The organism is Leifsonia sp. Y878 (assembly GCF_057669685.1).
The window spans coordinates 571,597-686,939 of sequence record NZ_JBYHFS010000002.1 but is presented as its reverse complement, the minus strand read 5'-3'; the positions used below and the strand labels follow the sequence as shown (position 1 = coordinate 686,939).

Here is a 115,343-nt window from a genome sequence, read left to right as displayed (position 1 = left end):
TTGCACTCCTGATCATCGGAGCGGGCATCACCGGTACAACCGAGCTTGGAGGGGCCGCACTTCGCGCGCTGCTCTGGCTGCCCGTCGCCACGGCGGCCGGCGGCGTCGTCTACGCGGGACTCACCGTCGTCGCCGTCAGGGTGCTCAGCATCGGCCTGGTGCCCGGCACATACCCGGTGCGCAGTCGCATCGGCTTCCAGGTGTGGGCAACGGAGCGCCTGCTGGATTCCGCCCGCACCATCTTGTTCCCCTTATACGCGAGCCTGTTCACCCCTGTATGGCTGCGGATGCTCGGTGCCAGCGTCGGTAAGGACGTCGAAGCCTCAACCGTGTTGCTGATTCCCTCGCTCACCACCATCGGCGACCTGGCGTTCCTCGCCGACGACACCATGGTGGCCTCCTACGAACTCGGGCACGGCTGGATGCGCATCGACAGGGCAAAGGTCGGCCGACGCGCCTTCCTCGGCAATTCGGGGATGACCGGCCCAGGACGCACTGTGCCGAAGAACGGACTCGTCGCCGTGCTCTCTGCAACCCCACGGAAAGCGAAATCAGGGTCGTCGTGGCTCGGGAATCCGCCGGTGCGTCTCCGGCGCGCGGTGGCCGAGTTCGATGAGACCCGCACCTTCCAGCCGTCGACCGCGCTGCGCATCGCACGGCTGCTCTGGGAGTGCTGCCGGTTCGTGCCCGTCGTGGTCTCTGCCGCCATCGCGCTCGGCATCATCGTTGGACTCGAATGGATGATCGCGGCCTGGGGCACACCCGTGACGATCCTGTTGTCCGGCGTGGCGATGCTGGTTGCCGGAGCTGTGGCGGCGGGCGTCACGACAGTGATGAAGTGGATTCTGGTGGGGCGAATCAGGGTGGAGGCGCATCCGCTGTGGTCGTCGTTCGTCTGGCGCAACGAAGTGTCTGACTGCTTTGTGGAACTGGTGGCCGCCCCGTGGTTCGCTGTCGCGGCGACGGGAACACCCGCACTGGCCTGGTGGCTGCGCTCCCTCGGCGCGCGGCTCGGCCGGGGCACCTGGTGCGAGTCGTACTGGTTGCCTGAGGCCGACCTGGTGAGCCTCGGCGACGGTGCGACGGTCAACAGGGGCTGCGTCGTGCAAACCCACCTCTTCCACGACCGGGTGATGTCGCTCGACACCGTCGTGCTCGCCGACGGTGCAACGCTTGGCCCGCACAGCGTGATCCTGCCCGCGGCCGCCATCGGTTCCCACGCAACTGTCGGCCCTGCCTCCCTCGTCATGCGCGGCGAATTCGTGCCTGACTCAAGTCGCTGGGCTGGTAATCCGATTGCGCCCTGGAACGCGGGGCGATCCTCATGACCTGCAGCAGAGCCGGACGATGGGTCGCCCTGCGTGATGGGACACCTGACGGGTCGCATGATGGGTCGCCTGGGTCACCTCGGATGATCGATTACGCCGCATGATCAATTACTCTGGCGAGGTGACAGCTGCCGACGAGGAAAAGACCCATGGCGCGGCAAGCTTCGGCGACCCGTACCTGCCGGGCAGCGGCAATGGCGGCTATCTCGTCACGCACTATGCCGTGGAGCTCGACTATCGCGTCGCCGGCAATCGGCTGGCAGGAACGGCGATCATCACGGCGGTGGCCACGCATCCGCTGGGCAGGTTCAGCCTTGATTTCTCCGGGCTCTCTGCCCAGAAGGTGCGCGTCAATGGCGTGCGAGCGCCTCGCTTCACGCAAAGCGCCCACAAGCTCACCATCACTCCCGCACGCCCACTCGAAGTCGGCGAGCGCTTCACCATCACCGTGCGTTACGGCGGTTCACCGGCACCACGGCGCAGCCTCTGGGGTGATGTCGGCTGGGAGGAACTCACCGACGGCGTGCTGGTTGCCGGCGAACCGTGCGGCGCGCCCACCTGGTTTCCGTGCAACGACCACCCGAGCAACAAGGCGACGGTCACCCTCACCATCACCACGGACTCGCCGTACCGCGTCGTGGCGTGCGGAACACTGGTCTCCCGCACGATCAAGGCGAGCAAGACCGTGTGGGTTTTCGACACCGCCGAACCGGTGGCCACGTACCTGGCCACCGTGCAGATCGGGCACTACGCCCTGCATCCCATTGCCGCAGCAGACATCCCGCAGCGGGCATATATCCCGGTCGACCTCGCTGCAGACGTTGCAACCGACTTCGCACGACAGCCCGCCATGATCGAATCCTTTGAGCGGATGTTCGGACCATATCCATTCCCGGAATACACCGTTGTCGTGACGGATGACGAGCTGGAGATTCCGCTTGAGGCCCACGGCCTGTCGGTCTTCGGCCGCAACCATGTCGACGGTGCGCACGGCTCCAGCCGACTCATCGCGCACGAACTCGCCCACTCGTGGTTCGGCAACAGCCTCACCGTGTCATCGTGGCAGCACATCTGGCTGCACGAGGGCTTCGCCTGCTACGCGGAGTGGCTGTGGTCTGAGGAGTCGGGCGGGCCAACCGCCCAACGCCTCGCCGAGTCGTACTGGGCAAAGCTCAGCGCGCTGCCGCAGGACATCCTGATCGGCGACCCCGGCCCCGACCTGATGTTCGACGACCGGGTGTACAAGCGCGGTGCGCTTGCCCTGCACGCTCTACGGCTCACGATCGGCAGTGAGCTGTTCTTCACGATGCTGCGCGAGTGGACAGCGCTCAAGCGGTTCGGTTCAGTGACGACGGCGGAGTTCGTGACACATGCCAGCGGATACACGGATCGCTCCGTCAGCGCGCTGCTCGGCCTCTGGTTGTTCGACACTGCACTGCCGAAGCTTCCGCGGGGGTATCGCGACTGATCCCGGCTTCCCGGCTTCCCGGCTTCCCGGCGGTCGACGAACCCGTTCACGGCCGACCACTCGAGACCTGCTCGCGATGATTTCGAGACGCGGCCTCGTTCCTCGGGCGCTCCTCAATCAGCGGATAGCTCCAAGCACGGCGACAGCGCCGAGTAGGCGACTGTCGGCATCCGTTGCGGGCAGGTCGACAACCACGATGGTGGGTGCATCGTCGAGACCGAGCTCTGCCGGCCAGGCGTCGAGAATCAGCTCGTCGTCAGCGAGAACGGTGAGCGACAGGGTGGCCAGTTCGATCGCCAGTCCCCATCCGGTGGCCTTCAGCACGGCTTCCTTTGCGGTCCAGAGCAGCGTGCGACGGTGAGCGCGCAGGGACTCCGGCAGCGTCGCGAGCGCGCGCCGCTCGTCGGGATGCAGCAGCACCTCATCGACGGGAGCTGCAGCAATCGCTGCCGCGAGCGCCATGGGGTCCTCGAGGTCGAAGCCGATCGGACTCCCCGCCGTCACAGCGACGACCACCTGTCCCCCAGCTCGGCTGAGGCTCACCTGGATCTCTGACCCATCAATGAACACCGGAGCAAGGATACGTGGCTTGCCATGATCGTCGGCACCGCAGCGGCGGCAGTGCCTGGCAATCACCACGTCGATGGCCGAGGTGCCGGAGAACGCCGCGACGGCATCCGCTATCGCCGCGTTGCCAGCGCTGCCCCCGCTCGCAACGGGGTCGGCGGGGTCTGCAGGGTCGGCGGCCTGGCGGTAGATCGCGACGGATACCCCCGCGACTGCTCCAACCGATGCCCCTACTCGTGGCGACTGCATATGCTTATCCTGCTCCTTCGCTTTCCTGCGCGTCCATTCTCTGACACGCATATAAGCCGGGGTAGTGTCGTTCTGTGACAAATGAGAGCGAAGACGCCCCCAAACCCCTCAAGGCCAAGCGACCGGGTTTCGTGTACTTCCTCGGCTACGGCATCATGGCACCCGTTGCCAGGCTCGTCTTCCGACCTCGTATCACGGGCAGGGAGAACATCCCGAAGACCGGCCGCGTCATCCTCGCGAGCAATCACCTGTCGTTCGTCGACAGCCTGGTCATTCCGCTGACCGCGCCGCGCCGGGTGCAGTTCCTGGCGAAAAACACCTACTTCACCGGCACCGGCTTCAAGGGCTGGGTGTCACGCACCTTCTTCACCTCCATCGGAGCCGTCGGCGTCGAACGCGGAGCCGGACAGGCCGCACAGGATGCACTCGACGCCGGTCGACACATTCTCGAATCGGACAGTGCCTTCGCGATCTACCCAGAGGGCACCCGATCCCTCGACGGTCGTCTGTACAAGGGGCGGACCGGTGTCGCCTGGCTCGCCCTGACCACCGGCGCTGTCGTCGTTCCGGTCGGCTTGATCGGCACCCAGGAGATCCAGCCGGTCGGGGCCAAGTTCCCACGCATCCGTCGGATCTCGGTCAAGTTCGGTGAGCCCATCGATGTCAGCGTTCATGGGTCTGCGGAGTCTGGCAAGGCCAGGCGCCTCGCGACCGACCAGATCATGGCCGGTATCCACGAGCTGTCAGAGCAGGAACTCGCCGGCGTCTACAACGAGTCGCCGCCGTCTGGCACGCTGCACCGCATCGCCGACAAGGTCTTCCCGCGCGAGCGCATCTAGTTCTGATCGCTGGGCAGGCGATCGTCCAGGCACCTACAGCTCAGCTCAGCTCAGCTCAAGGATGGCTCGCTGGGTTTCGAGACGAATGCTCCTCCGTCGCGTTCTCCTCAACCAACGGCGGGTCGCTGTGCACACGCCGCACACACCTGACTGTCATGTTCAGGAAACGTGGGCGACGTACTCTTGATGTTATGACTCGCACGTTCTCAGTACCCCAGCAGCGCAAACTCGTCACCGAACTCCCCGGCCCGAAGTCGGTCGAACTCCAGAAGCGCCGGGTGAAGTCCGTCTCCAAGGGCGCAGGCACCCTGGCCAACATCTACATGGACCACGGCGCGGGAGCAGTACTCGTCGACGTCGACGGCAACCAGCTCATCGACCTCGGCTGCGGCATCGGCGTGACCACGATCGGGCACGCTCACCCCGACGTCGCGGCAGCCGCTGCTGTCCAGGCCGGCAAGCTCACGCACACCCTGTTCACGGTCACGCCGTACGAGAACTACGTGCGCGTCGCAGAGAAGCTCGCCGAGATCACCCCAGGTGACTTCGAGAAGCACTCCATCCTCGTCAACTCCGGCGCAGAGGCCGTTGAGAACGCGGTCAAGATCGCGCGCAAGTACACGGGTCGCCGCGCCATCGTGAGCCTCGACCACGCATTCCACGGCCGCACCAACCTGACCATGGGCATGACGTACCGCCCCTGGCCAGAGCGCGCAGGTATGGGTCCAGTACCCGCAGAGCTCTACAGCGTTCCGATCAGCTACCCATACCGCGACGGCCTGTCCGGCGAAGAGGCAGCCGAGAAGACCATCGACTACATCAACACCCACATCGGTGCCTCTGAGATCGCGGCGTTCTTCGTCGAGCCGATCCAGGGCGACGGTGGCGTCATCATTCCTGCACCCGGGTACTTCAAGCGCCTCTCCGAGTTCTGCACCGAGAACGGCATCGTCTTCGTTGCCGATGAGATCCAGGCCGGCATTGCGCGCACCGGCGCGTGGTACTCGATCGAGCACCACGGTGTTGTGCCAGACCTCATCACGACGGCCAAGGGCATCGCAGGCGGCTTCCCGCTCGCTGCTGTCACCGGTCGCGCCGAGATCATGGATGCCGTCCAGCCCGGTGGCATCGGCGGCACCTTCGGTGGCAACCCGGTTTCGACCGCTGCCGCACTCGAGGTCTTCGACATCATTGAGCGTGAAGGACTGATTGCCGAGGCGCAGCGCGTCGAGAAGGCACTCTGGGCTCGTATCGGCGACTGGGCAGAGCGCTTCCCGATCGTCGGCGAGGTCCGCGGCAAGGGCGCCATGTTCGGCGTCGAGCTCGTGCACCCCGGCACGAAGAAGCAGAATCCTGAGGCGCTCACCGCAATCCTCAAGCACGCGACAACCAACGGTGTCATCGTGCTCGACGCCGGCAGCTGGGACTCCGTGCTGCGCATCATGCCGTCAGTCGTGATCTCTGACGAGCTCATCGACGACGCTGCGACTGTCATCGAGGAAGCACTCACCGCCTTGTCGGCTGCCGCCGTCTAGGTCGACTTGCTCTCTCGTTCGGCTACGCTGTGGTCGAACAAAACCGTGAGGCGCCACATCTGAATGTGGCGCCTCACGGTGCTTTAACGCGACAGCGCGACAGCCCTGGAGTACCGCAGCACGTCAGCACGTCAGCCCGTCAGCACCTCAGCACCTCAGCACCTCAGCGCCTCAGCACCTCAGCGCCTCAGCACCTCAGCGCCTCAGCGCACGCGCGAATCGCGCCTCAGGACTCCACGTCAGGGTGCGCCTTGCTCCGATAGCTCCGCGCCTTCTGCCGGTTGCCGCAGATTTCCATGCTGCACCACGCCCGTGATCCGTTTCGGGAGCGATCGAAATACGCCTCCTGGCAGGTATCGGCCTGGCACAGCTTCACGCGCGGCATCGTGCCCAGGATGCTGAGCCTCACGGCAGCGGAAAGCGCCGCCTCGGCAACGGTGGCCGACGTCAATGACAGGCCGCCTCCATCGCACGAGGGCTCAAGGGACACCTTCGGCAGGATCGGCTTCTCCCCGGCGACCAACTGGCGCAGCGCGTCACGCACGGCAACGGTCTCCGCGAAGTCGCCCGGTTCGAGCTCCCGCGCCCCTGCCCACTCGGCGAGCGCAGCCTCGCTGGACAGCGCATCCGTACTCGACTCCACGTCGACGGTGTTGAGAAAGTCCACGAGCAGGTCTTCCGGCGACTGCTGAGCGCCGACTTTCGTTGAAATGCTGCCATCCATCACATAACCAGTGTACGCACTTTACGGGTTACGGTAGCGTGGCGTTTAGTAACCGGTAAAACCGTCATGGAGGTTATGTTATGCGCATGGCGGCGCCGAAGACGATGGAGGAATCATGAATCCGCTCGCTTGGTTCACACTGTCTCTCGTCGAGAGCAGGGAACGAGAACTGGAACGCGCCATCGAGCAACACAGGCAGCGCACGGCAGGTGACGACGCGGCGCCGCTGTCGCGCGACGACAAGTGGACAGCCGCGATTCGACGCTGGGCAACAAGGGGATGGAGCGATGCCCCAGAGGTCAGGCCTGAGGGGGTTGACGCTCGTAGACGAATTCGAGCCCATCTTCTTCATCCATCTGCTCACCGGTGAGAACGAAATCCCAGTTTGCGATGACGGCCAGCGATGCAACATTCTCAGGGCTGATGCTGGCCCGCACGACCAGTACATCGTTGCGGTCGGCTGCGAATTTCAGCAACTCTCCGACAACGGCCGTTGCAATGCCCCTCCCACGGTGTTCAGGAAGCACGGTGTAGCCGATCTCCACCATGCCGGTCTCGTCCGGATGAAAGTGGAAGCCGGCGTGTCCGACGACTTCGCCCGTCGACTGCAGGACAACGGCGCGGGCAAGCCAGCCGACGGATGCCGGGTGTTGCAGCATCCGCTCAGCGTGCAATCGCCATAGCCAGGCCTCGCCGATGAAGTACGAGGGAAAGGTCAATCCGGTGAGCGCACCAGCGCCCTCAAGATCACCGTCAGCCAGCGCACGGAGCGCAGTGCCGTCAAGAACGACGAGCTTCACCAGGGCGGGCATCACGCGCTGCCCGCCGGAGCCTGGCCCGCTGGAGCCTGGCCCGCTGGAACCGCGGCAATCTCCCCGTCCGCTGCGTCGGCTGCCACGGTCAGCGGCTCGTGGCCAACCGGAAAGTTCACCGACGAGGCGATAAAGCATTGCGCGGCGGCCTGCGCGTGCAGCGATTGGGCCAGGTCGATCTGGCCGGCATCCGTGATGGTCACCCGCGGCTTGAGCACGGCGGCCGTGAAGTGGCCGCCACCATCTCTCGTTTGCTCCATCGACCCTGTGGCGGCGTCGGTGTATGACAGCACCGTCACGCCATGTTGCGCCGCCGCGTGCAGGTACGACAGCATGTGGCACTGGCTGAGCGCCGCCAGCAGGAGTTCTTCTGGGTTCCAGCGCTCAGGGTTACCCCTGAATGCCGGATCGGCAGAGCCTTCGATGTCGTGCTTGCCGATCGCGCTGACCAGATGTTCGCGGCCGTATGCCCGATAAGTGCTGGTTCCGGTGCCCCGATTGCCCGTCCATTCGACCTGAACGGTGTAGTCGTGAACGATGTCCATCTGGGCTCCTTCTGTTGAACCGGTGCCAATCGCAGTTCTCCCCAAGAATATCCGTCTGAACCCGCCCCTCTGGTCGGTAAACTTGCAGCATCATGACTGAAACTCTCGCAACCACCGCTGCCCAGGCATCCGCTGCCACGACCGTCACGCAGGAACGCCGTATCGTGACCGCCATTCCTGGGCCGCGCTCTGTCGAATTGCAGGAGCGACGACTGGCAACGGTGTCAGACGGCGTGAGCTCCATGCTGCCCGTCTACATCGAGCAGGCGCACGGCGCGATCCTCCGCGACGTCGACGGCAACCAGTTCATCGACCTGGGAGCCGGCATCGGCGTGACCACGATCGGTCACACAGAGTCAAGTGTTGTGGATGCCGCGGTCAACCAGGTCGGCCAGTTCATCCACACGCTGTTCACCATCACGCCTTACGAAGAGTACGTGCGCGTCGCAGAGCTGCTCGCCGAGCACACCCCCGGTGACTTCAAGAAGAAGTCCGTCCTCATCAACTCCGGCGCAGAGGCCGTGGAGAACGGCGTGAAGATCGCCCGCAAGTACACCGGCCGCCGCGCCGTCGCGGTGCTCGACCACGCGTACCACGGCCGCACCAACCTCACCATGGCCATGAACTACAAGGCCGCCCCATACGCAACCGGCTACGGCCCGCTCGCCGGCGATGTTTACCACGCACCGAGCTCCTACCCGTATCACGACGGTTTGAGTGGAGCGGATGCCGCAGCTCGCACCATCGCCTACCTCGAGAAGGCTGTCGGGGCGAGCGACCTCGCCTGCCTCGTTGTCGAGCCCATCCAGGGTGAGGGCGGATTCATGGTTCCGGCCGACGGCTACCTCCCCGCACTGCAGGAATGGTGCACGGCAAACGGCGTCGTCATGATCGCAGACGAGATACAGAGCGGCATGGCCCGCACCGGTGCGTACTACGCCAGCGAGCACTTCGGCTGGGTGCCAGACCTCGTCCTCACCGCAAAGGGCATTGCCGGCGGCCTTCCGCTGGCAGCCGTCACCGGTCGTGCGGAGATCATGGACTCCTCGCAGCCCGGTGGCCTTGGCGGCACCTTCGGCGGAAACCCGGTGGCCTGCGCCGCCGCGATCGCCGTCTTCGAAGCCATTGAGCAGAACAACCTGCTCGCAGAGGGCAAGCGCATCGAGAAGAGCCTCAAGGCGGGTCTCGAAGAGCTGAAGAACAGCACAGACATCATCGGCGAGATCCGTGGCTACGGCGCAATGGTCGCCATCGAGCTGGTCCAGCCTGGCACGGGCGACACGACGAAGGAACCCAACGCCGCTGCCGTCACCGCGATCTCGGCGTATGCCGCGCAGCACGGCGTGCTGGTTCTCACCGCTGGCACCTACGGAAACGTGCTGCGCTTCCTGCCGAGCCTCGCTCTGACCGATGACCTCATCGCTGACGCCCTGTCCGTCATCGGTGATGCCATCCGGGCCCTCTAGAGCGTGGCGGCCACATTCAGCGTCGCCGACTCCGTCGAGTTGGCCGTCGTCGAACGCAACGGATTTGTTGAGTCCCGGCATGCCGGTTCTGCCGTCGTCATGACCGGTGAAGGCGACGTGCTGCGCACGCTCGGCGACGTCACCAGCCCGATCTTCCCGCGCTCAGCGCTGAAGCCGTTCCAGGCGATCGCCGTCATGTCGAGCGGCGTGACGCTGCGCGGCGAGGACGCGGCCATTGCCACGGCCAGCCACACCGGCACGTTCAAGCACGCCGAACTGGCCAACGGGCTCCTCACCCGCGCCGGCCTCTCGTCCGCAGCGCTCGAGTGCCCCTCTTCCTGGCCGGATGACCGGGCGACCAGGGACGTCCTCGTTCGCCAGGGCCTCGGTCCAGACCCGCTCTACATGAACTGTTCCGGGAAGCACGCTGCGATGCTTGTGGCGTGCGTGCAGAACAACTGGTCGATCGACGGGTATCTGCACCCTGAGCATCCGTTGCAGAAGCGGATTCTCGACGTCATCGAGCGCTTCACGGGCGAACGCCCCGCGGCGTCCGGCATCGACGGCTGCGGCGCGCCCGTGCACGCGATCTCGCTCACTGCGCTGGCACGCGGCATCGCTCGCATCGCCACGAGCCGCTCGAACTCGCCATTCGCCATCTACCGCGAGGCCGGCTTCCTCGCTGAAGCCGTGCGCGACAACGGCTGGATCATCGCCGGCCCCGGCCAACCCGACACCGTGGTCATCGACCGCCTCGGCATCTTCATTAAGTACGGCGCTGAGGGCATCACCGTCGCGACGGCACCGGACGGCACGACGGTTGCACTGAAGGTGCTCGACGGCAACCTGAGGGCAGCGACGATCGTGGCGCTCAGCCTGTTGGCGGATGCCGACGCGCTTGCCCGCGAGGACGTCGATGCGCTGGTGCCAGACCTGCACCTCGCCGTCCAGGGTGGCGGCCGCCCCGTCGGTCAGATCAAGCCGAGCTACGTGTAGCTGAGGCAGGGTTGGGTGCCGCGAGCGGCGCCCAACCCCGCTGGCCCGTTCCTCGCGGTTGCTCTCGCCGTTGGCTACTACTCCTGGCTGTTCCTGGCCGTTCCCGGCCTGCCCCTGGCCTGCTCCTGGCTGCTCCCGGCTGTTCCTGGCTGCTCCCGGCTGCTCCCGGCCTGCCCTCGATTGCATAACTCCTGCAGAATCCTCTCGGCCGGTTAGCCAGCCCCGGAAACACGGGGGCGGAAGCCCACACGCCGGGCAACTTGCAGGAGTTATGCACACAGAACCCGCGCGACGACAAACATGCCGGGCCGACCTGGGTCCGCGCCCGGGTAAGCCCGAACCCCGGGTAAGCCCGAACCCCGAGCATGACTGAGCCATGTGCATGACTAACCTGAGGTCCGGCGGCACACAACAGCTGACACTGAGACGGCGTCGACTGGACGTCTGCTGCATAACTCCTGCAGAACACTCCGCGGCTGCTGCGACTGCCGCGAAAACACGGCCTCGCAGATCACCCGCCCGGCAAATGGCAGGAGTTATGCACGCGGCACCGGCGCGACGGCACATCTGCCGGGCCAATCTTCGCCCGCGCGCGAATAAGCCCGAACCCGAAACCCGGAACCCATCGTGTCGACTGGACTTCTCTTCTATAACTCCTGCAGAACACTCTGCGTCCGGTTCAACCACCTCTGAAACACTGGGCGGGAGCTGGCACGCCCGACAGATTGCAGGAGTTATGCGCCAGCAGCCAACCGGTAATCCGCCAGCGAGGCCGGCCGGTCGGCAGCTGGTCGGTCGGCAGCTGGTCGGTCGGCAGCCGACCAGCCGAACTAGCTGAGCCTCGCCAGCCGCTTGGCGCGCGCCGCCGAGGAGACCTGCGTGGTCACCACGATCACCAGCGCGAAGATGAACACCGCTGAGGCGATCACGTTCGCTTCCGCCGGTATGCCACGCGCCGCCGAGATGTAGATGTACTTCGGGAACGTCGTCACCGAACCGGAGTTGAAGTTCGTGATGATGAAGTCATCAAAGCTCAGCGCGAATGACAGCAAGGCCGCCGCCAGGATGCCAGGCAACAACAGCGGGAACGTCACGCGCATGAAGACCTGCGACGGCGACCCGTACAGGTCACGGCCGGCCTCTTCGAGTGCAGGATCAAGCCCGGCCACCCGCGCCTTGACGGTCACAACGACGAAGCTGATGCAGAACATCGTGTGCGCCAGGATGATCGTGACCATGTCCTTCGGGATACCCACCGACAAGAACTGCGCGGCAAGACCCGCCCCAAGAACCACCTCTGGAGTGGCCATCGGCAGGAACAGCAGCAGGCTGATGCCGGAGCGGAACTTGAACCGGTAGCGCACAATCGCGATCGCGATCATGGTTCCGAGTGTGGTGGCGATGAGGGTGGCGACGGCGCCGATCAGCAGGCTGTTGCCGAACGCCTGGCAGACGGCCCCGTTCTGCACGGCGCAGACGTTCAACCATTTGTCGAGCGTGAACCCTCGCCAGGAGATGTTCGATTTGATGGAGTCATTGAACGAGAAGATGAATGTGTAGACGATCGGGATCATCAGGAAGATGAGCGCGAGGGTCGCATAGAGCGGCAACAGCCATTTGCCGAAGGAGATTTTCACAGCAGGTCCTCCGTTCCTGAACGCTTCACGTAGACACCAACGATGACGAGGATCACCGACATCAGAATGATGGAGAGCGCTGCCGCAGCCGGATAGTTCAACAGCACCAGGAAGTTCGCTTCGATCACGTTTCCGATCATCTGGGTGTCAGGTCCACCGAGGAAGTCCCTGCTGGCATTGATGTAGTCGCCGGCCGCCGGGATGAACGTGAGCAGCGTCCCCGCAACGATGCCGGGCATCGAGAGCGGAATCGTCACCTTCCGGAACACCTGGAACGGGCTGGCGTAGAGGTCACTGCCAGCCTCGAGGTAACGCAGGTCGAGCCGCTCAAGCGTCGTGTACAGCGGCAGCGTCATGAACGGGATGAAGTTGTAGGTGAGGCCGAAGATAACGGCAGCCGGAGTACCCGTGAAATGGGCATCCGGTGCCATCAGCGAGAGCGCCTTCAACGACGTGATCACGAACGACTCGTCAGACAGCAGCTGCTTCCAGGCCAAGGTGCGCAGCAGGAAGCTGATGAAGAACGGTGCGATCACCATCACCAGCATCAGGCTCTGCAACAGCGGCCACCGCCGGGCTTTCACGCCGATGAAATAGGCAAGCGGATAGCTGAACAGCAGCGCGAGCACCGTCGCGACGAGGGCGTAGCCGAACGAGCGCACGATGTGCGGCCAATAGTCGGAGATGACCGTGACGTAGTTCTCCCACTTGAATGCGTAGGCGAACTGCCCGACGTCGCCGAACTCTGCCGGTTGCTGCAGCGAGGTGAGCAGCAGCGACACAAGGGGGGCCAGGAAGAACAGCACCAGGTACAGGATGCCGGGCAGGAGCAGCAGGAAAGCCACCCTGCTGGTTCGGCGCGGCGCCGGTTCGGCCGCGGTTGTCTGAGGGGCAAATGCCGCGAAGGCCATCCCTACGCTCCCTCAAGCTCCGTGATGAGGTCGTCACGCTTCTGCGCGGCGATGCTCTTCGTATCGGTGTCTGCCGCGAACCGGGGGGTTTCATCCGGGTCATCGTCGAGGCCGAAGCCGTGCTCGATCGCCCACGACATCCACACCTGGTCACCCTCATGGGCGACGGGGCCGAACGCCATGTTCTGGGCGAAGACCACAACGCTGCCGATTCCAGGCACGTTGACGATGTACTGGGTGCTCACACCGGAGAACGACACGTCGGTGACGTATCCGGGGCCGAGGACGTTGCGCTTCACATCGTCAAGCGGAACCTCGCGGTGCAGCGTCAACTTCTCTGGCCGCACGCCAACGGTGATACTTCCGGCATGCCTGTGCGCCCGCGCCGTCGGGACGACGACCTTCGAGCCCACGATGTCGACGGAGATTGCCTCGCTGGTTTGACCAACGACAGGACCGACGAAGAGGTTGGACTGACCGAGGAAGTTGGCGACGAAGGCGGTCCTGGGCAGTTCGTAGAGCTGCTCGGGCGCACCCATCTGCTCGATCCGACCCTTGTTCATGACAGCGACGGTGTCGGCCATGGTCATGGCCTCTTCCTGGTCGTGGGTCACGTGGAGGAACGTCAGGCCGACCTCTTCCTGGATGGTCTTGAGCTCCAGCTGCATCTGGCGGCGGAGCTTCAGGTCGAGCGCGCCGAGGGGTTCGTCGAGGAGCAACAGGGCAGGGCGGTTGACGATGGCCCTGGCCAGCGCAACTCGCTGCTGCTGGCCGCCGGAGAGCTGGATAGGCTTCCGGGCACCGAGATGGTCGAGCTCTACCAGGCGCAGTGCCTCGTGTGCTTTCTGCACGGCGTCGCTGATCTTGCGTCGCCGCAGCCCGAAGGCCACGTTCTCCAGCACCGTCATGTGCGGGAACAGCGCGTAACTCTGGAACACGGTGTTGACCGGACGACGATACGGCTTCTGCTCCGTGACATCCGTTCCACCGATCAGGATGCGACCCTCGGTGGGATCTTCCAGCCCCGCCACGAGTCGAAGCGTCGTCGTCTTGCCACAGCCGGATGGTCCGAGCAGCGCGAAGAAGGACCCTGCCGGAATCTTGAGGTCGAGGTTCTCGATGGCCGTGAAGCCAGGGAACCTCTTCTGGATGCCGATCAGCTCGAGGTCTGCTCCCCGGTCGGCGAATGCTCCTCCGGCCATCGCTACGCCCCCAACAGGATGCTCTGGAATGCTGCGTCGTATTTCTGCTCCTCAGCGCCGGTGAGCGAACGGAACACGTGGGCGTTGGCGAGGGTTGCCTCGTCGGGGAAGATGAGCTGGTTGTTCGCCAGCTCAGGATCGATGGCCATTGCGGCCTCCTTCGCCCCGACGACCGGAGTGATGTAGTTCACGTAGGCAGCCACCTCAGCCGCCACCTCTGGCTCGTAGTAGTAGTTGATGAGCGTTTCAACGTTGGTCTTCCGCCCCGAGCCGATCGGTACGACGAAGTTGTCGTTCCAAATCGTGCCGCCCTTCTCCGGAACGATGAACTCCCAGCGATCACCGTTCTCGGCGTTCAACTGGGTGATGTCACCCGACCAGACGATCGCAGCCAGGGTGTCCTCGTTGACGAGGTCTTCCTTGTACGAGTTGCCCTTGATATTGCGGATCTGCCCATCAGAGACCTGCTTCTGCAGCACGTCGATCGCAGTGTTGTAGTCGTCTTCCGTCCAGTCGCCCGAGATGTCGACGCCGGCGTCGAGCATCAGCAGGCCCATGGTGTCGCGCATCTCAGAGAGCACGCCAACCCGGCCTTTCAGGGAGGGGTCCCACAGATCTTCAACGGATGCCAGGCCGCCGGGCAGCTTCTCCTTGTTCCAGCAGATACCCGCGAAGCCGCCCTGCCACGGAACCGACATCGAGCGCCCTGGGTCGAAGTCGACATCCTTCAACGACGGCGTGAGGTTGGCTAGGTTGGGGATGTTGGCGTGGTTGAGTTCCTGCACGAAACCAAAGCGGATCAATCGGCCGACCATCCAGTCGGTGAGACACACGGCGTCTGCGCCGATGTCCTTGCCGAGCGCAAGCTGGTCTTTGACCTTGCCGTAGTAAGTGTTGTTGTCGTCGACGGCCTCGGTGTAGTTGACCTTGATACCTGTCTCTGCCGTGAATGCGTCCAGGGTTGGGTAGTTGCCATCGTCGTCGATGTCGATGTACAGCGCCCAGTTGTCCCAGTTCAGCGTCTTGTCGGTTGCCGAGTTGTCGGGTGCGGCCGTCGGTTTGGCCGACGCGCCGGTGGAGCATGCGGCGAGCGCGAGAGCGGCAGCACCGGCTCCTGCTCCGGCCAACAGCGTCCTTCGCCCCATTTGCGCCCGTTGAGCCTGGCGGATGAGCTGCTGAATCATCGGGTCTGCGGGCATCGGCCGGTGAGTCATCTATGGATCTCCTTGCGTGAACGAGACGAGACCGGACCAAAGCGCCCGGCGGCATTTCTGGGCAGTGCGAGTGGATAGATACTGGCACAGTCGAGACACCGCCGACAGCATTAGTGCCCAAATCGATATTCGAGAACCCAACTTGTAACGAAATCAGTACATAGACGCAACATTCACCCTCGAAAACAGCCGTTCTAGGGCAGTAGGCTGACAGCACAGGCGACGATGTCTGGCTACGACGTGAGGATCCACATGAAGGTCGCAATTCCCACCGAGGTCAAAAACAACGAGTTTCGCGTTGCGATAACACCGGCGGGAGTGCACGAACTCGTGTCATATGGTCACGAGGTCTTCATCCAGTCAGGGGCCGGCGCAGGGTCGTCGATCTCCGACGCCAGCTATGCCGCCGCCGGCGCTCAGCTCCTCCCAGATGCCGCTGATATCTGGGCGATCGCCGATCTCCTGCTCAAGGTCAAGGAGCCGATCGAGAGCGAGTACGCCTACTTCAGGCAAGATCTTTTGCTGTTCACCTACCTGCACCTCGCGGCAGAGCCCGAGCTCACCCGCGCCCTGCTGGCCGGCGGAGTGACAGCCATCGCCTATGAGACGGTGCAACTGCCATCCCGCGCCCTGCCGTTGCTCGCCCCCATGAGCGAAGTTGCAGGGCGACTGGCCCCAATCGTCGGCGCCAACGCCATGCTGAAGCCGAACGGTGGCCCAGGCCTTCTGGTGCCCGGCGTTCCCGGAACCCACCCCGCGCAGATCACCGTGCTCGGCGGCGGTGTCGCAGGCACGGCTGCCATGCAGGTCGCCCTCGGTCTGGGCGCCGAGGTGACCGTGCTCGACACCAACCTCTTCCGACTCAGGGAACTGGACACGATGAACTTCGGGCGTGTGAAAACCATCGCCTCGAACAGCTTCGAGATCGACAGGGCCGTGGTCAATGCCGACATGGTGATCGGTTCGGTTCTCATTCCGGGCGCCAAGGCACCGAAACTCGTCAGCAATGAACTGGTCTCCCGGATGCGACCGGGCAGCGTGCTCGTAGACATCGCTGTCGACCAGGGTGGCTGCTTTGCCGACACGCATGCAACAACGCACGCTGACCCGACCTTCACCGTGCACAACTCGCTGTTCTACTGCGTGGCGAACATGCCGGGTGCTGTTCCCAACACGTCGACCTACGCGCTCACCAATGCCACGCTTCCCTATGTGCGTGCCGTGGCGAACTCTGGTTGGAAGAGTGCGCTCAGCACCGATCCGGCGTTGGCTCTCGGCCTCAACACCAGTGGGGGCGCGGTCACCAACCAGGCCGTCGCTGCGGCGCACGGACTCGAGTACCGCGAGCTGGCGGATGCGCTCGCTGAGTAAGAAGCGGATGCGTCGGCCAGAGTTAACAGCGGATGCTGGCCGGAGTCGGCGGGAGCCGGCACGGCTGCCTTACACCTACGCAAATACTCCGCGACTGATCAGCCCGTCTGGCTGAAGTATCCAGACGTGGCGTCGGCCCGGCGCGATGTGGGGTGGCAGACTGCGTCCCCGCGTGATGAGGCGGATGTCGGCCAGGGTGCAGTGATCGAGTATGACGATCGTGTTGCGTCGCAGCGCGGTAAACAACGCCCACTGCGATTGCCAGGCATCGACGTCTCCCACCAGAATCTCTCCCGCAGCACCCGTGCCGGTGACGCGGAGCATCCGCTCATCTGATTCGGCGCGATTGCTTCGGCTCACGTCGAAGACAGAGGTACTCGCGGGGACTCGTGACCGAAGGTACGCGCAGGTGGCAGCCGGCCGGCCGGACACCACGACCAGGTTGGACTCGTCAGCGAGCCGAATCGGCCAGGCGGTGTGCGGTTGCTCCGGTTCGTGGGTGTCATAAGTGGCATGGGTGGGCTGAGTGGGGTGAGTGGCTTTGGCCAGAAGCTGAACATGACGCCCGCGCCAGAGTGCTGCGCCTGGCGGCTGTTCGGACTCTCCCCATCCGGCGTGCAGAGTGATGTCCGCGCCTGCCGCAACGAGGTCGGCGGGGCTCGTTCCGCCCAGCACGAGTGTGCTCGGGCACAGCGCTCCGATGCGTTGCAGGGCGGGGGTGAGCTGGCCGAGGGTGAGCACGACATGCAGTCCGCTGGCGGGTCCCGTCCGCAGGAGATCTCCCCAGAGTGTTCGGGCAGCATCCTGATGGTCACTCCCCCACGTGGCGTAAATCGCGTCGATGTCGTCGAACAGCAACAGGGTCCGTGGTGAGGGACCCACAGCGTCAGCATCAACCCGATGCCCTGCCCGCCCGTGCTCCAACCGCCCAGCGGCATCGACCAGGGCATCCCACATCGCCTCGCTGTCGGCAGGGACGATGGTGCAGCGGAGAGCAGCAGAGCGCTGGCCAGCCAATGAGGCGATAAGCGTCGATCGGCCGGAGCCGGGCCCGCCGACAACGAGAAGCCCACCATCGGCCACCGGGTCGTATCGCGCGATGCTGTAGCGCTGATGCTCCGGCTCGTCCGCGAGTCCGAGCACGAGGGAGGTCTGACTCGACGAACGCATGGCGTTCGCAGGTGGTGTTCTGCCACCTGCACGACCCGACCCACCAGCACCGCCGGCTTCACGTGCCGCGTCTAATCCGGCCCCGCCGAAGAGCCTGGCCAGATCGCCGCGTTCCACCCTAGTCGGGAGCGGGTCCAGCCACGGGCGTCTGGGTGCGCGGGGTTCCCCTGCCGACTCGCGTGCGGAATCGGCCCAGCGGGCGACGATGCTGTCGACGTGAGTGCTGCTGGTCGTGGCGACCTGGCACAGGACGAGGTTGTCGCCCGTTCGGATGAGGCATCGACCTGGGTCGCCCTGGGCAAGACCGACCGCATCGTCGACACCGAGAATGGCGACACTGTCTGCCGCATTGTTCACCCGCAGCGACAATCGCAGGCTGCAGTTGGCCAGGAGTGCATCCCGCACCACGCCGGTGGGTCGCTGGGTGCAGAGAATGAGATGGATTCCGAGGGACCGGCCACGGGCGGCCAGATCGACGAAGAGCGCATGGAGCGGTGGAAAGGCTTCGAGCATCGCCTGGAACTCATCAACCACGATGACGAGTCGCGACAGCCGGCCGCTCCGGTCCTCCGCGATGTCCCTGGCTCCGCTGTCTCGCAGTGATTCCTCGCGATAGCGAATCTCGGCACGCAGACTCTCCAGCGCCCGCTTAGCCTCAGCAGCGTTGAGGTCGGTGATGATTCCGACGCAGTGCGGCAGTCGCACGAGGTCGTCGAATGCAGCTCCACCCTTGAAATCCACAAGGAGGAATGTGACGGCATCCGGTGGATACGCCGCAGCGAGCGCGGCCACCCAGGTGACGAGCAGTTCGCTCTTCCCGCTTCCTGTCGTTCCGGCGACGATAGCGTGCGGGCCTGACTCAACGAGGTCGACAACGTGGACACCGTTGCCGCCCATGGCAATGGGGCATCGCAGGGAACGGCGGTCGATGGCATCCGCTGATTCACCGTGGATCGACTGACGAAGCGCGCGCGAGCCGGGCAGGGTGTGCGGGTCAGGCAGGCCAAGCGGTTCAGCCAGGCCACGCGGTCCAGGCTGATCAGGCAGAGAGCCCGGCCCCGCAAGTTCGTGCAGCTCAATCCGACGGGGCAACGCCCTCGCCATGGCCCCGAATCCGAGATCTCCTGCCACCTCTGCCAGGTGCACTGACAGCTGATGGGCCTGGCTGGCCGCGACGAGTTCGGGCTGGAGGGACAGGCCAGTCGGATGATAGTTCGAACGCACGATACGTGCGTCGTTCGGCACGTCGATTCGGACAATGGTCGAGCATCCTGGCGGAAGCGCCTCACTCGACGGCGCCATCGCAATGAGAATCTCGCCTTGGGCCGGGCCAGGGGTTGAGCCATAGGCCGAGCCAGGGCGCAGCATTCGCGCGTCCTCGCTGACGACCAGGCTGATGGCATCGCCGGGCGACGTCTGGCCGAGTTCCGGCCCCAGGTGTGGCAAGGCCTGTGTCCACGTCCATCCGTCGTTTGGCGGAGCGTGAACCGTCAGTCGACCGGGGTGCAGGCGGTGCGCGAGTTGCAGCACGAGGCCCCTCGCGAACGAGCGGGTCAGGACCAGTGGGCCGACCAGGCCGATGCCGGCTCCGGCGTCAACCTCGACGGGGGCGTCGGGGCAGCTCCGTGCCTCGGCCTCTATGGCCATGCTCTCCATGCCGCTGCCGTCCGCGGCTCCACTGTCCGATGCCCTCACCGGCTTCTCCACGGCGAAAGCGCTGGGCACGGTCCCCCGCCCCAAGGCAATCAACGGATGGGCATCTGGTTCCCAACGGGACAGCGCGGCGCTGGCATCCGCGACGTGCGGCGCGGTGTCGGCACCAGCCTCGCTCGTCTCAACCCGGCCGCCAGCCTCGCTCGTCTCGCCCCGGTCGCCAGCCCTAGCGATCCCCGCGAACTCCACGACACCGCTGCCACTCTCGATCATGGCAACGGACGGAGTCCTCGCCCATGCGTCGTGGCGCTGCTGCCGGTGCAGGGTCACGATCCGCGCCCTGACGTCGGCGCAGTCCGCTCCGAAGCGCCTGCGTGCCGCAGCCCTGGCCTTGCGCAGCCCGCGCCGGTTGTCCACCATGCTCGCCAGCGCAATCACAGGGCCGAGCACGGCGAACAACAGCATGTACAGGGAACCGGTGACCATCCACATGACTCCGGACAGCACAACAGGGGCAGCTGTCGCGACCACCGGGAATCCCGCGCGAGCAGGCGTGGCCGACAGTTCGGGGATGCGCACGGCAGTCGGTGGTTCGATCACTCCCCCACAACAGCAGGTCACCGCGTCGTGATCCGCAATTCAACAGCACCGGTGGTGTATCCGTGATCGCTCGACGTGGGGAGGAGCATCCGTCACGTACGGAATGCTCGTCTCGCGTCTGTGAGTTGCCCGTTTTTGCTAGTGCCGATGCCTGCCCTACCAGCAAAAATGGGCGGCTTTTGGTGGGTGCGTGTGCTGCGAAGGGTGAGTGGGTCAGATGACCATGAAGAACTGGTCGGCCAGCTCGACACGTGAACCGCGAGGGACGAGATAGCGCCTGCCGGCCTCGCAGCGGAGCGCAGCTTCATCCGGACGACGGATGGCTGTCCCGTTTCCGGAGAAACGGTCACTGATCCAGAATTCGCCGTCATGCTGCCCGAACTCGAGGTGGGTCTTCGAGACTGACATCCCGACATCCGCAATCTGGATCAAGTGGTCGTAATACTCAGAGGGCTGCGGCAGCGGACGGCGTCCGATCAAGCCTGAGCCATGCACGACGACGGTCTCCCCCGTGCTGAATTGCAGCACGAAACGCACCGTGGGCCGTGTGAACCGGGGCTCTGCCCCACGCTCATTCGACACCGGTCCCGACGGTGACTCGGTCGTCTGCGCAGTCGCCACTGGTCCTGACGCTGAGCCTGACGCTGAGCGTGACGCTGACGCTGACGCTGAGCCTGGCTCAAGCCCCACTGTCGATGCTCTGGTCGACTCCGAATCAGAACCAGCTCCTACCTGCACGCCGGGGTTCACACGATCTGCCCCGCCAGGACCGCCACCATCGTGCCCAGCGACCGGAACGGAGATCACCGTCGGTGTACGGGGCAGCGGCTGGATGATCGTGGTGTCGGCGGGACGCGGATCCTGTCGTTTCCTGGTCGCTACGGTCGCTGTTGTCGAGCTTCCGCACTCGCCGCAGAACATCGCTCCCTCTGGGAGTTCCGCTCCGCAAATCTGACAGTTCACGATCGTTGCCTTCCTGTGCCCGCGTGTCCAGCGTATCGGCCAAATGAGCGCAGGGAGACGAGCGCGCGGATGCGCTGCCGGCGGCTGAGGCGCGCGGTCAGCGCGTTACCGAGTTCGTCGACGCTGGTCCACACGTGGTCGGCATCGGCCACGGTGGGTTCGTCTGGGGCAAAGACAGCACGGTCGACGAACGAGGCCAGCCCCAGCGGACGCATTCCACCGACCCGCTCCGCGAACTCGATCCGTGTGGCAGACGCTGGAACGTCGACACCGGAATCGACAGCCTGGTCGGCGAATTCACGCCAGCCGCCGGCGATGCGCTCCTCGGGTGACCCGGTGCGTTGACGCAGTTTCCGCCGCCGGGTCTTCCCGACGACGATGGCGACGAAGGGTGAAAGCAGCAGTGCAATTCCGAGCACGACCCAGCCCAGGATCCGAAGCACGGTGAACAAGACCGCGAGGAATTGATCGGTGGCTGGAGCCGGGTCCTGTTCGCTGCTCTCCGGTTGAGTGGCGTTGTTCTGCTGGTTCGGCTCCTCAACGGGCGGCGGAACCACCGATTGCGGCCGGGAGACTTCGGTCGGCAGGTCAGGCTGCTTGTCCGGGATGTCGCGTACGACCGGATTCGGGTCGATGCTGACCCAGCTCCCGTCAGAACTCTGCACCTCGATCCAGGCCGAGATGTCTGATCCGGTCACGGTCGTGGTTCCAACGGCATCCGTGCTGCTCGCTTGCGGAACGAACCCCATGACAACCCTCGCCGGGAATCCGATGGTCCGCGCCATCAGCGCAGCGGTCACCGCATACTGCTCGGCATCCCCCACCATGGGGCGATCGGTCAACAGTTGGGTGATCCGGTCCGCACCATGGCCCGATCGGCTGAACGGCTCTTCGGGGTCGATTCCGTGGCTGACGTACCCCTCCGTTCGCAGCGCGTCCACCATGTCCGCCAGCTGTTCGCCTGGGGAACGGTTCTCCTGCACCCACCGCGCCAGCGTCTGGGTGACCTGGTCGGGAACGACACCGATCGGCGGCAGCACCGCTGTGCCTGGCGAGAGCGTCTCGAGGGTGTCCGGGGCGGCCGGCACCACAGACGTTGCGCGGTACTCATCCCCCTCGTGCAACCCGCCGAGCACCGCCCCTGTCCTGCTGTTGTCGTTGTAAAAGAACGCGTCAGCCAGAGCGGATGCCGTGCTCCCCGAAAAGTTGATGCGTTCCAGTGCCCCTGCGCCCGGCACCCACACACCGGAGTAGCCGTCAACGTGCACCGTGAGCGTGGCCTGCTCGCCGGCCACGCCGCTCTGGTCGAGCCGGAACGGCAGCCGAGTGAATGAGCCCGAAGCACTGTCCGTATCGCTGTCACCCACCGAGTAGACGATGCCGTCGTAGGTGTCGAGCGCAGCAAGCCTGATCCACGCCGACTCAGGGAGTCCGGTTACCCGCAGCATGTCAGTGTCGGCCAGGTCTGGCTGCAGGTAGTTGCGGAACTCGGTCAGCGGACTGGTGTAGTCACGGGGATCGAACGGTTGCTGTACCCGCGCCCTGACCACGTCCCGGGGAACTGACGCCGGGGCCGCGATCGCAGCAGCGGTGCCGACGGCGATGGCCACGGCAACGATGATCGCGGCGCTGGCCAACCCACGCGCAGCATTCAGCCGGCGATCGAGCGCCGACTCAGAGGTGCGGGACGCAGGCGGCGAGACCGAGGGTGCGCTCTTGCGCCTGCGGTGCCAACGCAACCACAGCAGCCACGACAGCACGCTGACGAAAACGGCAACGCCGATTTCGATGGGAGCGTCAGGGACTGTCGGTCCAAGCGCGATGCCGCCGACGAATAGTGCGAGCGGCGCCAGCACGGCGAAATCCGGATGCCGTGCCCTGAGCGCCGTGGTGAGGCCAACCACGCTTGTCAGCAGCACCATGATGAACGCGGGCACCAACAACGCCTGATAGTCGCCAACGGGCAGGACGATGGTGACGAGTTGCTTCCACCCGAGCGCGGTGGCAACGAGCAGCTCCCGCACCCCGTCTGCCGTCGGCAGGATCCCGCCGATGCTCTGTCCTGGAACGGCCAGCGGCACTCCAGCCAGCAGGAAAACGACAAGGGTGGCCAGCGCAACAGCCCACGATGGCCAACGGAACACAGCGCCGAGAACGGCGACGGATGCCCCGAGCACGATGGTCACTCCCACCATCACCACAAATGCGCTGCTGTGGTAAATGGGCCACAGCGTGGTGGACGCCACAGCACTCGTCACCGCCAGCGCTATGACGTTGCCAAGGATGAATCCCCAGTTCCGGGTTGCGGCTGGGGCAGCACGCCTGCCCGCAGATCGGCCGCTCATTCGGCTGCCGCCCTGGCCAGGATCTTCTGGAGGTCTTCGAGGTAGCCGATCGTGATGACGGTGAGATCACCCATCTTGCGAACCGTCGGCACGACATCCGGGTCACACACGACGGCGACGACCGCGACGCCGGCAGGATATCGGGTCGCAGCTCTCCGCAATTGGGCCGGCGTGCACGACGAACCGCAGATCAGGAAGGCGACCGAGATGCCGGCGACGTTGTCGGCAGCGACCCTGGCCAGCTCGGTCAGGGGAAGCGCGGATGGAGCCAACTCAATGGTGCTGAGGTCGTCGAGCAGCCGCACCCGCGAGATCGTGCTGAGCGAGCGCATCGAGTACACCGTGCGCTTGGCGAATTCGGGGGTGAGCTCACTGACGACAACCGACACGTTGCGGGCGTCCCGCACGGCACGCACGCCCAGGGAGCCCGCGACGCTGACGGCCATCTCGAACTCGTCGTCTGTCGCAAAATCAGGTTCGGCCAGGCTGAGCACCACCATGAGGTGGCTCCGCCTGGTCTCTTCGAACTGCCGCACCATGAAGGTGCCTGTCTTGGCAGAGCTCTTCCAGTGGATGTTGCGTCGATCGTCACCGGGCACGTACTCGCGCAACGCGTGGAATGACACGTCGCTGTTGGTCATATCCCTCGTCGGGATGCCTTCGAGGTCGCGGACGAATCCGGTGCTCATGCTCGGAATCGAGATCGTACGGGGATGCACGTAGAGGTCGATCTCTTCTGCCCAGGCCCGTTCTGCCCTGAACAGTCCGATGGGGTCTCCGCGTACCGTGTGGACGGGCCCGATGGGGATGACTCCCCTTCGCTTGGTCGGTACCACGAAGACGTCGTCGAATTGGGCGCCATGGCGCAGGGCAGGCATCTGGAACACGGCCATGTCCGCGCCAATCTGCACCTCGACGTCGACGCCGGGGAGGCGTCGTTTGGTGGGATTGCGCACCAGAACCTGACCGGGTACCCGTTCGCCGACGACGACCTTCGTCGTCGGCAGCTCAAGGCGAATCTCGTACGCATTCCGGCCGATCAGGTACAGCAGTGTGGCGCAGATGAGCACCAGGCCTGCCCACCCGATAGTGATGAGCTCGCTCCACCCCAGCTGGTAGCCGAGGATGAAACTCGCCGCGACGGCGCACATGACGCCCCATCCGAGTGCGGTCACGACAGCGGCGACTGCCGCGGCGGCCGCCCTGGCAGCCGCCACGACGGCGCGCCAACTGCGCACGCACCAGACGATGGCGTCTGCGAGTGCCCCTTCGGTGCGCGAAGCTGTGGTCACACTCACACGGGCTGCCTATCGCTGGGCGGCGGCGTCTCGATAAGGATCTGGGCGATCACACTCGGCGCCGTGACGCCGTCGAACTCTGCTTCGGGGTCGAGCAACAGCCGGTGCGCGAGCACCGGAAGTGCGAGCGCCTTCACGTCATCGGGAATCACGTAGTGCCTGCCGTTGGCGGCTGCGAGTGTCTTGGCCGCCCTGATCAGCGCGAGCGCACCACGAACGCTGGCCCCCAGCCGCACCTCTGTGGCTGAGCGTGTTGCATCGACCAACCGGGCAACGTAGTCGTTGATGCTGGGATCCACGAAGACACTCCTGGCCAGCGCGGCCATCTCGACGACCGAATCTGCGGTGACAACGGGCTGGACGAGTTGCTCGTGGGCGCGGTTGCCAGCCCCTTCCAGAATGCGAATCGTTGACGCGTGGTCTGGATAGCCGATCGATGCCTTCATGATGAAGCGGTCGAGTTGCGCTTCGGGCAGCCGGTAGGTTCCCGCCTGTTCGATGGGGTTCTGCGTTGCGATCACCATGAATGGCAACGTGACCTGGTGGGTCACCCCGTCGGCGGTCACCTGGCCTTCCTCCATCACTTCGAGCAGGGCAGCCTGGGTCTTCGGGCTTGCCCGGTTGATCTCGTCGGCCAGCACGATGTTCGCGAACACCGGCCCACGGTGATACTCGAACGCACCGCTCCGCTGGTCGTAGATGCTGACGCCCGTGATGTCTCCCGGCAACAGGTCTGGTGTGAACTGGATGCGACTGTTGCTGCAATGCACACTCTGGGCCATCGCCCTGGCCAGCGACGTCTTGCCGGTGCCAGGGACGTCTTCGAGGAGCAGGTGTCCCTCGCTGAGCAGCGCGGTGAAAGCGAGGCGGATGACGTGTTCCTTGCCAAGTAGGACCTGTTCGACACCGCGCACCATCCGTTCGAAAACGTCAGCGAAGTGAGTGGCCTGCTGCGGGGTCATCGTCATCGGTTGGTCTCTCTCGATTCTTTCATTGCCAGTTTCGGCACTGGCCCATATCGGCGCGTTGGTCGTCATTGTGAATCAGCTACAGGTCGTAAGGGTATGCGACGTTGTTCACCGTGACGATGAGCCGCACCGTCCCTGCCGGCGCAGGGGCCGGCAGCACACAGGTGGTTGCGAGGGGGTCGGCCGTCACCGTCACAGTCGAGTCGCGCACCACACAGGTGATTGTCGCGGTCAGCGCACCGTTCACCGGCACCGACGCCCAGGAGAAGACACCGGAGAGCTCGTCGTACGTAAGCCCGCTCATCGCGAATGTGATCGAGGGCTCTGGCGCCGTGATCGTCGCAGACCATCCGCCGCACTCGCCCCACACGCTGCATCCGCGCACCTCGAACTGCACCGGCGCTCCGAAGGGCTGCGAGAGAATCTCCCGCGGCCAGCCCGTCCCGGAGAACGGCAGGGCGTCGCCAGACCCCGGTGAGCGAATCTCGTAGCGCACCAGTGCCGCAGCACTGGAGGGGGTGAGGCCCGTCACATGGTAATCGCGCCCGTCGCCACGCGTGTCCATCGTGCCCGTCGCCGTGACAGTACCGACAGCAGGTCGGATCGTCACGGCACCAGAGCCCGCAGCCACACAGCCGGCCTTGTTGTAGCCCCACACCACGAAGTGGTATTCAGCACCGGATGCCGTCAATCCACTGAACGTGGCCGACGTCGCTCCTGGCCCGACAACGATCTGCTCAAGCACGGCGCCGCCCACGGTAGGAAGGGAGGCGCTTCCTGGTGCTGGGCTCGAGACGGTACAGGCCTGCGCTCCTGTGGGGATGCCGCCGCCGTTGACCCGCTGCACGACGTAGCCGCCCACGGCGTTGCCGTTGCCGTCGAACGGGCCCCACGCGACCGTCACCGTGGCATCCGTCGCAGAGCCACTCGCCGAGACGGTCCCGGCTACCGGTGCACCATACGGTGTGCCGCTGCCGCTTGAGCTGGTCCAGGCAGTCAACGCCGGGTATGCGCCGTTCCTGGCGCTGACAGAGTAGGTGGCTACCGCCCCGTTGGTCAGTGGACCGACGGTCGTCGAGCACCGACCGGCCACACACGCGGGGCCTCCAGCGCTGACCTCACTCTGTTGCACGCCGTTGACGGTGATCACGTAGCTGCTGACAGCGGTTGCTCCTGAGGGAACGCCGACGGCTGCCCAGCTGAGAGTCAGCGCCGAGTCGAGCGGGGCTGACGAGAGCCTCGTCGGCGCCGCAGGGACGACGTCGGACCACACGGCACCGCTGGTCGCTGTGGGCGTGGAGAGCCCAATAGTGTTCCGAGCGGCGACCGAGATTCGTACACCGTTCGCTTGTCCGTTGCCGGCGGTCTGCAGGGTGCAGGTTGTCGCCACGCACGACGTCGTGCTGAGCACCCCACCCGATCCGGCATCAAGCTGGGAGATCTCGTACGCCGAGATGGGTGAGTTGTTGAACCCGCCTGGGTTGAACGACACCGTCAGCGAGCGATCGCCGTATCCCGTCACAGCGAGACTCGTGACGGGGTCTGGTTTGTCCTGCACTGAAATACGCACCGTGCCCCAGGCAAATCGAGCCGGGTCGTTGGTGGCATCAGCCACCTGGTATTGCAGGGTCGCGTCCGCCGCGACCGCCGTCGACGACACGCGAACCGTCAACGTCGCTTTGTCTGCACTCGGGGTGACAGAGATACCCTCCGGCAACGACGAGCTGTCGCTCCCCCGCACTGCCACGACCCGAAGCGGCACCCCAGGGAACGGGTTGGTCGCGCTGTCGTTGCCCAGTACATCGATCGTGGTCGTCTGGCCGCGCTGCACGATCGCCGAGTCAGCCGCTGGCACGGCGACAGGCCGAGTGGATGCGACGACCCGCATCTCGATTCGGCCGGTGCTCCCGTCGTTGACGGTATCCGTGACGCCGATCAGCAGCGTTCCGGTCGCGCCCTTCTGGGTGTCCGCATTGGCCCGCACCGTGAGCTTCTGGCCATCGAGTGACCAGGTGAATCCGCTGGGCTGAGGGTCGAGGACCGTGTATGCGAGCTTTCCCAATTCGTCTGGATAGCGGTAGGTGGTGAGCTTCACGAGATCGATGACCTTGGACTGGTCAGGCTCGAAGTCGATGACGGCGCCGCTGAACGCTGGGGGCTGGTTCTTGCGCGGCGTGACCGTGATGGGCAACACGATCGTCGCGGTGCGTGGGCCGCCGATGGCGGACGTGTCGCCATCCGTCACCTCGAACGCGATCGACGCCGGTCCGAAGAACCTGTCTTCGCTGGTGAACGTGAGGGTCGTGGAGTTTGCGACGAGATCCGCACCGTTTGAGTGAGTCGCGCTCACCGTGCTGGTGTCGGCCAGCGTGACGTTCTTGCCTCCCGCCGCGACGACGTAATCATTGATATCAATCGTGAGCGCCGATTCGCTCTGCACGGTGAGCTTCGGTGCACCGCGACGCAGCTGAGGCAGTGCGTCGTTGAACCCAGGCACCCAGATGAACGCGTTGGCAACGACCGCTGGATCCTCTGGATGGGCGACGGCGAACGGAATGATCTGCGCCTCATCCGTAATCGTCACCTCGACCTTCTTTCCGGCCGTCACCCGAGCGTTGTCGGCGAATCCCGGCAGGAGGGTGAGTGAGAGGTCGCGCTCTGAGCCATCGGCGAAGAACACATTCCGCAGCACGTCGACCGTGATCGTGGTGCGGTCGAGGATGTCGGAGAGCACCAGGACCGTATCCCTGGCATCTGGCCGAGACAAAGGAGCATCAGCCGTGACGACAGCCGTGACGAAGTTGGAACTGGTTCCGCCACGCTCATTCTGGATCTCGTAGATGAAGCCGATCCTGCCCTCCTGCGGAGGAGCGGTCACGACGACATAGTCGTCCTGCACCGTTGCGGTACCGAGGCTGCCGGTCGGGATCACGCTGGTGATCGACAGTGCTTCGCCGTCTGGATCTGAATCGTTGTCGAGTACCCGAACCAGGATCGTGCTTCCCGGTCGCACGAAGACTTCGTCTTCAACGGCGATCGGGTTGCGGGCGCCGTCAAGCCGTTGGCCGATACCGACCCTGATCGTGCCGGTTGCCCGAGCACCCAGCGCGTCGATCACCGTGTACGTGAAGGTATCTGTGCCTGCGGAGTAGTCACCGGAGAGGTACTCGATGGACGCCGTTCCCACAGCCGTCACCGCGCCCTTTTGCGGGCTCGTCTCCTGGCCGAGCAGTTGAACGGAGTCACCGTCCGGATCGATGCCGCTCAACGGGATCGGGATGGTGACGCTTTCACCGGCCAGCACCCTGGCGGTGATCGTTTTGGGGACAGGAGGATGGTTGGATGCCGGATCCGCCTCCCGCACGGAGATGGTCACTTCAGCGGTGGCGAACTGTCCGTCTGGTGCATCGACCTGGTAGACGGCGGTGAAGTTTCCCGGCGTGTTCGGGGCGAGGTAGCGAAGCACGCTGCCAGAGGTGAACAGCAGCCCGGAATCTGCGGGCAGCGGTGTCGGGAGCGTGCTGTGCAGGGTGAGGGTGTCACCGTCTGGGTGCTCGTCGTTGGCCAGTACCGGAATGTCGATGGCCTGGCCAACGCGCACCGCGATCGTGTCAGGCATGGCAACGGGTGGCTGGGCACGCACCGGCTCTGGTATCTCGAGCACGGTCACGGTTCCGGTCGCTTCGCTCAATCCGTTGCTGACGGTGTAATTGAACGACACGGCGCCCTCAAGCGGCCGGGTCAGCGTGACCCGCAGGGTGCGCTGCTCCAGGATCTCCACACGGATGCCGCTTTCCACCGGAACATTGCTCGTGCCGGTGACGAGCAGCACGCCGCCTGCGGGATCGAAGTCGCCGTCGAGCACGGAGACAAGCGCTGAGCGCTGCGAACGCACGAACGCCGTGTGCGGCACCGTCACCGGTTTCACATTCTCGTCATCCGGCGTCGTCACGTCGATGCGCACCTGCCCGTTGGCCGTTGACGTGCCATCGGTCACCGCGTAGTCGATGTACTGGGTGCCGGCTCGTGAACTGGAGAACCTGAACGTGCCACCGTCGAAGTCTGCGGTGATCGTGGCGTCGGGTTTCGACGGAACGCTGCTGAGACGGAGGGCGCCTGACCCGCCCTTGACGTGCTCGAGGGGGGCAACTGAGACTTCGGTGTCCACAGTGGTGGCGACCACGAACGTCTCGGCGATGATGGGCACAGTTCCCAGGCGTTTGACCGTGACAGCGAGGTTTCCGGTTCCATTCAGACGGCCGTCAGACACCGTCAAGCCGACCAGGGCGAGGTCGCCGCCCGAACCGGCATCCGTGTAGACCACGTTTCCCTGCGGGGTGAAGCTGGCCTGATTGGGGCTGACCACGTTCACGCCGGCGAGGTAGAACGAATCGCCGTCTGGGTCGACCCAATCGGTGAGGACTCTGGTCAACACCCGCCCACCAGCCTCGACCGTTGCCGTTGTGGTGCGCGCTTGCATGGGCGGCGAGTTCTCGTCCTCGCCCCGCACGGTCAGCGTGATGCTGGCGCTTGCCGAACCGCCCCGACCATCGTTGATGGTGTAGCCGAACTGCAGCTGTCCGGTTGCCCCCGCCGCCAGCGTCACCTGCACTTGTTGCCCATTGGACACAAGCTCAACCCTGCCGGCCTCACTCGGGAAACCGGTGACCTCTGTGATCACCAAGGCGTCGCCGTTGGGGTCATAATCGTTCAGCAGCACGGGCAGCATGCTCGCCCTGCCCGGCCTGGCACCAAATTCGTCGTCAACGGCGACAGGAGGCACCTGCAGCTTCTCCACCTCTGGCGGTGTGTCCTCGCTGTTGGTCTCGACCTCGTCCTGGTCCGTCAGCGTCTCGATCAACTCGTCCCAGTTGTCGATGAGCTGGTTGTCGGCCTGCACAGCCCAGGCCGCACCATTGCGAGCGTCGTTCAGCAGTACCCCTGTGCCGTTCTGCTGGAACTCCAACCTGGCGTCACCGGCCAGCGAAGCGAGAGTGGACAGTGTGCCCTCGCTGGGAGCGGATGCCGGGTCGTCCTGCACCCCGCCAGACGCCGTGTCACCTGCGCACGAACGCCACGCAGCGCCGTCATTCCAGGCGCCGAATGCGCACGCGTCGGTCACAATGGGTGCAGCGGGCACTCCGCTGCGGCCGGAGACGAGCACCTCTGGCTCTCCGCCATCAATCGGCACGGCGAGCATGCCGCCACTGTGGGCGACCAGCACCCGGTCCCCAGCCAGACTGGGTGCCTGCAGCAGCACAACGGAGCTGTCCAGCGTGCTGCCATCGGCCAGGGTGCCTGACAGGTCGATGCTCGCGTCACTGACCAGGAGCTGCAGTGTCGATTCATTCAACAACGCCCAGCGGCCGCCGACGCTTGTCAGCTGGTAGGTGTCGGTTACCGCACCGGCGTCGAGGATCTCCGTTTCGGTGACGGCCTCGCCCGCCGACGTGTCCACTCGCGAGAGGTTGCCCGTTGACGGCGTGAATGAGAACAACACTCCTGCGCCATCGACGCTGGTGATGGCGCCTGTGCCGAGGGACAACGTTGGTTGGGCCGCGCTGTCAAAAGTGTCGAGGCTGGCAATGGGCATACTCCACACATCGCCGTCAGAGGTGATGACTGCGTTGTTCGGCGTGAGGTGCACCGCTGGGGAGACGGGCGGGAGCGGCACTGACTTCGAGACCGTCGCCGTCGCAGCATCAACGATGTCAAGTGAACTGCTGGTGCGGTCGATGACCAGCACATTCGATCCGCTTTGGACCAGATCGAGGCTCGTGCTATCGGCTGGCACCACGGTGTTCAACTGGCGAACCGCGGTGTTGGCCCTCCCGACCGTCTGCCGGGACTCGTTGCTCACCCAGACGGCCGCGTCACCGAGATCCATCCGTTGGGCGGTGTACCCACCAGACACGACAGCCATGGTCACGACCATGGCTACGACGAGCAATCCGCTTGCCCACGTGATTGACTGGGCGCGATTGGCCCGAATCCACCGGAAAATCACGGAGTGCTCTCGGCGGAGACGTCGACGCACTTCTGCCCGCTGGCCTGCCCCGTCTTTCCCTCGCGATTGACCGCGACGCTGAGGCACACGCGATCGCTGTCTCGTGGGTCAACGCTGAACTCCGTTCCGCGCTGGATGCTGCTTTCGCCGCTGCCCAGGGTCACCACGTAGGCGTCGCCGGCACGGAGCCCGGGGTCTGACCAGCTGAAGACCACCACACCTGACTCTGCAGATCCACCGATCGAGGTGACGGTCGGGATGTCCTCAGCGGCCGAGCGTGTCAGCATGGTCACGCCAACGCCGGCCAACGACACGATGACGGCCGCGAGTGCGACCATTCCCCACACCAGTCCTGCTTTGGATGCGCGGGTCGTGATTCGGGTCGCCGATCCGCTGGTTTCCGCCTGGCCCTGCGACGGACGCGTGCCTGAGCTCGATCGCGCGGATGCTCCCACCGCCTTTCGACGACGCCGTGAGCCCTGCGGGTCAAGGGCGCGCACGCCGCTGATCCGGGTTTTGTCTTCTGGGTCGGCGAGCGAGGCCTCTGCCCAGTCATCCATCGACACTTCAAGGGGTGTCTGCACCAGCCCGAGTTCGGCCTCGACCCCCTGCAGCTCGCGAATCAGTTCGAGTGCGCTGTGCTGGCGCTGCTCCGGCCGGCGAGACATCGCCTTCCTGAGCGCCAGTTCCAGACGCGGAGGAACGTCGGCACGACCGAGTGGTGGCAGCTTCGCCTTTGCGATGCGTGCCATCAGGTCGGCTGACGAGTTGTCGCCACCGATCTGTTCAAAGGGCGAGCGGCCGGCGAGCAGAGAATAGAGTGTCGCCCCCAGCGACCACACCTCAGCAGCAATCGACCCAGAGACCTCGTCGAACAGCACTTCGGGGGCCGACCACGGAATCGACAGGCCGAGAGCATCTGTCTTTTCAGCGTCACCGACGGTGGCGGCGATGCCGAAGTCGGAGAGCACCGGATGCCCGTACGCCGTGATCAGGATGTTGGATGGCTTGATGTCGCGGTGCAGGACACCGGAGCGGTGCGCTGTTTCCACAGCACTTGCAACCTTGATTCCGACGCGCAGCACCTCTGGCACCGGCAGCGGTTCACTGCGGTAGCGCTGGCTGAGCGTCGACGAGCAGTACTCCATCACAAGGTATGGACGCCCGTCGGTGGACACACCGGCCTGGTACACGGTGAGGATCGCCGGGTGCGAGCTCAATTGGGCCATGAGGTTCGCCTCGGCCTGGAACAGCTGGCGCACTTGGTCATTGACGACCTCGGCCAGCAGCACCTTCACGGCGACCTGCCGCCGCGGCATGCTCTGTTCGAACAGGAAGACGTCGGCGAATCCGCCAGAACCCAGCGCCCGCACGTAGGAGAAGCCAGCCAAGTTGGGCGGCGAAGACGGCAACCGTCGTGTCATCATCGCCTCCCGCTTTCTACTGATACGTGTTGGGTCGAACATTCAGCACGCGCCGTAACGGGTGCACCAGCGAGCGTTCTCCAATTCTAGGCAGGGAATCACTCGCAGACAGCCAAGGACACCGATGTCTGAAATGGCTATCAGTTGTCGCGTTCGAGACCGGGCAACTCAGCCGTATCCTCCGAGGTCTGCGAGTGCACCGTCTCCACGTTCGGTACGGCAGCTGACACGACGTCGAGCACGATGACCGTGACGTTGTCCCTGCCGCCGTTCTCCAGGGCCGCGGTGACGAGTGCGTCCGCCGCGTCGGCGGGCTGCGGGTTCGACAGCAGGAAATGACGGATGCCGTACGGCGTCAATTCCTTCGTCAGCCCATCCGAGCAGACGAGGATCCTCATGCCGGGAATGACGGGAAGTATGCGGAAGTCCGGTACCGGCGGCTCGTGGAAGCCCACCGCCCTGGTGATGACGTTGCCGTGCGGGTGCACGTCGGCTTCCTCACGCGTGATGCGACCGGCATCGACGAGTTCCTGCACGACGGAGTGATCGACGGTGACTTGTTCGAGCACGCCTGACACCAATTGATAGACGCGCGAATCACCGATGTTGAAGACGATCCACTGCGGGGTGCCGGATTCAATGACCAGCGAGACACCGGTCACCGTGGTTCCTGTGCCGAGGTCGGTGACGCCTTCTCCCCGCGCCATGTCGTCAACGGCGAGCGACAGTGCGCGGCTGATGGCCCCGGCGTCGGCCTCTGATCGCTCTGCGAACTCCGCAAGCCTGCCGACGACAGCGGCGCTGGCAACATCGCCGGCAGAGTGCCCGCCCATGCCATCCGCGACGGCGAATATTGGTGGGATGCTCACCACGCTGTCTTCATTGACCTCGCGCCGGTGACCGGTGTCTGTCAGTGCAGCCCACGCGAGCGTGAGAGTGTCCTTCGACGGCAATGCAACCGTGAAGCTGGTCGAGCCTTGACCGATCTGGGTCACAGGTGACGCCTTTCCGAATGCGGATGTGCCGGCGGGCGTGATGACGCAGCGTCAACCGGGAGGATCTGGACGATATTACCGTCACCGATGTCCACTCGCATGCCGGGCAGCACAGTGAGCGAGCCGCGAGGCTGCAATCGCTGGGCCGTACCGGTCAATGAGATGACACGTGTGCCGTTGGTCGAACCCAGGTCGGTGACGACGACGGAGTCGCCGACCTGACGAATTTCTATGTGTGTCCGCGAGACGGCGGCGGTTGGAGAATCAACGGTGACCAGCTGCGGATGCGGACCGCTCGACAGGCGCGGCGCGCTCGGTCGGCGTCCGATGAGGCACGGTGCCGTCAGCTCGAAGGGCGCGCCAGCGGTCCGACCATGCCGCTCCACAGCGACGCGGAACGTCATCGGCACGATCTCAGGAATCGACGCTGTCTCCGGCGGCCGGATGAGGACCGGCCGACTGAGCACCGTGTCCGCGTCGCGAACCGGCCGGCTGAGCACGGTGTCAGCGTCGCCCGACTGCGTTGGGGCTGGTGCGCGCAGCACGGTGTCGGACACGGTGCCGATCGACTCCGCAGCGGGTGTGGATTCCGGTGCCAGGGTCAGCGCCGGCGTCGCGGCTGCCACTCCCTGAGCGGATGCTGCCGCTGTCGACCGTCGAGGCCCATCCGCTCGTTCCGCTGCAACGCCCAAAGACCCGAGCGGTTCGGGGGTGATGAGGTCTGCAGTACCGATCTCATTCGACCAGTACAGGGCCTGGCCTGGCATGACGCCCGAGTCAACGTGCACGCCGCCTCGCAAGCTGGTCGCAGGGAGCACCGGGGCCGCCGGGTCGCTGATGGCGACGCCGGTCACCGACTGGAAATCTGCCAACAACCACGGTCGGATGTCACTGTCTGAGAACCGGCGCGACCCGCCAACCGAGTAGACGTCGGCAACGATTGCGCCGCGAATGACCGCGGACACCAACACGCCGTCTGCCCCGTCGTCTGATGAGCTGCCGGTCGCGCGACCACTGCCAACCGCTCGTTGGCCCTGCGCCACAATGACGATGAAGCTCTGCACCGCATCAACGCCGGAGAGCGGGATAAGCGCGACGACGGTTTCTATCTCAATGGCGTCTCGCGCGACGACCGCGGTCAGCCGATCCACTACGTCCTGGGACGTTGTGGCAGGAATGGCGACCAGGAATGTCCGGCCAACGACGAAGACCCACTGGGGTGCGTGACCAGTCGCCAGGGAACAGCCCACACGACCCGTGATCATGCGCCCACCGTTCCCCTCGACATCGACTCCCTCTATTCTCCGATATATGACATCACATGCTTGACACGGGTGTAGTCCTCGAACCCGTACATGGACAAATCTTTGCCGTAGCCGGAGTGCTTGAACCCGCCGTGGGGCATTTCGGCCACGATCGGGATGTGCGTGTTGATCCAGACACATCCGAAATCGAGGCGCTTCGCCATGCGCATGGCACGACCGTGGTTGCTGGTCCAGACCGAGGATGCCAGTCCGTACCGGGAATCGTTGGCGAACCGCAGCGCCTCTGCTTCGTCCGTGAACCGCTGCACGGTGATGACGGGTCCGAAGATCTCCTCCCGCACGGCCTCATCGGCCTGTCCAAGCCCGCTGACTATGGTTGCCTCGTGGAAGTAGCCGGTGTCGCCCTGGCGGTGTCCACCGAGCTCGATCACGGCGTGGTCTGGCAGCCGGTCGATGAATCCGCTCACCTGGGCGAGCTGGTTCACATTGTTGAGTGGCCCGAACAGGATTCCCGATTCGGCCGGCGCACCGGTCTTCGCGTTGTCACGGGCGTATGCGGCGAGGGCGGCGACGAACTCGTCGTGGATACCGTCCTGCACGAGCACTCGGGTGGCTGCGGTGCAGTCCTGGCCGGCATTGAAGTATCCGGCTGCCGCGATGCCGGCCACTGTCGACTCAATGTCGGCATCGTCGAACACGATGACGGGAGCCTTGCCGCCAAGTTCAAGGTGTACTCGCTTGAGATCAGCGGATGCGGCCTTGGCCACTTCCATCCCGGCTCGCACTGAGCCGGTGATCGAGACGAGCTGCGGGATCCGGTGATCGATCATGGCTGCACCTGTGCTGCGGTCACCCATGACCACGTTGAGTACACCGGCTGGGAGGAACTCAGCCGCCACCTCTGCCAGCAGCAGCGTGGCGCTCGGGGTGGTGTCCGATGGCTTCAGAACGGTGGTGTTTCCGGCGGCGAGCGCGGGCGCGAACTTCCAGACGGCCATGTTCAATGGATAGTTCCAGGGGGTGACCTGGCCAACGACGCCGATCGGTTCACGGCGGATGAACGACGTGTGGTTCGTCAGGTACTCGCCGGCCGACTTGCCTTCGAGGTTCCGGGCGGCTCCGGCGAAGAAGCGGATCTGGTCAACAGAAAGCAGGATCTCGTCTTCGACGAGTGAGGCACGCGGCTTCCCGGTATCGCGAGATTCGGCATCGGCGAACTCCTCTGCACGCGCCTCGACGGCATCCGCGATGCGGAAGAGGGCAAGCTGGCGCTCGGCGGGTGTCGATTCTCCCCAGGTCTCAAACGCGGTGGACGCAGCCTGGTACGCGGCGTCGATATCGGCCGCGGAGGAGACCGGGCTGGTGCCGTAGCCGGCTTCCGTCGCCGGATCTATCAGGTCCAGACGCGCATCGGAGGTTGATTCAACGAAGTCTCCGTTGACGAAATTTCGCAGTTGCAGCTCGCTCATGAAGGCGATTCTAACGCCTGAGAGCAGGCTTCTCTGAGGTGAAATCAATAGGAATCCGTAGTTTTCGATGGCTTTTGCCACGGAATCGCTTGTTTAGGCCTGTCTTCAATGACACAATCGATCCATGAATGCCCCCGGACGCAGCACGGCCAAGCCACTGCAGCTCGACGCTGTCTCCAAGAAAATCATCGAGCAGCTGCAGGTCGACGGCCGCCGCTCATACGCAGAGATCGGCAAAGCTGTCGGTCTCAGCGAGGCCGCTGTGCGGCAACGTGTTCAGAAGCTGACGGATGCCGGCGTCATGCAGGTCGTCGCCGTCACCGATCCGATGCAGCTCGGCTTCACCCGCCAGGCCATGATCGGAATCCGTGCCTCTGGTGACACCCGCGTGCTGGCCGAGCAATTGTCGGCCATCCCCGCCATCGACTATGTCGTGCTCACCGCGGGCAGCTTCGACATTTTGGCCGAAGTCGTCTGTGAAGACGATGAGGAGCTGATCGCGCTCCTCAACTCTCGTATCCGCAATCTCGATGGAGTCCTCTCCACCGAGACGTTTGTCTATCTCAAGCTGCACAAGCAGTTCTATAACTGGGGAACACGATAAAGATGTCAATTCTGGAATCAGCACCCACCGTATACAGCGATGCCGAGAACGCTGCGATGCAGCAGAAGGCCAAGGATCACCTGTGGATGCATTTTGCGCGCCAGTCCGTCATGGAGTCAGGCCAGGGCGTGCCGATCATCACCAAGGGCAGCGGTCACCATATCTGGGACTCGAAGGGCAAGAAGTACATTGACGGCCTGAGCGGACTGTTCGTCGTCAATGCCGGCCACGGTCGCAAGCGGCTGGCAGAGGTCGCCGCGAAGCAGGCAGAAGAACTCGCGTTCTTCCCCATCTGGTCGTACGCACACCCCAACGCCATCGAGCTTGCCGACCGTCTCGCCTCGTATGCCCCCGGCGACCTCAACCGCGTGTTCTTCTCCACCGGTGGCGGAGAAGCCGTCGAAACGGCCTTCAAGCTCGCGAAGTATTTCTGGAAGCTGCAGGGCCGCCCGACCAAGCACAAGGTCATCTCACGGGCGGTGGCCTATCACGGCACCCCACAGGGCGCACTGGCGATCACCGGCATCCCCGCCATGAAGGAGATGTTCGAGCCGGTGACGCCCGGCGGCTTCCGGGTTCCGAACACGAACTTCTACCGTGCAGACGAGATGAGCCCCGGCCTCGGATCCGACCTCGGCGCATTCGGCCTGTGGGCCGCGAACCGCATCGAGGAGATGATCCAGTTCGAGGGCCCTGAGACCGTCGCTGCCGTGTTCCTGGAGCCCGTGCAGAACTCCGGCGGCTGCTTCCCGCCCCCTCCCGGCTACTTCCAGCGTGTGCGCGAGATCTGCGACAAGTACGACGTGCTGCTCGTGGCCGATGAGGTCATCACCGGCTTCGGCCGCATCGGCGAGATGTTCGCCTCGACCGCGTATGGCTTCCAGCCCGACATGATCACGTGCGCAAAGGGCATGACGAGCGGCTACTCGCCGATCGGCGCCACCATCGTCAGTGAGCGCATCTACGAACCGTTCAAACACGGCGATACCGCGTTCTATCACGGTTACACGTTCGCGGGGCATCCGGTGTCGTCTGCAGTGGCATTGGCCAACCTCGACATCTTCGAGGAGGAAAAACTCCTGGAGAACGTGCGCGAGAACTCACCGGTGTTCCGTGCAGAGCTCGAGACGCTTCTCGACCTGCCGATCGTCGGCGATGTGCGCGGTGACGGGTACTTCTTCGGCATCGAACTGGTCAAGGACAAGAAGTCCAAGGAAACGTTCAACGACGATGAGTCTGAGCGACTGCTGCGCGGCTTCCTGTCCGGCGCCCTGTTCGACGCGGGGTTGTACTGCAGAGCGGATGACCGTGGCGACCCCGTCGTGCAGCTCGCTCCCCCGCTGACCATCGGTCCCTCAGAGATCCGAGAGATCGGAAGCATCCTGCGCGGCGTGCTGTCGGAGGCAGTGAACCACCTGTAGCCCACACGCCCAGGACACGTGACGCTCTGGCAAAGCCAGGTCAGGGAGTGGTGCATCCGACACCATTCCCTGACCTTTTCTGTCGCGGCCCCTGTGGCACCCGTCATTCCGGTTCGACGAACAGCCAGTCCGGCACGTGCCCGGACGAGAAGAGCTTGTTGAGCACTCCTGCCATGCCATAGTCGGCGTCAATGGTGAGTGCCTTGTCAACGAAGAGTCCTCCGACGGTGCTCTGGCCCAACGCCCATGACAACCACGCCAGCATGCACAGCGGAGCTGGCCTGGCGGTTCGTGGTGCCAACGCCACTACCCGCTTCAGCAGGATGATCCCGCGTTCGATGCGGTCGTCGTCCGGGCGAACCTGCGACCTGCCCAGCAGCATCTCCGACCCGAAGTCGTTCAGTATTCCGGCCGCGCCTTCGTCCGCAGCCGAATGCGCCGCGGCATCTGCCCTGGAACTGGCTCTTTCCGCCCACACGAGGTCGTCTATGCCGAGGCCCGTCATCTGCTGAAGCGCCGCGTAATGCGAGTTGAGGGCGAACGCCCGCATACCTTCCTCCCTGCCGAAGGCGAACTGCACCATCATCTGGTCACGAGTGGCCGGGCTCTGCAGCATGAGCAACAGCGCCGCAGATTCCTCATCGGTCATCTCGTCGGGGTTCCAGTCCAGTGCCAGCTCAGCCAGCTCAATCGGATCGAGCAGGTCGGTGAGCGTGTCGATGAGGGCCATGGCGGTATCCGGGGAGGATATCGCCCTGGTGTACCGGCGGTACATCCTGCCAAAACGCTCTTTATCGGCACGACTCACGACGGGAAGGTCGGCGCCACTGAGGAGCGTGCCGATCGCTGATCCCGCAGACCCGGTCTGCCGTGCCGCTGAGAGCCGTGCCGCAGAGTGCCGTGACACAGAGAGCTCTGAGCCTTCAATGTCGCTGAGCGGATGCCCCTGTTTCGGGCAAGCCGGGTCGAGAAAGGAGCCCCAGCCGTCGTCGGCCACGCAGAGCGAATCCCGAATCCCAAATCCGGACAAACTGAGGCGCGACGCCAGCCTGTCCGCGAATAGCCGGTGGGGTATGCCGCCAGATTCCCGGAAGCTGTCGTTCGTGTAGATGACGGGCACCACCGAATCGACTCCGACGAGCTTGCACAGCATTCCGACCACGGTCGTCGCAACGCGCTTGTGCACCTCCGTCGGCGTATCGGGGCTCGGAAGGTTGAAGCGCAGTATCCCGCAGGTGCGCCTGCCGCAGAACGCGATCAGCACGACGCTGTCCACGGGCACGAATCCACTCAACTGGGGAACCAGGGCCAAAAGGTCTTGAGGTTCGTTCGCCTTCATGATTGTCGGTTGCATGGGGCAAGCCTCCGCGGAGTACGTGCCAAGCGACCGACGCTCGGCACATGTGTGCAGAACGCCGGCCGCATCCGGTCTGTGGAGAAGCCCCGTTACACCTCGTCCGTTTTACACCTCGTGCGTTTCATACCTCGTCCGTGATCGCAGCGGCGAACTGCGCGTTGTACAGGTTGAAGTACGCGCCTTCCGCGGCGAGCAGCTCTGCGTGTGTGCCCTGCTCGACGATGTGGCCCGATTCCATCACCAGAATCAGGTCGGCATCCCGAATTGTCGACAAGCGGTGCGCGATCACGAAACTTGTCCGGTCTGCGCGCAGCGCGTTCATCGCCTTCTGCACCAGCACCTCTGTGCGCGTGTCGACGGAGCTCGTCGCCTCGTCGAGGATGAGCACGCTTGGCTGCGCGAGGAATGCACGAGCGATGGTCAAAAGCTGCTTCTCCCCCGCGCTCACGTTGCTCGCCTCATCGTCAAGCTTGGTGTCGTACCCCTCTGGCAGTGATCGCACGAACCTGTCGACATAGGTGGCGCGAGCAGCGGCGAAAACGTCGTCGTCTGAGGCGTCTGGACGCCCATACGCAATGTTGTCCCTGATCGTGCCGCCGAACAGCCACGTGTCCTGCAGCACCATGCCCATTCTGGAACGCAGGTCATCGCGGGTCATGGCCGCGATGTTGACGCCGTCGAGCGTGATGGATCCGCCATCCAGCTCGTAGAAGCGCATGATCAGGTTCACCAGGGTGGTCTTCCCCGCGCCCGTCGGTCCGACGATGGCAACGGTCTGGCCAGGTTCGGCCACCAGGTTCAGGTCTTCGATGAGCGGCTTGTCCGGCGAATAGCTGAAGGAAACGTCCGTGAAGACGAGGCGTCCCTCCGACTCGACGGGGCTCTCTGCCGGGTCTGGATCGGGGCTCTGCTCTTCGGCATCGAGCAGTTCGAACACGCGCTCGGCCGATGCGACACCGGACTGCAACAGGTTGGCCATCGACCCGAGCTGGGCAAGCGGCTGAGTGAACTGCCGCGAGTACTGGATGAACGCCTGCACGTCACCGAGTTGCATCGCCCCAGATGCCACCTGGAGGCCGCCGACCACGGCAATGGCGACGTAGACCAGGTTGCCGATGAAGGTGAGCGCCGGCATGATCATGCCGCTGATGAACTGGGCTCCGAAGCTGGCCTTGAACAACTCCTCGTTCTTCGCGGCGAATCGTTCCTCGACCTCGTGCTGGCGACCGAACACCTTCACGAGTGCGTGACCGGTGAATGTCTCCTCGATCTGCGCGTTCAGCTCCCCGGTGTTCGTCCACTGGTCGACGAACAGTTTCTGCGAGCGCTTGGCGATCAGCATCGTCACGACGAGGGTGAGCGGCACCGTGACGAGCGCGATCAGTGCGAGGAGCGGCGACAGCAGGAACATCATCAGCAGCACGCCGATGACGGTCAGAAGAGAGGTGACCACCTGGCTCAGCGTCTGTTGCAGGCTCTGCGAAATATTGTCGACGTCGTTCGTGACCCGGCTGAGCAACTCGCCGCGCTGCATCTTGTCGAAGTACTTCAGCGGCAGGTCGTTGATCTTCACCTCGACCTCTTCGCGCAGGCGGAACACCGTGCGCTGGACGACCCCGTTCAGCACATAGGCCTGCAGCCAGCTGAAAACGGATGCCAGGATGTACAGGATCAAGACCCACATCAGCACGTTCGTCAGTGCCATGAAATTGATGCCGATGCCCGGCGTCAGCGTCATGCCGCTCAACATGTCGGCCTGTTGGTTCTCGCCCGTTGCGCGCAACTGGGCGATCACCTGGTCTTGTGTGACACCGGCTGGAAGCTGCTTTGAGATGACACCGGCGAAGATGAGGTTGGTGCCCTCGCCGAGGAGGCGCGGACCGAGCACGGAGAACGTGACACTCACCACGGCGAGCAGGAACACGAGGAACAGCCAGAGCCGCTCCGGACGCAGCTTGCCGATCAAACGCCTAGCCGATGGGCCGAAGTTCATCGACTTCTCTGCGGGCATCGCCATCCCCGCCATGGGTCCGCCGCCTGGACCACCCCGCGGCCGGGGCGGTCGGGCGGGCGTGGTGCGCTCTTCGCTCTGCTCGCTCATGCTGCCTCCTCCGCCGCAAGCTGGGATGACACGATCTCCTGGTACGTCTTGGACGTCTCCAGCAGCTCTGAATGGGTGCCTCGACCGACAATGCGTCCGTCCTCAAGCACCAGGATCTGGTCGGCGTCGAGAATCGTCGACACTCGCTGGGCGACAATGAGCAACGTCGCTCCCCCCGTATCCCGCTTGAGTGCCAGCCTGAGCCTGGCATCCGTTGCAAGGTCGAGGGCGGAGAACGAGTCATCGAACACGTACAGGCTTGGCCGCTTCACCAGCGCACGCGCAATCGCAAGTCGCTGGCGCTGCCCGCCTGACACGTTGGTTCCCCCCTGCGAGATGGGAGCATCGAGCCCACCCTCCATCTCTTCCACGAAGTCCTTCGCCTGCGCAGTCGCGAGCGCCGCCCAGAGCTCATCCTCCGTCGCATCGGGCTTGCCGTAGTGCAGGTTGCTCCGCACGGTTCCGGAGAACAGGTACGGCTTCTGCGGCACCAGGCCGATGTGGCCCCACAGCAGGTCGGGGTTCAGTTCTTTCACGTCGACACCGTCAAACAGCACCGATCCGCTCGTGGCATCGAACAGGCGCGGGACCAGATTGATCAGGGTCGACTTGCCAGACCCCGTGCTGCCGATGATCGCCGTCGTCTTGCCCGGCTGCGCGAAGAAACTGATGTTGCTGAGCACAGGCTGTTCGGCGCCTGGATACGCGAAGCCAACGTCCAACAGCTCGACCTGGCCGTTTCCCGTTGTCTCGCTCACGGGATTCGCCGGCGGGCGCACGCTTGATTCGGTGCCAAGCACCTCTCCGATGCGGTCAGCACAGACAGCCGCACGCGGAATCATCACGACCATGAACGTTGCCATCATCACCGCCATCAAAATCTGCATGAGGTAGCTGAGGAAGGCGATCAGCGTTCCGACCTGCATGGAGCCGTCCTCGATGCGGAACGATCCGAACCAGATCACCGCGACGCTCGACACGTTCAGCACCAGCATGACGACGGGGAACATCAGTGCTATCAGACGCCCGGCGCGCAACGCGGTGTCCGTCACGTCGACGTTCGCCTTTTCGAACCGCTTCGTCTCGACGTCTTCGCGTACGAAGGCACGGATGACGCGGATGCCGGTGAGCTGCTCCCTGAGGACGCGGTTCACGGTGTCGATGCGCTTCTGCATCTTGCGGAACAGGGGCACCATCCGCACGATGATCAGCCCGACAGCTATCAGCAGCACCGGGACGCTCACGGCGATCAGCCAGGACAGCTGGAGGTCCTGGCGCATCGCCATGATGATGCCGCCGATGCTGAGGATCGGCGCCGTCACCATGAGCGTCGCGCTTGTCAGCACGAGCATCTGCACCTGCTGCACGTCATTCGTGGACCGGGTGATGAGGGAGGGCGCTCCGAACTTCGCCATCTCCTGCTCCGAGAACTCGCCCACCCGTGAGAAGACCGAAGAGCGCAGGTCTCTGCCGAGCCCCATGGCAGCCTTGGCGCCGAAATACACCGCGATGATGGCGCAGATGATCTGGGCGAACGTGATGAGGAGCATCACGCCACCGGTATTGAGGATGTAGCCGGTGTCACCCGTTGCCACACCGTTGTCGATGATGTCGGCATTCAGGGTGGGGAGATACAGCGACGCGATTGATTGCAGGAGCTGGAAGAACACCACGCCAACGAGCAACCGCGAGTGCGGCTTGAGGTACTGCACCAACAACTTCCACAGCATTGCTACTCCCCATCGTTCGTCGCTTCTGTGCGACCTCAACCGTGCGACTACAACTGTGCGATTACAACCGTGCGACGACCGTTGCGCAGCACACCGCGCACCAGCGTGATCCCGCTCTATTCGAACAGGCGTGAAATCCAGGCGATATCGTCGGCGGACGGCTGCCAGGCCGTCGCCGCTTCGGCATTCTGGATGATTTGTTCCGGCTTGGTGGCCCCAGCGATCACGCTGGTCAAGCCGGGCTGGGCGAGCAGCCACGCCAGCGTCGCCGCCAGCATGCTCACGCCACGCTCGTCGCAGAACGCCTGGTACTCCTCGATGATGTCCCACGGCGCGTTGTCGAGCAGGTGCTTGCGGATCATCATGATGCGGCTGTCTGCCGGGCCGCCGCCACGGCTGAACTTGCCGGTGAACAGGCCGTTGTACAGCGGGAAGAAGGGCAGGAAGCCCAGGCCGTACTGATTCACGGCCGGGAGTACTTCGTCCTCTGCGTCCCGAACCAGCAGGCTGTACTCGTTCTGCGCTGAAATGAACCGGGGGTGGCCACCGATGCGGGCCGTGAATTCGGCCTCAGCAATCTGCCATCCGCTCAAATTCGAGTGACCGATGTACCGGATCTTGCCCTCGGTGATCAGGTCGTCGAGGGTCGCCAGAGTCTCTTCGATCGGCGTGTTCGGGTCTGGCTGGTGCAGCTGGTACAGGTCGATCCAGTCCGTCTGCAAGCGACGAAGCGACGCTTCGACAGCCAGGCGGATGTAGCGGCGCGAACCCCGTGCGCCCCAGTCGGGTCCGTTCTGCCCGCCCATGTCCATGCCGAACTTCGAGGCGAGCACGATCTGGCCGCGGCGACCGTGCAGGGCCTTCCCCATCAGGGTCTCGCTCAGGCCGCGTTGGGCACCATAGATGTCGGCTGTGTCGAAGAACGTCACGCCGGTATCGATCGCAGCGTTGATGACAGCGCTCGTGCCTTCCAGGGATTCCGATGCCGTTCCTGTACGCCCGAAGTTGTTGCACCCGAGTCCGATGGTTGACACGATCAGGCCGGAGTCACCGAGCGCCCTGTACTGAATCTCTGCCATCCCATCAGCCTAAGTCCATGGAAGTGCCGCGGCACCCGCGACGCCTATACAAGTTCTCAGGAAGCCGCTCGCCTCAGGCAGAGCGAGCCGAAAGCTGCGTGTATCCGCGCACCACAGCGGCCTCCACCAGCTCGAGGGGCACGTTGGTCAGTGACGCCAGCCGCTCCCCCACAGACTCAATGGGCTCGACAACGGCGTGTGCAGAGCGGATGCCGTCGGCAATCGCACCGAGCACGCCGGCTTGGGCGCGCACGAACGAACGGTCAACGGCGCTGCCGTGGCCGGGAACCACGACGTCCGTGGCATCCCCGGCCGAGTCATCGATCATCGACGCGAGCACGTCGAGGGCGGCCGGCCACTCGAGCGGGAAGCTGCCTGAGCCATACATCGGGGGGCCAGATTGCTCGATGACGTCGCCGACGAGCCAGGCGTTGACATCCGGGACATGAACGACCAGGTCCGTGTCTGTGTGGCCGGCGGGCAGCGGGATGAGGTGAACGACCCGCCCGCCGATGTCGATGGTGTGCCGCTCGTGCACCAGCACGCTCGGCGGGGTGAGCTGCACGTCTCGCCAGTCGTACTGTGGGGAGTTGGCCGGGTCATGCATCCAGTCCGCGAGCCTGGGGGCCTCATACGTCGCGAAATGCCGCGGGATGAGGTGATGCCCGTAAATCGGTGTGGCCGATGCGAACACCTGGTTCCCGAACGTGTGGTCGTAGTGGGCGTGCGTATTCACCACCCAGCGGATGGCGCCGGCGCCAAGCACCTGGGCATCCTCGACGATCTCCCGCGCCTCACGCGGGTTGCTTCTGGTGTCAACGAGCAGGAGGCCGTCGCTGCCGCGCACCAGGCAAACGGAGACGTCGAGAGGTTCGTAACGCCGTTGATACACACCGTCTGCAACTTCGATCCACGTCATCTGATCACCCTAGTCTGGTGATCACCCAAGTCTGGCGTGATGCTCCTCCACAGCGCTCACGGCGGGCTGGCTGTGCAGAGGGCTGGCATCCCGCAGTGGGCACTGGCCGCTGTTCAGTAGCCTCGCCGCATGAATCCAGTACAGCTGAACATCGAAACCGATGTACCCCTGGCGCTCCAGCGCCCGTCCGTCTTACGTATGCCGAGTCCAATCGGCATGATCGAGCTCATGGCATCTGCTGCGGGCGATCTCATTTCGGTGGCCATCGAGCACGATGGCCGCCTCCCGCATGACACCCTGCCTGACGCCCCCACCGCGGTGCTGCGCGCCGCATCCCGCGACCTGCGGAAGTATTTCAGCAGTGGGCATCCGGTGCTCGTTCCGGGTGTCGACGCGCTGGCCGGTACCGACTTCCAACGGATGGTGTGGCATCGGCTGGCCGCGGTGTCGTGGGGCGAATCCATCACGTACGGACAGATTGCCACCGACATCGGGATGCCGGGTACCGGCCGGGGAATCGGCAATGCCGTTGCGGCTAATCCGATCCCGCTGTTCGTGCCGTGCCATCGCGTGCTCGACGCCCAGCGGCGTGTCACCGGCTACACCCAGGGCGCGGGAGTGGCCACGAAGCGCTGGCTACTTGATCACGAAAGGATCGAGTACCGAAAGCGCGACAAGGAGACTCAGCCGCGTTTGCCCGCAGTGACCTCGGCCACGACCAGCTCCAGCTCACCGGCCGCGCCGTGATCGAGCCGATAGCCCGCTGCTGCGGCCCAGTCGAGTAGCTGCTCGACGGTGTCGAAGTCTTCGGCATTCTGAATGATCGCCCTGGCGAACTCACCCTTTGACTTCTTGTTGAAGTGATTGAGTGCGCGCCTGCGTCCTCCGGCATCCGTCACCACCCGGAGGAAGTAGGAGCCATCCCGCACGGGCGCTGGGCCGAGCGCCACATAGGCCTCAGACCGGAAGTCGAGGATGAGGCCGGGGCGGGAGGCCAGCACATCGGCATTCACACTCCCCCAGTGCTTCTTGAGGGGGGTGTCTGGAATGCGCGAGTCATGCGACAGCCGGTAGGCCGGAATCGGGTCGAGCGCCATGACGAGGCCGAACAGCGCGGAATGCACAGCGACATGGGATGCCGCGAAGTCGCGCTCGGCGGGCGTCAGCGACGCCGCATCGAGGGCGTCGTAGAGCACACCGGTGTACCGGTCGAGCACGGGCATGGTGGCCGAGGATGTCACAGCCAGGTTGCGGCTGATTTCGGCATGCTGTTTGGGTCCGAGCTTCAACGCCGCGATCGTGGCGTCTGGGTCGTGGGCAATTGTGTGCAGCGCGTGAACCAGAAAACGCCGACGAGAGTTCAATGTCGGATGCGCAAGCGCATCGTAATCAAGCTTCTCGTCGGCGCCTCCGTCCCGCTTCGTTTCAGAAGGCGGAAGAATTACCAGCAAAGGTGTACTAAACCAACTCTGCCTGGCGGGCCACGATAGTAACCGTGTTGTTCTCTACGGACAGGAAGCCGTCGGCAGCTTTCGCCACGACCTTTGATCCGTCAGTGCTCGTGATGCGAACCTCGCCGCTGGCCAGGATCGCGAGCATCGGCTCGTGACCGGCAAGAATACCGATCTGACCTTCGACAGTGCGAGCAACGACCATGGAGGCCTCGCCGGACCACACCTGGTGGTCCGCCGAGACGACACTGACGCTAAGGGGCGCCGAAGCCATGGTTAGCCGTTCTCCTTCTGGATCTTCGCCCACAGTTCTTCGACGTCGCTGAGCCCACCGACGTTGAAGAAGGCCTGCTCGGCCACGTGGTCGAATTCACCCTTGGCGATCGCGTCGAACGACTCGATGGTCTCCTTGAGCGGAACCGTCGAGCCCTCTACACCGGTGAACTTCTTCGCCATGTAGGTGTTCTGCGACAGGAACTGCTGGATACGGCGTGCGCGCGAAACGGTGACCTTGTCTTCTTCAGAGAGCTCGTCAAGACCAAGGATCGCGATGATCTCCTGGAGTTCCTTGTTCTTCTGCAGAATCGCCTTGACCGAGGTGGCCACACGGTAGTGGTCAGCACCTAAGTAACGCGGGTCCATGATGCGGCTGGTCGAGGTGAGCGGGTCGATGGCCGGGTAGAGGCCCTTCGACGCCATTTCACGCGACAGCTCAGTGGTGGCGTCCAGGTGGGCGAACGTCGTTGCCGGTGCCGGGTCGGTGTAGTCGTCAGCAGGCACGTAGATGGCCTGGAGCGACGTGATCGAGTGGCCACGGGTCGAGGTGATGCGCTCCTGGAGCACACCCATCTCGTCGGCGAGGTTCGGCTGGTAGCCCACGGCGGAGGGCATGCGGCCCAGAAGGGTCGACACCTCAGAACCGGCCTGGGTGAAGCGGAAGATGTTGTCGATGAAGAGCAGAACGTCCTGCTTCTCCACGTCGCGGAAGTACTCAGCCATGGTGAGGGCGGAGAGGGCGACGCGCAGACGCGTTCCCGGCGGCTCATCCATCTGGCCGAACACAAGCGCAGTCTTGTCGAAGACGCCTGCTTCTTCCATTTCAGCGATGAGGTCGTTACCCTCACGGGTACGCTCACCGACACCGGCGAACACCGAAACTCCACCGTGGTCCTGCGCAACGCGCTGGATCATTTCCTGGATCAGAACGGTCTTACCAACACCAGCACCACCGAAGAGGCCGATCTTTCCACCCAGTACGTACGGGGTCAAAAGGTCGATCGACTTGATTCCGGTTTCGAAGAGCTGAGTCTTGGACTCGAGCTGGTCGAATGCCGGGGGCTTGCGGTGGATCGGCCAGCGCTCGGTGATCTCAATCTTTTCACCGGGCTCGGCGTTGAGCACCTCGCCGATGACGTTGAAGACCTTGCCCTTGGTTACGTTTCCGACGGGCACCGTGATGGGTGAGCCAGTGTCCTGGACCTCCTGGCCACGAACCATACCGTCGGTCGGGTTCAGGGCGATTGCACGAACGAGGTCATCGCCGAGGTGCTGAGCGACCTCGAGGGTGACCACGGAGGTCGACTCGCCCATGACGACGGTGGTCTTCAGCGCGTTGTAGATCCCGGGAATCGAATCGTGCGGGAACTCGATGTCGACGACGGGGCCGGTGACGCGGGCGATACGGCCAACAGCACCTGCTTTGCCCTCTGCCTCGACTGGCGCGGTTGCGGTGTCAGTCATTGCTCTCTCTTCTCTGCTTAGTTCTTGGCGGATGAGAGCGCGTCGGCTCCACCCACGATCTCGGAAATCTGCTGGGTGATCTCAGACTGACGGGCGTTGTTGGCCAGTCGTGTGTAGTCGGTGATCAGCTTGTCTGCGTTGTCGCTCGCGGACTTCATAGCCTTCTGGCGGCTGGCGTGCTCTGAAGCAGCCGACTGCAGCATGGCATTGAAAAGACGGCTTTCGATGTAAACCGGAAGCAGTGCGTCGAGAACAGTCTCGACATCCGGCTCAAACTCGTACAGCGGCAGAATCTCTTTGTCGCCGGGCTCTTCTACACCCTCGACAACCTCCAACGGAAGAAGTCGAACAACCTCAGAAACCTGGCTGACCATGCTGACGAAGCGGTTGTAGACGATGTGAATCTCGTCCACGCCGCCGTCTTCGCTGTCACGCAGGAAGGACTCGAGCAGTGCGTCGCCGATTTCCTTCGCCGTGTCGAACTGCGGCTGGTCTGTGCCACCCGTCCAGACGCGCTCTGCAGCGCGACGACGGAACCCGAAGTAAGCAACTGCCTTGCGGCCCACAAGGAAGTACACGACATCCTTGCCCTGGCTGCGCAGCAGTGTGCTGAGTTCTTCGGCTTCTTTCAGAACCTGGGAGCTGAATGCGCCTGCGAGCCCGCGATCCGACGTGAAGATGACGACGGCTGCCCGTTCGACCTTCTCCGGCTCGGTCGTGAGTACGTGCTCAACATTCGAGTACGTCGCCACTGCCGACACTGCGCGCGTGATCGCACGCGAATACGGGGTGGACGCAGCGACTCGCGCCTGCGCCTTCTGGATGCGCGAGGCGGAGATCAGCTCCATGGCCCGAGTGATCTTCTTGGTCGTCTGGGCAGATTTAATCTTCTGCCGGTAGACCCGAAGTTGCGCTCCCATGTGTCTCCTGTGGTTCTTAGATTAGATGTTTATGAAGAAGTTGGCGGTGATCGAACGAGTCGAACTAGCGCTTCTGCTTCACAATCTTTTCCTGGTTGACGTCTTCTGCTGCGATGGCTTCAAACTTCTCTGAACCAACGGAGGCGAGCGGCTTGCCCTCACCCGTCTGGAACTCGAGCTTGAACTTGTCGACCTCGGCATCGAGCGTCGCCACAGTGGCGTCGTCGAGAACGTTGGTCTCGCGCAAGGTGGCCAACACGGTCGTGTTGCGAGCGAGGTAGTCGAGCAGCTCGCGCTCAAAGCGCAGGATGTCTTCGACAGGAACCTCGTCGAGCTTGCCCTTGGTGCCGGCCCAGATCGAAACGACCTGGTCCTCAACGGGGAACGGCGAGTACTGCGGCTGCTTGAGCAGCTCGGTGAGGCGTGCGCCACGGGCGAGCTGACGACGGCTGGCCGCGTCGAGGTCGGATGCGAACATCGCGAAGGCCTCAAGTGAGCGGTACTGGGCGAGCTCAAGCTTGAGCGTTCCGGAGACCTTCTTGATGGACTTGACCTGGGCGTCTCCACCAACACGGGAGACCGAGATTCCAACGTCAACAGCGGGGCGCTGGTTGGAGTTGAAGAGGTCTGACTGCAGGAAGATCTGGCCGTCGGTGATCGAGATCACGTTGGTCGGGATGTATGCGGAGACGTCGTTTGCCTTGGTCTCGATGATCGGCAGGCCGGTCATGGAGCCGGCGCCCAGCTCGTCGGAGAGCTTGGCACAACGCTCGAGCAGACGGGAGTGCAGGTAGAAGACGTCACCCGGGTATGCTTCGCGTCCCGGCGGACGGCGGAGCAGCAGTGATACTGCACGGTAGGCCTCTGCCTGCTTTGACAGGTCATCGAAGATGATGAGGACGTGCTTGCCTGCGTACATCCAGTGCTGGCCGATGGCCGAACCGGTGTACGGGGCGAGGTACTTGAAGCCGGCGGGGTCAGATGCCGGAGCGGCCACGATGGTGGTGTACTCCATTGCGCCTGCGTCCTCGAGTGCACCCTTCACCGAAGCGATGGTTGAACCCTTCTGGCCGATGGCGACGTAGATGCAGCGAACCTGCTTGTTCGTGTCGCCGGACTCCCAGTTGGCCTTCTGGTTGATGATGGTGTCGATCGCGATGGCCGTCTTACCGGTCTGGCGGTCACCAATGATCAGCTGGCGCTGTCCGCGGCCGATCGGGATCATGGCGTCGATGGCCTTGATACCGGTCTGCATCGGCTCGTGCACCGACTTGCGCTGCATGACGCCAGGCGCCTGCAGTTCAAGGGCGCGACGGCCTTCTGACTTGATCTCGCCGAGACCGTCAATCGGTGCGCCCAGCGGGTCGACAACGCGACCGAGGAATGCGTCACCGACGGGAACCGAAAGAACTTCACCGGTGCGGTGAACTTCCATTCCCTCAACGATGCCGGTGAACTCACCGAGGACGATGACACCGATCTCATCTTCGTCGAGGTTCTGGGCGAGGCCCAGCGTTCCATCGGCGAACTTGATGAGTTCGTTTGCCATGACGCCGGGAAGACCCTCAACGTGAGCAATGCCGTCGCCAGCGGTGGTGACGTACCCAACCTCGGTGGTCGAAGCCTTGTTCGGCTCGTAGGACTTCACGAAGTCCTTGAGAGCGTCGCGGATCTCATCGGGGCTGATCGTTAGTTCTGCCATCATCTTCCCTTTTCTGTACGGGGTGTACAGGTTCTGTCTGTGCGAGACGTTGCCGTCTCGAGGTTTCTAAGTTTTTCTGGCTGAGAATCAGCTAGCGAGCTGAAGTCTCAAGTCGTTCAAACGCGATGCGACGCTGCCGTCAATCACGTCGTCGCCAATCTGGACGCGCACGCCGCCGATCAGGGCCGGGTCGATGACCTGGTTGACCAGGAGCGAACGACCGTAGCGAGCAGACAGACCGGCGATGAGCCGGTCGAGCTGCGCCTGGGCGAGCGGAGCAGCCGAGGTCACGGTTGCGATGGAGTGACCTGACTGGTCTGCGACAACGGATGCCGCGTGGCGAAGGAGTTCACCGATACGACGGCCGCGAGGCTGGCGTACGAGGTGGCGAACAATCGCGAGTGTCTGGGCAGAAACCTTGCCGCCGAGGAGCGCGTCAATGACACGAGCCTTGGCATCCGCATCGCCCAACTTGCTGGCCAGGGCCAGCTCGAGCTCTGCGTCGGAAGAAACCGCGACACTGAAGGAAAACAGCTCGTCCTCAATAGAGGTACCTGCTGGGACTGACCGTGCGATAGTGCGCAGGCCGAGATCTTCGATCCCGGCAAGCACGTCGTCATGGCTCGACCACCGGGCACCCGCAACACTCTGCAAGAGAGTGAGTGCCGTCGGCGTGACTGCGGATCCGAACACGCTCGTGACGAGCGCGGTCTTTGCCGCAGCATCCGCTGACGGATCTGCGAGTGCCGTGAGCAGCTGCGGCGAGTCGCCGACGACTCGACCGGCGTTGAAAAGGCTTTCGCCCGTCGCCAGATCGGCCGTGCTGCCACTGGCAGCCAGTGCCGCCCGCGTCAGGGCCAAAGCTTCTCTGGTGGCGCTTCCCATGCTGTTAGTTCTTCCCTGCTGAAGGCGTTGCCTTCTCCGAGGCTTCAAGATCAGCCAGGAAACGGTCAACGATGGCGGTAGCCTTCGCGTCGTCAGTCAGGCTTTCGCCGATGACACCCGATGCGAGGTCGATGGCCAGGGAGCCGACTTCTGAGCGAAGCGACACAACGGCCGCCTGACGCTCTGCTTCGATCTGAGCCTGAGCTGTTGCGGTAATACGAGCGGCTTCGGCCGAAGCCGCATCCTTCTGCTCTGCGACGATCTTCTGGCCGTCAGCGCGAGCCTGCTCGCGGATCTGGCCGGCTTCGATGCGCGCCTCAGCGAGCTGGGCCGTGTACTGCTCAAGAGCAGCCTCGGCCTTGCGCTGTGCGTCATCTGCCTTCGCGATATTGCCTTCGATGGCCTCTGCGCGGTCATCGAGCATCTTCTGAACCCTCGGAAGCACGAGCTTCCAGAAGAAGAACAGGATCACGACAAAACAAACCGCAGACCAGACAATGTCGTAGACCTCTGGGATGAGCGGGTTACGCGTCTCACCCTCAGCGGCAGCTGCAATCACTGCGTGAAGCATCATGCCTCCTAACTAGAGTGAAAGAGGGCTACTGACCGGTGGTGAAGATGAAGTACGTAGCGATACCGATGAAGGCGAGTGCCTCGGTGAATGCGATACCGATGTACATGAGGACCTGAAGCTGGCCAGCGAGTTCAGGCTGGCGTGCAACGCCTTCGATGGTCTTGCCAACGACGATACCAACGCCGATTGCCGGGCCGATTGCCGCGAGGCCATAACCGACAGTCGCGATGTTTCCCGAGAGTGCCGCGAGAACGGTAGTTGCGTCCACGTGTGTTTCCTTCCGTGATGAGCGAATACGACGGATGCCGAGTTCGTTGTTTAGTGTTCCTCAGCCAGCGCGAGCTGGATGTAGACAGCGGTGAGCAGAGCGAAAATGTAGGCCTGGAGAACCGCGATCAGCACCTCGAAGAGGGTGAAGGCGAATCCGAAGACCAGGGTTCCAGCACCGAACAGCTTGAATCCGCCGTCTGCAGTGAAGAAGAAGAACTGGGTTGCGCTGAAGAACAGCACCAGCAGGAGGTGGCCGACGACCATGTTCATGAGGAGTCGGAGCGTCAACGTCACCGGGCGAATGATGAACGTGGACACGAACTCAATCGGCGTGACGATGAGGTATAACGCCGGCGGAACTCCGGGCGGGAACAGCGCGTTGCGGAAGAACTTGCTGGGATTCTTCTTTACGCCGGCGTAGATGAACGTGCCGTAGGCAATAACAGCCAACAGCAGCGGAACACCGATCACGGAAGTTCCGGCGATGTTCAGGCCAGGAATGATTCCGGTGAAGTTCATGAACAACACCATGAAGAAGATCGTGGTGAGAAGCGGCAGGAAGCGCTTGCCGTCTTTCTTGCCGAGGAGATCCTCTGCGATGTTGACTCGAACGAAGTCGAGTCCCATCTCCGTCAGGCTCTGCAGTCGGGTCGGAATGACCTTCATACGGCGAGTACCCAACCAGAAGATGAGCATGAGCACGACCATCGCGAGAACGCGGATGATCATGATTCGGTTCATTGCGAACGGAGTGTCCGCGAATAGAACGATGTCGGGAAAGAATTCATTGATGGTGGGACCATGGAAGCCCCCGTCGTCGCTTGCAGACGGGAGCAGCAGGTTCACAGCGGTTTCTAGCAGCGCTATCTCCTGTTTCGGGGCGGTGAGCTCTGCTCTCCGAACGACGAACGAATGACTGGTTTAGGACACAAGTGAATGCTGCCTTTACCGGGGGGAATCGCTTATGACTCTAGCAAATAACCGGGCATCCACCCAATCGAGGTGAATGTTTATTCATGTTTATTCTTCGTGAGGTGCGTCTGGGAGCTTGACATCGCTCGCATACGGCATCCTGCTTTTCATCAGTACAACGGCGTCGATGACCAACGAGCCCACAACACCGGCAATGATGCTGAGGAACAGCACGACCGGGTTGAGCCAGACCTGGTCTTTCAGCAGGAAGACCAATACCAGGAAGACGACGAACTTCAGCAGCCATCCTCCGAGGACGATGGCGAAGAACGCACCGATCGCAGCCTGCTGGCCGGCATAGCGATTGGCGATCAGGAGGCTGGCTGCGGTGACACCCATGAAGACCACAGACATGACCGTGCCGATGAGTACGCTCACGATGCCGGGCATGCCCGCAAAGATCCCGCCAAGGATGCCGCCGATGACGGCGATGCCGAGGGCGAGGTACGACCCGTAAATCACGATCTTGCGGAACGCCGGGACGGATGTCGGTTCTGAGTATGTGGGGGGCGGGGTGGACGTCATGTTGTGGTCTCCTCGACGTGTTCTGATGCCTCATCGAGTGGATCGAGTCTGGCGATGGGCAATGTTTCCTCTGCCACTGGCGTGAGCTGGCTCGCGGCTTCAACAGCCTTGCGGCGGCTGAGCGGGGCGAGCGTGACAATGGTGCAGATCATCAGCGAAACGACCAGGAACACTGTCGCGTACCAGCTGGGGAGCTGGAAGTAGACGGGCAGGACAAAGTACAGCAGGCATCCAATGGAGGCCGCTGCCGTCCAGCCGTAGAAGATGAGTACGGCGTGCAGGTGCGTGTGGCCCATATCGAGCAGGCGGTGGTGCAGGTGCTTGCGATCGGCGCTGAACGGCGATTTACCCACTCTGACCCGCCGGAACACCGCAAGGCCGAAGTCGAGCAACGGGATGATCAGGATGGCCACTGGCAGCAGGATCGGGATGAATGCTGGAAAGAGCTGTGAGCGGTTCACGGCAGCCGGGTCAACCTGGCCGGTGATCGCGATAGCGGATGTCGCCATCAGCAGTCCGACAAGCAGCGCGCCGGCATCCCCCATGAACATCTTGGCCGGGCGCCAATTGACGGGCAGGAAGCCGACGCAGGCGCCGACCAGGATCGCAGCGATGAGTGAGGCGAGGTTGAAGTAGTTCGTGGGCGATGTGTCGCGCACGAGTAGGTAGCTATAAAGGAAGAACACTCCGTTGGCGATGAGCGCGACGCCGGCGACAAGCCCGTCCAGCCCGTCGATGAAGTTGATCATGTTCATGACGAGCACGATCGCGAAGACGGAGATGAAGATCGACATCCAGCCGGAGCCGACGGTGAGTCCGCCGATGGGCAGCGAGTAGATCTGTACGCCGCCCTGCCAGGCAACCAGTCCAGCTGCAATGAACTGTCCGGCCAGCTTGGTCATCCAGTCGAGGTCCCAGATGTCGTCTGCGACGCCGATGAGCACGATGAGGAGCGCGGCTCCCAGGATCGCGAGGATCTGCTGCGGATTGGAGAACACCAGCCGGAGAGGCGCGAATTGCGCCGAGATCACATACGACACCCCGAAGGCGGCCAGGATGCCGATGAACATCGCGATGCCGCCGAGCCGGGGCGTCGGGCGGGTGTGCACGTCACGTTCCCGGATCTTCGGGTAGAGGTGATAGCGATGGCTGAGCCTCAGGACCACGAAGGAGAGCCCGAAGGTGACGATTGCCGCCACCAGGGCGATGACGATGAAGAGGGTCATGGCTTAGTCGGAGGACGTCTCTTGGGCAGGCTCATCGGTTGCGCCTGGCTTGGCCGTTGCCGCGCGCGTGACCGAGACAGTGGGCTCGTCTGTGATTTCGGCGGCCGGGTCGTCTGTGGCGGCAGGCTCGTCGGTGGCAGCCGGGTCGTCTGTGGCGGCAGGCTCGTCTGTGGCGGCCGGTGCCAGCGCATCGCCGATGACGGCTGCGATCTGGTCGCGTGAGATGACACCGTTACGCACGATCACGAGCGTGCCGCCGTTGGCATCGAAACGCGTGGCGTCAATGATGGTCGACGACGTGTCGCCTGGGCGGTCGCCGATGGCGTCGTAGTCGAGCCCGGCCACTCCCCCGTCGAGGAAGACGGAGACGCTGCTGCCGAGCATCTCTTCTGCGCCTACGGCATCGATCGCAGACGGCATGCCAGTGCGATTCGCCGACGACACCGCGAGTGGCCCGGTCTCAGCGAGGAGTTCGAGCGCGATCGGGTTGCTGGGCATCCGCAGCGCAACGGTTCCGCGCGTCTCGCCCAGGTCCCAGGCGAGCGACGGCTGGGCGCGAAGCAGAATGGTGAGCCCGCCTGGCCAGAATGCGGCGACGAGGTCGTGCACAGGAGCGGGGATGTCTGTGGCAAGAGCGTCGAGCGTCGATACCCCTGGGATGAGTACGGGCGGCGGCGACTGGCGGTCGCGACCCTTCGCATCAAGCAGGCGTTGGACGGCTTCGGGATTGAAGGCATCCGCTGCAATGCCGTAGACGGTGTCGGTGGGGATGACGACGAGCGCTCCCCGTCCGATTGCGGAGCGTGCCAGTCTCATGCCGGCCGTGTGTTCAGCTTCGACCGAGCAATCATAAATGCGTGTCATTTGGCCTCAATTCTAGACCAGCCTCCTTGGGAGATACTGGAGGGATGTCAACTGACGTGTACTTCTTCGATTGTGACAAGACCCTCTATGCATACGATTTCCGGAAAAGGCTGCCGGCGCTCGCCCGGCTGACCGGTTCCAGTGAGTATCACCTGGCCAGGACATGGTGGGTTGGCGGGCATGAAACCGCGGCCGACGAGGGCGAGTATCCCTCCACAGAGGAGTACCTCCTGGCGTGGAAGGAAGTAACGGGAACGACGTTGACGCTCGAACAGTGGCAAGAGGCCAGGGCTGCGGCGATGACTCCGATCCCGGGCGCCATTGCAGCGCTCCGCCGCGCGGCGACCCTGGGGACTGTGTCGCTGCTCTCGAACAACCCGATTCCGTTTCGCGACTCGCTTCCGGTGCTCGCCCCCGAGGTCTCCGACATCCTGGCCGGCAATGACCTCACCTCAGCGGTGCTCGGCGCAGAGAAGCCGGAGCGACGGATCTACACCCGTGCACTCGGCGTGTACGGCATCCCGGCCGAGAATTCGATCCTGTTCGACGACAGCGCGGCGAATGTTGCCGGCGCCCAGGCTGCCGGCATGCATGCGTGGCAGTTCACCGAGACGAACGGCGTCTACGACGTCGATGGGCTGAACGCCGCCATCGACGCGTTTGCATCGCGAGAGCGCTAGGCGCGTTCGCCTCATCCGGTGAGTGACGAGCGACCGACGTAGGAGGCCGCGTCTCGAAATCTGCTCGCTAGGTCTCGAGACGGCCCTGGCGGGCGTCCTCGACCACCGGGGAGGGGCGTGGGCGACCGCTACGGGCGCACTGCCGTCGTCGCGCGATCTCTCGTCGTGTAGTCGCGGTGGGTTGCCGTCGCGCGCCAGCCGTCTGCCTCGAGCAGCGCGCGGATCTCGGCCCCCTGCAGCTCGCCATGCTCGATCACGAGCGTGCCGCCGCTTCGGAGCAGGCGCAGCGCCGTCTGCGACACGTGGCGCACGACATCGAGGCCGTCCTCGCCGCCGTACAGCGCAACGGCGGGGTCGAAGAGGCGCACCTCTGGATCGCGCGGGATTGCGGCGGCCGGGATGTACGGCGGGTTCGAGATCACAACGGCAACCGTGCCGTTGAGCTCGGTCAGCGCGTCCGCGAGATCGCCGAACACAAGGGTCGCGTTCTCCGCACCGATATCCGCGAAGTTCTTGGACGTCCAGGGGAACGCCTCAGCGGACTTTTCGACGGCCCAGATGCGCGCGTGCGGAACCTCGGTTGCCATCGCCAGTGCGATCGCGCCGCTTCCGGTGCCGAGGTCGACGCCAATGGGCGCGGCATCCGGCATGGAACTGAGCGCATCGATCGCGAACTGCGCGACCTGCTCGGTCTCCGGCCGCGGCACGAACACACCGGGGCCGACGGACAGCTCAAGGTGCCTGAATGGCGCCGTACCGACGATGTGCTGCAGGGGCTCACGGGTGGCCCGTCTGGCGGCCAGCTCGAGGATGCGGGTTGCGTCCTCCTCGACCAGCGCACTGCCCATGATGACGGCCGACTGCACCTGGCCGCGGCTGAGGCCGAGGACGTGACCGATCAAGAGATCGGCGTCGACGTCGGGGTCTGGCACGCCGGCATCCGTGAGCGTGGAAATCACACGGGCTCTGAGCACAGGAATTGTCTGAACAGCGGGGCCTTGCGAGCCGTCGTGGTTGCCGCCCTGGTTGTTGGCGGAGTCGGAAAACGGATCGGATGGAGTCACAGGCACATAATGGAATGTAACGTACTCGCACGTGCAACTCCCGTGGCTCTAGGCTGAGCGAGGTTTCCCACAACGAGCGAAAGGTCTTCCCGATGGCTGCACAGATCTACTCCGACATAACTGAGACGGTTGGACGCACACCCCTGGTGAGGCTGAACCGCCTGACAGCGGGGACCGACGCCACCGTGCTCGCCAAGCTCGAGTTCTACAATCCAGCCGGCAGCGTGAAAGACCGCATCGGCGTCTCGATCATCAACGCCGCTGAGAAGTCAGGCGAACTGAAGCCGGGCGGCACCATCGTTGAAGGAACCAGCGGCAACACCGGCATCGCGCTCGCCCTGGTCGGCGCCGCACGCGGCTACAAGGTCATCCTCACCATGCCGGAAACCATGAGCAAGGAGCGTCGCGTGCTCCTGCGGGCGTACGGTGCCCAGATCGTGCTCACGCCCGGTGCCGACGGCATGCGTGGCGCAGTCGAGAAGGCGCGCGAGATCGTGGCATCCACTGAGGGTGCCATCCTTGCCAGCCAGTTCCAGAACCCCGCCAACCCGGCGATCCACCGCGCGACGACCGGCCCGGAGATCTGGGCAGACACCGACGGCGCAGTCGACATCTTCGTCGCCGGCGTTGGCACCGGTGGAACCGTGACCGGTGCGGGGCAGTTCCTCAAGGAGCAGAAGCCCGCCCTCACGGTCGTGGCCGTCGAGCCGATCGACTCCCCCATCCTGTCTGGCGGCGCACCTGGCCCGCACAAGATCCAGGGCCTTGGCGCCAACTTCGTTCCCGACATCCTCGACCGCGAGGTCTACGACTCCGTCACCGACGTCACCCTGGCCGACTCCGTCGCCACCGCGCGCGCGCTGGCAACGGATGAGGGCATCCTCGCCGGCATCTCTGGGGGTGCCGCGGTCTGGGCTGCACTTGAGCAGGCCAAGTTGCCGGAGAATGCCGGTAAGACGATCGTCGTCGTCGTTCCCGACTTCGGAGAGCGTTACATTTCGACGGTGCTCTACGAAGACCTGCTTGACTAGAACCATCCGAACCTGACCGACTGGACACACCATGGGAGTTTTCTCACGCATTCGCGAAGATGTCGCGACGGCGCGAGCCCATGACCCGGCGGCCCAGGGAAATGTGGAGATCTTTCTGGGATACAGCGGTCTCCACGCTGTGTGGGCATATCGACTGACGCACAAACTGTGGGTGGCCGGCTGGCGTTTGCCGGCCCGGCTGCTTTCGCAGTTCGCCCGGTTTCTCACGGGAGTTGAAATTCACCCCGGCGCCCGGATCGGTCGACGGCTCTTCATCGACCACGGCATGGGCGTCGTCATCGGCGAGACCGCTGAGGTCGGCGATGACGTGATGCTCTACCACGGGGTCACCCTCGGCGGAAAGAGCCTGCACGGCGTCCCCCGCGGCGCCAAACGCCACCCGACGCTCGAGAACGGCGTGACTGTCGGAGCAGGAGCCAAGGTGCTCGGTGCGATCACGATCGGCCAGTGGAGCACGATCGGCGCGAATGCGGTGGTGACCAAGGACGCACCGGCCAACTCGTTGCTGCTCGGAGTTCCGGCATCCGTTCGTCCGGCCAAGGCAGAGACCACCGAATCAGCCAGGGGCGGCATCACGCATTCAGAGCCGCTCTAGCCGGGCCCTCTGCCGCTGGTGATCCGACAGGCGGCAGCATCGCCGGCCTGACTGTGTAGCTGGGAATCGCCGTGTGAACTCGCTCTCAGAAACCTGAGGCTACATCAGCGGGCCAGAACGTGTCAGGCTGGAGTCGTGGTGCAGATTGTGGAAGAGACACGTCAGGAAACAGAAGCGCAGACAGGGCAGAGCCCTGCTGCTGTATTTGACGTGCCATGGCGCGTTGTCGTCTGGAACGACCCCGTCAACCTCATGTCGTATGTGGTCTACGTCTTCCGGAGCTACTTCGGTTTCGGCAACGATGAGGCCGAACGCTTGATGCTGCAGGTGCACAACGATGGCCGCGCCATCGTTGCCCAGGGCAACCGCGAAGCCATGGAAGTGCACGTTCTCGCCATGCACGAGTTTGGACTCTGGGCGACGATCGACAGGGACGGCGCATGATTCCGTTCCACCGTCAGTCGACGGGCGCCATCGTCGCCGACTTCGACAACAATGAACGCCTGTTCCTCTCCGATCTGGCATCGCAGCTGGTGGAGGTGCTGGAGGCTGAGGGCACGGATCCAGCTGTCGAGCGGCTGCTCCCCCGGGCGTATCCGGGCGACGCAGAGGCATCAGCAGAGTTCAGGCGCTTCACCGCAGACACGCTCACCGAGCGGAAGATCGAGCACGCCAGGACCATGATCGCCTCGCTCGACGCCCCCGATGACGAGGAATCGTTCTTCGACCTCAGCGACGCAGAGGTCCAGGCCTGGCTCCGCACTCTCACCGACCTGCGACTCACCCTCGCCGTGCGGCTCGAGATCAACAACGACAACGAAGAGGGACGCACCGACGAAGAGGCTGAACCGCTTCAGACGGTGTACTTCTGGCTCGGCGGGCTGCAGGAGTCGCTGCTGACCGCGCTGCTCGCCGCCGAGAAATAGCTAGCGAGAAGTAGCTGACGCTGACGCAGTTGGCCCCGCGCCTCCGCCCAACGAAACAGGGCCCGGCCAGCGCGAACGCCGACCGGGCCCTGTAAGGGTTGTTGCTGAGCTACTTACTCGTGGTCACCGATGTCGGCGAGACGAGCTTCCTCGTCTGCCAGGATGCACGACGTCACAACGGGCTCAAGTGCACCGTTCATGACGGCATCGAGGTTGTACGCCTTGTAGCCGGTGCGGTGATCCGCAATGCGGTTCTCCGGGAAGTTGTACGTACGGATGCGCTCTGAGCGGTCCATGGTACGGATCTGGCTCTTGCGAACCAACGACGCCTCAGCGTCGATCTCTTCCTGCTGCCTGGCGAGAACGCGGGCACGCAGAACGCGCATGCCGGCTTCACGGTTCTGCAGCTGGCTCTTCTCGTTCTGCATGGCAACCACGATGCCTGTCGGCAAGTGGGTGATGCGAACGGCGGAGTCGGTCGTGTTGACCGACTGGCCGCCAGGGCCGCTGGAGCGGTAGACATCGATCTTGAGGTCGTTCGGGTGAATCTCGACTTCCTCAGGCTCGTCGACCTCTGGGAACACCAGCACGCCGGCTGCAGAGGTGTGGATGCGTCCCTGCGACTCGGTGGCTGGCACGCGCTGAACGCGGTGCACGCCACCTTCGTACTTCAGGTGCGCCCAGACGCCCTCTGCAGGGTCGCTTGAGTTGCCCTTGATCGCGAGCTGGACATCCTTGATGCCGCCCAGGTCGCTCGAGGTCTGCTCGATGATCTCGGTCTTCCACTTCTTGGACTCTGCGTAGTGCAGGTACATACGAAGCAGATCGGCGGCGAACAGCGCTGACTCAGCGCCGCCCTCACCCATCTTGATTTCCATGATCACGTCGCGGCTGTCGTTGGGGTCACGCGGAATCAGCAGGCGGCGCAGCTTTTCGGCTGTTGCATCCAGCTGTTCTTCGAGGCCCGGGATTTCTTCCGCGAACGCTTCGTCTTCGTCAGCGAGCTCACGAGCGGCGTCAAGGTTCTCGCCAACCTCTTTCCACTCGTTGTACGCCGCGATGATGCGGCTGAGCTCGGCGTAACGACGATTGACCTTCTTGGACCGCGCCGGGTTGGAGTGCAACTCAGGATCGGCCAACTGACCCTGCAACTCGTCGTGCTCAGCTAACAGGGTGGAAACAGACTCGAACATCAGTGGTCCTTGTCTGACCCGTTCGCGGTCGGCATCGACTTCTGAACCTGCATCAGGAATTCAACGTTCGACGACGTCTCCTTCAGTCGGCCAAGGATCGCTTCGAGAGCCTGCTGCTGGTCGAGACCGGCAAGTGCGCGACGCAGCTTCCAGGTGATCTTGACCTCATCGGCGCTCATCAGCATTTCTTCACGGCGAGTACCGGATGCGTTCACATCGACGGCGGGGAAGATGCGCTTGTCTGCCAGCTGGCGTGACAAGCGAAGCTCCATGTTGCCGGTGCCCTTGAACTCTTCGAAGATGACCTCGTCCATCTTGGACCCGGTCTCGACGAGCGCGGAGGCGAGGATGGTGAGCGAGCCACCGTTCTCGATGTTGCGCGCTGCACCGAAGAAACGCTTCGGCGGGTACAGGGCTGCGGCGTCAACGCCACCGGAGAGCACACGGCCAGACGGCGGGGTCGCCAGGTTGTATGCACGGCCGAGGCGCGTGATCGAGTCGAGGAGCACGACAACGTCGTGACCGAGCTCAACGAGGCGCTTGGCGCGCTCGATGGCCAGTTCGGCGACGGTGGTGTGGTCTTCCGCCGGACGGTCGAAGGTGGAGGCAATAACCTCACCCTTCACCGTGCGCTGCATGTCGGTGACTTCCTCAGGACGCTCGTCAACGAGAACGACCATGAGGTGAACCTCAGGGTTGTTCGTGCTGATGGCGTTGGCGATCTGCTGCATGACGATCGTCTTGCCGGCCTTGGGCGGTGCGACGATGAGGCCGCGCTGTCCCTTGCCAATCGGGGCGACGAGGTCGATGATGCGCTGGGTCAGCTTGCCGGACTCGGTCTCGAGTCGCAGGCGCTCCTGCGGGTACAGCGGCGTGAGCTTCTGGAACTCGACACGGCTGGCTGCCTCTTCGACGGTCAGGCCGTTGATGGAGTCGACTTTGACGATCGCGTTGTACTTCTGGCGACCGTTTGCGTCGCCTTCACGCGGCTGGCGGATGGCGCCGACGACGGCGTCACCCTTGCGCAGGTTGTACTTCTTGACCTGGCCGAGGGAAACGTAGACGTCGCTGGCACCCGGCAGGTAGCCGGAGGTGCGCACGAACGCGTAGTTGTCGAGGACGTCGAGGATGCCGGCAACCGGGATCAGTACGTCGTCGTCGGTCAGCTCTGGCTCGAAGTCATCTCCTGCAACGGATCCGCGACGCTTGCGGTCACGGTAACGGCTGCGGTTTCCGCGGCCACCCAACTCGTCGTCGAGGATGTTGCCACCCTGACCGCGATCGCTGCCCTGGCGTTCGTTGCCGCCCTGGCTACGGTCGCCCTGGTTGCGGTCGCCCTGGGTACGGTCGGCCTGGTTGCGCTCTGCGCGCTCCTGGTTACGGTCCTGACCCTGGTTGCGGTCGCCCTGGTTGCGCTCTGCGCGCTCCTGGTTGCGATCCTGGCCCTGGCCACGCTCGTTCTGATTCTGGTTGCGGCCCTGGCGCTGGTTCTGCTGGCGGCCACCGTCTTCGGTGCGCTCTGCAGCGGGCTGGTTGCGCTCAGCAGCAGGCTGGTTGCGGTCTGCAGCAGCCTGGTTGCGGTCCTGGTTACGCTCACCGCGGTTGCGGTTGCGGTTGCGGCCCTGGCGCGGCTGGTCTGACTGCTCAGCGGATGCGTCGGTCGTTCCCTCAGCGGATGCGTCGGTGGAGACCTCGGTCGACGTCTCGGTCGACGATGCGCCCTGCTCTGCAGTTGCGGCAGCATCCTGCGTTCCAGTGGAGCTGGCACGGCGGTTGCGCGAGTTGCGGCGAGCCGGCTTCTCGGTGGCCACGTCGGCGTCAGCGGCCGGAGCGTCGGTGGACGGCGCAGTCGTTGCTGCATCGGCGGCGACCGCGTCTGCGTTCTCGGCGACGGGCGCAGCACCGCTGGTGGTGCGGGTGCCCCTTGCGGAGCGGGTGCGCGGCACGACAGCGTCGAGCGCAGGGATCAGGGAGTCAAGCCCTGAGCCGCCATCGACGTTGACGTGGGCAACGGCCGGAGCCGCGGACGTCGTGGTGCTTGCACGTCGCGGTGCACGCTTGCGGGCTGCGGGTGCAGCATCTGCTGCTGCTTCCGTTGCTTCCGCAACGGGAGCTGCAACGACAGCCTCGGCTGCCGGTGCCGCTACGACAGCGTCGGTGCCAGCCGGTGCGTCGGTAGCCGGTGCGTCGGTGCTGGCCGGTGCATCGCTGCTGACCGGGGCGTTCGACGTAGCGGACCGCGTGGCCTGGACCTCGGAAATTGCTTCCACGAGTTCTCCCTTACGAAGTTTGGACGCGCCCTGAATGCCCAGTTCGCCGGCCAGAGCTTGAAGCTCGGCGACGCGGAGAGCGGTGAGGCGTGATGGGTCCACGCCTGCGGCGCGGAGATTGACATCAGTCACGAAAAAATGTTCCTTCCCCCTGGGAGCCGAAATGCTATGCCAGGAGAGCTGGTGCAGCGATCATTGCGCTGCGGGTGACCCAGTCCCACACAGAATGTGGACCGGGATGAACACACACAGCCACGCTTGCATACAGCAGTAGCAGTGAGTTACAGGGAATACACCAAAGAAGAGATTCGCACGTTAGGCGGTTTTCTATCGGGTGCGAAGCAAGTCTAGCACCGTTGGCATTGCGCTTTCGACGCGCCTCTTTCGGCGTGTCCCCTGTAACTCACTGGCTTGGGCGGCTAGCCCACTGACCTGACGGTCGTCGGCTCTAGGCGACCGGTACTGATACTGAAACGGATGCGCCCTGGAAGTCAACAGCCAGCATGAGCGCCTGCCAGGGGGTGTCGGACGCTGCAGCGACGAGCTCGGCGGCAACGAGGCGCTGGCCAGGGTCGCTCGCGAGCACCAGGAGCGATGGACCTGCTCCGGAGACGACAGCCGCGAAGCCCTGTTCGCGCAGCAGCGTGATGAGCTTGTTCGTCTCCGGCATTGCCGCGGCACGGTAGCTCTGGTGCAGCTTGTCTTCTGTGGCCGCGAGCAACAGCTCAGGGCTCTGGATGAGTGCTGCGATGAGCAGCGCGGAGCGGGACACATTGAAGACGGCGTCTTCGTGCGGCACGGACTCCGGCTGCAGGCTGCGTGCGAGTGCCGTCGACATGACGTGCTCTGGTACGAATACCAGCGGAGAGACTCCCCTGTGCACGATCAGCTTCTTGTGCTTGGGTCCCTCAGGCGTCGTCCAGGCGATGGTGAGACCACCGAAGAGCGCTGGGGCGACGTTGTCTGGGTGCCCCTCCATGTCGGTGGCCAACGCGAGCAGCTTGTCGGAATCGATCTCGACGATGCCCTCAAGCAGGCCCTTGGCCGCCATGATGCCGGAGACGATGGCCGCGCCGGACGAGCCGAGGCCGCGGCCGTGCGGGATCGCGTTGTGTGCGACGACGTTCAGGCCGGGCATCTCCTGGTCGAATGCCTCGAACGTGTGCGCGATGGCGCGCACGACGAGATTCGACTCATCCGTTGGCACCTCGCCTTCACCGATGCCATGCACCTCGACCAAGACGCCGGGTTCGTCGCGAACACTGACCTCAAGGGTGTCGTAGAGCGCGAGCGCGAGGCCGAGAGTGTCGAAGCCTGGGCCGAGGTTGGCGCTGGTGGCCGGAACCTGGACCGTCACAAACCGACCGCTGAGGTCGGAGGCTACGCTCATGCCTTTGCCAGCCCGAGCACGCCGGCGATCTCGCCTGCATCGATCGACACGCTGATCGGCTGCACGTCACTGCCGTCTGCGGTGCGAAGCGCCCACTGCGGGTCCTTCAGGCCGTGACCGGTGACGGTGAGCACGACGGTGGCGCCGGCCGGGATCTGGCCGGCCTCTGCGCGCTCGAGGAGTCCGGCGACGCTGATGGCCGATGCGGGCTCGACGAAGATGCCGACCTCTGCAGAGAGGATGCGGTATGCCTCAAGGATCTTCTCGTCTGAGATGGCGCCGAAGTAGCCGTCGCTCACTTCGCGCGCGTTGAGTGCGAGGTCCCACGATGCCGGGTTGCCGATGCGGATGGCGCTGGCGATGGTGTCTGGGTTGTCGACGCGGTGGCCGAGCACGATGGGTGCACTGCCTGCGGCCTGGAACCCGAACATGCGGGGCAGCTTGGTGGTGGCGCCGCGCTCGAGCTCTTCGCTGTAGCCACGGAAGTATGCGGTGTAGTTTCCGGCGTTGCCGACGGGAACGATGTGGAAGTCGGGTGCGTCTTCGAGAACCTCGACGACCTCGAAGGCGGCAGTCTTCTGGCCTTCGATGCGGTCGGGGTTGACCGAGTTCACCAGGTGAACAGGGTAGTTCGCCGCCAGGTCGCGGGCGAGGTCGAGGCAGTCGTCGAAGTTGCCCTGCACCTGCAGCAGCTGGGCGTTGTGCGCGATGGCCTGGCTGAGCTTGCCCATGGCGATCTTGCCTTCTGGCACGAGCACGGCCGCGGTGATGCCGGCGTGCGTCGCGTATGCGGCAGCGGAGGCGCTGGTGTTTCCGGTCGAGGCGCAGATGACGGCCTTTGCACCGGCTTCGACGGCCTTCGAGATGGCCATGGTCATGCCGCGGTCCTTGAATGAACCCGTTGGGTTCATGCCCTCGAACTTGACCCAGACCTTGGCGCCGGTGCGTGCGGACAGCGCTGGGGCTGGAATCAGCGGGGTGCCACCCTCACCGAGCGTGATGATCGGTGTGGCATCCGAGATGTTCAGACGGTCTGCGTACTCCCGCAGAACGCCGCGCCACTGTCGTGACTCTCGGCGAACGAGGGGCAGTGTCTCGTTTTGGCTGGGCATCAGGCTCCTTCAACTCTCAAAACGGATGCGATCTTGGAGACGACGCTGTTGGCGGCGAGGTCTCGTACGGTGGCGGCGAGAGCCGCTTCCGTGGCTAGGTGGGTTCCAATAACAAGGCTAGCTGTCGAACGTACAGCCTCATGACTGGCAGTTTGCGCCTGGGCTGGCGTGATCGCCTGCTCGACAAGCTCAAGTGAGACGTCGTGATCGCCGAAGACGTTGGCGATCCTGGCCAGCGCGCCCGGTTCATCCGTTACCTCGAGGGAGACGGAGTACCGCGTCATGATGTGGCCGATGTCGAGAATGGGGAGGTCGGCGTGCACGGAGGCGGCGAAGCCAGGGCCCCCAACCACGTGACGACGAGCCAGTGAGACGAGGTCGCCGAGCACGGCGGAGGCGGTTTCGACTCCCCCTGCTCCTGCGCCATAGAACATGAGGCTGCCGGCAGCTTCCGCTTCGACGAAGACGGCGTTGTTGGCGCCGTGCACGGCGGCGAGCGGATGCGACCGGGGAACCATGGCTGGGTAGACGCGCGCTGACACGCCTTCTGTGCCGGTGATCGGATCGACGAGTCGCTCGCAGATGGCGAGGAGTTTGACGACGTAGCCGGCCTTCCGAGCGGATGCGATCTGCTCTGCGGTGACCGCCGTGATGCCCTCGCGATACACGGACTCAAGGGGAACCGTGGTGTGGAAGGCGAGGCTGGCCAGGATGGCTGCCTTCTGCGCGGCGTCGTAGCCGCCGATGTCTGCCGTCGGGTCTGCTTCGGCGTAACCCAGCTCCGTCGCCGTGGCGAGTGCCTCTTCGAGGGTGTCGCCGTCGACATCCATGCGGTCGAGGATGAAGTTGGTGGTGCCGTTCACGATGCCGAGGATGCGGTTGACCCTGTCACCGGCGAGGCTGTCGCGCAGCGGGCGCACGATCGGGATCGCCCCTGCGACGGCAGCTTCGTAGTTGAGCTGGGCGCCCACCTGGTCGGCAGCCATGAACAGCTCTGCGCCGTGTGCGGCGAGCAGGGCCTTGTTGGCGGTCACGACGTCTGCGCCTGAATTGATGGCCTGGAGAATGAGGGTGCGCGCGGGCTCGATGCCGCCCATCAGCTCGATGACGACGTCTGCACCGAGAATGAGCGACTCGGCATCCGTTGTGAAGAGCTCTTTCGGGAGGTCAACGGTGCGCTCAGCGTTGGCGTCGCGCACGGCGATACCGATGAGCTCGAGGCCGGCGCCCACGCGATTGGCGAGCTCGTCACCCTGTTCGAGGAGCAGCCTCGCGACCTGGGCACCAACGGAACCGCCCCCGAGGAGGGCGACGCGCAGGTTGCGGTATTCGATCATCGAAGCGAGTCCTTAGATTCAAAAGAAACAGAGCCAGAAGAAGCAGCGGGCGATATCCCGGTGTCGCGGGCGAGCACATCGGCGATGCTCTCGCCACGCACGATGAGTCGCGCCGTGCCGTCGGCGACGGCGACAACGGGTGGGCGTCCGAGGTAGTTGTAGTTGCTCGCCAGCGACCAGCAGTACGCACCGGTCGCGGCGACGGCTACGAGGTCGCCTGGCGTGACGTCGCCAGGCAGGTAGTCGGCATCCACCACGATGTCGCCGCTCTCGCAGTGCTTGCCGGCGATCCGCACGAGGGCTGGGTCGGCATCCGTCACGCGGTTGGCGATGCGCACAGAGTAGTCGGCGCCATAGAGGGCGGTGCGGGCGTTGTCGCTCATGCCGCCATCGACGCTGACGTACAGGCGGGGGTGACCGCCGACGTCGACGGGCTTGATGGTACCGACCTCGTACAGGGTGACGCCGGCCCGGCCGATGATGGCGCGGCCTGGCTCGAAGGCGATGGCCGGCAACGGAATGTCGCGGGTGGCGCATTCGGCGGCGACGATGTCGGCGATGCGGGCGGCCAGCTCGCCGATGGGGGTGGGCGAATCGGCTGACGTGTACGCGATACCGAAGCCGCCACCGAGGTTCAGCTCCGGCACAGGCCCTGTGTTCAAGAGTTCGGCGTGCAGGGCGAGCAGGCGGCTGGCCGATTCGGCGAAACCGTCTGCGCCGAAGATCTGGGATCCGATGTGGCAGTGCAGGCCGAGGAAGCGCAGGGAGTCGTGCGACCTGATGGCCGCGACCAGCGTCGGTGCATCCTCAAGGGTGATGCCGAACTTCTGGTCTTCATGGGCGGTGGCGAGAAAGCTGTGGGTGTGTGCGTGTACGCCGCTGTTCACGCGGAGGCGAACGTTCTGGACGATGCCGTGGCGTGCGGCCGCCGCAGCGACGCGCTCGATCTCGACGCTGCTGTCGATGACGATCGTGCCGACGCCGACACGGGTCGCTTCGTCGATCTCGGCGAGCGACTTGTTGTTGCCGTGGAAGCCGAGGCGGGCGGGTTCGACGCCGGCCGCCAGCGCGACGGCGAGCTCTCCCCCACTGCAGATGTCGATGTTCAGGCCGTCGGCGGCCATCCAGCGTGCGATCTCTGTCGTGAGGAACGCCTTGCCGGCGTAGTACACCGTCGCGGTGGTGCCGATGCGGGAGAACTCGGTCTCGAACGCGGTGCGGACGGCGAGGGCGCGACTGCGGGCATCCGCTTCGTCGATGACGTAGAGCGGAGTGCCGAAGGCGCTGGCGAGGTCGGATGCAGTGACGCCGCCGACGCTGAACTCGCCGGTGTCGGTGCGTGTCGCTGTGCGTGGCCACAGGCCATCGGCAAGCGCATTGGCATCGGCGGGCAGACTCAGCCAGTCAGGGGCAAGAGGGTTGGTGGCCACGGGTGAAAACCTCACGGGACTATCGGTGGGTGTCTCACTGAGTGGCGAGCGAACCCGGATTGGTCCCTGAAGCCAGTGAATGATCAGTCGCTGTTCTGTGCACGAGGTTCTGTGCACGAGCGAGTACCGGAATTCTAGCGAACGCGTAGTGAGCGTGCCGAATCAGCCGTGTGCATCTGGCCAGGATGGCGACCGCTGATGCGTGCCACAGTTTATTACCCGTCACGTGCCACGAACGGAATATGACGAGCCGTTCCAGAACGAGCTATTCCAGAACGACAACTTCGACGGTGTCCACGATCCACGCCTCCGGTTCGCTGATAACCCCTCTGCCGGTTCCCGCCCAGATCCGGTGCATCTTTCCCAGCATCAGTTCGGCCTCGCGGACCGTATCGAATTCGAGGTCGACCATGACGAAGTTGGGATCGGTGACCTGGCGACGAACGGTGTATCGGCGCACCCCAGACCCTCGTCGGTCGGCCGGATCGGCGTCGAAGACCACCTTCCAGCGGTCGTAGTCAGAAACCGGATGTTGGATTCGGAGAGTGGTCACGGTACTCACGCCCAATCGGAGGTGCTGGTGTCGCAGGGGCGCTGGGACTGCGCTCGAGCGCTCCAGATGGCTTCACACTAGGGAGCGTGAGCACCCGATTCAAGGCCTGTGCCGCTGCCATCGGTCGGCGTATCGTGCTTGTCCCGCGTCTTACATAGCGGCGACTTCCTGCGACAACGTACGCTGGCGCCATGGGAACCGATCTGGCGGGCAAGACCATCATCATCACCGGTGCGAGCTCCGGGCTGGGGGCAGAGGCTGCGATCGCACTCGCAGCGCAGGGCGCGCAGGTTGCAGTGGTGGGGCGAAATCCGGAGCGCACGCGCGAGGTCGCCGCTGCCGCGAACGGCGAGGCGTTCATCGCCGACTTCGCGTCGTTCGCCCAGGTGCGGGCGTTAGCGGATGCCGTGCTCACCCGATACGAGACCATCGACGTGCTGGCCAATAACGCCGGCGGCCTGGTGTCGAAGCGCACCATGACGGAAGACGGGCATGAACTCACCATTCAGGTCAACCACCTGTCGCCGTTCCTGCTGACCGGCTTGTTATTCCCGCGGCTGGCGGAGACGGCATCCGCTGGTCATACCGTGCGCGTGCTCGGAACGGCCAGCAGCGCAAACCGGATGGGCGATCTTCGACTGGACGATCTCGACTGGGCGACGCGGCCGTGGAATGGCGGATGGCGCGCGTACGGCAGCTCGAAGGTCGCCACGATCTTGTTCATGCGGGAACTCGCCAGACGAGCACAGAGCACGGGCATCGAGGCGTTCTCGTTTCATCCCGGATTCGTGACCACCAGTTTCGGCGCAGATTCCCCGCTGATGAAGGTGGCATCGAAGCTGCACTTCGCGGGGCTCGGGCGAACCCCGAAAGCCGGCGCGGAACCGCTGGTCAAGCTCGCGAGCGCCCGGAATGTTCCGGCGGCCAGTGGCGCGTTCTTCAACCGCCTGCATCCGAATGGCGCGACGATCAAGCAGGCCACGGACGACACTCTGGCGGCTGGGCTGTGGTCGATTTCCGCGGAGCTCACCGGAGTCGATCCCCTGCCGACTGCTGCGAACCGCAGCGTGGCGTAACGCCACAGGCGGTGCGGGGAGGGCGCTGCGGGGCGTTGATTTGCGCTGCCGCGACGCGGTCGTGCGCAGTGGAGGGTAACGGTCGTGAGCAGTGGAGGGTAAAAGGTACGCAAGACTGGACCTTCACGCTTACGAAGGCAGCAAAACATGATTACTCTCACGCAGGATGCCGAAGGCTTCATCCGCATGAACAAGCACTTTCCCCAGAAGACGACGATTGCTGTCGCGTTCACCGATGGAACCGTTGAGCAGTTCTCCGGTCTCCAGCTCAATGAGATCTACGACGAAGCGCTGGCCACCTTCCGCGCCGAGAACAACCTCGACGCCAAGGGGTTCTCACGGCGTCCGGTGAAGACCGTGCAGTCGAAGCACAGCATCGAGTTCGTGCCGGTCGCACCTGGCATGGGTACGCGCTAACTGGTTGGGAGCGCCGCGCGGGTTGAACGCAGCGACGCGGTAGTTGCAACATGCGCGTGGCTGCGTTCGACCCGCGCCGCTATGCCGGCGCCAAGCAGTTTCGCCTGCTTGCGAAGAGCTACTCGAAATAGAGGTGTCGGTGCAACCGACATCCGTCGTTGAAATCGGCTGCACAATGCGGGCATTCACTGGCAGTGAAGTACGTCGCGATTGACATTGTCTGCTGGCACACGCCGCAGAGAACTGCGTGCTCGTCGCGGCTCTCAACCGGCCAGTACGAGGCTTCGTGCTCGACGGTTTCTGCGTGGCAGAGATGGCACGGGTAGAAACGGGAGCAGCACGCAAACTGGATCGCGACGACGTCTCGCTCTGTTGCGTAGTGCACGCAGCGCGTCTGGTCGTCGATCGGTTTGCCGTATATCTGCACCCTCTAACCGTCTCACAGGCGGACTGATGCCGCGGGTGGGCGACAGGCGCGGGGCGGATTTCGAGACGCGGCCTCGTACCTCGGGCGCTCCTCAATCAGCGGGATTGGGAGCGCCGCGCGGGGTGAACGCAGCGACGCGGTAGCTGCAGTGTGCGCGCGGCTGCGTTCAACCCGCGCAGTTCAGGTGTGAGCGGCATCCGCTGGATTTCGAGACGGCCTGGCGGCCTCGTCAATCAACGACTGCTGGTTAGCCGCAGCTGCCCACTGTGCTCAGCGAGTCGTGGTTCAGCTTGAGGGTGTTGTCGGCGGCGACAGTGACGCGCGCCAGTTCAGGCGTGATCTCCACGCCTGTCACCTTGAGCCCGTTCGGCAGGTACTGCGCGACGCAGACCGAGATCGGCGTCTGGCCGAGCACACGCTGCACGAGTGAACTCGCATCAACCGTGCCGAGGCCTGTCGTGATCGTGGCGCCGGTCGGCGTGAAGGTCACCGATGACCCTGCGGCCTCCGGCTTGGCCGTCGCTTCGTATCCGATCGGCAGCCCGAAGACCTCGATCTGGCCCGTGTACGAGATCTGGTCATCGCCGAGCGTCACTTCGCCATCTGGCGCATCCGGCGACGTCTGAATCAACGTGTTGAGGGCGGCCTGGCCGATCTCAACGGTGCCCTGCACCTGGCCGACGGTCTTGTTGCTGTCGAGAGGCACGTCCATCGCGACGATGCGCACCGCGGCATCCGCCCCGTTCACGTTGAGCGAGGGAGCCGCGAGGTCGACCTTGTCGAAGGTGCCTGACAGGTACTGGGCGATCACCGACATCCCGCCGATGTCGACCGACACATCGCCGGTGACTCCCTCTGGCAGGTTGGCGGTGATCTCCTGCTTGATGCGGTTCTCCGCGACGTTTCGCAGCACGGCGTCGATGATGAAGTAGGCAGCCACAAGCGCAAGCACCGTCAGGCCGGTGACGACGAGAGCGGTGAGTCCCTTGCGCTTGGGGGCCATGACTACATCCGTTCTGGTGCGGAGACGCCGAGCAGGCCGAGGCCGTTGCGGATGACCTGGCCGGTGGCGTCATTCAACCACAGGCGGGTGCGGTGCACGTCGGTGACGGGTTCTTCGCCCTGCGGGATGACGCGGCAGTTGTCATACCAGCGGTGGTAGTAGCCGGCGACCTCTTCGATGTAGCGGGCGATGCGGTGCGGCTCGCGCAGCTCTGCGGCCTGGGCGACGACGCGCGGGAACTCCTGCAGCACGCCGAGCAGAGCCGACTCGCTGTCGTGGGTGAGCAGTTCAGGGGCGAAGACCGAGCGGTCAACACCGGATGCCGCTGCGTTGCGTGCCACAGACTGGGTACGGGCGTGGGCGTACTGCACGTAGAACACCGGGTTCTCGTTGGTGCGCTTGCCGAGCAGGTCGAGGTCGATGTCGAGCTGCGAGTCGCTGCTGGAGCGCACGAGAGCGTACCGACCGGCATCCACTCCGACCGCATCGACGAGGTCGTCGAGCGTGACGATGGTGCCGGCGCGCTTCGACATGCGCACGGGTTCGCCGTCCTTCAACAGGTTGACCATCTGGCCGATGAGGATCTGCAGGTTGACGCCCGGAACGTCACCGAACGCCTCGACCATGGCCATCATGCGGCCGACGTAGCCGTGGTGGTCGGCGCCGAGCATGATCATGTTCTGGTCGAAGCCGCGCTCGCGCTTGTTCAGGTAGTAGCCGATATCGCCCGAAATGTAGGCGGGCTCACCGTTGGAGCGGATGATGACGCGGTCGCGGTCATCGCCGAACGTGGTGGTGCGCAGCCAGATGGCGCCATCCTCTTCGAAGATGTGGCCCTGTTCGCGCAGGCGCTCGATGGCGCGGTCGACGGCGCCGGATTCGTGCAGCGAGTCTTCGTGGAAGTACACGTCGAAGTCAACGCCGAAGCTGTGCAGCTTGGCCTTGATCTCCTTGAACATGAGGTCAACACCGATGGAGCGGAAGACTTCCTGCTGCTCGTCGCGCGGCAGGGCAGCGATGTCGCCGTCGTACAGCGCGACGACCTGGTCGGCGATGTCGGAGATGTACGCTCCGCCGTAGCCGTCTTCCGGCGTCGGCTCACCGAGGTACGCGGCCAGTACCGAGCGTGCAAAGCGGTCGATCTGCGAGCCGTGGTCGTTGAAGTAGTACTCGCGTGTGACATCCGCTCCCTCTGCCTGCAGCACGCGGGCGAGGCTGTCGCCCACAGCTGCCCAGCGCACGCCACCCATGTGGATGGGGCCGGTGGGGTTGGCGGAGACGAATTCGAGGTTGATCTTGATGCCGTCGTACAGGTGGCCGGTGCCGTAGCTCTCGCCGGATTCGACGATGGTCTTGGCAAGGGCGCCGGCAGCTGCGGCGTCGAGGCGGATGTTGATGAAGCCGGGTCCTGCGACCTCAACGGATGCGACACCGTCGACCTGCTCGAGGCCAGCGGCGAGCTCTGCAGCGATTTCACGCGGGTTGGCACCGAGCGGCTTGGCGATCTTCATGGAGATGCTGGAGGCCCAGTCACCGTGGTCGCGGTTCTTCGGTCGTTCGAGGGTGACATCTGACACGGTCAAACCGAGGTCGGGAACTTCTGCACCAGCCTGGCGTCGTCGCTCGACCAGATCGGTCACGAGGTTGAAGAGGGTCTGGGAGAGTTCGGCTGGAGTCACCCCCTAATCTTACGGGCGCGCGCGGGGACGCTGTGAAACGGGCACCAGACGTGCCAACTGGCTGTGAACGGCCACCAGGCCGTGCCTGCTGGCGCTCGGGTGTGTCCGCTGTACCCGCTGGGCCCGCTCCTAGTGGGAGTCGCGTTTTGCGTAGTCGGGAGCGCCGACGAGTTCCAGCCCGACGAACGACTCATTTCCGACGACGTGGGCGTCGTGTCCTGGCGGGATCGCGTAGGAATCCCCAGCAGCGACCGTGGCCGTTGCGCCATCGTTGGTTGTCACTTCGAGGGTGCCGGAGATGCAGTATCCGACGTGGTTGACCTGACAGGAGTCGGTGTTGACGACGGGTTTGATGCACTCAGACCAGCGCCATCCTGGCTCGAATGTGAAGCGCCCGATCGTGTAGTTGCCGAGGGTGTTGAGGTCGACGGTGGTTTTGTCTGGGGCGCGACGTTCATCTGGCGAATCATGGGACTTGACTTCAAGTCGGGTTACGACGTTGTCAGCCATGAGGAACTCCTTAGAAGACAAGGGCCACGCGGGTGAGTGAGCGAGCACGTGGCCGCTCCCCTCATGCTATTCCCGAAATCGACGGTCGCAACGGGCTAGGCATGGGCGTTGGAGTGCGGCCACATGGCGGATTCGGCATGATGCACTTGGTAGTGTCAACGCGTGCCTGTCATGAACTCGTCTCAGATCCGTACCTCTCGCCTGCGTACCGGCGTCGCCCTTGCTACCGCGACCCTCGCCCTCCTCGCCCTGGCCGGGTGCTCCCCCGCATCCGATGGCGGGGCGAACACGCCGAAGCCGACATCCGCTTCGAGTGAGACGGCTGCGCCGGTCGACACCGCAGCGCCGACGGCCGCACCGGAACCGACGGGCACCGCTGTCGCGTTGACCTGCGACCAGATTTTGACAGCGGATGACGTCTACGCCTTCAACTCCAACGTCGGCACGGCGCCGGACTACGCGCCCGCGGCTGGCAGCAAGGGCGCGACCGCCGTTGAGTACGAGGGCGTGGCCTGCGGCTGGATGAACCAGACCAGCGACGCGCTGATCGAGGTGTCAGTGGCCCAGCCGAACGACACGCTGATGGCGGAGCTCAAGGCCGATGCCGTGACCGCCAGCACGGCTGTTCCGACCTACGGCGACCTCGGATTCTTCAAGTACGTCGGCGGCACCGGCACCGCGCAGCTGTTCACGGGCGCGTACTGGGTGACGATCAGCTCGGTTGACTTCATTGAGCCCGGCGACGTGCAGGTGCTCATGTCAACTGTGGTGTCGCACCTGCCGTAAGAGTCGCATCCGCTACTTCGTTTCATCCGCTCGCAAGAAATCGACCTAACCCACGAGTTTTAGGTCGATTTCTTGCGAGCGGATGTCGATGCTGCCCCATCGCCTGGCGCAAATCCGCGTGGTGCGTGCGCGCTGCGTGTCGAACCTGCGCCGAGTGGGCTGCTAATCTAGTGAACACCCTGGCCCCCATAGCTCAGGGGATAGAGCACTGCCCTCCGGAGGCAGGGGCCGCAGTTCGAATCTGCGTGGGGGCACATTTATCACGTGACACGCGAAGTTCGGACTTCTGCCACGTAGTTCGGACAACAGTCGCTTCGAGCACGCTTCCCTCACACCAATTGCGGCTGATCTTGCGACGTCTGAGATCCTTCGAGGGGAGAGCCCGAATCAGGCCGCATCAGGCCGCATAGCAATCCGAGTAAGCGCCCGGTGCCTAAAGGTTTGGAAATAGTACGGCGATCAAAAGAAGTAGAAACAGGGACAGAAGGATAGAAGATACGGCAACGACTGCCGATCGCATAAACCGGTGAGAACGTGTCTCATCGAGGAGATGCCGAGGCCTTACATGCTTCGGTGGTGGCACGGTCTCTTGAGGTGCTTCCTGCGAGGAGGGGGTGGCTTCTTCTTCCCTTTTATTCACGTAGCGATCGAGAAGAAGCACAAACACGGTTCCAAGTACAAGGAGCGAAGCGAGGGTGATGCCGTTGACTCCGTTGTGGATAAGTCGTCCAGTTCCAAATAGGAACACTACAGTTGACCCGGCCACCACGACGATGGACCCTGCGACTATGCCAGCGACCGTGAGAGGATGCATTCTCTTCGCGCTCATTTATCAAAGCATCCCTCGATTGAAGCGCCGAGTGACGCTGAATGCGGCCCTAGCACAAGGTTTGTCCGACTAGCGTAAACCGGAAGTTTAGACGACTGCAAAGGACCAGCTCTGATCGGGACCTTTCAGCACGATCAGTTCGGGGAAAAGCGGCGTAAGGTGCGTTATTTGGCCAGAGCAGGCCAGCTCCACCGCACGGCTATCGCTTGCTGCTCTGCCTGAATCTGAGCTTCCAATTCGTGGGGACTCCTGGCCACCTCCGTATCGCCGTTCCCAGAGAACACACCAAGCTGCAGCTCTGTGACAAGGATCGCCGGATGTTGGTTGCCGCTTACGACGGACCGTTTGCCCCGTTCATCAACGGGATCTTTTGAATTGCCATCTTCATTTCCATGGGGGAAACGTCGTGGTGGCGGTCGTCCCGAAGACTCAGCTGGATCCGGTTACTGCGGTCCGTCGTGTTGAGCCTGAGTTCGATCGCGGGATGACTTCTGTACCCGTCGCTGACGCGACCAACAATCGCAGATTCGATGTCAGACGCACGAAGAGTGAGAGTCGGTTCCGGTACACCCGCCTCCCAGAACTTGATAGCGGCAGCGCTGATACTGACTCCAACGGCGGGTACAGATGCATAGGACGATCCGTAAACTCGCCAGCCAAGTCGGCCCAGCTGAGTCTTGACGGGCGGATACACAAAGGTGATGAAATGGCTGGCGTTCGGATCGACATTCAGCATCAGTTCCCACGTCCGGTTCGACTTCCGGCGACGCAGCAATGCCACCACGGCGATGAATGTGAACCCAGCCAGAAGGATGGGCAGCCCAACGCCAATCCACGGCAGGAATGCGTTCGATGCGCGAGCGGATCTCCAAACGACGAGCCACCCAAGTAGCGCGCCAACGAGCAGGATAGGTGCAACCACTCGCCAGTTGAGATTTCTCATTCCGTCAGCCCTCCATATGCGTACATTCCGACCGTCCGAGTTGCATGTCGTCGTCGTCGATGCCGTTCCACCCGATGGGGTAGCTTCACCCCAATCGGTTGTCGGTTTCGTTCGCCACTCCATCTTCCATAGGTGTGACGGCGCAATGCCGGCTCGTCACCACACGTTGTTGCCATCGGCTCACAAGCCCCGCAAACGCTTCGTCATCGACTGGTTTTAGCCGCATGAAATGGCAGGCTTGCGGTGAGATTGGGACGTCGATTGCACGACCCTCGATGTGCATCGTCAGGACTATTGCCCTGTCAGTGGTGACAAAATGGGACACCGTGCCGACGTCTGCGGCAGTGATTGTCGACCATGCAAACCGCCCCACGCGTCGCGCCCCTCCGCGATACCATCTCCACAACTCAAAATTGCTGCCGGTTTCAACAAGCACGAGAAACGCGCCAGACGGCGACTCACTCGATGCAAGCGTGGTGCCAGTGAGCTCCTTCACACCGCTGATGAAGGGCGCTGAGGCATAGAAGGGCACGACCTGAAGTCCCGGATTCGCCTCAGTCATAACTCGAAAAAGTCGACGTCCCGGTCGGTAGCAGCCCCATAGGAACAACCAGCCCAAAGCGATGCCGGCTGTCAGACCTCCGGCAATTTCAAAGAACACCGGCAGCGTGACTGATCCCTGAGCACCAAATGCAAGTGGAATGAGCGTAGGGCCGGCGATTACTAGCAAGACAGCGGCCAGCAGGAAGAGAGCATTGAGTTGCTTCTTACGTGCGGGCGGAAGCCGCCTTGGTTTCATTTCTCCACCGTCCAATATCTACTTTCGTGACCTCTAAACAACACGCTGGCCACAATTAGCCCTGGCACTTTATCTATTTCCAAAGCTTGCCGGCGGCACGGATGGAGTAGTCACGAGATCCATTGAGGCGACCGTGCAGGGTGCTGTCGCTCCATCGTCCGCAGCACAACCGATACCCCAACTTACAAGGCCCTCGATAGCCTCGAACCAGCCGGGTCTTGGCCTCGACCAAGTAAGCGCTCTATCGAACTGCGTCCATGAGGGCCCCGCCTAGCCACTGCTCGACCTCATGCCGCGATCGCAGCCGCACTACGACGAGGTGGGGGTGCTGGAGTTCCAGCAGCGGCACCTGCTCGTCGTACTTCCGCCTGGTCGAGATCGCCCACCGCACGATGTGCTCACGGTCCGTGAACACCGCGTGTAAGGGGCCCTCAACGTTTCCGTTCCACAATTTCTCACGGTGAACCCTGCGACGAATAGTGCGGCGGATCACCCGGGGAAGCGTCACTCGCATGAATGGCAGATCGAGCCACACGAGCAGATCCGCGCGCTCGACAAGCAACTGGCGAGCGGAGCCGTACTGCCACTCGGTCGTCCAAGAATCCCCGGCGATGAGCGTTCGTACATCATCGAGGAATTCTGGACGAGGGACCCAATTCGGGCCATGGAATAGCGAGTCGATCTCAGTTGGCCGACCTCCTGTGATGGCGGCAATCCGCGCAGCAAGAGTGGTCTTGCCCGTGCCAGACACGCCCGCCACAAGTACGCGGCGTGGCCGAAGAGGAAGAGCGTCGTCGTGGGAAAGCATCGACTAAGTGTAAATACGGTCTTGCGAGCCGCTACTTTCCTGGATTCACAGGGTCTTGACGAGGCCGCCGTCAATCATGAAATCTGACCCGTTCACGTTGCCGGCCCGATTGCTGGCGAGCAGGAGCACCAGGTCAGCCACCTCCCCCGGTTCGGTGAAGCGCCCCGTGGTGAATCCGCCCTGCGCTTCGATAGCCCGCGCCTTGGCCGTGTCGAAATCGACACCCATCTTCTTGGCGAGTGTCGCGGCAACACCGCTCTCCCCCAGCCACAACGGAGTTGCCACCGGGCCCGGGCTGATGGTGTTGAAGCGGATGTTCTGCGGCCCGAATTCCTTGGACAGCGATTTGGAGAAGTTCCACACCGCGGCCTTCGTTGCCGAATAGTCGATGACGCCATAGTCGGGAAGGAACGAGTTCACCGACCCGATGGTCACCACGTTGCCGCCGCCCCGCTCAAGCAGGAGCGGGATGGCCGCTCGTGTCGACCTCACGGCTGCCATCAGGCCGAGGTTCAGCGTGGCAAGCCATTGCTCATCCGTGACGCTCAGGAATCCCTCGGTGCGCGGGGTCACGGCGCCGACGTTGTTCACGAGAATATCCAGGCCACCGAATTCAGCAGAGCGTGCCACGAGTTGCGCTGGCGCTTCGTCGGTCGACAAATCGACGTTCACAGACACGACGGCCCCCGTTGCGACGAGCTTGTCGAGCTCAGCCGATCCATGCCGGGAACCGGCGACAACGCGAGCGCCTTCGTCCACCAGCCCCTGGACGATGGCCAGGCCAATGCCCTGGCTTGCCCCGGTGACCACTGCAACTTTGTCTGTGAGCCTGAGATCCATGCGAAGTCCGTTCTGCGCGAAGTCGGTCCGATGAAGAGCTGCTTGAGTCTCACATAGAGTCGCGTTTCGCGGTAGTGAGCGCCGGTGAATATGGCGATGGCAGTAGTGCGCTAGCGCGATACCCCGCAGATGCTCGACCCCATTGACTGCAGGACGGTTGTCGGGGAATTAATGGGTGTCCAGCATCGCCCCGCCAGACCTCCGTACCCGAAGCGGATGGGTCGCGGGCGACCTGAATGGAGCAGCGTGATGTCGATTCAGTTCACCCGACCGGCCAGCCAGACTCCCCCCATCCGCCGCTCAGGTGCCGTCCGCCGGTGGCTCGCGTGGGTATCGATCGCCCTTGTCACCGTCGCCTCGGCCGGCATCGCAGATGGGATCATCGCCGCCCCTGCGCAGGCGGCCGGCCCCGCGGTGATCTCGCTCACCTTCGACGATGCCAACGCTGACCAGCTAACCGCGGCCGCGATCATGAAGACCAACGGCCTGCGCGGGACCTTCTACGTACCGTCCGGGTACGTCAACCAGCCCGGGTACCTGACCGTGGCCAACCTGCAGTCCCTCGCCGCAGACGGGCACGAGATCGGCGGGCACTCCGTGACACACCCCGACCTGGCGACGCTGCCGACCGAGGAGGCAACCAGGCAGGTGTGCAACGACCGGGTCAACCTGACCAACTGGGGGTTCAGGATCACCAGCTTCGCCTACCCGTTCGCGTCGCTACTGACCCCGGCGACCGAGACCATCGTGAAGAACTGCGGCTACAACAGCGCACGCAATCTCGGTGATATCCAGACCCGATTCAGCTGCAGCGGATGCCCGCTCAGCGAGGCAATCCCGCCGGCCAATCTTTTCCAGACCCAGGCCCCAGACCAGGTCGAGAAGACGTGGACTCTCGCCGACCTCCAGAGGTCGGTCACCCAAGCCGAGACCGCGGGCGGTTGGTTGCAGCTGACCTTCCACCACATCGGAGGCAGCGACCCGCTGGCCATCTCGTCGGCTCTCTTCACCCAGTTCGCCACCTGGCTCAAGGCCCGGCCGGCCACGACGAGCGTCAAGACGGTCGACCAGGTGATCGGCGGCACCGTCAAGCCCGTGGTCTCCGGCCCTGCGGTGACGCCCAAGCCGGTGGGCAGCAACCTCATCACCAACCCCGGCCTGGAGACCCTCACGAGTGGTGTGCCGCAGTGCTGGCAGAACGGCGCCTACGGCACCAACACCCCGACCTTCACGACGGTGACCCCCGGGCGCACCGGGGCGCGTGCGGCGCAACTGCGGATGGCCGGCTACTCAAGCGGCGACGCAAAGTGGCTTCCGGCCCTCGATCTGGGCGGATGCTCACCCAGCGCTACCCCAGGGCACAGCTACACCCTCGCCGCCTGGTACAAATCCACCGCCCCGACCCAGATCGAGGTGTATTACCGAACGGGACTTGGCTCGTGGACCTACTGGACGGCGAGTCCGTTCTTCGCCGGCTCGACGAGCTACCTCAAGGCCTCGTGGACGACGCCCGCCCTGCCGGCTGGAGCCAGTGCGATCAGTTTCGGGCTCAATCTCGTCAGCAACGGCACACTCACGACCGATGACTACGAGATGTTCGATGCAACGGCGGCGCCCCCGCCACCGCCGCCACCCGCAGGGACCAACCTCGTGCAGAACGCGAGCCTGGAGACAGCCGGCACAGGCACGACACCGCAGTGCTGGCAAACCTCTGGATTCGGCACGAACACGGCAGCCTTCAGCACGGTGGCGACCGCACGCACCGGCACGAAGGCGGAGCGCCTGATCGTGTCCGGCTACGCAAATGGTGACGCCAAACTGCTGCAGAGCCTGGACAGTGGGAGCTGCGCCCCGCTTGCCATCGCCGGCCACACCTACTCACTGCGCGCCTGGTACACATCGACGGCCGTAACCCAATTCGCCGTGTACTACCGTGACGCAGGCGGCACCTGGGTGTACTGGACCTCAAGCCCGTGGTTCGCCGCGGCCTCGGCTTACACGCAGGCGACGTTCACGACGCCCGCGCTACCGGCCGGTGCCACCGCGATCAGCTTCGGCCTGAACCTGTTCAACAACGGCACCCTCGTCACCGACGACTATGCGATGTACGACTCGGTCGGAGCGCCTGCGCCGTAGGCGCTTGCTACGACGCGTGACGTTAATGCGGATCGGTCAGGTCAACGACCCGCGACTTCGCGTCTGACTTGACGAGCTCGATGCCTTTGAGCGCCGCCGCCTTGGTTTGGTAGCTCTCCGAGGTGACGAGCACCTCGCCACTGTGGGCCTTGAGCGTGAAGATGTACCCACCGGATCGGTCTGCACTCAATTCGTATTTGCCGGACAAGACACACTCTCTTCGTTGAGATGGAGCTCCGCCGGCTACGGGGCCGGTGTCCACACCCTACCGCGCCGCGATCGCTAGGTCGACGAGTTCGTCAGCGTTGTGCGCAGCCGGCATCCGCTTAGGGCCTGGCTCCGGCGATCACCAGTTCCACGAGCACATCCACATCGGATGCCGTCGGCTGCTGCTGACGGCCGAGGACGCGATAGAGGGGAAAACCGATGAGAACGCCGGCCAGGCTGTTCACATCGGCATCCGCTTTGAGCTGGCCCTGGGAACGAGCGGTCTGCAATCGCACCCGCAACAGGTCCTCGTGCGGCCCGGTGAAACGCTCGTAGAGCTGGTCGGCGATCGCCTGGTCATCGGAGGACGCGGCGGTGAGGGCCAACGCCAAGCCCATGCCTTCTGGTGTGGTGACGTGCGCAACCCAGTCGTACATCCAGTCTCGAACGTCTCGTGAGACATCTCCCGTGTCTGGAATTGCGTCGAGTGACGGAACGAGGCCGCCGTCGAGGGCAGCGTCGGCGACGATCGTGCCCTTCGATCCCCACCAGCGGTAGAGCGTCTGTTTGCCGACGCCTGCTCGCGCGGCGATCGCGTCGATGGTGAGGCGCTCATAGCCCAGCTCAAGGACGAGCTCACGCGTGGCTGTGAGAACTGCGAGACGCGAGGTCTCACTTCGTTTGCGTCCGGCGGCCATTGCATCAGTTTAGGTAGTGCGGGAAGCACGGCCGCGCGTGTAGATTTTGGTTGTGAGACTAATCGTCTCGCAATCGAACACCTAGGAGGTCGGCAATGCCGAATGAAGTTCTCGTAATCATCGGTACCGGCGGCATGGGTGTCGCTGCCAGCCGTCGTTTCGGCGCAGGCAAGACGTTGCTGCTCGCCGACTTCAACGAAGCAGCTCTCGACGCTGTCGCTGTCGCACTCCGCGAAGAGGGCCAACAGGTCGTCACCCAGGTTGTCGACGTGTCTTCTCGCGAATCGGTGCGAGCCCTGGCCCTCGCAGCCGCAGAGCTCGGCCCCGTGCGCAAGGTCGTGCACACGGCCGGACTGTCGCCGGCACAGGCGCCGACCGTCGCCATCCTCAACGTTGACCTGCTCGGGGTCGCACTGGTGCTCGACGAATTCGCCGAGGTCATCGCGCCCGGCGGCGCAGGCGTCGTCATCGCCAGCATGGCCGGACACTTCATGCCCCCGATGGATCGTGAGCTCGAGGGCCAGCTGGCACTCGCACCGACGGACCAGTTGCTGAGCCTCCCGGCCACCGCGCCAGACAACTTCCCCCACCCCGGCGCCGCCTACTCCTTCGCGAAGCGCGCCAACCAGCTGCGCGTGCGCGGCGCAAGCTCCGCCTGGGGCGCAAAGGGTGCACGCATCAACTCGATCAGCCCCGGCGTCATCTCCACCAAGATGGGCCAGCAGGAACTCGCCAGCCCCTCAGGCGCCGGCATGCGCGCCATGGTCGAGGGGTCAGGCACCGGCCGTCTTGGTTCACCGGATGACATCGCAGCCGCCGCCGAATTCCTGCTGTCGGACGCCGCATCCTTCATCACCGGCACCGACCTGCTCGTAGACGGCGGCGCCGTCGCAGCAGTGCTCACCGGAAAGGTCGACCTGTCGGCTCTCGCCGGCTAGCCAGCCTGAGCAGCTACCAGTGCTGCAGCGGATGCCTGAGGGCGTCTGAGCGAGCGTCGCCAGTCCTGGCGGCGCTCGCTTCTGGTTTCGTGCCGGTCTCCGTCGCGGGCGTAGCGAATACAGGAAGCGGCATCCGAAAGTGGCGGATTCTTCCTGTACACGACGACATTCGGCCGATTCATCCGGTATTCGCGACGCCCTGGGCCAATGCGAGTCTGGCTGCTCAGCTCACGGCATCCGCTTCACCGGGCGGCGGAACGTAGGCCGGGCTCTCCGGACTCCGCTTGCGGTGGCCGAGGGCGATCAGCGGGAAGAGCAGCACCGAGAGCATTCCGGCGCCGACAAGGGCCGCGGCGGTGCTGGATGCGAGCACTTTCTGGTCCACCCCGATCTGCGTCACGGCGACGATGATGGGCAGCGCAGTGGCGCTGAAGAACAGGAGTGCGCGGCGGTCGGCCTTTGTGGCGCCGTCCGGTGCAGCGAGTAGCCCTGGAAGCCCGCGCACCACCAGGAACAGCACCACGAACAGCGGCACCGTAGCCAGGGCGAGCGGGTTGCTGAGCAGCGACTCCAGGTCGAAGGTGATGCCGGTGTTGATGAAGAAGACGGGCACCAGGAAACCGAATGCCACGCCATCAAGTTTCATCTCCACGATTTCGCGTGCGCGCGGATCCGCGCGGGCGACAAGCACACGCCACAGCACACCGGCGGCGAACGCACCGAGCAGCATGTCGAGTCCGAGCAGGAGGCTGAGCATCACCAGCGCAGCGACGATGAGGATCACAAACCGCACGGCAAACTGCCCACTCGTGTGCAGCGTGGCGGCGACCAGCCGGTGCAGCCCCTTGTGCGACCCGCGTGCGGCCAGCCAGATCGCCAGCGAGGCAACCACGGCGAACACGAGCAGGACGACGGTCGACGGACCAGGGTTTCTCCCGCTGAGGAACAGAGAGATAGCGATGAGCGGGCCGAACTCCCCCGCGGCACCGATCGCCGTCACCGCACGCCCGAACGGAGTGTTCAGCTCACCGGCGTCGCGGATGACCGGAAGGATCGTGCCGAGCGCCGTCGAGCTCAGTGCGATACCGATGAAGATTCCGGCCTCGAATGTGGGCGCCAGCAGAATGCCAATGACGATTCCCGCGGCGAGTGAGATGAGCCAGCCCAGGCCTGCACGATTGAGCGGGCGACCCTTGATTGCCGCGAAATTGATCTCATTCCCCGCCATGAAGAACAGCATGGCGAGTCCGAAGTTGGCCAGCGTTGTCATGAACTCCGTGGGATGCACCCACCCGAGCAGGCTTGGCCCGACCAGGATACCGAGCACGATTTCGAAGACGATGACGGGGACCTTCACGACCCGTCCGAGCACGGCGGCAAGCACCGGCGCAAGCACGGCAAGAAGCGGAATCACCACCAGGCTCACTGACAGGTCGCTCATTGGTCCCTCCCTCCTTGCAGCCAGTGTGCCAGAAGGAGCGGCTGGCGTCGCTAGCTACCGCGCGTCTTTCCGCCGTGCAGGTCGGGTCGTTGTTGCGGCGAACTATTCGTAGTTGCGTTGTGCGCGCCAGGTCGTAGTTTGCAGCTAGGTTGTGCGCGTCAGGGCTGCGATTTGGATATCCCGGCGCGGACTAGAACGTGTGACTCCGGCTCACCCGGCCAGGTGCCGCTGAGCCTCACCTGCCGAGTCTCTTTTCCCGGCGCCACATCGGCGTCCGCAGCCACCGCCAGGTCTGCTTCCGCGGCCCCGTGTGCGATGGGGACGGCATCCGTTTGGACACCCTCTTCGTGCGTGTGCTCGCCGAGCACACGCGGCACGACGACCGTGAGGTCACCCATTTCGATGATCGTTCGACGCTGCTCTTGGCGCGTCGACACGTTGACAATCGGCGCTGGCAACACCCGCGCGCCGTCGCGACCACTGCCGACGACAACCGCCGTAGGGTCGCGTCGCAGAAGTTCACCATCGACCTCGAAGACCACGTCGGCCTCGTGTCCGCCGGTGAAGGCCGCAGTCGCAACTGCCGCTATGTACACGGGATCACCCGTCGCGTCGTACACCCAGCGCTCACCGAGCACCGAGTGCTCCATGGTGGTGATGAGCCAGTCGTCTCCGCCCTCAAGCGGCGCTCCCCTGTAAGTGAGCGGCACCTGCAGCAGCGGCCCGGCGTCACCGAATCGGACGAGCAACGTCTCGATGCCGACTTCGCCGTCTGGATCGTCGAATCGGTATGCCGCCACACTCGTCACGGCCGCGTTGCCGTCGCCCTCGAACCACGGCTGGGTCGGGGCCCAGTCGGCGATGAGCTGCACTTTGGTAGGGCGAATATCGGCCTGGTGAATGAGTGCCATGCGTTCGATCGTACGACCGCCACTGCCGTGAGTGAACAGAAAAGTCCCCTAGTCTGGTCGAACAATCGATCGGCGCGGAGTCACTTCCGCTCGCCGGAATGGAAGTGGGGGCTTCACCGAATGACTATTTCGGAGAATGAATCGATTCTGGCTGGCGGCAGTGGAGAGGTCGCGTATCGCGGCGCTGCGGTGGGCGGCGCCCTGCCGTATGGCGCCGTTTCGAACGCTGCCCTGCCGTATGGCGCCGTTTCGAACGCTGCCCTGCCGTATGGTGCCGTTTCGAACGTGACACAGCGGATGCTGACAGCGCAGCGTGTCCTCGAGCTCGTCTCGCAGGATCAGCGCGCCCTCGCGGATCTCGTTGCGGCATACGACGGCCCCGGCGATGTGCTCCTCGCGCTGCGTCGCGCAGCCAATCCGCCTACTCCCGAAGATGATCGCCTCGCGATTGAGGACCTCAGGAAGCTCGCCTTTGGTCGCACCACGACTGAGGACGAACACCAGGCTGCAGCGGATGCCCGCGCGCAGCTGCACCAGCTGGAGCTGTCGATCAACGCGACCGGTGGCGCTGCCGACGCCGTGGCCGACGCCGGGGCCGGCAGTGACGCTGCGCTGGATCGGGCGCTGGCTGCGCTCGGCCGCGGCCACAGCATCGTGGAATCAGCTGCCGTTGCGGATTCGCCCAGCGCGCGGCTATTCGCCCGCCCGATTCCTGACGCTGACGTCGGCACTGGCGCTGGCACGCTCCCCTCCCCCTCATCCGCCGACGTCAACCAGCTGACAGACGCCCGCTCAGAGCGCGCCTCCCACGCTGCCGCCCCGCACGCACCACGACGTCCGGTAACCCACAAGCGACTGGTTCTCGGAGCCATCATCGCCGGAGCGCTGATCTTCGGCAGCGTGGCCGGCTTCGTGATCGCGCGCAGCGTTCCGGTCGGTAGTAACTCCGCCACCCCTGGCGATCTTGCGGCCGCAGAGAAGTGGTTTGGCTCCGCACAAAATGCCGACGACAAGCTCCCGGTAGCGAATTCCGACCGGTTCGATTCAGACACCACCAGGCTCGTACGCGCTCTCGCACCGGGAAATACCGTCTGGGTGGCCAAGTCCTATACGGGCGAGCTCTGCTTGATCAGCCAGTCCGTGCCCGACTCCTTCGTGGGCGCGTGCATCGAGCCTGACCAATTCAAGTCGGCCGGCCTCTCCCTCGTCGATGGCGACCGAACAACAACCTGGGATGGCACGGCCGTGACCATATCGGTCACATCTCCGTAGTCGCTTCCGTCACTCCCGCTGTTCCGTTGCTCCTGGTACTCCTGGGACTTGAGTCACGTCCGCATCGGCGGCCCTCCCACACGCCATCCAGCGCCCTGCGGCCAGCCGCCGTGCCGCATCTGAGTTAAGATTTTGTAGTGTCTCCCTCATCTCATCCCCTCCGCATTGCGCTCGTTTCGCTTCACACGTCACCCGGAGCAGAACCGGGTTCTGGCGACGCCGGCGGCATGAACGTGGTGGTTCGCCACCAGGCTGAAGCGCTCGCTTCTCTGGGACATACGGTGGAGATCCTGACGCGACGGTCGTCATCCGCTGCCCCTGCCGCAACCGAGCTGGCGCCGGGCGTCACGCTGCGCTTCCTCGACGCAGGGCCGGCAACTCCCATCGCCAAGGGCGAGCATGAAGCCGTCATTGATGAATTCCGGATGCGCATGGCTGCGTTCGGCCCCTACGACGTCATCCACTCACACCACTGGTTCTCCGGCATGGCCGCGCTGCCACTTGCGCGTGAGCTCAGGGTGCCGCATGTGCAGAGCTTCCACAGCATCGCCGCCGACGAATCAACTCCGCTGTCGTCAGGCGAACGGCCCGAATCTCCGGGCAGGCTGGCCGGCGAGGCCTGGCTCGCCCGCGAATCGGATGCCATCGTCGCGATCAGCGAAGCCGAAGCTGAGACCGTGGTCACGCGCCTCGGCGGAACGCGAGAACGCATCCCTGTCGTACCGCCCGGTGTCGACAGCGCACTGTTCCACCCGGCGTCGCACGTGCCGGCCCCTCGTGATGGCCGCGCCGAGCACACGCTCAACAACTCAACCGCGGCGGCCACCTCCGACGCCTACGCACTCGTCGCCGCGCGCCTGCAGCCGCTCAAAGGGCTCGACCTGGCTATCGAGGCAATTGCCGCGGTGCCAGCGGATGTGCGGCCGGAACTTGTCATTTCGGGGGACGCCTCCGGAGATTTCGACGGGTACATCGATGAGCTGCGCGACCTCGCCGCCCGCAACGGCATCGAGGACGGCGTGCATTTCGTGGGGCCGCAGTCGCGGGTCAACCTCGCGACGCTGATGCGTGAAGCACGACTGGTCCTCGTGCCGTCGCACTCTGAAACGTACGGACTCGTCGCCCTGGAAGCAGGCGCAAGTGGCGTTCCCGTCGTGGCTGCAGCATCCGGTGGTCTGCGCGAAGCCGTCGTCGATGGCGTGACGGGTGTCGTGCTCGACTCCCGCGACCCCATGGTCTGGGCAGATGCTATGGCGGGAATCCTGACGGATCCCGAGCTGGCGAAGCGCTTGTCGGTCGAGGCACGGGCCCACGCGGAGACGCTGAGTTGGCCGCGATCGGCCGAGCGGCTGCTCGACGTGTACCGCGCGCTTCTGCAGGCGAAGCTCGAGAAATGACGACAGGAGCACGTGACACGGTGAATATTCTTGATTCGGCATCCGTTCTCTTCGTGCATGCCCACCCCGACGACGAGACGATTTCAACGGGTGCTTTGATCGCCGAGTTCGTCGCCCGTGGCAGCACCGTGTGGCTGCTGACGGCGACGCGGGGTGAGCGCGGTGAGGTCGTCGACGGCCCGCTGTCAGGGCTCGAGGGCACCGACGACCTTGTCATTGAGCGCGAGCGCGAGCTGGACAGGGCGACCAAAACTCTCGGCATCACCCAGCGGTTCTGGCTGGGCGAGCCCCCGGCCCGCGCGGCCGGCCTGGCTCAGCGGCGCTACCTCGACTCCGGCATGGAGTGGATTCGACCAGGACTCGCCGGACCGGCCGCAGACAGCGACGACGCGGCGCTGTCCGTTGGGCCGCTCGACGAGGTGACCGCGGATATCGCCGCGCTCATCGCTCACCTGCAGCCGGCGCTGGTCATCAGTTATGACAGCAACGGCGGCTATGGCCACCCTGATCATGTGCGCGTGCACGATGCGACGGTGCTCGCGAGCCAGGCGAGCGGCGTTCCGTTCGCCGAGGTGCACCACGAGCGGGCAGCGGATGTCGACTGGCTCGACCTCGACGCCCACTTCGGCACCGTCTCTGCCGCGCTGCAGTGCCATGCGAGCCAGCTCACCGTGCACGGCACCGACATCGTGCACTCCGGCGGGCAGCGGGAGCCGATCACAACCTCGGTCGGCGTGAAGCTGCTCTAGGAGCGTTCCGCGCTGGGATGTGTGCGGCCCGGTGTCGTCGCGCCCGTTGTGGCGGACCGCGCCCGCTATAGCGGGCGCGACGAGCGACAACAGGCGCGGTGATCGAGGACGAGGCCGTCCACGGCCGCACCGAAACCCGCAGTTGCGAAGCCGGCCTGCGAGATTTCGAGACACTCGCTGGCGCTCGCTCCTCAATCAGCGGGGCTCCTCAATCAGCGGGGCTCCTCAATGAGCGGCGCCCCTCAATGAGCGGGGCTCCTCAATCAGCGGAGAGACGTCACGCAATCGACACGACGGCAGGATTCGAACCTGCGACAACCGGAATATGAAACCGGCCCCTTCGTCCACTCGGGCACGCCGCGATAGACCAACGCTACGAAAGCCACCCGCCGCTGTCACGCAGATTGCGCCCGCTTACGTCGCGTTGCACCGTGTGACGTAAGCCCGGCACACCCGGGGCATGGCACACCGCAGCGCTCCCCCCACCCCAGCGCTCAGCCCACCCCAGCGCTCAGCCCACCCCGCCGCTCAGTGCACTTAGCGCGAAGCCTGCACCCTCACCACGAAGTCTCGCAACAGGCCGCGCCCGGCATCCCAGCCGCCCAGATTGCTCGCTGCGTTCACGTGCCCGAGGCTCCCGACGTGCGCGAAGTCCGATTCCCATGCTGCTGCAAGCTCCAATGCCGCGGCGATCTCGCAGTACGGATCGTTGTCGCTGGCGACGACCAGCGCCGGCACACCGAGGGCAGCCGGCTCAATCGTCAGGAAGGAGGGAGCGTCGGCGGGGAATTCGGGTCCGAAGCGGTCTGGCGGCGCTACCAGGAGCGCTCCAGCCACGCCACCGGGGTTCTGAACCAGCCACTCGGCAACGGCCAGTGTCCCCAGGCTGTGCGCGATGAGGATAGTGTCTGAGCCCTGTAGCGACACCGCGTCGTCTATAGCTCGGAGCCAGTCGCTGAGTTCAGGCTCGTCCCACGATGAGGGGGCGATTCGACGCGACGTGCCGTCATCCGCTTCCCAGATCGACTGCCAGTGTGCAGGACCTGATCCCCCAATGCCCGGAACAATCGTCAGCCGCATGCGTCCCTCATCCGCTCAGTCTGTTGCACTGTATATTCCCCTCCCGACAATCTAGCTGTCGAGCCTGCCGCACTGGCCGACAGCCGCCCTTCATGACGCCTTGTTTCCGTGTCGTCGCCGTCACGAACCCGGCCTGCCGATAGATTGTTGACGGCACAAATCACCACACGAAAGAGAGCCGATGGCAGCGAGTTCCGCACCGGGCACTCCCGCCTGGCTGGGCGCATGGAATGATCGCACCGCCCTCTCCCTGCTTCTCGAAAACGGCCCGCTCTCCCGAGTGCGTATCGCAGAGCTCGGCGACATGTCAAAGCCCACCGCGTCGCTCGTCGTCACCCGCCTCGAATCAGCCGGTCTCATCACCGTCGCCGGCGAAACGACAACGGGGCAGGGCCGGCCCGCGAAGACCTACACCGCCCGCGCCGACCGCGTGCTGGGCGTCGCCATCGACATTGACGCCAAACGGATGCGCGCCTGCCTCGTCGACGCGCTCGGCACCGACCACGACACCGTCGAGATCCCCCTCCCTGCCCCCGCAACGAAGCGTGATGCCCCGCGTGAGATCCGCGAGGCGATTGAGGCCGCATGCGCGCCGAGCGGGGCAGACCCCGCTGCGGTGCGGAAAGTCTGCCTCGGCGTGCAGGGCTACCTCGACACCCGCGACGATGACCATCTCGACAGCGAAACCTTGCCAGGCTGGCCTCGCACCGGCGTGCGCCGCCACCTCGAAGATTCACTGCAACTCGAGGTGCAGATCGACAATGACGTCAACCTGGCCGCCGTTGCCGAACGCGCAACGGGCACAGCGACGGATGCCTCCAGCTTCACCCTCTTCTGGCTCGGCAACGGCATCGGCGCAGCCCTCGACCTCGACGGCACGGTCTTCCGTGGCACCTTCGGCGGCGCCGGCGAGATCGGCTTCCTGCCTGCCCCGAGCGGCGTGCTCGGCCATGACGACAAACCGGCCAGCGAGCTGCAGGATGTCATGGGCGCCAAGGCCATCATCCGCCTGGCCCGTGAGCACGACATCCATGGTCGTACCCTTACCGACATCCTCGACGCCCTCGCGGTGAGCCCCGCCAGGGATGCTGTCATCACCGAGTTGGCCCGCCGGGTCACGTTCGGCGTAATCCCCCTGCTGGCAGTACTCGACCCGGCCCTCGTCGTGCTCGGCGGCCCGACCTGCATGGCCGGTGGCGACCAGCTCGCCGCACTCGTCTCTGAGCAGATCCGCCGCACCACCCGGTGGACACCCACCGTCGCCGCCAGCACCGTCAAGGGCAACCCGATTTTGGCCGGCGCCCGCGAGCTCCTCATAGCGGATGTCCGCAACCAGCTCCTGGAGTCCGTCGCGAAGATCAGCGCGTAGGTACGCGCTCCTCCGGTCGATCTCAGGTGGGCGCGCGGAAACGCGCTGGGCGCGCGAAATTCCGCGCGCCTGGCGCGTTTCCGCGCGCCAGGATTCGGCGGCGCGTCTGGAGGTCGGCTCGCTGTGGTTTCGAGACGTGGCCTCGTTCCTCGGACGCTCCTCAACCAGCGGATGTCGCGAAAACCGGAAACGTTGCCGCAGAGAGCGCGATCCGTCCTGTATTCGGTGACACTTGCTCGATTCATCCTGTATTCGCTACAGGGTGGCGCGGCATGGTCGTGACGCGAATGCCCGATAAACGCCCGCGGATGCGGGCGACCGCTCCACGAGCGGAAAGAGGTCAGGCGAACGCGAGTGCGCGGGCGCCTCTGCGTGAGCGAGCGCGTGCCGGCGTGACCTGACGCTGCAGTGCATCGAGCAGCAGCGCCAGCTGGGCTGCCGGAGCATCGGGCGCCTCAGGATGCCACTGCACGCCCGTGATGGGCGCCGTCACGTGCTCAAGCGCTTCGACGAGTCCGTCTGGGGCGACAGCGGCCGGCACCAGGCCGGCGCCGAGGCGGTCGACAGCCTGGTGATGTGCGCTCTGCACGAGCACGTCGGTTGCACCGAGGCTTGCGGCCAGCCCACTGTTATCGGCGAGGGTCACCGCGTGCGTGGCGAGAGTCTGCTCGACCGGCACGTTCAGGTTCTTGTGGAACCCGTCATCCTCGATGTGCTGCACGAGAGTGCCACCGAGGGCGACGTTGATGACCTGGAGCCCCCGGCAGATGCCGAGCAGCGGCGTCGACCGCTGCAGAGCGCGGCGAACGATCGCAATCTGGCCGGCATCCGCTTGCTCGAAGTGGATGCTCTCACCCTCGTACCCGGTCTCAGCCCCATAGAAGTGCGGCGTGAGGTCTTCGCCGCCAACGAGCACGATGGCGTCGGCGTCGATGGTCACGGCGAGCAGGTCTGCGGCCGTGGTGTCTGCAGCGGCGTGCCGACTGACGGTCCAACCGCCGTCGACGCCAACTGCCGCAACGCGCCCATTCAGCGTCTGCACCTTGGCGTGATAGGCGGGGCGATCCGGGCGGGACGCTGTGACCTCAATGATCGCGAGGTGCGGGCGGGAGGTGTGTTCACTCATGCTCTCGCTCCTGTCTCGATCGGGCTGCGGAATGTGGCGTCGATTCTGCCGTGACACCAGTGTGCCAAGGCAAGCGGATGACGGCGACTCACGTCGTAACAGGCTGCAACACAACTCAAATGGCCGGTTCAGCGACACCGAAGCGGCACCCAGTGTTGCCTGTGACCTCCCAGCGAATTCCTAGACTGGGTCGGCGGCTGGTCGTAAGCTCGGCAGCACGGAAACAAGCTGACGAAGGCAGGCCGATGCGGGCACGACTGACTGTGGGAGCCATCGCCGTGATGACGGTGCTGGTGTTCGGATTCCCGGCTGCGGCATCCGCTGAGAGCCCGGTCACCTTTGGTTCGAGCCACATTTCTGACTCGGTCGGCGCCATCGGCAATGACACCGCCGACGTGCAGGCTGCGATCGACTCCCTCTATTCAGAGACCCAGATCGACCTCTTCGTCGCATACGTCGACACCTTCTCCGGGGTTTCAGACCGCGAGCAGTGGGCAGACCAGACCGCCGACCAGAATGGCTTCGGCACCAATGACGTGCTGCTGGCCGTGGCCACTGGGGACCGGCAGTACCAACTGTCCGTCGCCCCCGACTTCCCGCTCACCGACGCCCAGCTCAGCGAGGTGGAGTCCACGGCCATCGAACCGGCGCTCCGCGAGAACGACTGGGCAGCTGCCGCAATCGGCGCCGCCAACGGCCTTGCGGCCGTGTCCCTTGGCCAGGAGGTCGTCGCTCCTGACATCACGCCTGGCGAGGCGAATCCGTCGTCGGGCATCAGCGGCTGGGTGGTGTTCCTGATCGTGCTGGTAATCGTCGCGTTGATCGTCATCGGCATCATCTTCTTCGTGCGGAGACGCCGCGCCGTATCGGGTGGCGGTGCAGGTGCAGGCAAGGCCGGCGTCGACGCGGTGCCAACGGCCACGCTCAAGCAACGTGCAGGCAGCGCGCTCGTGCAAACGGATGACGCCATCAAGACAAGCGAACAAGAAGTTGGTTTCGCAGACGCCCAGTACGGCGCCGAAGTAACGACAGCGTTCCACACCGCGGTGGCAGAATCCAAGGCTCTCCTCACCCAGGCATTCACCCTGCAGCAAAAACTCGACGACGGCGAGCCGGACAGCGAGGAGCAGCAACGCGCCTGGTACAGCGAGATCATCGACCTGTGCGCCAGGGCCAACGCCGCCCTCGATGAGCAGGCCGACGCATTCGATGAGCTGCGCCAGCTGGAGAAGCGTGCCCCTGAGGCTGCGGCCGACGTCACAGCGCAACTTCATGCGCTCACCCGGCGCACCGTCGACGGCGCCGCATCGCTCACGGAGCTGGCCGCAACGTACTCGGAGGCCGCCATCGCCACCGTCGCCGACAATATCAACCAGGCAGAGGACCGGATCGCATTCGCCCGCACCGCGATCGAAGACGCCACCACCAGCCTGGCCGCCGACGAGCGAGGAGACGCGGCAGTTGACATCCGCGCCGCCGAAGAGGCCGCCGCCCAGGCCGGCCTGCTGCTCGATGCCGTCGACCGGCTGGGAACCGACCTGAAGAACGCGGCCGGAACGGTGAACTCGACGATCGCCGACCTGGAGTCAGACCTCATCACCGCCAAGGCGTTGCCGGCCGGAACGCCGGCCGCCGAGTCGATTCCGACGCTTGTCCAGGTGACGGAACAGACAATTGCCCAGGCCAAGGAGCGGATGGCCGCTGGCCGCACCAATCCGCTTGAACTCGTGCAGTCCCTCGAATCGGTCAACGAGCAGATGGACGCTGCCCTCGCCGGGGTGCGGGATGCCCAGGTGCAGGCGCAGCGGGCTCGCGCCGCGTTCGACCAGACGCTGCTCTCTGCGCGCAGCCAGGTCTCTGCTGCAGAGGACTTCATCACCGCCAGACGCGGGGCCGTCGGCGCCGAAGCGCGCACCAGGCTGGCCGAGGCCGGTCGTCTCGTTGTGCAGGCCGAGTCGCTATCGGCCTCCGACCCTGCAACGGCGCTTGCGACCGCTCAGCGTGCAAACTCACTCGCTGCAGAGGCCATCAACCTTGCCCAGAACGATGTGAACGGTTTCCAAAGCGGACAGTACGGCGGCACCTCCGGTGGCGGCATGTTCGGCGGCGGCACAGCCGGTGGCGGCGGCAACGGTGCCATGGGCGCAATCCTCGGCGGCATCCTGATCAATTCCCTCCTAAGTGGCGGCAGCCGATCGGGTGGCGGTATGTTCGGCGGCGGCGGAGGCGGCATGTTCGGCGGGGGTGGCGGCGGACGCCGATCCAGCGGCGGAATGTTCGGCGGAGGTGGCGGCGGACGCTCCCCCGGCAGCTTCGGCGGCAGCGGCACCCGATCGCGGCGCGGCGGTGGCGGCCGCTTCTGACAATCGGCATCACTGCTGCGCATCGCTCAGCCCCAGATCCAGAACCAGATCCACCCAGAACCTGCACGATCCAGAACCAGATTCATCCCGCACTCCCGAAAGGACACTGAAATGGCAAAACAATCCATCTTCGGCCGCATCTCACAGCTGGCCAAGGCGAACATCAACGCACTCTTGGACTCGGCTGAAGACCCCAAGCTGATGCTCGACCAGATGGTGCGCGACTACACCAACAGCATCGCGGATGCCGAGAGCGCGATCGCAGAGACCATCGGTAACCTGCGCCTGCTGGAAGATGACCACCGCGAAGACATCGAAGCCGCCTCCGAATGGGGCAACAAGGCACTCGCCGCCAGCCGCAAGGCCGACGAACTGCGTGCATCCGGCAACACAGCGGATGCCGACAAGTTCGACAACCTGGCCAAGGTCGCGCTCGGCCGCCAGCTGCAGTCCGAGAACGAGGCCAAGGCCGCTGAGCCGCAGATCGCCTCGCAGACCGCCGTGGTCGAGCAGCTGAAGAATGGCCTGAACGCCATGAAGCAGAAGCTCAACCAGCTGGCGTCGAAGCGCGACGAGCTGATCGCGCGCTCCAAGAGTGCGCAGGCACAGTCGCAGGTGATGGATGCCGTCAAGAGCATCGACATCATGGATCCCACCAGTGAGGTCAGCCGTTTCGAAGAAAAGATCCGTCGCGAAGAGGCGAAGGTTCGCGGTGCAAGCGAGCTCGCGGCATCCAGCCTGGATGCCCAGTTCGAGAGCCTGGACAACCTGGGCGAGCTGACAGAGGTCGACGCGCGCCTGGCTGCGCTGAAGGCGGGCTCCGGCTCAAAGGCTCCGACGGCGTCGTTGGAGCAGTAGTACTGCCGGGGTCCCCCGCTCGGTCTCGAGACGCTCGCTGGCGCTCGCTCCTCGACCACCGGATCCTCCCGCTGGCCGAGGAGCGCCCGAGGAACTCGACCAGCGGGGGCCGCGCGGGTCGAACGCAGCTTCGCGCATGCTGCAACACCCGCACAGCTGCGCACGACCCGCGCGACGCCGGCAACCGGCATCCGCCCACCAAACCGCGACCGACGCTGGAAGTCGAACGCCTTCACAGGAGATACTGAGCTGTGCCCCCCACCTTCGTAGTCGTACCGCAATGGCAAGGTTCCGTTTCTCCCCGCGCGATGCGCTTGAGTGATGGTGCGGAGGCGATCAGGGGCGATCTGCCCATGTCCCGTACTCGCGTCGTTGAGATTCCGATCGAAGCCGGCGACGCCCTCGACACCGGCGTCCACCGCTACTCGGCGCTGCACACCGTGCGGGAGCGCCTGGCACACGAACTTCAGGCACTCGAACATCGGGCGGAGTCGGACTGGGTCCTCACCGTCGGCGGCGACTGCGGCGTCTCGCTGACCGCCGTCGAGCACGCGTCCACGGCGCATCCCGATGCCATGGCCGTTGTCTGGTTCGACGCCCACCCCGACCTGCACACCCCAGAGTCGTCGATCTCTGGTGCCTTCACCGGCATGGTGCTGCGCGCGATCTCCGGAGAAGGCGCAGATGGCCTTGCCCTCACCGAGCCGGCAGCCGTTCCGCTCGATCGTGTCGTGCTCGCCGGCATCCGCGACATCGATCAGGCCGAAGCCGACCTCATCGGCGAGCGCGAGATTGCAGCCGTTCCCGTCGCCGTGCTCGACACGCCTGATGCCCTGCTGGCAGCGGTGGGAGCGACCGGTGCCACCGCCGTGTATGTGCACATCGACCTCGACGTTCTCGACCCATCGGTGATCACGGGCATCTCCAACGCTGTGCCATTCGGCCTGAGCGTTGAAGCGCTCACCGCGGCGATCACCGCGTTAAAGGCCACGTACACGCTGGCCGGGGCGACGATCGCGGGCTTTGCACCGTCAACACCGGATGCCGCCAACGACGACCTGTCAGCGATCCTGCGCATCATCGGGGCGCTCACCCGCTAGCCGGCGCACACATACCCGCTGGCAGACACGCTCAGTGGCTGGTTGTGCGGCTAGCATGTGTTCCACGGCGCTTTGTCGTAGTTTCGAGCAGAGGAAACGGCGTGAGATCTCTCACCACCAGGCTGGTCATGCTCATGACCATGTCGTTCCTGGTGCTCGCTCTAGCCCAGTCGCCTGATTCATCAGCGGTAGTCGTCGTCACCGGCGCCGCCGTGCTGGCCATTGCAGCGTTCTATGGGGCCAGGCACGCCACGATCGCCATCTCGTGGGTCACCCTCACGATCGGTGCCAGGTCGCGAGTGCATCGCGAAGTGCTCAGCCGCATCGTTGCTCCCCGGCACCCCAACACTCCGGGTAAGCCCCGCACGCGCGCGCCGTCGCAGTCAGAGGCACTCGCGTAATTCGTCATCCGGGCAGCTCAGCATTCTGAGCACCTCAGGACGCTGGTAACCCAGTAGCCCTGCACGTCTCCGGGACGAGTACGCGAGTCACTTTCGCGACCACTCTTCCCTCTGACTGTAAGGACCACTCACCGTGGACATCTATTCCTTCGCGCCTGTCGCGACGGTGCTCGACGCCGCTTACTCGGTCGTCACCGCACTTGCCTCATCCCTCACTCCGTTTGCCGGCACGTTCGCCACCGCCCTCGCCATCGTGCTGATCACCGTGTTGGTTCGCACCATGTTGATTCCTGTCGGCCGATCTCAGGTGCGTGCTGAATTCATCCGTCGGAAGCTCGCACCCCAGCTTCAGGAGATTCAACGTCGCTACAAGAAGAACCCGGAACTCATGCAGCGCAAGACCGCTGAGCTCTATGCCAGCGAGAAGGCGTCGCCGTTCGCCGGTTGTCTCCCTACGCTCGCGCAGGCCCCCGTGCTTTCCACGGTATACGGGCTCTTCATCCTCACCATGATTAACGGTCACACGAATTCGCTGCTGGCCGATCAGCTGTTCCAGGTGCCGCTCGGCACGTCCCTCGTGCATCTCGTCAGCACGGGCAACTCATGGCCAGGCGTCTCGGTTTTCGTGGTGTTGCTCGCAGTCATCGCCCTGATCGCCTGGCTGTCGCGGCGCACGGCGCAGCGGAACGCGGCGCTCCTGCCTGCGCCCCCGACCGGCGCGCCGGGATCGATGCCCGCGATGATGCCGCAGCTCACCGGCATCCTGAGTTGGATGCCGTTCATCGCCGTGGTCTTCGCGGCGATCGTACCGCTGGCGGCCACGCTCTACCTCGCGGTCACCACGACGTGGACGTTCATCGAGCGCTCGCTCCTGCGGCGTCGGCTCGAGCTGCGGGACGCCTAGCATGGGGAAGTACACGATCAAGGGAGATAACTGTGACGGATGAGCAGCGCATCATCACCGAACGACGCGGGCACGTGCTCATGATCGGCTTCAACCGGCCAGAGAAGCGCAACGCCGCCGACTTCGCGCTGCTCCAGCAACTCTCGCTCGCCTACGCAGAACTCGAGAATGACCCAGCGGTGCGGGTCGGCGTCATCTACGCGGTCGGCGACCATTTCACAGCCGGCCTCGACCTGGCCGACGTCGGCCAGCATCTCGGACCTGACGGCCTGCAGATTGTGCCGGAGGGCGGCATCCACCCCTGGCAGCTGGAGGGTGTCTCGCTCACCAAGCCCGTCGTCATGGCTGTGCACGGCATCTGCCTCACGCTCGGCATCGAACTCATGCTGGCCAGCGACATCGTGGTTGCGGCGGAGTCAACGTCGTTCGGCCAGATCGAAGTCGCCCGCGGCATCCTGCCGTTCGGCGGAGCGACGATTCGGTTCCCGCGCGCCGCCGGCTGGGGTAATGCCATGCGTTGGCTGCTCACCGGAGACCGCTTCGACGCGGCTGAAGCGTACCGCATCGGCATCGTCCAGGAGGTCGTCCCTGACGGCACGCAGCTCGATCGCGCGCTGGAACTCGCCGAGCGCATCGCCGCCCAGGCTCCCCTGGCTGTGCAGGCCACCCTCGCCAATGCCCGGCTCGCTATCGAGGCCGGAGATGCGGCCGCGGCGGCCGCACTGCAACCGGCGCTCGCCCGCCTGGCCGCCACCGAGGATTCCCGCGCCGGCATGGCAGCGTTTCTGTGCAGGACGCCGGTCGTCTTCACCGGCCGCTAGGGTCAGCTGCGCTGCCGGGGCTAGGCTGGCCAAACACTGCGCGAGCATGGGGAGACATCATGGCCACTGTTTACGACCTCATCATCATCGGCGGAGGTGCCGTCGCCGAGAACGTCGCCGATCGCGCCGTGCAGGGCGGGCTCTCCACGGTCATCGTCGAGCGCGAGCTCGTTGGCGGCGACTGCTCGTACTGGGCCTGCATGCCATCGAAGACGCTGCTGCGAAGCGGCGCTGCCGTCGCTGCGGCTAAGCGAGTGCCGGGCGCTGCCGAGGCTGTGACGGGCACAACGGATGCCAGAGCCACACTGAAACGGCGCGACACCGTCGTGCACAACTGGAGCGATGAAGGCCAGGTCACCTGGCTGAACAAGACAGGCATTGACCTCGTGCGTGGCCATGGCCGTCTCACAGGGGTGCGCGAGGTGACGGTCAGCACTCCGGGAGACGGTGCGGGCCCTGACGGCGTTGGCACCCCGAGCACGCAGGTGCTCACCGCCCGATACGCCGTCGTGATCAGCACCGGATCCGCGCCGCTCCTCCCCGACATCCCCGGCATCGGCACGGTCTCCCCGTGGACCAGCAAGGACGCCACCAGCGCGCACGAGGTTCCGGCCAGCCTCGCCGTCATCGGCGGCGGCGTGGTGGCCGTCGAGCTGGCGACCGCATACGCTTCGCTGGGTTCAGCGGTGACCATCATCGCGCGCAGTGAGCTGTTGCATGGCCAGGAGCCGTTCGCCGCGAAGCTTGTCACCGATGCGCTGCTGGACAGCGGCGTCGAGGTGCTCATTGGCCGGTCGACCAAGCGGGCAGCGTTGAACGAGCGCGGAGACACCGAGCTCACCCTCGACGACGACTCCGTGGTCACCGCGGCGAAGGTGCTCGTGGCCACCGGACGGATCGCCCGAACCATGGACCTCGGGCTCGCCACCGTCGGCTTGACCGACGGCGACTGGCTGCCGGTCGACGACACCATGCTCGTGCAGGGCGACTCCCCCGCGCTGGCCGGCCAGTGGCTCTACGCGACCGGCGACGTGAACCACAGGGCTCTGCTCACCCACCAGGGCAAATACCAGGCCAGGGCAGCCGGCGACGTGATCGCAGCCCGCGCGAAGGGCCTACCCGTCGATGACGCTCCCTGGGGAGCCCACGTTGCGACGGCCGACCATGCAAGCGTGCCGCAGGTGGTGTTCAGCGACCCTGAGGTGGCATCCGTCGGACTGACGAAGGCCGCAGCGGAGAAGGCTGGACACCGGATTCAGGTGGTGGACTACGACATGAGTTGGGTGGGTGGGGCGACAATCCTGGCGGATGACTACGTTGGCCAGGCCCGCGCCATCATCGATCTCGACCGTGAGGTGCTGCTCGGCGTGACCTTCGTTGGCCAGGATGTCGGTGAGATGCTGCACTCGGCCACCATCGCGGTCGTCGGCGAGGTGCCGATCAACCGACTCTGGCACGCGGTGCCGAGCTATCCGACGATGAGTGAGATCTGGTTGCGGCTGCTCGAAGAGTATGGGCGCCCTGCCGACCACCAACGCCCAACCGAAGACCTACGCTAGAGCCGTGCGCAGCATCCTCTTCGACTCTCCCCTCAGCCGGGCCGGCTACCTGTATGCCACCACTGTCGGGCTTGTGTGGGGCGCAATCTGGAGCACAGGACGCGTCGAGCGACGCGCAGGTCTCATCGTCTTCCGCGGCATGCCGAAATGGGCATTCGGCCGCGGCGGGTCGTGCGTCGGCGGCTGCTACCTCACCAACCAGAACGTGTCTGACGACGTGCTCGAGCACGAGGCCGTGCACAAGCGCCAGTGGCAGCGCTACGGAATGGTCTTCCCGTTGCTGTACCTGGTCGCCGGTCGCAACCCGCTGAAGAACCGCTTCGAGATCGAAGCCGGCCTCGAAAAGGGCGGTTACCTCCGCAAGCCCTCCACCAAAGCCTCCGCCAAAGCCTGACCATTCCGGCCGCCACCCACCCGCTGGCACCGCCCGCTGGCACCACCGAGCCACCAGCGACGGCGCCGGCGCACGGCCTCGTTCCTCGGGCGCTCCTCAGTCAACGGATGTCGCGAAAACCGGAAACCTTGCTGCAGAGAGCGCGATCCGTCCTGTATTCGACTACAAATGGCCCGATTCATCCTGTATTCGCGACAGGGCCGACGGAGAGTGCAGCTCTACAGCGCGGGCGCCACGCCCTTCACGCGCGGGATGACCATGGGCGTCCCTGCCTCAGGGTCGGTGATGACCACGCACGCCAGGCCGAAAACGTCTTCGATGAGGTCGGCCGTCACAACGTCGTGCGGGGCACCGGTCGCTACGATCTGCCCAGCCTTCATCACCACGAGGTTCGTGGCGTAGCGGGCAGCCTGGTTGAGGTCGTGCAGCACCGCGACGAGGGTGCGGCCCTCGTTGTGCAGCGCACTGCACAGTTCGAGCACCTCGTACTGGTGCGCGATGTCGAGGAATGTGGTGGGTTCGTCAAGCAGCAGCAGTTCGGTTTCCTGGGCGAGAACCATAGCGATCCAGGCACGCTGGCGCTGACCGCCGGAGAGTTCGGTGACGTAGCGCTCAGCCAGGTCGGCGATACCGGTCGAGGCCAACGCCGTCGCGACGGCGCGTTCATCGGCCGGCGACCACTGCCGGAGCAGGCCCTGGTGCGGGTAGCGTCCGCGGCTCACGAGGTCTTTCACCGTCATCGCCTCTGGGGCGATGGGGCTCTGCGGCAGCATCGCGAGCTCCCTGGCAATGGCGCGGCTGCGGAGCGAGCCGATCGGCTGCCCGTCGAGGAGCACCGTGCCGGCCTCCGGCTTCAGGGTGCGCGACAGTGCCTTGAGCAGGGTTGATTTGCCACAGGCGTTTGGACCGATGATGACGGTGAAGCCGCCGTCGGGAATGGAGACGTTCAGGTCGTCGACGACGACCCGCTTGTCATAGGCCAGGCGCAGATGTTCTGCGGCAAGTCGTGACGTGGCCACTAGACCGTTCCCTTCTTCCACTCGCCCAGCAACAGCCAGCCGAGGTAAATTCCGCCGAGCCCCGCCGTGAGGATGCCGACCGGCAACTGCACGGGGAGGGGCGACTGCTGGGCGAGCAGGTCAGCGAATGCCAGCAGGAGAGCTCCGGCCAGCGCTGACATGACGACATTCGGGCCGGGCGCCCGCGTGAGCCGTTTGGCGATCTGGGGCGCGATCAGCGCAATGAATGCCACGGGCCCAGCCACGCTCACGGCAGCTGTCGCCAGCCCGATTCCGGTCAGGATGCTGAGCACCCTGGTGCTGTCACTCCTGCCGCCAAGGGCATCCGCTTGCTCATCGCCCATCTCGGCCAGCTGCAAGCGGCGGCTGAGCAGCAGCGACAGCGGCAGGAAGACAATGAGTGCGCCCCAGATGATCGCGGCATGCTCCCACGACCGCGAAGCGAGGCTGCCGTTGAGGTAGGACGCCAGCATGGTGGCCTGCTCAAGGCCGGTGCGGGCAATGGCGAACTGCACGAACGCCAGCGACATGGCCGAGACTCCAATGCCCACCAGCAGCATCCGTGTCGGGGATGAGAACCCGGTTCCCGTCGCGAAGAAGACCACTCCCATGGCCACGAAGGCACCGATGAGCGCGCCGACGGGCAGGGGCACAATACCGGTCCACATCACGCCGAAGGCTGCGGCACCGGCGGCAGCCCCCGAAGTGAGCCCGATGACGTCTGGACTGCCGAGCGGGTTTCGCGTGACGGTCTGGAACAGAGTGCCGGCCACGCCGAAGGCCGCGCCGGCGGCAATGGCCACCACAACGCGCGGGCCGCGGATGACGCCCAGCACGATCTGGTCGGTCCCGGTTGCCTGCCCGAACAGCGCGGAGACCAGCCCGGGCAGCGAGACGCCGAGTTTTCCGAGGGTGAGCGCCAACACGGCGACGACGAGGATGGCGAGCAGGAGGAGCCCAGCGACGATGAGGCTGCGGCGGCGCACGCGCAGGCTCAGCCAGCTGCCCACCCGAATTGTCGCCTCGCGGGCGGGTGACACCTGCGACTGCGACGGAGCTGTGGGCTGCGGCTGCAGGGCGCGCGACGACTCGGTCACTTGTGCACCTTCATCCGTCGCACAGCGAGAATCAGAATCGGGGCACCGACGAACGCGGTGATGATGCCGACCATGAGTTCAGCGGGGCTCGCGATCACGCGGCCAAGGATGTCGGCCGCGAGCAGCAGGGCCGGCCCGGCCAGCAGGCTGTACGGCAGCAGCCAGCGGTAGTCGCTGCCGGTTACCGACCGCACAATGTGCGGCACGGCAAGGCCGACGAACGCGATGGGGCCGACGGCAGCGGTGGCCGCAGCGCACAGAAGCGTGGTTGCAATGGCACCCAGGATGCGGGTGCGCCCGACATGTGCGCCGAGCGCGCTGGCCGTGTCGTCACCGAGCGCGAGTGCGTTCAGGGATCGAGCCAGGCCGAGGGCAAGGACCAGGCCCACCACCACGAACGGCAGAACGTCGAGAATCAGCTGCGGGTCGCGGCCGGCAAGCGAGCCGATCACCCAGAACCGGTAGCTGTTGAAAACGGCGGGGAAACTGAGCGTGATCGCCTGGATATAGGCAGCGAGCACCGCCCCGACCACCACGCCGGCGAGTACCAGCCGCACGGGTGTCGCCGTTCCAGACACCGATCCGAGCAGGTAGACAACCACGACCGCGAGCAGGGCGCCTGGCAGGGCAACCCACACGCTCGTTGCCGCAGAACCCAGGCCGAAGAAAGCGGATGCCGTGACAATCGCCGCCGCCGCCCCTGCGTTGACGCCGAAGAGCCCCGGGTCTGCGAGCGGGTTGCGCGTGATGCCCTGCATGACAGCGCCGGCCACGGCCAGGCTTGCTCCGGCGAGGAGTCCAAGGATGGTGCGCGGAATCCGGCTGGCGACCACGGCGTCAGCGTAGGTGTCGCCCGGATTGAAGAGCGCGTTGATGACGTCGGGCAGCGGCACGTACTTGTTGCCGATGGCCAGACTGAGCAGCATCACGACGACCAGCACCACGGCGAGCACGACGAGTCCCGTCGCCAGGCCGACCTTCGGCCAGCGCGGCAGACGACGCTCACGCGCACGACGATCGGGCGCAGGGATCCCTGCGCCCGATCGGTCGAGTGACGTGGTGTCAGTCATTACTGCTTCGCGTTATGCAGCTGCGGTTCATGTTGCTGTCTTTACTGTCTCTGGCCACGCGCTCCTGCGGGGTTTTCCCTGCAGGTTTCAGGCAGTGTGCCTACTTGGCGACGTTGGCTGCCGCGTCCTGGATCATCGGAACGAAGGCGTCGAGGGCCCACGGCACGCTCAGCGGGGTGAGCAGGCTCGAAGCCATGGCGAGCTGGTTGTCAACGTTCGGCACGTATGACCCACGGGCGAATGCCGGGATCTGGGCGAACAGCGGCTGTGACTCGATCGCCTGCTGGTTCTCGGCGTCGTTGAACCAGGTGAAGAGCACGTCAACGTCGTTCAGCAGGTCGGCCTGTTCGAGTCCGACCGTTGAGGCGAACGTGCCTTCCGTCAACGGCACAGCGGCGACAGTGGGGTCAACGGTCAGTCCGAGACCGGAGATGAGGTCGACCCGCGGGTCGCCGGACTGGTAGAACGCCAGCTGGCCGGGCTCTGCCGCGTAGACATACGCGAAGCTGAGGTCAGCGAATTCGGGGTTCTCTGCAGCCGTGTCTGCGAGTTCGGTGGAGATGCCCTCGATGAGTTCATCGGCTGCGTCGCTCTTGCCGAGTGCCTTGCCGATGATGCTGATCTGGTCGTCCCAGCTCGTCTGCCAGGCCTCCTCAGGGTATGCAACGGTCGGGGCGATGGCCGAGAGCGTTGCGAAGTCCTCAGCAGAAATGCCGGACTGCGGGGCGAGGACCAGGTCGGGCTTGAGCGCGAGGATGGCCTCGACATCGACCTCTGGGTACACGTTGAAGGTCTCTGGGAGCTCGTTGCCGGACTTCTCGATGGCGTCACGAACCCACGGGAAGTACAGGTCTTCGTCGCCGCCCCATGTTGCCGCTTCGACACCAACGGGTGTCTCGCCAAGCGCAACGACGGTGTCGGCCGAACCCCAGCCGATGGTCACGATGCGTTCTGGTGCCGCAGGAATCACGGCGTCGCCGAGGGCGCTGGTGATCGTGACGGGGAACGCCGCATCGCCAGAGGCATCCGCTGTGGAGTCGTCGGTGGTTGCTGAGCACCCAGCCAGGAGCAGTGCAGCCACTGCGGTGGCTGCGACGACGGTCGCGCCTGTCATCCGGCGGGCAAATGTGGTCCTGGGCACAGGAGTTCCTTTCAGAGAAACGCTGCAGCTGCGGGGCGCTGCAGTTCGGTAAAGCATCGTGGTCTCGCGAGGGGCGCAGCGGTGTGCTGGCGCCAGCGAGAGGTGTTAGTTGAGTTCAGAGCGACCCGCGCGCCAGTAGCCCATGAAGGCCACCTGCTTGCGGTCGATGCCAGACTCGGTCACGAGGAAGCGGCGCAGCGACTTGATGACGCTGGCTTCGCCGGCAAGCCAGGCATAGAGGCCATCGTTGCTACGGCTGGTGTTCTCCTCTGGCACTTCCCAGAGGAGACCCTTGTCGATATCGACATCGGCGAGCTCAGGCCCCGAGGTTGGCGCGTTGAGGAAGCGTGACGTCCATTCACGCACGGCGGGCGCGAGGCCAGAACCGTGACCCTCGTGAGTGTCGCCAGCAGCATGTGACGCATTGCGAGCGAGCCAGGTCACCTGGACGCCAACGGGAGAATCAGTTTCGAGGAAGTCGGAGGGTTCTGGGACCTCGATGAACGCGCAGCCCGTCGCGGTGCGGGGCAGGGCGGCGAGGATCGAGCAGATCGCGGGGGCAGCTGTCTCGTCGCCGGCGAGGAGAACAGTGGCGGCGTTGCCCGGTCGCCATTCGACGCCCGAGGTCGGATCCGCGCCAAGGGCATCGGGGCCGACAATCATCAGCTTGTCGCCAACTGCAGCGGATGACACCCAGCGCGACGCAGGACCGGCATCGCCGTGCAGCACGAAGTCGATATCGATCTCGCGCTCTGCCTGCCGCACGAAGCGAACGGTGTACGTACGAATAGGGTTGCGGGCTTCCTCTGGCAGCTGGCGCCACGCGGTGTACCAGTCCTGGCCATCGGGCAGTTCAGAGATGCCGATTCCGGGGAGAGGCAGCACGACCTTGACCCGCTGGTCGAGACCGACAGTCCCGAACTCGTGCAGGTCGTCACCGGTGAAGGTGACACGCAGGAAGGTTGAGGAGAGCTTCGTCAAGCGAGCAACTGAGACATCGAACAGACGGAAGCTTGGCTTCGGCTGTCGAGGCGCGGCGCGCGTCACCTCAGGGGCGTCGGTCGAAGTAAGCATTACCTTAGTATGGCATGCCTTACCTTTGTGCGCCAGTGAAATATCTCGGCGGACTGAGATCGTCGGTAGCGCCAACGACAAAGCGCCCAGTCAGAGACCGGGCGCTTGAAGGCGACTGGCTAGCTGGCCAGTTCGTAGCTCGTGCTGTGGCGAGCGTCGCAGTCGACGTAGCTGCCAACGACGGCGCTCGTCGCGACATCGGTGACATAGCCGCCGACGACAGTTGCCGGTGCGGCATCCACTGTCACGTATCCAGTCGAACCCGCGCTGGTGCGTGCGGCGGGGACGGTGATGTATGAGTTCATTTTCTTCTCCTTGTCCACATGCGAAATGCATGCGGGTTCATGTGAACGCAGAGCTTCTTTGGACGGCGTACGGTGGGGCATCCGGCAATCGGCAGACGACCGGATGCCCCGCTTGCGTTACCGGGTTGGTAACGCGAGTGTGATGGGCTGTGTCGAACTATTCGGCGATAGCCGAGTAGGCGTCAACAGCGCTCAGCGCGGCAACAAGCTGCGCGCCGAGTTCAGCATCAACGCTGGTCCAGTACCAGATGGCGCGTTCCCGCACCTCTGGACGCTGGACACCGCTGATGGCGTCGGTGATGGTGTCGAGGAAGCGAGCCTTGGCTGCGTCATCGAACACCTCGCGGTAGAGCGTTCCGGCCTGGCCGAAGTCGCTGTCCTCTGAGCGCAGCGTCGCTGCGCTGCGCACGAGGTCACCGTCGCTCTCCCAGCTGCCGGTGCCGGCTGCTGCGGCATCCGCTGCAAACCCGCCGAGCGAGTTGGGAGCGTAGACGGGCGTCGCTGCGGAGTTGAAGCCGTGACGGGCCGCGCCATCCTGCGAGTAGTTGTTGACGGGTGCCTTCGGCGCGTTCACCGGGATCTGGATGTAGTTCGCACCCAGGCGGTAGCGCTGGGAATCCGGGTAGGAGAACACGCGAGCCATCAGCATCTTGTCGGGGCTGATGTCGATGCCGGGCACCGTGTTGGCGGGCGAGAATGCTGCCTGCTCGATCTCGGCGAAGAAGTTCTCCGGGTTGCGGTTCAGCGTGTGCGTTCCCACCTTGATGAGCGGGTAGTCAGCGTGCGGCCAGACCTTGGTGACGTCGAACGGGTTGAAACGGTAGGTCTTGGCTTCCTCGTACGGCATGACCTGTACGTGGAGGTCCCAGGACGGGAAGTTTCCGGCCGCAATGGCCTCATAGAGGTCGCGGCGGTAGTGGTCAGCGTCGCCACCGGCGATGAGTTCAGCATCGCTGCCGTCGATTTCGACGTTGCCCTGGTTGGACGTGAAGTGGTACTTCACCCAGAAGCGCTCACCCTCAGCGTTGATCCACTGGTACGTGTGTGAACCGAAGCCGGGCATTTCGCGCCAGGAGCGCGGCAGGCCGCGGTCACCCATCAGGTAGGTCACCTGGTGTGCGGACTCAGGGGACAGCGTCCAGAAGTCCCACTGCATGTCGGCATCGCGGAGACCGGAACCCGGAAGGCGCTTCTGCGAGTGGATGAAGTCGGGGAACTTGATGCCGTCGCGGATGAAGAACACGGGGGTGTTGTTTCCGACGATGTCGTAGTTGCCCTCGGTCGTGTAGAACTTCAGCGAGAAGCCACGCACGTCGCGCCAGGTGTCAGGGGAACCCTGCTCGCCGGCAACGCTGGAGAAGCGCTGGACGGTCTCGGTCGTCGTGCCCGGCTGGAACACGGCTGCACGGGTGTACTTCGAGACGTCTTCGGTGACCTCGAAGGTACCGAATGCTCCGCCGCCCTTGGCGTGCACGACGCGCTCCGGGATACGCTCGCGGGCGAACTGCGCCAGCTTCTCGAGCAGGTAACGATCGTGCAGGGCCGTGGCACCGTTGGGGCCAGCGGTCAGCGAGTGATCGTCACTCGGAACCGGGGTACCGGTCTGAGTGGTCGTGGGGAGAGTAGTCATGCTTCTCGATTCGATTCGGTAATGGTCAGGACAGCGAAAACAAGTGTGGGGAAACTGTGGTGTCGGCAAGCGGGCTGCCGAACAATGCGCGGGTTAACCGCGAGGGAGCTAGATGACGGGACCGATTGCCTGTTGGGCTTCCGCGGCCTGGCAGGCTGAGCACACGCCCCAGAACGTCACCTCGGCTGACTGCACTGCGAATCCTGAGGTGTCGGCCGGCACCAGGCATGGCGCCTCACCGATCACGCAGTCGATGTCGGTGACGGACTTGCACTGCGTGCAGACAGCGTGGTGGTGGTTGTCACCAATGCGACGTTCGTAGAGTGCCGCAGAACCTGCTGGTTCGATGCGGCGCACGAGTCCGGCGCCGGTCAGCGCGGTTAGCACTCCGTACACCGCCTGAAGCGAGGTACCCGGGAGCTCGGTGCGCACGGCGGAGTACAACTGGTCGGCATCCGCATGGGGAATCGTGACCAGCGCAGACATTACGGCGACGCGCGGGGCTGTGACCTTCAGTCCGGCAGCGCGAAGGCTGTCGGCCACGTCGGGCACCGCGATGTCGATCTGCGCAGTGGCAACGAGTCCGGCGGCAGCACCTGCTACTGCTTCGGCCTGTTCCACTGTGTTCATTTCACTACTGTAACAGTTGTTTTGAGTAATTCAAAACAACGCCGCAATGATTAGCGTGCTGCAGGCGCCCGCAACTGCCATCGCAGGCGACGTTCCAGCTGGGCGCCGAGCGCGAGAAGCGTGGCCTCTCCCCCCGGCTTGCCGATCAGCTGCACACCCATGGGCAGGCCATCTGCCGTCATATGCACGGGCAGCACAATGGCCGGCAGCCCGGAGACATTCACCATGGACGTGAACGGCGTGTACTGCACCTGCTGCTCGAAGTTGCGCTCACCGTCGTTCTGGTCATACCAGCCGACAGGCCTGGGCGTGAGCGCCAGTGCGGGCGTGAGAACTGCGTCGAATCGCGACAGCTGGCGGATGAACGATCGTTCGTACAGCGCCAATGCAGCAAGGGCGTCTGCAAGCTGACGGGCCGACAGCGCACGGCCGCGAGCCAGCAGCCAGGCCGTGAGCGGCTCGAGCAGCGCGAGTTCGGCATCGGTCTCTGCGGGGATACCGGCGGCCCCCGCCTGCCAGATGGTTCTGAACGCAGGGGCATAGCTGTCATCGGGCACCAGGGCGGTTTCTTCAAGCCCGTGGCCGAGCGCCACGAACTCGTCGATCGCCACCTGCAGTGCGGCGGCGGCCTCTGCAGAAATGCGGATGTCATAGGCGTCGTCCCAAGCGGATGTCGTCATCACACCCAGTTGGTACCGTCCCTCGCCGCGTACCGCAGCCGCGAGCAGCGGGGCATCGTCGGCCGGAGAGCGCAGCGCGAAGTGGTGGTCTGCGTGACCACCCCGTGGCGTGATCATGGCGTCGAGCAGGAGGGCGGCATCCGCTACCGTTCTGGCCAGCGGGCCGGCGACGGGGAGCCCGGCAAGCTTGTCGATGCCGGATGACGCCGGGATCCGCCCTCGGCTCGGCTTCAGGCCGACGAGCCCACAGGCGGCCGCGGGAATGCGCACCGATCCGCCGCCGTCGGAGCCGGGAGCGAATGGCAGCAGGCGCGCCGCGACGGCGACAGCGGCTCCGCCGCTTGAGCCTCCGGCGCCGAGTGCAGGGTTCCAGGGGTTGCGGGCCGGTGGAAAGGCCAGCCCCTCCGTATACGACGGCAACCCGAACTCTGGGGCGGCGGTCTTGCCGAGGCTGACGGCGCCGGCGTCATCGAGCCCCTGGGTGAGTTCGTCCGATTCGTCGGGCACGAAGCCCGTCATGAGCCGGGAGCCGAACTGGGCTGGCACGCCAGCGCGCAGCTGGAGATCCTTGTCGCCGAACGGCAGTCCCCAGAGCGGCGCGGTGCGGGGAACCTCCTCCTGCACAAACCGGGCACGGGCGCGGGCGTTGTCGGCCGTCACCGTGGCGAATGCGCCGAGCGTCGGGTTCGACGCGTCAATGCGTGCCAGATAGTGCTCGGTGAGCTCCGTGGGGCTGACGGCTCCGGTCTGCAGCTGCTGCCACTGTTCGAGGGCGGTCAGGTCATGCAGTTCAGCCATGGCTTGAGCCTACTCAGGCGTGGGAGGTAAATGGCTGTCGTGAATTCAGCTGGGCGCGCGTTATCCCGGCTGGCGCGCGATAAAACGCGCGCCTGAGGGGATTCCGCGCGCCAAGACTCGGCTGCGGACGCACCGGCCAGGAAGATGGACTCGGTCAGCTGCCCGTCGCGTTCAACTGCTCGTCGAGTTCGGTGAGCAACCGTCCGAAAGCCGCTGGGGCGTTCTGCACGACAGATCGTGCGGTGATGGCACCGGCCCAGTGCGCCTTCTGCGCCACATTGATGATCTCGAATTCGACGACAGAGCCCTGTGCGTCCTGTTCTGGCCGAACGCGGTACTCAGCCCTGTACCACCAGTCACCCTCGACGATCACGAGCCGTGCGTCTGGATCGGTCAGCATGTGGCCACCGGCCTCATCTCCGGGAATGAGCCGGGCGACGAGAAGCGGGTAGACGTCGTCTGGCGACGCATCCAGATGCCCGGCGAATGAGCGAAGCACTGTGTGCTTGGCCGGGAGGTCAAAGTGATGGTCGGTCATACTCCGACTTTACGCACCCACTAGCCTCGAGTGAGGCCCGCGGCATGCGGACGCCCATCGCCACGTGCCTCGTCACACCCACGCCCCGCCGAGAACGGACACACCATGGGCTACCTGTTCCTCGCCATCGCGATCGTCACCGAGGTGGTCGCAACCAGCTTTCTGAAATTCGTGTCAGGGCCCGACCCGCGCTGGTGGGCGTACGTGGTCGTGGTGGTCGGGTACGTGGTGTCATTCGCGATGCTGTCGCAGTCGCTCAGCCGGGGAGTGCCGCTCGCCATCGGCTACGCCATCTGGTCGGCGATCGGCGTCATCCTGGTGTCGGTGGTGAGCTGGGTATTTTTCAAAGAGAGCCTCACCTGGGTACAGATCACCGGGATGATCCTCGTGATCGTCGGTGTCGGCCTGCTGGAGCTGGGCGCCGCGTCGAAGTAACGCCGCCGAATTGGCCTAAACGGCCAGCGGGATGAGCACAATACCGGCCAGCGCGATAGCGCCAGCCGATGCGGCGATGATGCCAGACAGTGCGACCCGCGACCAGATTCGGGCGCGCCCGCTGGCCGCCTGCACCTCACGCTGCAGGCGCTCGAACCGGTTGATGTGCCTGATGGTGTCATCTGTCACACGGGCGACGTTGCTCCACTCCCCCTGCTCGCGGAGGGCCCGTTCGTAGAGCGTGAGCGCGCCGTCGGTGTGCACGCGTTGCCCGGCGGCCAGCCAGTCGCGCACGTCTGTCGCCGGCAGCACCGTGATGATCCCGTGGGTCTTGCCCAGCTTCATCGACACCGGTGCGACCAGCACGATCAGTGGAATGATCTCGACATTGGCTCGCACACGCGCAGACAACAGACCAGCCGCACGAATGGTCTCCTGGCGGCTTTCGGCGAGCGCCTCTGTGCGTTTCCGGCCGATGGTGAGCGATCCGCCGTCGACGACGACGGGGCGACCGCCATGTTCAACCGTGGTGACGGAATAGAGCCCGCTCGGCCCGATGAGAATGTGGTCGATGACGTGTGAGCCATCCGCTGAGGGCAGGGCGTGCAGCACCGTCCACTCCGGTGACAGCGTGGTGAGGACGCGAGCGACGGCACCTTCTGCCACGGCTTGCGGGAATGCCTCGCGTGCTTCCGGATCGAGCGGGCAGCGGCCGAAGAGCCTGCCGAGCGCTCCCCTGGGCGTCGCATGCGCCTGGATCCGAAGGCAATCCTGGATTCCGTCGTAGACCGGCCCGCGCGCGCGAAGCAGGGTCACGGAGTCCACAGGCACCGGTTCAAACGGCATAGCGTGACCCGCAACGGCTTGTGGCACAATTCCTCCACGCTGAACTTAGTGGCGAGGAGGGATCCCCCGCTAGTCCCCAAACGTGTGACAGAACGCGGATCTGCTGCATTCCGAACACGAAAACGGATGCCTACTTCAGGCTTTTCTGCATCATCACGATGCCGAGCCAACGCTCGAACTTGAAGCCCACCTTGCCCATGCGGCCGATCTCCTCGAAGCCGAAGTCGCTGTGCAGCTTGATGGAGGCATCCGCTCCCTGGTCTGCGATGACGGCGATGACCTCTTTCAACCCTGCCTGCTTCGAGCGGGCAAGGAGCTCGGTGAGCAGCACGCGCCCGAGGCCTTTGCCGGTGGATGCCGCGCCCAGGTAGATCGAGTTCTCGACCGTGAACCGGTAGGCCTTCTTCTGCTTCCAGGGCGAGACGAGCGCGTAACCGAGAATCTGGCCCCTGGTGGATTCGGCCACGATGAACGGCATGTTGAACTTGGCCAGGTAGTCGAACTTGTCGCGCCACTCCGTGAGGGTCATCGCGTCTTCGTCGAACGTCACGGTGCTGTTGGCCACGTAGTAGTTGTAAATCTCCCGAATGTGCGGGAGATCTGCGCGCGTGGCATCCCTCAGCGTGTACTCGAATGGCGCCTCTGGTTCAGGGGCCGGCCGCAGGTGTGGTGGCAGGCGTCGTCTCGGCTGGTATTCCTCTTCGAGCACGGCGCTCCCCTTTCCTGTCGCGGTACATTTCACGAACGGTCATCGCGCTATCGCGCTGTCGCGCCGCGAGTGATGCAGGTCAAGATTAGCTGAGCGACCAGTCGACGGGGGCAGCACCCTGCTCCACCAGCAGCTCGTTGGCCCGGCTGAACGGGCGGGACCCGAAGAACCCGCGCCGCGCAGACAGCGGGCTGGGATGCGCGGATTCGATGATCGGCGTATCGCCGAGAAGTGGCCGCAACGCCTGGGCGTCCTTACCCCACAGGATCGCCACCAGCGGCGCATCGCGTGCCCCCAGTGAGCGGATGGCGTGGTCGGTGATGGCCTCCCAGCCGCGGCGCCGGTGCGAGCCTGCGCTCCCGCTCTCCACGGTCAGCACTCGGTTCAGCAGCATCACGCCGTGGCCGGTCCATGGCGTCAGGTCGCCGTTGGCAGGCGTTGGGATCCCGAGGTCGTCACGGAGTTCGGTGTAGATGTTGCCGAGGCTCCGTGGCAGGGGACGCACCGCGGGGTCGGCTGCAAACGACAATCCAATCGGATGCCCCGGTGTCGGGTATGGGTCCTGCC

The 115,343-nt window shown here is 64.5% G+C and carries 103 protein-coding genes and 2 tRNA genes (2 of these 105 only partly in view); 34 read left to right on the top strand and 71 right to left on the bottom strand.

Annotation, left to right across the window (positions count from 1 at the left end; translation table 11 throughout):
* Both AC25Y4_RS09345 and AC25Y4_RS09340 read left to right on the top strand, forming a co-directional pair.
* Window positions 1-1,328, top strand: the final stretch of a protein-coding gene (locus AC25Y4_RS09345) for a Pls/PosA family non-ribosomal peptide synthetase (RefSeq protein WP_488120113.1). It extends 2,698 nt beyond the left edge of the window; 1,328 of the gene's 4,026 nt are visible here — the last part of the coding sequence; its start codon lies beyond the left edge, outside the window; the stop codon is at window positions 1,326-1,328.
* Window positions 1,329-1,428: 100 nt separating this feature from the next.
* Window positions 1,429-2,796, top strand: a complete 1,368-nt coding sequence (locus tag AC25Y4_RS09340; protein WP_488120112.1) for a M1 family metallopeptidase — start codon at window positions 1,429-1,431, stop codon at window positions 2,794-2,796.
* Between the two features lie 117 nt (window positions 2,797-2,913).
* Here the strand turns inward: AC25Y4_RS09340 and AC25Y4_RS09335 are convergent, their stop codons facing one another.
* Window positions 2,914-3,612, bottom strand: a complete 699-nt coding sequence (locus tag AC25Y4_RS09335; RefSeq protein WP_488120111.1) for a 4'-phosphopantetheinyl transferase family protein — start codon at window positions 3,610-3,612, stop codon at window positions 2,914-2,916.
* A gap of 155 nt (window positions 3,613-3,767) precedes the next feature.
* Here AC25Y4_RS09335 and AC25Y4_RS09330 point away from each other — a divergent pair, with 155 nt between their 5' ends.
* Both AC25Y4_RS09330 and AC25Y4_RS09325 read left to right on the top strand, forming a co-directional pair.
* A complete protein-coding gene (locus tag AC25Y4_RS09330) occupies window positions 3,768-4,451 on the top strand; it encodes a lysophospholipid acyltransferase family protein (protein WP_488120465.1) in 684 nt (227 codons plus the stop codon).
* Window positions 4,452-4,642: 191 nt separating this feature from the next.
* Window positions 4,643-5,986 (top strand): aminotransferase class III-fold pyridoxal phosphate-dependent enzyme, encoded by a 1,344-nt coding sequence (locus AC25Y4_RS09325; RefSeq protein ID WP_488120110.1) that lies wholly within the window; start codon window positions 4,643-4,645, stop codon window positions 5,984-5,986.
* A gap of 226 nt (window positions 5,987-6,212) precedes the next feature.
* Here the strand turns inward: AC25Y4_RS09325 and AC25Y4_RS09320 are convergent, their stop codons facing one another.
* From AC25Y4_RS09320 to AC25Y4_RS09310, 3 genes are all read right to left on the bottom strand, one after another.
* Window positions 6,213-6,710, bottom strand: a complete 498-nt coding sequence (locus AC25Y4_RS09320; RefSeq protein ID WP_488120109.1) for a CGNR zinc finger domain-containing protein — start codon at window positions 6,708-6,710, stop codon at window positions 6,213-6,215.
* Window positions 6,711-7,009: 299 nt separating this feature from the next.
* The gene (locus tag AC25Y4_RS09315) at window positions 7,010-7,522 is read right to left on the bottom strand and encodes a GNAT family N-acetyltransferase (protein ID WP_488120108.1); all 513 of its coding nucleotides are present in this window, start codon (window positions 7,520-7,522) and stop codon (window positions 7,010-7,012) included.
* Entirely contained in the window at window positions 7,522-8,067 is a 546-nt protein-coding gene (locus tag AC25Y4_RS09310; RefSeq protein WP_488120107.1) for an OsmC family protein, read from the bottom strand. The genes AC25Y4_RS09315 and AC25Y4_RS09310 overlap by 1 nt, the downstream gene beginning before the upstream one ends.
* Before the next feature lie 92 nt (window positions 8,068-8,159).
* On the opposite strand from AC25Y4_RS09310, the gene gabT reads away from it, so the two are divergent.
* Window positions 8,160-9,533 carry a 4-aminobutyrate--2-oxoglutarate transaminase gene (gene gabT, locus AC25Y4_RS09305; RefSeq protein ID WP_488120106.1) on the top strand — a complete coding sequence of 458 codons (1,374 nt, stop codon included), beginning with the start codon at window positions 8,160-8,162 and terminating at the stop codon, window positions 9,531-9,533.
* A gap of 3 nt (window positions 9,534-9,536) precedes the next feature.
* On the top strand, window positions 9,537-10,529 hold the full coding sequence (locus tag AC25Y4_RS09300; RefSeq protein ID WP_488120105.1) for an asparaginase: 993 nt from the start codon (window positions 9,537-9,539) through the stop codon (window positions 10,527-10,529).
* An 830-nt stretch (window positions 10,530-11,359) separates the two neighbouring features.
* Here AC25Y4_RS09300 and AC25Y4_RS09295 read toward each other — a convergent pair.
* The 4 genes from AC25Y4_RS09295 to AC25Y4_RS09280 are packed head-to-tail and all read right to left on the bottom strand — an operon-like array spanning window position 11,360 to window position 15,493.
* The gene (locus AC25Y4_RS09295; RefSeq protein WP_488120104.1) at window positions 11,360-12,166 is read right to left on the bottom strand and encodes an ABC transporter permease; all 807 of its coding nucleotides are present in this window, start codon (window positions 12,164-12,166) and stop codon (window positions 11,360-11,362) included.
* Window positions 12,163-13,077, bottom strand: coding sequence for an ABC transporter permease (locus tag AC25Y4_RS09290; protein WP_488120103.1), 915 nt, complete (start codon window positions 13,075-13,077; stop codon window positions 12,163-12,165). The genes AC25Y4_RS09295 and AC25Y4_RS09290 overlap by 4 nt, the downstream gene beginning before the upstream one ends.
* 2 nt (window positions 13,078-13,079) lie before the next feature.
* Window positions 13,080-14,279, bottom strand: coding sequence for an ABC transporter ATP-binding protein (locus AC25Y4_RS09285; RefSeq protein WP_488120102.1), 1,200 nt, complete (start codon window positions 14,277-14,279; stop codon window positions 13,080-13,082).
* Between the two features lie 2 nt (window positions 14,280-14,281).
* Window positions 14,282-15,493, bottom strand: coding sequence for an ABC transporter substrate-binding protein (locus AC25Y4_RS09280; protein WP_488120101.1), 1,212 nt, complete (start codon window positions 15,491-15,493; stop codon window positions 14,282-14,284).
* Window positions 15,494-15,745: 252 nt separating this feature from the next.
* On the opposite strand from AC25Y4_RS09280, the gene ald reads away from it, so the two are divergent.
* Window positions 15,746-16,864, top strand: a complete 1,119-nt coding sequence (gene ald / locus AC25Y4_RS09275) for an alanine dehydrogenase (protein WP_488120100.1) — start codon at window positions 15,746-15,748, stop codon at window positions 16,862-16,864.
* A gap of 75 nt (window positions 16,865-16,939) precedes the next feature.
* Here the strand turns inward: ald and AC25Y4_RS09270 are convergent, their stop codons facing one another.
* From AC25Y4_RS09270 to AC25Y4_RS09225, 10 genes are all read right to left on the bottom strand, one after another.
* On the bottom strand, window positions 16,940-20,287 hold the full coding sequence (locus tag AC25Y4_RS09270; RefSeq protein ID WP_488120099.1) for an FtsK/SpoIIIE domain-containing protein: 3,348 nt from the start codon (window positions 20,285-20,287) through the stop codon (window positions 16,940-16,942).
* 213 nt (window positions 20,288-20,500) lie between these two features.
* Entirely contained in the window at window positions 20,501-21,250 is a 750-nt protein-coding gene (locus tag AC25Y4_RS09265) for a hypothetical protein (RefSeq protein ID WP_488120098.1), read from the bottom strand.
* The gene (locus tag AC25Y4_RS09260; protein ID WP_488120097.1) at window positions 21,247-23,595 is read right to left on the bottom strand and encodes a transglutaminaseTgpA domain-containing protein; all 2,349 of its coding nucleotides are present in this window, start codon (window positions 23,593-23,595) and stop codon (window positions 21,247-21,249) included. Before AC25Y4_RS09260 ends, AC25Y4_RS09265 begins: the two co-directional genes overlap by 4 nt.
* Entirely contained in the window at window positions 23,592-24,893 is a 1,302-nt protein-coding gene (locus AC25Y4_RS09255) for a DUF58 domain-containing protein (protein WP_488120096.1), read from the bottom strand. The genes AC25Y4_RS09260 and AC25Y4_RS09255 overlap by 4 nt, the downstream gene beginning before the upstream one ends.
* Window positions 24,890-25,861: an AAA family ATPase gene (locus tag AC25Y4_RS09250; protein WP_488120095.1), complete on the bottom strand. Its 972-nt coding sequence runs from the start codon at window positions 25,859-25,861 to the stop codon at window positions 24,890-24,892. The genes AC25Y4_RS09255 and AC25Y4_RS09250 overlap by 4 nt, the downstream gene beginning before the upstream one ends.
* Window positions 25,862-25,940: 79 nt before the next feature.
* A complete protein-coding gene (locus AC25Y4_RS09245; protein ID WP_488120094.1) occupies window positions 25,941-31,868 on the bottom strand; it encodes an Ig-like domain-containing protein in 5,928 nt (1,975 codons plus the stop codon).
* Window positions 31,865-33,295, bottom strand: coding sequence for a serine/threonine-protein kinase (locus AC25Y4_RS09240; protein WP_488120093.1), 1,431 nt, complete (start codon window positions 33,293-33,295; stop codon window positions 31,865-31,867). Before AC25Y4_RS09240 ends, AC25Y4_RS09245 begins: the two co-directional genes overlap by 4 nt.
* A 137-nt stretch (window positions 33,296-33,432) precedes the next feature.
* Window positions 33,433-34,287 carry a PP2C family protein-serine/threonine phosphatase gene (locus AC25Y4_RS09235; RefSeq protein ID WP_488120092.1) on the bottom strand — a complete coding sequence of 285 codons (855 nt, stop codon included), beginning with the start codon at window positions 34,285-34,287 and terminating at the stop codon, window positions 33,433-33,435.
* Entirely contained in the window at window positions 34,284-35,552 is a 1,269-nt protein-coding gene (locus AC25Y4_RS09230) for an FHA domain-containing protein (RefSeq protein ID WP_488120091.1), read from the bottom strand. The genes AC25Y4_RS09235 and AC25Y4_RS09230 overlap by 4 nt, the downstream gene beginning before the upstream one ends.
* Before the next feature lie 32 nt (window positions 35,553-35,584).
* A complete protein-coding gene (locus AC25Y4_RS09225) occupies window positions 35,585-37,021 on the bottom strand; it encodes a gamma-aminobutyraldehyde dehydrogenase (RefSeq protein WP_488120090.1) in 1,437 nt (478 codons plus the stop codon).
* 124 nt (window positions 37,022-37,145) lie between these two features.
* On the opposite strand from AC25Y4_RS09225, the gene AC25Y4_RS09220 reads away from it, so the two are divergent.
* A complete protein-coding gene (locus AC25Y4_RS09220; RefSeq protein ID WP_488120089.1) occupies window positions 37,146-37,625 on the top strand; it encodes an Lrp/AsnC family transcriptional regulator in 480 nt (159 codons plus the stop codon).
* A gap of 2 nt (window positions 37,626-37,627) precedes the next feature.
* Window positions 37,628-39,046 (top strand): aspartate aminotransferase family protein, encoded by a 1,419-nt coding sequence (locus tag AC25Y4_RS09215; protein WP_488120088.1) that lies wholly within the window; start codon window positions 37,628-37,630, stop codon window positions 39,044-39,046.
* 103 nt (window positions 39,047-39,149) lie between these two features.
* On the opposite strand, the gene AC25Y4_RS09210 is transcribed toward AC25Y4_RS09215, so the two are convergent.
* The 5 genes from AC25Y4_RS09210 to AC25Y4_RS09190 form a co-directional block, all read right to left on the bottom strand.
* On the bottom strand, window positions 39,150-40,400 hold the full coding sequence (locus AC25Y4_RS09210; RefSeq protein ID WP_488120087.1) for a DUF4192 family protein: 1,251 nt from the start codon (window positions 40,398-40,400) through the stop codon (window positions 39,150-39,152).
* A 124-nt stretch (window positions 40,401-40,524) separates the two neighbouring features.
* On the bottom strand, window positions 40,525-42,504 hold the full coding sequence (locus AC25Y4_RS09205; protein WP_488120086.1) for an ABC transporter ATP-binding protein: 1,980 nt from the start codon (window positions 42,502-42,504) through the stop codon (window positions 40,525-40,527).
* Window positions 42,501-44,234: an ABC transporter ATP-binding protein gene (locus AC25Y4_RS09200; protein WP_488120085.1), complete on the bottom strand. Its 1,734-nt coding sequence runs from the start codon at window positions 44,232-44,234 to the stop codon at window positions 42,501-42,503. The genes AC25Y4_RS09205 and AC25Y4_RS09200 overlap by 4 nt, the downstream gene beginning before the upstream one ends.
* Window positions 44,235-44,350: 116 nt before the next feature.
* Window positions 44,351-45,313, bottom strand: coding sequence for an aldo/keto reductase (locus AC25Y4_RS09195; protein ID WP_488120084.1), 963 nt, complete (start codon window positions 45,311-45,313; stop codon window positions 44,351-44,353).
* A gap of 73 nt (window positions 45,314-45,386) precedes the next feature.
* Window positions 45,387-46,232 (bottom strand): MBL fold metallo-hydrolase, encoded by an 846-nt coding sequence (locus AC25Y4_RS09190; protein WP_488120083.1) that lies wholly within the window; start codon window positions 46,230-46,232, stop codon window positions 45,387-45,389.
* 129 nt (window positions 46,233-46,361) lie between these two features.
* Between AC25Y4_RS09190 and AC25Y4_RS09185 the strand changes: the two genes are divergently transcribed.
* Window positions 46,362-46,979 (top strand): methylated-DNA--[protein]-cysteine S-methyltransferase, encoded by a 618-nt coding sequence (locus tag AC25Y4_RS09185; RefSeq protein WP_488120082.1) that lies wholly within the window; start codon window positions 46,362-46,364, stop codon window positions 46,977-46,979.
* On the opposite strand, the gene AC25Y4_RS09180 is transcribed toward AC25Y4_RS09185, so the two are convergent.
* From AC25Y4_RS09180 to AC25Y4_RS09125, 12 genes are all read right to left on the bottom strand, one after another.
* Complete coding sequence (locus tag AC25Y4_RS09180) at window positions 46,916-47,683, bottom strand: YaaA family protein (RefSeq protein WP_488120081.1); 768 nt, start codon at window positions 47,681-47,683, stop codon at window positions 46,916-46,918. The two genes, AC25Y4_RS09185 and AC25Y4_RS09180, sit on opposite strands and share 64 nt — an antisense overlap.
* 7 nt (window positions 47,684-47,690) lie before the next feature.
* Window positions 47,691-47,957 (bottom strand): F0F1 ATP synthase subunit epsilon, encoded by a 267-nt coding sequence (locus AC25Y4_RS09175; RefSeq protein ID WP_488120080.1) that lies wholly within the window; start codon window positions 47,955-47,957, stop codon window positions 47,691-47,693.
* A 2-nt stretch (window positions 47,958-47,959) separates the two neighbouring features.
* Window positions 47,960-49,423 (bottom strand): F0F1 ATP synthase subunit beta, encoded by a 1,464-nt coding sequence (atpD, locus tag AC25Y4_RS09170; RefSeq protein WP_488120079.1) that lies wholly within the window; start codon window positions 49,421-49,423, stop codon window positions 47,960-47,962.
* Window positions 49,424-49,440: 17 nt separating this feature from the next.
* A complete protein-coding gene (locus AC25Y4_RS09165) occupies window positions 49,441-50,343 on the bottom strand; it encodes a F0F1 ATP synthase subunit gamma (protein WP_488120078.1) in 903 nt (300 codons plus the stop codon).
* A 64-nt stretch (window positions 50,344-50,407) separates the two neighbouring features.
* Entirely contained in the window at window positions 50,408-52,045 is a 1,638-nt protein-coding gene (gene atpA, locus AC25Y4_RS09160; protein WP_488120464.1) for a F0F1 ATP synthase subunit alpha, read from the bottom strand.
* An 87-nt stretch (window positions 52,046-52,132) separates the two neighbouring features.
* Window positions 52,133-52,930, bottom strand: coding sequence for a F0F1 ATP synthase subunit delta (locus tag AC25Y4_RS09155; protein ID WP_488120077.1), 798 nt, complete (start codon window positions 52,928-52,930; stop codon window positions 52,133-52,135).
* 4 nt (window positions 52,931-52,934) lie between these two features.
* A complete protein-coding gene (locus tag AC25Y4_RS09150) occupies window positions 52,935-53,501 on the bottom strand; it encodes a F0F1 ATP synthase subunit B (protein WP_488120463.1) in 567 nt (188 codons plus the stop codon).
* Between the two features lie 28 nt (window positions 53,502-53,529).
* A complete protein-coding gene (gene atpE, locus AC25Y4_RS09145) occupies window positions 53,530-53,772 on the bottom strand; it encodes an ATP synthase F0 subunit C (RefSeq protein ID WP_488120076.1) in 243 nt (80 codons plus the stop codon).
* A gap of 50 nt (window positions 53,773-53,822) precedes the next feature.
* Complete coding sequence (gene atpB, locus AC25Y4_RS09140) at window positions 53,823-54,620, bottom strand: F0F1 ATP synthase subunit A (RefSeq protein WP_488120075.1); 798 nt, start codon at window positions 54,618-54,620, stop codon at window positions 53,823-53,825.
* Between the two features lie 174 nt (window positions 54,621-54,794).
* The gene (locus AC25Y4_RS09135; protein ID WP_488120074.1) at window positions 54,795-55,271 is read right to left on the bottom strand and encodes a Cg1360 family ATP-synthase-associated protein; all 477 of its coding nucleotides are present in this window, start codon (window positions 55,269-55,271) and stop codon (window positions 54,795-54,797) included.
* Window positions 55,268-56,497 carry an MraY family glycosyltransferase gene (locus AC25Y4_RS09130; RefSeq protein WP_488120073.1) on the bottom strand — a complete coding sequence of 410 codons (1,230 nt, stop codon included), beginning with the start codon at window positions 56,495-56,497 and terminating at the stop codon, window positions 55,268-55,270. The genes AC25Y4_RS09135 and AC25Y4_RS09130 overlap by 4 nt, the downstream gene beginning before the upstream one ends.
* A gap of 3 nt (window positions 56,498-56,500) precedes the next feature.
* Window positions 56,501-57,361 carry an L-threonylcarbamoyladenylate synthase gene (locus AC25Y4_RS09125; protein ID WP_488120072.1) on the bottom strand — a complete coding sequence of 287 codons (861 nt, stop codon included), beginning with the start codon at window positions 57,359-57,361 and terminating at the stop codon, window positions 56,501-56,503.
* A 44-nt stretch (window positions 57,362-57,405) separates the two neighbouring features.
* On the opposite strand from AC25Y4_RS09125, the gene AC25Y4_RS09120 reads away from it, so the two are divergent.
* Window positions 57,406-58,041: an HAD-IA family hydrolase gene (locus tag AC25Y4_RS09120; RefSeq protein WP_488120071.1), complete on the top strand. Its 636-nt coding sequence runs from the start codon at window positions 57,406-57,408 to the stop codon at window positions 58,039-58,041.
* Window positions 58,042-58,169: 128 nt separating this feature from the next.
* Here the strand turns inward: AC25Y4_RS09120 and prmC are convergent, their stop codons facing one another.
* Window positions 58,170-59,105 carry a peptide chain release factor N(5)-glutamine methyltransferase gene (gene prmC / locus AC25Y4_RS09115; RefSeq protein WP_488120070.1) on the bottom strand — a complete coding sequence of 312 codons (936 nt, stop codon included), beginning with the start codon at window positions 59,103-59,105 and terminating at the stop codon, window positions 58,170-58,172.
* A gap of 92 nt (window positions 59,106-59,197) precedes the next feature.
* Here prmC and cysK point away from each other — a divergent pair, with 92 nt between their 5' ends.
* The 4 genes from cysK to AC25Y4_RS09095 all read left to right on the top strand — a co-directional run bounded on the left by cysK (window position 59,198) and on the right by AC25Y4_RS09095 (window position 61,678).
* The gene (cysK, locus tag AC25Y4_RS09110; RefSeq protein ID WP_488120069.1) at window positions 59,198-60,136 is read left to right on the top strand and encodes a cysteine synthase A; all 939 of its coding nucleotides are present in this window, start codon (window positions 59,198-59,200) and stop codon (window positions 60,134-60,136) included.
* Window positions 60,137-60,167: 31 nt separating this feature from the next.
* Window positions 60,168-60,752 (top strand): serine O-acetyltransferase EpsC, encoded by a 585-nt coding sequence (gene epsC / locus AC25Y4_RS09105; RefSeq protein WP_488120068.1) that lies wholly within the window; start codon window positions 60,168-60,170, stop codon window positions 60,750-60,752.
* Window positions 60,753-60,896: 144 nt separating this feature from the next.
* Window positions 60,897-61,196: an ATP-dependent Clp protease adapter ClpS gene (gene clpS, locus AC25Y4_RS09100; RefSeq protein WP_488120462.1), complete on the top strand. Its 300-nt coding sequence runs from the start codon at window positions 60,897-60,899 to the stop codon at window positions 61,194-61,196.
* Window positions 61,193-61,678, top strand: coding sequence for a DUF2017 family protein (locus tag AC25Y4_RS09095; protein WP_488120067.1), 486 nt, complete (start codon window positions 61,193-61,195; stop codon window positions 61,676-61,678). Before clpS ends, AC25Y4_RS09095 begins: the two co-directional genes overlap by 4 nt.
* A 113-nt stretch (window positions 61,679-61,791) precedes the next feature.
* Here AC25Y4_RS09095 and prfA read toward each other — a convergent pair whose 3' ends face one another.
* The 7 genes from prfA to AC25Y4_RS09060 form a co-directional block, all read right to left on the bottom strand.
* Entirely contained in the window at window positions 61,792-62,871 is a 1,080-nt protein-coding gene (gene prfA / locus AC25Y4_RS09090) for a peptide chain release factor 1 (protein ID WP_488120066.1), read from the bottom strand.
* Window positions 62,871-65,273 carry a transcription termination factor Rho gene (gene rho / locus AC25Y4_RS09085; protein ID WP_488120065.1) on the bottom strand — a complete coding sequence of 801 codons (2,403 nt, stop codon included), beginning with the start codon at window positions 65,271-65,273 and terminating at the stop codon, window positions 62,871-62,873. Before rho ends, prfA begins: the two co-directional genes overlap by 1 nt.
* A 316-nt stretch (window positions 65,274-65,589) precedes the next feature.
* Window positions 65,590-66,531, bottom strand: a complete 942-nt coding sequence (gene thrB, locus AC25Y4_RS09080; RefSeq protein ID WP_488120064.1) for a homoserine kinase — start codon at window positions 66,529-66,531, stop codon at window positions 65,590-65,592.
* Window positions 66,528-67,643 (bottom strand): threonine synthase, encoded by a 1,116-nt coding sequence (gene thrC / locus AC25Y4_RS09075; RefSeq protein ID WP_488120063.1) that lies wholly within the window; start codon window positions 67,641-67,643, stop codon window positions 66,528-66,530. The genes thrB and thrC overlap by 4 nt, the downstream gene beginning before the upstream one ends.
* Window positions 67,643-68,980 carry a homoserine dehydrogenase gene (locus tag AC25Y4_RS09070; protein WP_488120062.1) on the bottom strand — a complete coding sequence of 446 codons (1,338 nt, stop codon included), beginning with the start codon at window positions 68,978-68,980 and terminating at the stop codon, window positions 67,643-67,645. Before AC25Y4_RS09070 ends, thrC begins: the two co-directional genes overlap by 1 nt.
* Window positions 68,977-70,410, bottom strand: coding sequence for a diaminopimelate decarboxylase (gene lysA, locus AC25Y4_RS09065; RefSeq protein ID WP_488120061.1), 1,434 nt, complete (start codon window positions 70,408-70,410; stop codon window positions 68,977-68,979). The genes AC25Y4_RS09070 and lysA overlap by 4 nt, the downstream gene beginning before the upstream one ends.
* A 265-nt stretch (window positions 70,411-70,675) precedes the next feature.
* Complete coding sequence (locus tag AC25Y4_RS09060) at window positions 70,676-70,963, bottom strand: hypothetical protein (protein WP_488120060.1); 288 nt, start codon at window positions 70,961-70,963, stop codon at window positions 70,676-70,678.
* Window positions 70,964-71,154: 191 nt separating this feature from the next.
* Here AC25Y4_RS09060 and AC25Y4_RS09055 point away from each other — a divergent pair, with 191 nt between their 5' ends.
* A complete protein-coding gene (locus AC25Y4_RS09055) occupies window positions 71,155-72,039 on the top strand; it encodes an SDR family NAD(P)-dependent oxidoreductase (RefSeq protein ID WP_488120059.1) in 885 nt (294 codons plus the stop codon).
* A 147-nt stretch (window positions 72,040-72,186) separates the two neighbouring features.
* Window positions 72,187-72,456, top strand: coding sequence for a hypothetical protein (locus AC25Y4_RS09050; protein ID WP_488120058.1), 270 nt, complete (start codon window positions 72,187-72,189; stop codon window positions 72,454-72,456).
* Window positions 72,457-72,574: 118 nt separating this feature from the next.
* Here the strand turns inward: AC25Y4_RS09050 and AC25Y4_RS09045 are convergent, their stop codons facing one another.
* The 4 genes from AC25Y4_RS09045 to AC25Y4_RS09030 all read right to left on the bottom strand — a co-directional run bounded on the left by AC25Y4_RS09045 (window position 72,575) and on the right by AC25Y4_RS09030 (window position 76,075).
* Entirely contained in the window at window positions 72,575-72,841 is a 267-nt protein-coding gene (locus AC25Y4_RS09045; protein WP_488120461.1) for a CHY zinc finger protein, read from the bottom strand.
* Between the two features lie 289 nt (window positions 72,842-73,130).
* Window positions 73,131-73,886: an LmeA family phospholipid-binding protein gene (locus tag AC25Y4_RS09040; protein WP_488120057.1), complete on the bottom strand. Its 756-nt coding sequence runs from the start codon at window positions 73,884-73,886 to the stop codon at window positions 73,131-73,133.
* Between the two features lie 2 nt (window positions 73,887-73,888).
* Window positions 73,889-75,565: an arginine--tRNA ligase gene (gene argS / locus AC25Y4_RS09035; protein ID WP_488120056.1), complete on the bottom strand. Its 1,677-nt coding sequence runs from the start codon at window positions 75,563-75,565 to the stop codon at window positions 73,889-73,891.
* A gap of 129 nt (window positions 75,566-75,694) precedes the next feature.
* Window positions 75,695-76,075: a cupin domain-containing protein gene (locus AC25Y4_RS09030; RefSeq protein WP_488120055.1), complete on the bottom strand. Its 381-nt coding sequence runs from the start codon at window positions 76,073-76,075 to the stop codon at window positions 75,695-75,697.
* Between the two features lie 162 nt (window positions 76,076-76,237).
* Between AC25Y4_RS09030 and AC25Y4_RS09025 the strand changes: the two genes are divergently transcribed.
* Both AC25Y4_RS09025 and AC25Y4_RS09020 read left to right on the top strand, forming a co-directional pair.
* A complete protein-coding gene (locus tag AC25Y4_RS09025; RefSeq protein WP_488120054.1) occupies window positions 76,238-76,861 on the top strand; it encodes an iron ABC transporter ATP-binding protein in 624 nt (207 codons plus the stop codon).
* 182 nt (window positions 76,862-77,043) lie between these two features.
* A tRNA-Arg gene (locus AC25Y4_RS09020) sits at window positions 77,044-77,115 on the top strand.
* A gap of 906 nt (window positions 77,116-78,021) precedes the next feature.
* Here AC25Y4_RS09020 and AC25Y4_RS09015 read toward each other — a convergent pair.
* From AC25Y4_RS09015 to AC25Y4_RS09000, 4 genes are all read right to left on the bottom strand, one after another.
* A complete protein-coding gene (locus AC25Y4_RS09015; RefSeq protein ID WP_488120053.1) occupies window positions 78,022-78,633 on the bottom strand; it encodes a hypothetical protein in 612 nt (203 codons plus the stop codon).
* 85 nt (window positions 78,634-78,718) lie between these two features.
* Window positions 78,719-79,432, bottom strand: coding sequence for a hypothetical protein (locus AC25Y4_RS09010; RefSeq protein WP_488120052.1), 714 nt, complete (start codon window positions 79,430-79,432; stop codon window positions 78,719-78,721).
* A gap of 241 nt (window positions 79,433-79,673) precedes the next feature.
* Entirely contained in the window at window positions 79,674-80,240 is a 567-nt protein-coding gene (locus tag AC25Y4_RS09005) for a P-loop NTPase family protein (RefSeq protein ID WP_488120051.1), read from the bottom strand.
* A 45-nt stretch (window positions 80,241-80,285) separates the two neighbouring features.
* Entirely contained in the window at window positions 80,286-81,080 is a 795-nt protein-coding gene (locus tag AC25Y4_RS09000; protein WP_488120050.1) for an SDR family oxidoreductase, read from the bottom strand.
* A gap of 249 nt (window positions 81,081-81,329) precedes the next feature.
* Here AC25Y4_RS09000 and AC25Y4_RS08995 point away from each other — a divergent pair, with 249 nt between their 5' ends.
* Window positions 81,330-83,216, top strand: coding sequence for a polysaccharide deacetylase family protein (locus tag AC25Y4_RS08995; protein WP_488120049.1), 1,887 nt, complete (start codon window positions 81,330-81,332; stop codon window positions 83,214-83,216).
* Window positions 83,217-83,238: 22 nt separating this feature from the next.
* Here the strand turns inward: AC25Y4_RS08995 and AC25Y4_RS08990 are convergent, their stop codons facing one another.
* Together AC25Y4_RS08990 and AC25Y4_RS08985 are read right to left on the bottom strand one after the other, a co-directional pair.
* Window positions 83,239-83,424, bottom strand: a complete 186-nt coding sequence (locus tag AC25Y4_RS08990) for a YegP family protein (RefSeq protein ID WP_488120048.1) — start codon at window positions 83,422-83,424, stop codon at window positions 83,239-83,241.
* A gap of 118 nt (window positions 83,425-83,542) precedes the next feature.
* Window positions 83,543-84,121: a TetR/AcrR family transcriptional regulator gene (locus AC25Y4_RS08985; RefSeq protein WP_488120047.1), complete on the bottom strand. Its 579-nt coding sequence runs from the start codon at window positions 84,119-84,121 to the stop codon at window positions 83,543-83,545.
* Between the two features lie 95 nt (window positions 84,122-84,216).
* On the opposite strand from AC25Y4_RS08985, the gene AC25Y4_RS08980 reads away from it, so the two are divergent.
* Window positions 84,217-85,059, top strand: coding sequence for an SDR family oxidoreductase (locus AC25Y4_RS08980; protein ID WP_488120046.1), 843 nt, complete (start codon window positions 84,217-84,219; stop codon window positions 85,057-85,059).
* Window positions 85,060-85,282: 223 nt separating this feature from the next.
* Here AC25Y4_RS08980 and AC25Y4_RS08975 read toward each other — a convergent pair whose 3' ends face one another.
* Complete coding sequence (locus tag AC25Y4_RS08975) at window positions 85,283-86,500, bottom strand: cation:proton antiporter (RefSeq protein ID WP_488120045.1); 1,218 nt, start codon at window positions 86,498-86,500, stop codon at window positions 85,283-85,285.
* A gap of 158 nt (window positions 86,501-86,658) precedes the next feature.
* Window positions 86,659-87,411, bottom strand: coding sequence for a CG0192-related protein (locus AC25Y4_RS08970; protein ID WP_488120044.1), 753 nt, complete (start codon window positions 87,409-87,411; stop codon window positions 86,659-86,661).
* 120 nt (window positions 87,412-87,531) lie between these two features.
* On the opposite strand from AC25Y4_RS08970, the gene AC25Y4_RS08965 reads away from it, so the two are divergent.
* The 3 genes from AC25Y4_RS08965 to AC25Y4_RS08955 all read left to right on the top strand — a co-directional run bounded on the left by AC25Y4_RS08965 (window position 87,532) and on the right by AC25Y4_RS08955 (window position 90,829).
* On the top strand, window positions 87,532-88,683 hold the full coding sequence (locus tag AC25Y4_RS08965; protein ID WP_488120043.1) for a hypothetical protein: 1,152 nt from the start codon (window positions 87,532-87,534) through the stop codon (window positions 88,681-88,683).
* A 137-nt stretch (window positions 88,684-88,820) separates the two neighbouring features.
* Complete coding sequence (locus tag AC25Y4_RS08960; RefSeq protein ID WP_488120042.1) at window positions 88,821-90,080, top strand: glycosyltransferase; 1,260 nt, start codon at window positions 88,821-88,823, stop codon at window positions 90,078-90,080.
* Window positions 90,077-90,829, top strand: a complete 753-nt coding sequence (locus AC25Y4_RS08955; protein WP_488120041.1) for a PIG-L deacetylase family protein — start codon at window positions 90,077-90,079, stop codon at window positions 90,827-90,829. Before AC25Y4_RS08960 ends, AC25Y4_RS08955 begins: the two co-directional genes overlap by 4 nt.
* Window positions 90,830-91,117: 288 nt before the next feature.
* On the opposite strand, the gene AC25Y4_RS08950 is transcribed toward AC25Y4_RS08955, so the two are convergent.
* Both AC25Y4_RS08950 and AC25Y4_RS08945 read right to left on the bottom strand, forming a co-directional pair.
* Window positions 91,118-91,191: transfer RNA gene (locus tag AC25Y4_RS08950), tRNA-Met, on the bottom strand.
* Between the two features lie 175 nt (window positions 91,192-91,366).
* Window positions 91,367-91,909, bottom strand: coding sequence for an RBBP9/YdeN family alpha/beta hydrolase (locus AC25Y4_RS08945; RefSeq protein WP_488120040.1), 543 nt, complete (start codon window positions 91,907-91,909; stop codon window positions 91,367-91,369).
* 181 nt (window positions 91,910-92,090) lie between these two features.
* Between AC25Y4_RS08945 and AC25Y4_RS08940 the strand changes: the two genes are divergently transcribed.
* Window positions 92,091-93,278 (top strand): ROK family protein, encoded by a 1,188-nt coding sequence (locus tag AC25Y4_RS08940; RefSeq protein WP_488120039.1) that lies wholly within the window; start codon window positions 92,091-92,093, stop codon window positions 93,276-93,278.
* A 340-nt stretch (window positions 93,279-93,618) separates the two neighbouring features.
* Here AC25Y4_RS08940 and AC25Y4_RS08935 read toward each other — a convergent pair whose 3' ends face one another.
* Window positions 93,619-94,404: a gamma-glutamyl-gamma-aminobutyrate hydrolase family protein gene (locus AC25Y4_RS08935; RefSeq protein ID WP_488120038.1), complete on the bottom strand. Its 786-nt coding sequence runs from the start codon at window positions 94,402-94,404 to the stop codon at window positions 93,619-93,621.
* A gap of 245 nt (window positions 94,405-94,649) precedes the next feature.
* Between AC25Y4_RS08935 and AC25Y4_RS08930 the strand changes: the two genes are divergently transcribed.
* The 8 genes from AC25Y4_RS08930 to AC25Y4_RS08895 all read left to right on the top strand — a co-directional run bounded on the left by AC25Y4_RS08930 (window position 94,650) and on the right by AC25Y4_RS08895 (window position 102,804).
* The gene (locus AC25Y4_RS08930) at window positions 94,650-96,767 is read left to right on the top strand and encodes a TPM domain-containing protein (RefSeq protein WP_488120037.1); all 2,118 of its coding nucleotides are present in this window, start codon (window positions 94,650-94,652) and stop codon (window positions 96,765-96,767) included.
* Between the two features lie 111 nt (window positions 96,768-96,878).
* Window positions 96,879-97,625, top strand: a complete 747-nt coding sequence (locus AC25Y4_RS08925) for a PspA/IM30 family protein (protein WP_488120036.1) — start codon at window positions 96,879-96,881, stop codon at window positions 97,623-97,625.
* A gap of 308 nt (window positions 97,626-97,933) precedes the next feature.
* A complete protein-coding gene (locus tag AC25Y4_RS08920) occupies window positions 97,934-98,725 on the top strand; it encodes an arginase family protein (RefSeq protein ID WP_488120035.1) in 792 nt (263 codons plus the stop codon).
* A 101-nt stretch (window positions 98,726-98,826) separates the two neighbouring features.
* Window positions 98,827-99,126 (top strand): hypothetical protein, encoded by a 300-nt coding sequence (locus tag AC25Y4_RS08915; RefSeq protein WP_488120034.1) that lies wholly within the window; start codon window positions 98,827-98,829, stop codon window positions 99,124-99,126.
* A 133-nt stretch (window positions 99,127-99,259) separates the two neighbouring features.
* The gene (locus AC25Y4_RS08910) at window positions 99,260-100,030 is read left to right on the top strand and encodes a YidC/Oxa1 family membrane protein insertase (protein WP_488120033.1); all 771 of its coding nucleotides are present in this window, start codon (window positions 99,260-99,262) and stop codon (window positions 100,028-100,030) included.
* A gap of 32 nt (window positions 100,031-100,062) precedes the next feature.
* Window positions 100,063-100,851 (top strand): crotonase/enoyl-CoA hydratase family protein, encoded by a 789-nt coding sequence (locus AC25Y4_RS08905; protein ID WP_488120032.1) that lies wholly within the window; start codon window positions 100,063-100,065, stop codon window positions 100,849-100,851.
* A 59-nt stretch (window positions 100,852-100,910) separates the two neighbouring features.
* Window positions 100,911-102,410: a dihydrolipoyl dehydrogenase family protein gene (locus AC25Y4_RS08900; RefSeq protein WP_488120031.1), complete on the top strand. Its 1,500-nt coding sequence runs from the start codon at window positions 100,911-100,913 to the stop codon at window positions 102,408-102,410.
* Window positions 102,364-102,804, top strand: a complete 441-nt coding sequence (locus AC25Y4_RS08895; RefSeq protein WP_488120030.1) for a Fe-S oxidoreductase — start codon at window positions 102,364-102,366, stop codon at window positions 102,802-102,804. Before AC25Y4_RS08900 ends, AC25Y4_RS08895 begins: the two co-directional genes overlap by 47 nt.
* Before the next feature lie 218 nt (window positions 102,805-103,022).
* Here the strand turns inward: AC25Y4_RS08895 and AC25Y4_RS08890 are convergent, their stop codons facing one another.
* The 10 genes from AC25Y4_RS08890 to AC25Y4_RS08845 form a co-directional block, all read right to left on the bottom strand.
* Complete coding sequence (locus tag AC25Y4_RS08890; RefSeq protein ID WP_488120029.1) at window positions 103,023-103,823, bottom strand: ABC transporter ATP-binding protein; 801 nt, start codon at window positions 103,821-103,823, stop codon at window positions 103,023-103,025.
* A complete protein-coding gene (locus AC25Y4_RS08885) occupies window positions 103,823-104,920 on the bottom strand; it encodes a FecCD family ABC transporter permease (protein ID WP_488120028.1) in 1,098 nt (365 codons plus the stop codon). Before AC25Y4_RS08885 ends, AC25Y4_RS08890 begins: the two co-directional genes overlap by 1 nt.
* Window positions 104,917-105,990 (bottom strand): FecCD family ABC transporter permease, encoded by a 1,074-nt coding sequence (locus AC25Y4_RS08880; protein WP_488120027.1) that lies wholly within the window; start codon window positions 105,988-105,990, stop codon window positions 104,917-104,919. Before AC25Y4_RS08880 ends, AC25Y4_RS08885 begins: the two co-directional genes overlap by 4 nt.
* 100 nt (window positions 105,991-106,090) lie before the next feature.
* A complete protein-coding gene (locus tag AC25Y4_RS08875) occupies window positions 106,091-107,131 on the bottom strand; it encodes an iron-siderophore ABC transporter substrate-binding protein (protein WP_488120026.1) in 1,041 nt (346 codons plus the stop codon).
* 105 nt (window positions 107,132-107,236) lie between these two features.
* Entirely contained in the window at window positions 107,237-108,205 is a 969-nt protein-coding gene (locus AC25Y4_RS08870) for a siderophore-interacting protein (RefSeq protein WP_488120025.1), read from the bottom strand.
* A 119-nt stretch (window positions 108,206-108,324) separates the two neighbouring features.
* Window positions 108,325-108,510 (bottom strand): hypothetical protein, encoded by a 186-nt coding sequence (locus AC25Y4_RS08865; RefSeq protein ID WP_488120024.1) that lies wholly within the window; start codon window positions 108,508-108,510, stop codon window positions 108,325-108,327.
* Between the two features lie 157 nt (window positions 108,511-108,667).
* Window positions 108,668-110,140: a catalase gene (locus AC25Y4_RS08860; RefSeq protein ID WP_488120023.1), complete on the bottom strand. Its 1,473-nt coding sequence runs from the start codon at window positions 110,138-110,140 to the stop codon at window positions 108,668-108,670.
* 108 nt (window positions 110,141-110,248) lie between these two features.
* Complete coding sequence (locus tag AC25Y4_RS08855) at window positions 110,249-110,770, bottom strand: Fur family transcriptional regulator (protein WP_488120022.1); 522 nt, start codon at window positions 110,768-110,770, stop codon at window positions 110,249-110,251.
* 50 nt (window positions 110,771-110,820) lie between these two features.
* Window positions 110,821-112,248, bottom strand: coding sequence for an amidase (locus tag AC25Y4_RS08850; protein ID WP_488120021.1), 1,428 nt, complete (start codon window positions 112,246-112,248; stop codon window positions 110,821-110,823).
* Between the two features lie 154 nt (window positions 112,249-112,402).
* Window positions 112,403-112,786 (bottom strand): hypothetical protein, encoded by a 384-nt coding sequence (locus tag AC25Y4_RS08845; RefSeq protein WP_488120020.1) that lies wholly within the window; start codon window positions 112,784-112,786, stop codon window positions 112,403-112,405.
* 105 nt (window positions 112,787-112,891) lie between these two features.
* On the opposite strand from AC25Y4_RS08845, the gene AC25Y4_RS08840 reads away from it, so the two are divergent.
* Complete coding sequence (locus AC25Y4_RS08840) at window positions 112,892-113,221, top strand: DMT family transporter (protein ID WP_488120019.1); 330 nt, start codon at window positions 112,892-112,894, stop codon at window positions 113,219-113,221.
* Between the two features lie 15 nt (window positions 113,222-113,236).
* Here the strand turns inward: AC25Y4_RS08840 and AC25Y4_RS08835 are convergent, their stop codons facing one another.
* The 3 genes from AC25Y4_RS08835 to AC25Y4_RS08825 all read right to left on the bottom strand — a co-directional run.
* Complete coding sequence (locus AC25Y4_RS08835) at window positions 113,237-114,067, bottom strand: nuclease-related domain-containing protein (protein WP_488120018.1); 831 nt, start codon at window positions 114,065-114,067, stop codon at window positions 113,237-113,239.
* Between the two features lie 130 nt (window positions 114,068-114,197).
* Window positions 114,198-114,776, bottom strand: coding sequence for an N-acetyltransferase family protein (locus AC25Y4_RS08830; RefSeq protein ID WP_488120017.1), 579 nt, complete (start codon window positions 114,774-114,776; stop codon window positions 114,198-114,200).
* 85 nt (window positions 114,777-114,861) lie between these two features.
* Window positions 114,862-115,343 carry the 3' portion of a uracil-DNA glycosylase gene (locus AC25Y4_RS08825; protein WP_488120460.1) on the bottom strand. 184 nt of this gene lie beyond the right edge of the window, so the window shows 482 of its 666 coding nt (coding positions 185-666); the start codon falls outside the window, past its right edge; the stop codon is at window positions 114,862-114,864.

Bases quoted from the DNA above. Each gene is read 5' to 3' on its own strand.
- AC25Y4_RS09330 (WP_488120465.1), top strand. From the start codon at position 3,768: ATGGCACCCGTTGCCAGGCTCGTCTTCCGACCTCGTATCACGGGCAGG.
- AC25Y4_RS08930 (WP_488120037.1), top strand. From the start codon at position 94,650: ATGCGGGCACGACTGACTGTGGGAGCCATCGCCGTGATGACGGTGCTG.
- AC25Y4_RS08925 (WP_488120036.1), top strand. From the start codon at position 96,879: ATGGCAAAACAATCCATCTTCGGCCGCATCTCACAGCTGGCCAAGGCG.
- AC25Y4_RS09250 (WP_488120095.1), bottom strand. From the start codon at position 25,861: ATGACGATGACCCCGCAGCAGGCCACTCACTTCGCTGACGTTTTCGAA.
- AC25Y4_RS09310 (WP_488120107.1), bottom strand. From the start codon at position 8,067: ATGGACATCGTTCACGACTACACCGTTCAGGTCGAATGGACGGGCAAT.
- AC25Y4_RS09190 (WP_488120083.1), bottom strand. From the start codon at position 46,232: ATGACGTGGATCGAAGTTGCAGACGGTGTGTATCAACGGCGTTACGAA.
- AC25Y4_RS09340 (WP_488120112.1), top strand. From the start codon at position 1,429: ATGATCAATTACTCTGGCGAGGTGACAGCTGCCGACGAGGAAAAGACC.
- AC25Y4_RS08835 (WP_488120018.1), bottom strand. From the start codon at position 114,067: ATGCCGTTTGAACCGGTGCCTGTGGACTCCGTGACCCTGCTTCGCGCG.
- AC25Y4_RS08940 (WP_488120039.1), top strand. From the start codon at position 92,091: ATGGCAGCGAGTTCCGCACCGGGCACTCCCGCCTGGCTGGGCGCATGG.
- cysK (WP_488120069.1), top strand. From the start codon at position 59,198: ATGGCTGCACAGATCTACTCCGACATAACTGAGACGGTTGGACGCACA.
- AC25Y4_RS09095 (WP_488120067.1), top strand. From the start codon at position 61,193: ATGATTCCGTTCCACCGTCAGTCGACGGGCGCCATCGTCGCCGACTTC.
- AC25Y4_RS09000 (WP_488120050.1), bottom strand. From the start codon at position 81,080: ATGGATCTCAGGCTCACAGACAAAGTTGCAGTGGTCACCGGGGCAAGC.
- AC25Y4_RS09320 (WP_488120109.1), bottom strand. From the start codon at position 6,710: ATGGATGGCAGCATTTCAACGAAAGTCGGCGCTCAGCAGTCGCCGGAA.
- AC25Y4_RS09040 (WP_488120057.1), bottom strand. From the start codon at position 73,886: ATGGCCCCCAAGCGCAAGGGACTCACCGCTCTCGTCGTCACCGGCCTG.
- AC25Y4_RS09135 (WP_488120074.1), bottom strand. From the start codon at position 55,271: ATGACGTCCACCCCGCCCCCCACATACTCAGAACCGACATCCGTCCCG.
- ald (WP_488120100.1), top strand. From the start codon at position 15,746: ATGAAGGTCGCAATTCCCACCGAGGTCAAAAACAACGAGTTTCGCGTT.
- AC25Y4_RS09195 (WP_488120084.1), bottom strand. From the start codon at position 45,313: ATGGCAGAGATTCAGTACAGGGCGCTCGGTGACTCCGGCCTGATCGTG.
- AC25Y4_RS09335 (WP_488120111.1), bottom strand. From the start codon at position 3,612: ATGCAGTCGCCACGAGTAGGGGCATCGGTTGGAGCAGTCGCGGGGGTA.
- AC25Y4_RS09165 (WP_488120078.1), bottom strand. From the start codon at position 50,343: ATGGGAGCGCAACTTCGGGTCTACCGGCAGAAGATTAAATCTGCCCAG.
- AC25Y4_RS08850 (WP_488120021.1), bottom strand. From the start codon at position 112,248: ATGGCTGAACTGCATGACCTGACCGCCCTCGAACAGTGGCAGCAGCTG.
- AC25Y4_RS09200 (WP_488120085.1), bottom strand. From the start codon at position 44,234: ATGCTGTGGAAGTTGTTGGTGCAGTACCTCAAGCCGCACTCGCGGTTG.
- AC25Y4_RS09210 (WP_488120087.1), bottom strand. From the start codon at position 40,400: ATGCAACCGACAATCATGAAGGCGAACGAACCTCAAGACCTTTTGGCC.
- AC25Y4_RS09120 (WP_488120071.1), top strand. From the start codon at position 57,406: ATGTCAACTGACGTGTACTTCTTCGATTGTGACAAGACCCTCTATGCA.
- AC25Y4_RS09050 (WP_488120058.1), top strand. From the start codon at position 72,187: ATGATTACTCTCACGCAGGATGCCGAAGGCTTCATCCGCATGAACAAG.
- AC25Y4_RS08900 (WP_488120031.1), top strand. From the start codon at position 100,911: ATGGCCACTGTTTACGACCTCATCATCATCGGCGGAGGTGCCGTCGCC.
- AC25Y4_RS09130 (WP_488120073.1), bottom strand. From the start codon at position 56,497: ATGACCCTCTTCATCGTCATCGCCCTGGTGGCGGCAATCGTCACCTTC.
- AC25Y4_RS08845 (WP_488120020.1), bottom strand. From the start codon at position 112,786: ATGACCGACCATCACTTTGACCTCCCGGCCAAGCACACAGTGCTTCGC.
- AC25Y4_RS08870 (WP_488120025.1), bottom strand. From the start codon at position 108,205: ATGCTTACTTCGACCGACGCCCCTGAGGTGACGCGCGCCGCGCCTCGA.
- AC25Y4_RS09175 (WP_488120080.1), bottom strand. From the start codon at position 47,957: ATGGCTTCGGCGCCCCTTAGCGTCAGTGTCGTCTCGGCGGACCACCAG.
- AC25Y4_RS09015 (WP_488120053.1), bottom strand. From the start codon at position 78,633: ATGAGAAATCTCAACTGGCGAGTGGTTGCACCTATCCTGCTCGTTGGC.
- AC25Y4_RS09285 (WP_488120102.1), bottom strand. From the start codon at position 14,279: ATGGCCGGAGGAGCATTCGCCGACCGGGGAGCAGACCTCGAGCTGATC.
- AC25Y4_RS09225 (WP_488120090.1), bottom strand. From the start codon at position 37,021: ATGAGCGAGCTGCAACTGCGAAATTTCGTCAACGGAGACTTCGTTGAA.
- prfA (WP_488120066.1), bottom strand. From the start codon at position 62,871: ATGTTCGAGTCTGTTTCCACCCTGTTAGCTGAGCACGACGAGTTGCAG.
- AC25Y4_RS09240 (WP_488120093.1), bottom strand. From the start codon at position 33,295: ATGATGACACGACGGTTGCCGTCTTCGCCGCCCAACTTGGCTGGCTTC.
- AC25Y4_RS08955 (WP_488120041.1), top strand. From the start codon at position 90,077: ATGACGACAGGAGCACGTGACACGGTGAATATTCTTGATTCGGCATCC.
- atpA (WP_488120464.1), bottom strand. From the start codon at position 52,045: ATGGCAGAACTAACGATCAGCCCCGATGAGATCCGCGACGCTCTCAAG.
- AC25Y4_RS08995 (WP_488120049.1), top strand. From the start codon at position 81,330: ATGTCGATTCAGTTCACCCGACCGGCCAGCCAGACTCCCCCCATCCGC.
- gabT (WP_488120106.1), top strand. From the start codon at position 8,160: ATGACTGAAACTCTCGCAACCACCGCTGCCCAGGCATCCGCTGCCACG.
- AC25Y4_RS08935 (WP_488120038.1), bottom strand. From the start codon at position 94,404: ATGAGTGAACACACCTCCCGCCCGCACCTCGCGATCATTGAGGTCACA.
- AC25Y4_RS08880 (WP_488120027.1), bottom strand. From the start codon at position 105,990: ATGACTGACACCACGTCACTCGACCGATCGGGCGCAGGGATCCCTGCG.
- AC25Y4_RS09030 (WP_488120055.1), bottom strand. From the start codon at position 76,075: ATGGCTGACAACGTCGTAACCCGACTTGAAGTCAAGTCCCATGATTCG.
- AC25Y4_RS09010 (WP_488120052.1), bottom strand. From the start codon at position 79,432: ATGAAACCAAGGCGGCTTCCGCCCGCACGTAAGAAGCAACTCAATGCT.
- thrC (WP_488120063.1), bottom strand. From the start codon at position 67,643: ATGCCCAGCCAAAACGAGACACTGCCCCTCGTTCGCCGAGAGTCACGA.
- AC25Y4_RS08980 (WP_488120046.1), top strand. From the start codon at position 84,217: ATGCCGAATGAAGTTCTCGTAATCATCGGTACCGGCGGCATGGGTGTC.
- AC25Y4_RS09230 (WP_488120091.1), bottom strand. From the start codon at position 35,552: ATGATCACGGGTCGTGTGGGCTGTTCCCTGGCGACTGGTCACGCACCC.
- AC25Y4_RS09125 (WP_488120072.1), bottom strand. From the start codon at position 57,361: ATGACACGCATTTATGATTGCTCGGTCGAAGCTGAACACACGGCCGGC.
- AC25Y4_RS09325 (WP_488120110.1), top strand. From the start codon at position 4,643: ATGACTCGCACGTTCTCAGTACCCCAGCAGCGCAAACTCGTCACCGAA.
- AC25Y4_RS08860 (WP_488120023.1), bottom strand. From the start codon at position 110,140: ATGACTACTCTCCCCACGACCACTCAGACCGGTACCCCGGTTCCGAGT.
- AC25Y4_RS08965 (WP_488120043.1), top strand. From the start codon at position 87,532: ATGACTATTTCGGAGAATGAATCGATTCTGGCTGGCGGCAGTGGAGAG.
- AC25Y4_RS08840 (WP_488120019.1), top strand. From the start codon at position 112,892: ATGGGCTACCTGTTCCTCGCCATCGCGATCGTCACCGAGGTGGTCGCA.
- AC25Y4_RS09260 (WP_488120097.1), bottom strand. From the start codon at position 23,595: ATGAGCGGCCGATCTGCGGGCAGGCGTGCTGCCCCAGCCGCAACCCGG.
- AC25Y4_RS08945 (WP_488120040.1), bottom strand. From the start codon at position 91,909: ATGCGGCTGACGATTGTTCCGGGCATTGGGGGATCAGGTCCTGCACAC.
- atpD (WP_488120079.1), bottom strand. From the start codon at position 49,423: ATGACTGACACCGCAACCGCGCCAGTCGAGGCAGAGGGCAAAGCAGGT.
- AC25Y4_RS09155 (WP_488120077.1), bottom strand. From the start codon at position 52,930: ATGGGAAGCGCCACCAGAGAAGCTTTGGCCCTGACGCGGGCGGCACTG.
- AC25Y4_RS09185 (WP_488120082.1), top strand. From the start codon at position 46,362: ATGAATCCAGTACAGCTGAACATCGAAACCGATGTACCCCTGGCGCTC.
- AC25Y4_RS09215 (WP_488120088.1), top strand. From the start codon at position 37,628: ATGTCAATTCTGGAATCAGCACCCACCGTATACAGCGATGCCGAGAAC.
- AC25Y4_RS08975 (WP_488120045.1), bottom strand. From the start codon at position 86,500: ATGAGCGACCTGTCAGTGAGCCTGGTGGTGATTCCGCTTCTTGCCGTG.
- AC25Y4_RS09055 (WP_488120059.1), top strand. From the start codon at position 71,155: ATGGGAACCGATCTGGCGGGCAAGACCATCATCATCACCGGTGCGAGC.
- AC25Y4_RS09070 (WP_488120062.1), bottom strand. From the start codon at position 68,980: ATGATCGAATACCGCAACCTGCGCGTCGCCCTCCTCGGGGGCGGTTCC.
- epsC (WP_488120068.1), top strand. From the start codon at position 60,168: ATGGGAGTTTTCTCACGCATTCGCGAAGATGTCGCGACGGCGCGAGCC.
- AC25Y4_RS09150 (WP_488120463.1), bottom strand. From the start codon at position 53,501: ATGCTTCACGCAGTGATTGCAGCTGCCGCTGAGGGTGAGACGCGTAAC.
- thrB (WP_488120064.1), bottom strand. From the start codon at position 66,531: ATGAGCGTAGCCTCCGACCTCAGCGGTCGGTTTGTGACGGTCCAGGTT.
- AC25Y4_RS08970 (WP_488120044.1), bottom strand. From the start codon at position 87,411: ATGGCACTCATTCACCAGGCCGATATTCGCCCTACCAAAGTGCAGCTC.
- AC25Y4_RS08920 (WP_488120035.1), top strand. From the start codon at position 97,934: ATGCGCTTGAGTGATGGTGCGGAGGCGATCAGGGGCGATCTGCCCATG.
- AC25Y4_RS09280 (WP_488120101.1), bottom strand. From the start codon at position 15,493: ATGACTCACCGGCCGATGCCCGCAGACCCGATGATTCAGCAGCTCATC.
- AC25Y4_RS09205 (WP_488120086.1), bottom strand. From the start codon at position 42,504: ATGAGCGAGCAGAGCGAAGAGCGCACCACGCCCGCCCGACCGCCCCGG.
- AC25Y4_RS08985 (WP_488120047.1), bottom strand. From the start codon at position 84,121: ATGGCCGCCGGACGCAAACGAAGTGAGACCTCGCGTCTCGCAGTTCTC.
- AC25Y4_RS08855 (WP_488120022.1), bottom strand. From the start codon at position 110,770: ATGAACACAGTGGAACAGGCCGAAGCAGTAGCAGGTGCTGCCGCCGGA.
- AC25Y4_RS09315 (WP_488120108.1), bottom strand. From the start codon at position 7,522: ATGCCCGCCCTGGTGAAGCTCGTCGTTCTTGACGGCACTGCGCTCCGT.
- AC25Y4_RS08895 (WP_488120030.1), top strand. From the start codon at position 102,364: ATGGGCGCCCTGCCGACCACCAACGCCCAACCGAAGACCTACGCTAGA.
- AC25Y4_RS08865 (WP_488120024.1), bottom strand. From the start codon at position 108,510: ATGAACTCATACATCACCGTCCCCGCCGCACGCACCAGCGCGGGTTCG.
- AC25Y4_RS09220 (WP_488120089.1), top strand. From the start codon at position 37,146: ATGAATGCCCCCGGACGCAGCACGGCCAAGCCACTGCAGCTCGACGCT.
- AC25Y4_RS09005 (WP_488120051.1), bottom strand. From the start codon at position 80,240: ATGCTTTCCCACGACGACGCTCTTCCTCTTCGGCCACGCCGCGTACTT.
- AC25Y4_RS09290 (WP_488120103.1), bottom strand. From the start codon at position 13,077: ATGGCCTTCGCGGCATTTGCCCCTCAGACAACCGCGGCCGAACCGGCG.